The organism is Bradyrhizobium erythrophlei (assembly GCF_900129425.1).
In the GTDB taxonomy this organism is placed as follows: Bacteria; Pseudomonadota; Alphaproteobacteria; order Rhizobiales; family Xanthobacteraceae; genus Bradyrhizobium; species Bradyrhizobium erythrophlei_C.
On record NZ_LT670817.1, the window covers coordinates 3,137,609 to 3,252,951 of the forward strand.

Sequence of the window (115,343 nt, forward strand, 5' to 3'; positions counted from 1 at the left end):
TCTTCGACCCTGGCTTTGGCTTTCTCGATCTTGTCGAGCGTGTCGCTCGCGGCCTCTCCAAGGGTAAAAATTCCGGGAAGTGGAAGCTGCGGCACAAAGTTGCGGGTCACGAAGTCGCTGTTGTAGACGCAACAGGCCAGCGTCCGACCCTTCTCCCACGTCAAGGCGCAGGAAGCATAGGAGCTAGGATTATAAATGACGCGCGAGATCGTTGTCTTGCCGGTTCCGTTCGTGCCGAAGATGAAATTGATCGCCTTCAGCGACGAGAGCTTCTCGCCTTCACTCGAATAGCTTGCGTTACCCGCAATCTTAATTTCCTGAAGCACTTAACGCCCCCAGACTCTGTCAAATGATCACGCCTAATTTTTGAAGACACATGCTATCGCCCGTTCCGCGAAATAGCGAGCCAAATCTACCGGAGGGTGCAACTGACTTCGCAAGGCAGTTTCCTTCGGACGTTGTGACGACTGCAAGCCGCGTTGCCGCTCTGAAGCACTCAAACCACCCACCTGACAGGCTCGGTCTCGGCCACCTGCATCGGCGACCTTGGCGAGATGTCTATTCAGTTTTGCGAGCTTCGGCGCCTAACGATGTTAAGGACCCGGGGCTGCAGGCGATCTCGACCCGTCAAGCCGCCGAGCTGACTCTTTGCTCAGACGCTGCGGACGCGCTCGAAGTGGGCTTATAGGGGCCGAGAAGACGTCCCGCGTCACCTGATTGTCGACATCCAGCAGGCTCTTGCCGATCACCGGCAGCTAGGTCGAGCAATCCAGGTTATCCTCTGTCATGCGTGTACCTGCGGTTGCGAATCGCAGGCGCCATGCTGGCGATCGCAGGTTGTAAAAACAAGGGAATCCCGGGGCGGGGGGACATTTATCCCCGAAAAAAGATCATTGCTTTCAACCTCTGGATCAGCGCGCCCGCACCTGCTATCGCTCAACCTGACGGCGAGGTGAGCGGAAAGCCGCGGCCGGCAGCTGGGGGCGTGAATGACCGAATTGAATTTCAAAGGCAAAGAATTTGTTTACAACCATCACTTAGCGGTACCGTTTCGTCCCCTCGTACCACATTCTAAAAAAGGCATCGGTCCGGTCGCGTTTGATGGCAATCTGATCATTCACGGCGACAACCTACACGCGTTGAAGGCGCTGCTGCCGCTCTACGCCGGCAAGGTGGACTGCGTCTACATCGATCCCCCCTACAATACGGGCAACAAAGAATGGAGCTATAGCGACAACGTCAACGCGCCGATGATCCGCGAGTGGCTCACCGCCAATCCAATTTCGCTAGATGATGGTCTACGCCACGATAAATGGTGCGCCATGATGTGGCCTCGCCTTCGGATGCTGGGTGAATTGCTCTCGCCTGAGGGAGCAGCGTTCATTTCCATAAATTCGATCGAGTACGCTCGTTTAAAATCTATGTGCGACGAAATATTCGGAGAAGATCAGTACATTGGTGAGTTTGTTTGGAAATCCCGAAACAACAAGGACAACAGAAACGAGAATGGCCTATCGAATGATCACGAATTTGTTCTGATATATGGCGGAGGACTAGACGGAGAACTCCGATCAGCCGCGGACTATTCCAATCCAGATGGCGACAATCGTGGGCCGTGGGCCAGCGCCAATATGGTTGGCTTGGCCTCTAAAGATAAGAGGCCAAACCTCCATTTTGATCTCATCAATCCTGCGACAAAGATTAACTATGGCTGCCCTAAGCGCGGATGGCGATTTGAGCCAGCCACGATGAAACGGCTGATTGCCGAGCGACGCATTTTATGGCCCGAAAAAAAAGATGGTCGTCCGCGCCGCAAATCTTTCCTTTCAGAACTCGACGCACGAACCAACGTATCGTCGGTCACTAACGGTGTATTCTACACGAACAATGGCTCAAAAGAATTTGGCCAGATTTTGCCTGAAGCAGAGTTTCCATTTCCTAAGCCTATCGAGCTAATTCAGTTCATACTGTCACTGTTCGAAAGACAGGACCTTTTGGTTTTGGATTCTTTTGCTGGCTCTGGTTCTACCGCCCATGGCGTACTACAAGCCAACAAGCTCGATGGGGGTAGTCGCCGCTTTATCCTTGTAGAAATGGAAGATTATGCAGACAAACTTACGGCGGAGCGTGTTCGGCGAGTCATAAAGGGCTACAAATTCGAGGGAACTCAAAAGACCGAACTGCTGCGTGAATATTTAAACTGGCGGGCGATTGAGCGTGCCGAGGATCTTGTTCAAAGGGTAAAGGGCATCGAGAACCTGGAAGGCCCAGACTTCGACCGTGTGACCAAGCAAGTGAAGGGCGGAGAACTGATCGTCACGGGCGAAAAGGCGGTCACCAAGCGCGCGGAAGGCCTTGGCGGCGCATTCACCTATTGCACGCTGGATGACCCCGTCGAACTGGACAAGGTGCTTAGTGGCGAGTCGCTACCGTCCTATGCCGCCATCGGGACCGCGCTGTTCCACATGGCGACCAATCAAGCGCTCGATCCGAAGGCGATCCGTCAAAAGGATTTCTATCTCGGCGAGACCGAAAGCCAGCATGTCTGGCTGATCTACAAACCCGACCTCAATTGGCTGAAAACGCCCACGGCGGCCCTCACCCTCGATCAAGCCAAGATTTTTGCCGGGACTGATCCCGAAAAGCGCCATCTGGTCTTTGCTCCGGCCCGGTTTGTCAGCCAGAAAATGCTGGGCGAGCAGAACTTGCCCGTTGAATTTGTGCCATTGCCGTTTGCTCTGTACCGCATCGACCGGGGCTAAAGATCCATGTTCCGCCAACTTGATTATCAGGACCGGGTGCTAACGGCGCTCGACACTTACCTCCATGGGCTAAAGGAGGAGAAAGCCAGCGCGGACAAGGTTGCCCTTGTAGCTGCGAACAACCCCGGCGTTGACATTGTCATTCCTGACTTTGTGAAGGACACGTGGGAAGCTCTGAAGATCCATGGAAAGCTTCCCGGCTCTCGGGCAGAAATCCCATTCTCTCCCCGCGCCGACGGTTGTGGCAGGCCTGCGCCGAACATCGTGCTGAAGGTCCCAACAGGCGGCGGCAAGACATGGCTTGCGGTCTCCGCCGTCTCGAGGATCATGGGCAACTATTTGAATCGGAATACGGGTTTTGTCCTCTGGGTCGTCCCCAACGAAGCGATCTACACGCAAACTCTCAAGCATCTGAAGGATCGCCAGCATCCTTACCGGCAGGCCCTTGATCGCGCAGCCGCCGGGCGGGTCCGGATCATGGAAAAAACGGATCGCCTGGACGCGCGAGACGTGGTAACCAACCTTTGCGTCATGCTGCTGATGCTACAATCAGCCAACCGCGAGACTCAGGACTCCCTGAAGATGTTTCAGGATCGTGGGGACGTGCATGGCTTCTTCCCGCCGGAGGGCGAGCAGCAAGCCCACCGAGCGGCTTTTGACCTCACGCCCAACCTATCTGGATACGAAAGTATGTTTCCGATGGTGAAGGACTCGCTGGGCAATGCTCTGCGAGTGATCCGCCCCGTCGTGGTGCTTGATGAAGGTCATCGGGCCGTTTCCGACCTCGCGTTCCGCACGCTGTATGGCTTCAATCCATGTTTTGTTTTGGAATTGACGGCAACGCCGCAGGATGTGCAGCCGCGGGGAGGAAACAATCCTCGCGAGGCGAGATACGCCAACTTGTTGGTCGAGATCGCCGGGCGAGAGCTTGACCACGAGGGCATGATCAAAATGCCTCTTAATCTCGACCCTCGGCAGGGTACCGACTGGAGGGCGACCCTCAACGCGGCTGTCGACAAACTAAAGAGCCTGCATAGGGCCGCCCGAAAGCTTCGATCTAATACCGGTCGATACATCCGACCGATCATGCTGATCCAAGTCGAGCGTACAGGCTCGGAGCAGCGCTCGAAAAACTATATCCACGCCTACGACGTAAGAGACTGGCTTTTGACTGCGGGCTTTGATGAAGCCGAGATTGCGATCAAAACTGCCGAGCAGAACGACTTAAATCAGCCGGAAAATCAGGACTTGCTCTCGCCGACTAATCGGGTTCGCGCGATCATCACAAAGCAAGCACTCCAGGAGGGCTGGGACTGTCCATTCGCTTATGTACTTTGTGCTCTGGCCGCCAGCTCAAATCTGAGAGCAATGACACAGCTGATCGGTCGAATCCTTCGCCAGCCCCATGCACAGAAAACTGAGGTAGCAGCCCTGGATGAATGCCATGTTATCACTCATCACGCAGATACAGCGGACGTCGTGGCAGCGATCAAGGATGGACTAGAACAGGACGGGCTCGGCGATCTCGTCCGGCAAGTCGTCCAAGTCGACGGGACTAGCAAAGGGCAGAGCGCGAGAAAAACAAAGCGGCGACCCGCTTTCGCTTCGACAGAAATCTACTTGCCTAAGGTTATGTTTGCGGATGGAGATCAGGTTCGTGATCTCGATTATGAGACCGATGTACTCTCGGCCATAGACTGGCTGGGTTTCGACCCACGCCGAATTGCGGAAAGCATTCCCGAGAACGTTCAAGCCGCAGAAGGGCAGCTTCAGCGCCTTAGGCTCGCCGATGACGGAAAGGAGTTGCTTGTCGGAGAAGTCGTTGCGCCGAATCCGGAAATCTTGAGGTTCGATCCTGTCCACGCCGTGAGGATGATTTCCGACATCGTCCTGAATCCGTTTGTCGGCCGTGAGGTTGTTGAAAGGTTTCTTGAGAAGCTTCGGGTACGGGGTTTCGATGATGATAAACTGGGAAGACATGCCAGCTTTATTGTTGAGGAGTTACGCCGAGGCCTTGAGATCGCCCGGGATGACCGTGCCGAAGCCCTCTTCAAAGCCACCGTGGCGGCCGGGCGCATCCAGTTCCGGCTACGCCTCGACGGTCGCAACTGGCGGATGCCCTTCGGCGTCGAGACGACGGAGCCGGAAAACGCGCCCCAGATTTTCAGCAAAACTGGCGGACCGCTGGAGAAAAGCCTGTTCGCGCCCGTCTATGCGAATGAACTCAACAACGACGAGCGGGAGGTCGCCGTTTACCTCGATGGCGAAAAGGCGCTTACCTGGTGGCACCGGAATGTCGCTCGCTCTCAATATTCTCTGCAGGGCTGGAGGAAAGCGAAAATCTATCCCGATTTCGTGTTTGCTGTTCATCACGACGGAAAGCCGAAGCGCATCACTGTACTCGAAACCAAAGGAGACCAGCTCGATAACTTGGACACCGAATACAAACGGAACGTGCTTGCTATTCTCTCCCACCATTTCAAGTGGGACGACACGAAAGCGGTAGGAGAGCTTGAGTTGCTAAAAAATGGCGGAGAGATCGTCCAAGGGACGCTGGTGCTCATGAGCGAATGGAAGACAAAGCTTCCCACGTACTTGGAGTGACGCGAAATGCGGCGTTGGCAAAATGGAACTTGGCAACCTTAATCCCCGAACTTTTCACGTTCGGCCGGAGTCGTCGGAGGGTAGTGGGTCACGGTCATCTTCTCAGTTCACTGCGGTAAGAATGATCCAGACGATGAACGCGGCAGTCATGGCGAGGACAACGTATCCCGCTGCCTGTACGAGCCAAAATTGCCAGTGTCTCGTCATCCCGTAAATATGCGCCGCCGCCCGTCCGCTTTCCAGCCCGCAAGTCTGCCACCCGTCGGAGACACCTCGCGCGCGAGCGAACGCTTGCAAAATTTCTTGCAAACGTCTCGGGAGTGCCCGGAAATAGCCGGATCAAAAATGGGGGTGTTTGCGAGAAGGGTTGAATGATTTCAATGGGATAGCCCAAAATCTGATAGGCTACCGTTACACCATTCCCCACCTAAGTGCTTGACTTATAAGCACTTTTTTCGGAAGTTTAGCAATGCCATTATACGGACTCTTGCAAACGCTCCGGGCGGTCATATAGCCGTGTCGAAGTTGTGGGTCCAGTCCTACCGCAGGCTCTCATCTAATTGTTTCCGAACCATTTCGGCCCCAGATCGGGACCTCAGTCACCGCAAATCCTCTGGTTGTAGCCGGACTGGCCTGCTACGCTTCTTTCGGGGACGGGCAGGAATGGACGTACGATACGATCGACTAATTCTCTCCATGGATGACACGGAACTTGAGCAGTTCTGCCGCGCATGGGTTGAGAAAAAATCGGGGTATTTCGAGGTTAAGCGGCACGCTGGAACCGGCGACCTCGGGCGTGACGTAGTCGGCTTTCTGACCGATCAGCGCCACGACGGTGAGTGGGATAACTACCAGTGTAAGCAATATCGGAGTGGAGTTGCGCAGACCCAAGGCCTCCTTGCCATTGGGAAAGTTCTCTACTGGGCGTGGAAAGGCGAGTTCACCGCACCACGAAAATTCTTCTTCGTCGCGCCGAAGGGCCTCGCTCGAAAGCTGGACGGCCTTCTCGACAGGCCGAGCGAATTGAAGAAGATGCTGCTCGATAATTGGGATACTACCTGCGCCAAGAATATCACGAACAAGGAAACAATTGCGCTCTGCACCTCTCTCCGCGCCTTTATCGAAGCCTACGATTTCAAGAACGTCCACTCGATAAACATCGATCAATTGATGGCCGATTCTGCGGTGAAGCCGCTCCTTATCGAAAAGTTTGGCGCAGACCCCGGCACGTACCCGCCTGCAGTCGTACCCATTGATGTCGAGAGCGCCGAAATGCGCTACATTCAGGAACTGGTTGACGCCTATGGCGAGCGCGCAAAAGCCGTTTTTGCGAGCCATCAGGATGTCCTCGACGACAAGGAGCACGGCCCCGACTTGCGCCGTCAGCGCGACCGCTTTTTTGAGGCCGACGCTTTCCAAAAGTTCTACAGAGACAACACCTCGGCGCTGGTGATCACTGGCTTCCGCAAGGACGTTCATTTCGGCGTCGTGGACACCTGGAACGCGACGACACCCGACACCTTGGCTCGCGTCGAGACCGTGATGAAGCAGGCGGGAACGATCACTCCCGCTGGCCCCTTGGCCAAGTATGCGCACGTACCTGTCAAACAGGGGATGTGTCATCACTTCGTGAACGACGGCGAGATGTCATGGAAGGGGAAGGCATGACTGAGGCCGTGCAACCGGACCTTTTCAACGGCGCGCTCGAGACTGGAGTCCGGAGTGTTGTCATTCTCGAAACCGCCCACCCTCGCAGCTTCGACCTCACTCAACTTACTTGGCTGGATCATCTCGTCGTTCACACAGCCGATTTGGATGGGCCGGAGAGCCTGCATCCCAATGTGCCGCAGCGAAATGGCGAACTTCTCGTTCGGCGCTCCCTCGTAGAGCAAGGGCTAGCGCTGATGCAGCGGCTTCACCTGATCGAGGTCAAGTTTACCTCGGAAGGCATCGTTTACGTCGCATGCGAGCAAGCCGCCCCGTTCGTTCGGCTTATTCGTAGCGAATACGGGCGCACGCTCAAGCAGCGGGCGAAATGGCTACTTGAGTACTTTGCAGATCGAGGTTCCGACCATCTTCATGAGGTTATCACCCAGAAGATTGGACGTTGGGCAATCGAGTTCCAATCCGATACAAAGCCGGCGAGCGGCGCATGACATACGCCGGTTGGCACATCGACCTTCTCTCCATCGAGGGCAAGGACGGCAAAAAGGCTCAGCTGGCTTTCGCGCCGGCACTGAGTCTTATCTACGGTGCTTCCAACACAGGTAAATCTTTCGCGGTAAAGGCCCTGGATTTTATGCTTGGCGGGAGCCAAGAACTTCCAAATATCAAAGAGCGCCAGCCGTACGATCGCCTCTCCATGGGGATGACGCTCACGAACAGCCGGAAGGTGCGGTTGGAGCGCGCCCTTGCAGGCGGTTCCTTCACGCTGCGCGAGGATGGCCGAGAAGCAGCGACGCTTGCCCCTCGACACGATGCGGACAGCGTCAACAATCTTTCAAATTTTCTCCTGCGGGAGATGGGCTCAGTTGGGAAGAAAATAGCTCTCGATGCAGCCGGGACTCATGGAAACCTCTCGTTCCGCGATATCGCAAGGGTCGTGCTCACGGACGAACTGTCGATCCAGTCTGAGACCTCACCGATCGAGTCTGGGGATCGTGGTGCGGCGACACGCGAGCGAAGCGTGCTGAAATTTCTTCTCACGGGAGACGACGACTCCGCCATTGTGCCGCTGGTCAAGCCGAAGGACTTCCGGACAGGTCGGATAGCCCAGACGAAAATTCTCGAAGAGATGATCGAACAGATCAATGGGGAGCTCGCCTCCAACTATCCCGACCATGATGGGCTGGAGAAGCAAAGCGAGGACTTAGACGCGCTTCTTCAACGCATCGAGAATGAAATGGCAGACGCTCGTTCGTCCGTACGATCGCTTCTCGATGACAAGCGACGGTTGACTTCCGAGATCGCAGCAGCAGAACGTCGCACTGTCGATATCGGGCTAAGCTTGAATAGCTTCGAGCAGCTGCAAGAAGTCTATGACAGCGATGTAGCGCGGCTAGAATCGATTGAGGAAGCCGGGTTCTTGCTCGGTCTCGGTGGCAAGAAGACGTGTCCAGTATGCGGTGCGCCCCCTGAATCTCAAGAGCACACACATGGGCTTGTCGAGATCGAATCTTTGCGGGTGGCTGCGGAAGTGGAGATCCAGAAGATCCGACAGCAACGCAAGGAGCTCGTCAAAACGGTGAATGACACGGAAGGCGAAGCGATCCGGCTCGCCGAATCTATCAAGGGGATGCGCACCGTACTGAAGACGGTTGAGGTCAAACTGGAGGAGGCAACGCCTGACTTCGATGCACAGCAGCGCAAGCTTGCCGAGGTGATCCCGATACGTGACCGCGTCCGTCACGGGTTGGACCTACTCGAACGTCGCGGCGACCTTGAGAAACAGAAAATGCGCATTGCGGCATCGAAGCCACCTAAGCGGGAGAAGGCCATGCAAAGCGGCTTGACGACGCAAACCGCCAAAGAGTTCGCTGATGTCGTCTCTGACGTGCTATTTAATTGGGGGTTCCCTGGACAAAACCACGTCGTATTCGATTTGGCGACGTATGATCTCATCATCGATGGTAAAGAGCGTCGCCACAATGGCAAGGGCGTCCGTGCGATTACCCATGCGGCCTTCAAGATAGCGCTGCTGCTCTACTGTCGCGAACGGAAGCTTCCCCATCCGGGCTTCCTTGTCTTAGACACGCCGCTCCTAACTTACCGCGACCCATTTAAAAAGCCGGGGGACAAGCTGACGGCGGACGAGCAGGAACTCCGCAACACGGACTTGAAGGAGCGCTTCTTCGAGCACCTCGGCCATATCGGCACCGATGCGCAGTTCATGATTTTCGAGAACGTCGACCCTCCCTCAAAGGTCAACGAGTATGCGACGGTCGAGACCTTCAGCAACGATCCAAATATCGGACGGCAAGGGCTGCTCTAGAGTCGCCGCATTAGTTGGCACTTGCACCCGCGATTTCCGATCTTCTCCAATATACGCGCGGCTTGAGACCACCAAACAGCGCTGAGAAGTTTAGCAAACGCCTCAGAACTCTTCAGTTTTGGCCGGATCAAAAAGGAGCGGGATTGCTAAACTGGTTGAGGAAAATCAACGACTTAGCCCATAAATCGCTAGGCTACCGTTACACCATTCCAAAATATATCAGTAATATCAGCTACTTATGAAAGACTCTTCGTGTTCTTGCAACGCATCAGGCAAATCGCTCCGAAACGTGGGCCGTTCTACCCGCTACCTGCCGGCCTTGGCAAGCGCGCGGCGATGTTGTTCCTGAGAGAGCGCGATGAAATCGCGACCATCCGGCGGCGGGTTCGGCGCCGGCAGTGAGGGCGAGGTCGGCGATGAGCGTGAATTTCGAGGAGCTGGATTTCCGTCCCACGCCGATGGGCGTGCTCAGCCTGCGGCGGCGCAGGTCGCTCACATCAGGGGGCGACATCTACGAGATCAAGCTCGGCGACGAATTCCTGATGTCGAGCGCCTTCACCACAGCCGAGATCGAACTGGGGCGGCTCGGGCTGGCGGCGTGCGGGCGAACGGATCTCGACGTGGTCGTCGGCGGGCTCGGGCTCGGCTACACCGCGCAAGCCGTGCTCGAAAATCCGGGTGTGCGTTCGCTGGTCGTGGTCGATGCGCTGGCCGAGGTGATCGAATGGCATGCGCAGGGCCTGCTGCCGCTCGGCAAGCAGCTCACCGGCGATCCGCGCTGCCGCCTGGTCAACGGCGACTTCTTTGCGATGTCGGATTCCACCGAGGGCTTCGATCCGGACGCGCCGCGCCGCCGCTTCGATGCGGTGCTGGTCGATATCGATCACTCGCCGCGAAACCTGCTGCATCCGCGCCATGCCGCGCTGTACGCGCCGGAGGGGCTCGGAAGGCTCGCCTCGCATTTAATTCCCGGCGGCGTCTTTGCACTTTGGTCGAACGACCCGCCGGATGAGGGATTTCAATCCGCGTTGGCCGGCGCCTTCGCGGCGTCGGATAGCCATGTCGTGACCTTCGACAACTCGTTTGGGGATCACACTGCGAGCAACACGATCTACATCGGGGTCAAGGCTGATGTGCCCATCCGGAAGGCAACGGCCGAGGCGGCGCCTTCAACCAATTGACGTCTTGCGACGCGCACGCGCGGCGAGGCCGCAACTTGCCCCTGCCAATCCGGCGTGCCATGCTGACACGCCAAAAATAAGGGAAAGCGGGGCCACGCCTCGCGCAACCCTGGCCGTCAGAAGCATGGCATCGGGTGGCACCTCTCGGAGACCTTTCACATGAGATTTATGCATATCATCGGGCTGCTTTGCGCCGCCTCGATTTCCGTTTTGCTGGCGGGCAGTGCCTCGGCGCAGGACAAAACCGTCAAGATCGGCGCGGTGTTTCCGTTGAGCGGCAACGCCGCCAGCGCCGGCGTCCATGCCAAGGCCGCGATCGAGACCGCAATGGATATCATCAACAACGCCCATCCCGAACTCGGCAATTTCCCGCTGGCGAAGAACGCGGGCCTCGCAGGCCTCGGCGGCGCCAAGGTCGAGGTGGTGTTCGCCGACAACCAGGGCAGCCCGGCGACCGGCCAGAACCAGACGCTGCGGCTGATCACCGAAGAGAAGGTCGTGGCGCTGACCGGCGCCTATCAGTCCGGGATCACGCTGACGGCGAGCGCGATTGCCGAAAAATACGGAATTCCCTTCGTCAACGGCGAGTCGGTGGCGGCGAACCTGACTGAGCGCGGTTTCAAATGGTTCTTCCGCGTCACCCCGGTCGCCTCCGACTTCGCCAAGATCTATTACGAATTCCTAAAGGACATGAAAGCTAGCGGCGCCAAAACCGACAACGTCGCGCTGGTTCACGACAATACCGAATACGGCACCTCGGTCTCGAGCGTGATCACCAGCGTGTTCAAGGAGCAGGGCCAGAACATCGCGCTCGATATCGCCTACGCCGTCAACGCCACCGACGTGCAGAGCCAGGTGCTGCAGCTCAAGGAGAAGAAACCCGACGTCGTGATCATGATCGCCTACGCCTCGGACGCGATCCTGTATGCGAAAACCATGCAGGCGCTTGATTACAAGCCGCCGATGATCATCGCCGACGACTCCGGCTACTCCGATCCATCCTTCATCAAGTCGGTCGGCAAGATATCGCAAGGCGTCTTCAACCGTTCGTCGTGGAACGTCGGCGCTCCGGGCTCGCCGACGGCGCTGATCGCCGAGATGTACAAGAAAAAGAGCGGCGACGAGATGGACGATACCGCCGCGCGCCAGATGCAGGGTTTCTTCGTGCTGTGCGAGGCTATCGACCGCGCCGGCTCGACCGATCCCGCCAAGATCCAGGCGGCGCTGAAGGCGACCGACCTCAAGCCCGACCAGCTGATGATGGGCTACAAGGGCGTCAAGTTCGACGACAAGGGCCAGAACATACTGGCTTCCGGCCTCATCATTCAGCTGCAGGACGGCGAAAACTATGTCGCGGTCTGGCCCAAGGCCAACGCCGAGAAAGCGCCGATCCTGAACTACAAAGGCTGGTGACTTCCAGCGGGGCGGGGCACGGTCCCGCCCTGATATTGTCGCGAGATCGCTGAGACTTAACCGCAAGATTTAAACCGCCGGCATGTCCACAATTCTCGTTCAGGTGATTGTCGGCGGCCTTCTGCTGGGCGCGGTCTATGCGCTGTTTTCCTCGGGCCTCACGCTGGTCTGGGGCATGATGAACATCGTCAACTTCGCGCATGGCGACTTCGTCATGCTCGGCATGTATGTCGCGTTCGTAGTCTACACGCTGTTCGGCGCCGGTCCCTTGCTGGGCGCGCCCATCGCCGCGCTGGTGCTGGCGACGCTCGGGGTCGTCGTCTATTTCGGACTGATCCGCGACATCATGAAAGGGCCGATGCTGGCCCAGATTCTCGGTACCTTCGGGCTTGCGCTGCTGCTGCGCTATTCGGTGTTCTGGTGGTTCGGCGCCAATTTCCTGTCGCTGCCGGAAAACATCGTCGGCGGCACCTTTGACATCGCGGGCTTGCGAATCCAGGCGTCGCGGCTGCTGGCCGGCGGTGTCGCGCTGCTGGTGACGCTCGGGCTGCATCTGCTGCTGACGCGCACTTCATTGGGCTCGAAAATGCTGGCGGTCGCCGAGGATTCCACCGCGGCGCAGCTGATGGGGATCCGGCCCGACACCATGCAGGCGATCGCCTGGGCGATCGCCGCCGGCGCGACCGGGCTTGCCGGCGCGCTGATCGCGACGTTTTTCTACATCGTGCCGACCGTCGGCGAGACCCTGGCGATCGTGGCCTTCGTCACGGTGTCGCTCGGCGGCTTCGGCAGCGTGCCGGGCGCGCTGGTGGCGGGACTACTGATCGGGGTGATCGAATCCCTGTCGGCGTACTGGATCGGCGCTGTCTACAAGGACATGGTGGTGTATTCGCTGTTCCTCGGCTTCCTCTGGTTCCGGCCGCAAGGCTTAATGGGCAAGTCCTGATGGGCAAGACGTGATGCGGCGCTGGCTGTGGCCCTCGGTAGTGCTGGCGCTGGTCGTCGGCTATCCCTTGCTGTTCTCGACGCCATTTCAGCAGCGGCTCGGCGCGCTGGTGCTGCTCTATGCGATCGCGGCGTCGGCCTGGAACATCGTCGGCGGCTATGCCGGCCAGGTATCGGTCGGACACGTGGTGTTCTTCGGCTGCGGCGCCTACGCCGCGATGGGCGCGTTCGCGCATTTCGCGCTGTCGCCGCTCGTTGGAATTCCGATAGGCATCATCGCCAGCGTGGCCATTGCCGCCGTGATCGGCGTGCCGACGCTGCGGCTGTCGGGCCACTATTTCAGCATGGCCACGATCGCGGTCGCCGAACTCGTGCGGCTGATCGTCAGCAACACCGACTATCTCGGCGCCGGGGTCGGACTGAGCGGCCCGACCGTGCCGCGAAATGTGTTCGATCTCTCCTTCATCTCGGCGCTGCCGTACTATTATCTCTTCCTGACGGTTCTTGTGATCACGCTCGGCATCACCTGGTGGATGGCCAACAGCCGGATGGGATTTTACCTCCGCGCCATCAGGGATTCCGAGCGCGCGGCGCGCTCGCTCGGCGCGCCCGCCAGCCGCACCAAACTCTACGCCTTCATGCTGAGCGCGGGCCTGACCAGTGTCGCCGGCGCGCTCTATGCGACGATGTTCGGCTTCGTCGATCCGGAATCCGGGCTCGGCATCCTGATCTCGGTGAAGATGCTGATCATGGCGGCGCTGGGCGGCGCCGGGCTGCTGTTCGGACCGCTGGTCGGCGCGGCGATCCTGGTGCCGCTGGAGGAAATCTCCAACAACCTGCTCGGCGGCAAAGGCGCCGGCCTGACTTTTGTCCTGTACGGCGCCATCATCGTGCTGATCGCGCGCTTTCAGCCGGGCGGCATTTTAACCCTCATCAACCGACTGTGGGCCACGCGCAACAGCAAGATGCCGGACGTCGATGCTGCGAAAGGAGCCACCCATGCTCCTTGAAGCCCGCGACGTGACAAAAGCTTTTGGCAGCTTCAAGGCGGTCGACGCCGCCTCCGTGACCCTGGAGCAGGGCGACATTCTCGGCCTGATCGGCCCGAACGGCGCCGGTAAATCCACCTTCTTCAATTGCCTGACTGGCGATCTCATGTCGACCTCCGGCAAGGTCCTGTTCGAAGGCCACGACATCACCAGCCTCGCGCCGGAGATGCGCGCACAACTCGGTCTCGCCCGCACCTTCCAGGTGCCGCAGACGTTCGAGGGCATGTCGGTGCTGGAGAATGTGATGATCGGCGCGTTTCTGCGCACCTCGCATCGCGCTGAGGCCGAGACCAGGGCGCGCGCGATCCTGGAACGCGTCGGCATGAGCAGACTGGCGGACGCGCCGGCGCGCTCGCTCGGGACGCCCGGCCGCAAGCGGCTCGAAATCGCTCGCGCGCTTGCCACCGAGCCCAAGGTTCTCTTGCTCGACGAAGCGATGGCGGGCCTCACCCAGCGCGAGGTGCAACTGGCCATCGATCTGGTGCGCGACATCCATCGTTGCGGCATTACCCTTGTGATTGTCGAGCACATCATGGAAGTCATCATGTCGCTGGCGACCCGCGTGGTGGTGTTTCACCAGGGCCGGGAGATTGCGCGCGGCAGCCCGCGCGAGGTCACCGGCAACCCGGCCGTGATCGAAGCCTATCTCGGCAAGCGCGCGGCCAAGGCCGCCGCCGGTCACACGCCGATCGAATTGATGGGCCCGACATGAGCGCGCCTCTGCTCAAGATCGATCATCTCGAAGTTCGCTACGGCGACCTGATCGGGGTATCCGACGTTTCGCTTGAAGTGCCCGAAGGCAGCGTCGTGGCGCTGCTCGGCTCCAACGGCGGCGGCAAGACCACCGTTCTCAATGCCATCGCCGGTCTCATTCCCGTGCATGCGGGATCGATCGAATTTCGCGGCCAGGAGATCGGCGGCGGAAGCGCGTTTTCGATCGTGCGCAAGGGCCTCGCTTTGTCGCCGGAAGGCTGGCGGCTGTTCGTGCAGCAAAGCGTCGAGAACAATCTCAGACTGGGCGCGACGCCGTTACGCGACAGAGCGCGGGTCGCGGCATTGCTCGAACGGGTCTACGAAATCTTTCCGAAACTGGCGGAACGCCGCGGCCAGCGCGCCGGCACCATGTCCGGCGGCGAGCGACAGATGCTGGCGGTCGGCCGCGCCTTGATGAGCGATCCCAAATTGCTGATGCTGGACGAGCCATCGCTGGGCCTGGCGCCGGCGGTGGTCGAGTCGATGTACGAGACTTTTGGGCGGCTGCACAAGGAAGGACTGACGATCCTGCTGGCGGAGCAATCCATCGAACTCGCGCTCGAGGTCTCGGACTTTGCCACGGTGCTGCAGGTCGGCAAGAGCGTTTTGTCCGGTACCGCGGCGGCGCTGGCCAACGATCCGCAGGTGCAACGCGCTTACCTCGGCGCCGGCTGACGCCTGAGGCCCGCTTATTTCTTGCGGCTGCCTGACTTGCGAACCGAAGCCGCGGAGGAAGTTGCCTTCATTTCGGCTTCGAGCAACTGCAACAGGCAGCCGCTCAATCGCACCTCCATCTCGTCGTCATGGATAGACAGCGGTCCGGGATCGTTGAGGACGGCGTTGACCAGCGTTCCCAAGACCACCTGAAAGCTGAAGGCGATGCCGCGGGTCTTGGCGGCCGCGCGGCCCCGGCCCATGACGTGGAGCAGGGGAGGCGTGGCACGAGCCGTGGCCGCCCGCGCGAGGCCCTTGAATATGCTCCACCGGTCCGGCCGCGTGTCGTCGTGCTGGAGCGCGGCGCGCAGGACGCCTTCATGGTTCCGGATCCAGTCGATGATCCCATGCACGAGGAGGCGGCAGCGTTCGGCGAGACCCGTGTCTCTCAACTGCGCGCTCCCGGTCATCCCTGACAGTCTGCGTTCGCCGTCACGCGCCGCGAGTTCGATCAGCGCGTTGAAGTAGGCCTCCTTGCTTTCGAACCGGCTGTAGAAGGCGCCGACGGTTGCGCCGACATTGGTGCACAGCGCTTCGATCGACAGTTCGGCAAGGCTGCGCGTTCGCAGCATGTCGGCGCCGGCCTGCAGCAGGGCGGCCGTCATTTCGCGACTTCGCTTCTGCCGGGAGGGCGTGACCCCGGGAAACTCAAAACCCTCCGATCGCGGCTGCATCTGGTGTTGCACTCCCAGGCAAAGTAATCATAATCATAATTCGGATTATGGTTTCAGGCAATGCACGTCCGGGAATATCGGCGGCCGCGGCCGCACTGAAGCCAAACGGGCGGATCAACCGCCGTCGCGATGACATGGGAGCACATGCATGAGCGCAGGCAGCGATACGCCATTTGGCGGCACCATCGGCAAGACCGTCGCCGGCTCCAGGCCGTGGTGGCCGCCGGCGCTCAAGCCGCCCGCCGGCGCGCCCAATATCCTCGTCGTGTTGTTCGACGACGTCGGCTTTTCCGATTTCGGCTGCTACGGATCTCCGATCAGGACGCCGGTGATCGACCGGCTCGCGGCCGAAGGCCTGCGCTACAGCGGTTTCCACACCACCGCGATGTGCTCGACCACGCGTGCGGCGCTGTTGACCGGACGCAACCACCATTCCGTCGGCGTCGGCTGCCTCGCCAATTTCGACAGCGGTTATCCCGGTTATCGCGGCAAGATCGCGCGCGAGGCCGGCACGCTGGCGGAAATGCTCAGGGCCCACGCCTATCGCAATTACATGGTCGGCAAATGGCACGTCACGCCGCTGACCGAAAGCGGCGCGACCGGGCCGTTCGATGGCTGGCCGCTGGGCCGCGGCTTCGACCGCTTCTATGGCTTCCTGGATGCCGAGACCGATCAGTACGCGCCAGAGCTGGTGTCCGATAACACCCACATCGATCCGCCAGGGACCTATGCCAGCGGCTATCATCTGACCTCGGATCTGGTCGATCAGTCGATCCGCTTCATCGGCGATCACGTCGCCGACCGGCCTGATTTGCCCTGGCTGACCTGGCTCGCCTTTGGCGCCTGCCACGCGCCGCATCAGGCGCCGGCCGATATCATCAAGGGCTATGACGAGATTTTCGCGCACGGCTGGGATGTCGAGCGCGAGCAGCGCCTGGCACGCCAGAAGGCGCTGGGGATCGTGCCGCCGGAAACAAAAATGCCCGCGCGCAATGACGGCGTGAAAGCCTGGGACGAGCACAGCGCCGATGAGAAACGCGTCTTCACGCGCCTGCAGTCGGCGTTCGCCGGCATGCTCGATCACGCCGACCGGCACCTGGCGCGGCTGATCGGGTTTCTGGAAACGGCAGGCGTTCGCGACAACACCCTGATCCTGGTGCTGTCGGATAACGGCGCCAGCCAGGAGGGCGGGCCGCTGGGTTTCGTCAACGCGATGGGACCGTATAATTTCAGGCCCGAGCCCATTGCGGAAAAGCTGCGGCGGATCGAGGACATCGGCGGCCCGGACTCCCACACCAATTTTCCGCACGGCTGGGCCATGGCTTCGAATACGCCGCTGCGCCGCTACAAGCAGAACACCCATGGCGGAGGCATCCGCGATCCCTTCGTCATTTCATGGCCGAAGCGGGTGGTCGCGAAGGGCGAACTGCGCCATCAGTTCGTTCACGCCAGCGACCTCGTCCCGACGCTGCTCGAACTGGTCGGCGTTGCCGCACCCGCGGCGATCGCAGGCTGCGCCCAGATGCCGATCGAGGGCGAAAGTTTTGCGCGCTCCATCGCGGACGCATCGGCGCCGTCGAAATGTCAGCCACAATATTTCGAGATGTTCGGTCACCGCGGCCTTTGGCACCAGGGCTGGAAGGCGGTGGCCTATCATCCGCCGGGGACGCCGTTCGAGAACGACAAATGGGAGCTGTTTCATCTCGACCGCGATTTTTCCGAGGTCGACGATCTCGCCGGGCAGGAACCGGCGCGTCTGGCGGAGCTGATAAAACTGTGGTGGAGCGAGGCGGAGAAGCACAACGTATTGCCGCTCGATGACCGGTTCGGCCAGCGCTTTGCCGAGAACGCCGCGCGTTTCCAGGGCGCGCGAAGCCACTTCGTGTTCCACGCCGGCATGGGGCACGTACCGACCGACGTCGCCCCCGACGTTCGCAGCCGCAGCTATACCATCGAAGCGCATGTCGAGATCGGCGAAGCCGGCGCCGAGGGTGTGCTGCTGGCGCACGGCGACGCCACGTCAGGCTACAGCCTCTACATCAAGGACGGTCTGCTGGTTCACGATCTCAATATCGGCGGCGGTCATGACATCGTGACCTCCGACCGTAAGGTCTCCCCTGGCGCGCACCGGCTCGGCGTGCACGTCAAACGCCTGGTGCGCGAAGCGGCGCCGGCGAAGGGCGCGCGCACGGGGGTCAGCTCCTATACGCTGCTGATCGATGGTGAGCCCGCCGGCTCGCTGCAGACCCAACTCGGATTTCACACGCTGATCTCGTGGTCCGGCCTCGACATCGGACGCGACCGCGGCAGCCCGGTGTCGCATTATAATGCTCCGTTCGAATTCACCGGACGATTGCTGCGGGTGACGGTCGCCATGCATAACGACCAGCAACTCGATGGTGACGGCGTCGGCAACGCCGAAATGGCACGGCAGTGAGACCTCACTCTTAGGCCGACGTTTCCTTGTCCTGAGGAGCGGCGTATTCGCCGCGTCTCGAAGGATGGCGGCATGCGCGTTACTCATGGTTCGAGACGGCGCAAGCGCGCGCCTCCTCACCATGAGGAGTGAATTCCGATTATTTTATCTTGTCGTAAGCGGCGGCAAAATCGGCCAGCGGCATGGGAATGGTGATGGTTTCCTTGGCCATGTTCTGGAACGACACTTTCAGCTGCTTTCCCGATTTCAACTCGGCCAACAGTTCGGGCGCGATCGGCGTGCTGGCGTAGCAGCCTCGTGCCTCGCAGGTCTGAATCGGCAGATCGATGGCCTTGCCGTCGTCGACCTCGAGTTTGGCGCCGACCGGCAGATTTAGCCCGAGCGGCAACTGCACGAGGATCATCGGAGTGTGGGTATCGCTGGGCACGCGAATGTTCACGAGGACAATGAGTTGTCCGGTTTTGCTCAGCAGCGCTGTTTGTTCAATCGCGCATTCGAGCGGGGCATCGCGGCTGGCGCTGGTGCAGCGGGCGGACCAGCCGGGCTGGTGCGGGGTGTTTGCCGGCGCGGGCCCGGGCGCGGCCTCGGGTTGAGGCGCTGCCGGTGTCGCCGCGGTTTGCGCCGCGTGCGGCGCCGTTTTGGACCTGGGCGCTTGCTGGGCGTTGCTGAACGCGGGCGACGCGAAAGCCGCGGCGGCCACGAGGATGGCAAACTTTACGGAAATCTTCACTGATCCGGCTCCGGGGCACATGCCTCCCCGGATCGGCCGATGCACGGCGAAAGTCAAGTCATTCGGCGGCTTGCTTGATGGCGCCGTGCTCGCTCGCCGCCAGTTCGTGATCGTCATCGCCGGATCGCCCCCAGCCCGAAAACGCATTCGAGAGCCGGTCGAGATAGAGGTATACCACCGGCGTCGTGAACAGCGTCAGCGCCTGGCTGACGATCAGGCCGCCGACCATCGCGTAACCGAGCGGCTGGCGGATTTCCGATCCGGTGCCCGTACCCAGCATCAGCGGCACGCCGCCGAGCATCGCCGCCATCGTCGTCATCATGATCGGGCGAAACCGCAGCAGTGCGGCCTTTCGGATCGATCCCTCCGGCGACAGATGTTCGTCACGCTCGGCCGAGATCGCGAAATCGACCATCATGATTCCGTTCTTCTTGACGATGCCGATCAGCAGGATGATGCCGATCAGGGCGATCAGGCTGAAGTCGTACCCAAACGCCATCAGGATCGCGAGCGCGCCGACGCCGGCGGAGGGCAGCGTGGACAGAATCGTGAGCGGGTGGATGTAGCTCTCGTAGAGAATGCCGAGGATCAGGTACACGACCACCAGCGCCGCCATGATCAGCAGCGGCACGGTGCCGAGCGATTGCTGGAACGCCTGCGCCGTGCCCTGGAAGCTCGAGTTGAGCGTGGCAGGTGCGCCGAGATCGGCCATCGCTTTCGAAACGGACTCGGTCGCCTGGCCGAGCGCCACGCCCTGCGCGAGGTTGAAGCTGATCGTAATCGCCGGAAACTGGCCCTGGTGGCTGATCGAGAGCGAACGGACCGGCACGCTGGTCCAGGTCGCGAACGTCGACAACGGCACCTCATCGCCGGTCAGCGGCGATTTGATATAGAGCTTGTTGAGCGTGTCGAGGTTGCCCTGCAGCTCGGGCAGGATTTCCAGGATCACGTGATAGCTGTTGAGCTGGGTGAAATACTGGGTGACCTGGCGCTGGCCGAACGCGTCGTACAGCGTGTCGTCGATCAGCTGCGGCTGGATGCCGTAGCGCGACGCGGTGTCGCGATTGATGTTCAGCTGCAGCGTCGTGCCCTGGCTCTGCTGGTCGGTCGCGACGTCGCGCAGCTCGGGCAGGGTCTGCATCCTGGCCAGGATCTTCGGCGCCCATTCGTTCAGCTCGCCGAGATCGGCGTCCTGCAGCGTGAACTCGAACTGCGTCCGGGTCGGCCGGCCGCCGAGCCGGACGTCCTGCGCGGCCTGCATGAACAACCGGGCGCCCTCGACCTTGTCGAGTTTGGGACGCAGGCGGGTGATGATCTGCTGGGCGCTTGCGTTGCGCTCACTGCGCGGTTTCAGCGTGATGAACAGGTTGCCGTTATTGCCGGCCCTGCCGCTGCCGCCGATCGCCATTGCCACGCTGGCGACATCAGGGTCGGCCCGCACGATATCGCCGAGGGCCTCCTGCCGCTGCTTCATCGCGGCGAAGGAAATGTCCTGTCCGGCTTCGGAGGTGGCGGTGATCAGGCCGACGTCCTGTTGGGGAAAAAAGCCCTTGGGAATGATGACGAACAGATAGACCGACAATCCTAGGGTTCCAAAGAAAATCATCAGCGTCGTCAAGCGCCAGCGCATCGCAACGTCGAGGCCGCGCTCATAGGCATGCAGCATCGCGTCGAACGCGCGCTCGCTCAATTGATAAAACCGGCCGTGCTTGGTTTCGCCGTGCGCGCGCAGGAAGCGGGATGCCATCATAGGCGTCAGCGTCAGCGACACCACCATCGACACGAAGATCGTCATCGCCAGCGTCACCGCGAATTCGCGGAACAGCCGGCCGATGATGCCGCCCATCAGGAGCAGCGGAATCAGCACTGCAACCAGCGAAATGCTGATCGACACGATCGTGAAGCCGATTTCCTGGGCGCCCTTGAACGCGGCGGCAAGCGGCTTCTCGCCTTCCTCGATATAGCGCGTGATGTTTTCCAGCATCACGATGGCGTCGTCGACGACGAAGCCGACGGCGATCGTCAGCGCCATCAGTGACAGGTTATCCAGGGTATAGCCGAACACCCACATCAGCGCGCAGGCGCCGAGCAACGCAAGCGGCACGGTCACGGTCGGAATGACCGTCGCCCAGAAACTGCGCAGGAAGATGAAAATGACCATGACGACCAACGCAATGGTCAGCAGCAGGGTAGACTGAACGTCCGCGACGGCGGCGCGAATGGTCTGGGTGCGGTCGCTGATGACGTCGATCTTGATGGCCGGTGGAATCGCGGCCACCAGCCGCGGCAGCATCGCCTTGATCTTGTCCACGGTGTCGATGACGTTGGCGCCGGGCTGCTTGTAGACCACCAGGAACACGCCGCGCTTGCCGTTGGCCCAGGCCGCCTGCTTGGCGTCTTCCGGTCCGGTGACGGCCTTGCCGATGTCGCGAATCCGCAACGGCCCGCCATTGCGGTAGGCGACGATGACGTCGTTCCAGTCCTTCGAGTCGAGCATCTGATCGTTGGCGTAGATCGTGTAGGCACGGGTGTCGCCGTCGATGTTGCCCTTCGGACTGTCGACCGTCGTGATCGTAATTACGTTGCGGACGTCCTCCAGCGACAGGCCTTTGGCGACCAGTTTCGCCGGATCGACCTGGACCCGGATCGACGGCTTTTGCTGGCCGCCGATCGTCACCTGAGCCACGCCGGAAATCTGGCTGATCTGCTGGGCGAGCTGGGCGTCGACCGCATCGCTTACGGTGGTCAGGGGCAAGGTGTCCGAGGTCGCCGACAACAGCAGGATCGGCGAATCCGCCGGGTTGACCTTGCGGTAGGTTGGCGGGGAGGGAAGGTTTTTCGGCAACTGGCCGCTGGCGGCGTTGATGGCGCCCTGCACGTCGTTGGCGGCGCCGTCGATGCTGCGATTGAGGTCGAACTGGATCGTGACCGCCGCCGTTCCCAGGTAGCTCGTCGAGGTCATCTGGGCGATGCCGGGAATCTGCGCGAACTGGCGCTCGAGCGGCTGCGCCACGGAAGAGGCCATGGTTTCAGGACTGCCGCCCGGCAGCGTTGCGGTGATCTGGATGGTCGGGAAGTCCACCTGCGGCAGCGGTGCGACCGGCAGCAGCGGATAGGCAACGAGGCCGACGAACAGAATGCCGGCCATCATCAGCGAGGTGCCGATGGGGTAGCGAATGAAAGGTGCGGAAATGCCCTCGCTCATTCCTGCTTGACCTTGGGTTGCTGCGCCGGATCCGAACTCGCCACCGCTGTGCTGACCACAGTGCCCGGCTGGACCTTGTACTGGCCTGCCGTGATCACCTGTTCTCCCGGCGACAGGCCGGTATCGACCACCGAACGTCCGTCGATCGACTGGCTGACCTTGACCTTGCGCAGCTCAGCCTTGTTGTCCTGACTGACGGCATAGGCATAGAGGCCGTCGGTGCCGTGCTGGATCGCATCGTCAGGAACCACCGTGGCATCTTTCAGGGTTTTCACCAGGAGCCGCGTCGAAACCGACTGGCCCGGCCATAAAGCATGGTTCTTGTTGGCGAACACCGCCTTGAGCCGGATGGTGCCGCTGGTGGTGTCGACCTGATTGTTGATAACCGACAGCGTTCCTTCCGCCAGCGGCTTCTTGCCGTCGGTCGTAATCGCGATGACCTTGAGCGGCTGGGACGCTTGTGCCTCGTTTATATAAGGCAATTGCTCTTCCGGCGCGGTGAAAATCACGGCGATCGGTTCGATCTGGGCAATCGTCACGATCCCGGTCTGGGTAGAGGCATTGACGATGTTGCCGATGTCGACCTGGCGCAGGCCGGCGACCCCGGGGATCGGCGACTTCACGGCGGTGTAGTCAAGCTGGGTCTGGGCGTTGAAGATGGCGGCATCGTCGGCCGCGATCTGCGCGGTCAACTGCGCGACGGTGGAGCGCTGGGTGTCGGTCTGCTGCCTGGTTGCGAATTCGCCGAGTTTGGTGAAGCGCTGCAGATCCAGATTGGCGTTGGCCAGATTGGCCTCATCCTGGGCCTTCTTGGCCTTGGCCTGATCCACGGTCGCCTGGTAGGGCCGCGGATCGATTTCGACCAGCAGGTCGCCCTGGTTGACCAGCTGACCCTCCTTGAAGGCGATCTTGTCGATCTGGCCGTCGACGCGGGTCCGCACCAGTACGGTGTTGAAGCCCTGGACCGTTCCGAGGCCCGTCAGATAGACCGGGAAGTCGGATTTTTGAACCGGGGCGATGGTGACGCGAACGGCGTTGCGCGCCGCCTTTTGCGCATTATTTGCTGCAGTGGACTGATCTGCGCCATGGAATCGCTGCCAGCCGAAATAGCCCGCCGCACCGACGGCTGCGATCAGTACAATCGAGCTGATTATCCGAGGTTTTTTCATCTGGGCTCATTGGCTCAAGACTAATTACGGTAGGTTTAAAACAGTTCCAAGGGCTTGAATATATAGTACGCGTGCACTTAATGTGTAAACACACCATAACTTGAGCTTTCCTAAACTTTCGGAAAGCTTTGGGACCGCCGCGGCTAATGTCTCTCGATCTGAAACGCCAGCTGGTTGCGCAACTCGTGGAAAGCTCGCGCTTGCTGCGCAACTATATCGACCACCGCGCCAAGGACCGCGGCACCACGCGCGCGCAGTGGATCGTACTGTTCCGGTTGCGGGAGCAGGAGGGATTGTCGCAGGTCGATCTGGCCGAGGTGCTTGAACTACAACCGATCTCGCTGGTCCGCCTGCTCGATCGCCTGGTCGAGCACGGTCTTCTCGAGCGGCGGCACGATCCCAGGGATCGACGGACCAACCGGCTGTTTCTCACGGCGGCTGGCCGCCAGCTTGTCGATGATCTCGACAGTCTGCGCGACTCCATTGCGAGCGACGTGTTGCAGGATTTCCCCGCTGAAGAGATCGAAACCAGTCTCAAGACGCTCCGGGACATCAAGGACCGCATCAAGGGCCTTGCCGAGCCCCCTGGCCACGTCGCCGCCAAGTAAACACGTTCAACCATCTCCTTGCTCGACGTCCGCAAACGCGCAACGCGCTTTCGCGAAGACGTCTGCGCGTATCATCGCCGCACCGATCGCGTACGGCAGACCGCGCAGCAAACCGGCAAGCTGTTTTCGTTTTCGTTATCGAAACTATGCAGCGTCGGTCGATCGGTGTTCCTGCGGCAAGCGCGGAAAGGCCCGATTTATCGGCGTTTCTCCGCTTCAGTTTAGAACGCTTCAAATCTCATCTTAGAACGATTTCAAACTCGCGATTTAGAATCATTTTGATCTGGACCTATTCAAATATCCCGGTGCCGTAATCGCATTGACCCGAATTTTTCCGCTCGATACCAACGCCCCATTGCTCATGTGCAGATCAACCGCATCGGCGATTTGAAGGGGCGTGTTGGATGGGGCGGGCGCAAGCGCCGGGATCGTTGCGAACAATCCGGCGCATCTCGAAGGCTGCTCTGTTTTCGGTGCGCGTCGCCGCGCTCGGTGGACTGGCCTGCACGACGGCGGCCGATGCGCAAACGGTCGGAGCGGCGCCGTCGTCTCCAGCGGGATCACAACTTCCGCCAATCGAGATCACTTCGCCTGAGGTCAAGCGCCGCGCCAATAGCGTGCCGGCGCAGCGCGCCGACCGCGGTGCCCAGAAGCGCCGGACGCAGGCCGCGCGCCGGCCCGAGCCGCAAGCCGCGCCGAAGGCGGCATTCGGGGTATCGCAGGATGCCCGCACCGGTACGGTCGGCGTTTATGCCAACAGCACGTCGGTCGCCACCAAGACCAACACGCCGCTGGTCGATATTCCGCAGTCGCTGAGCGTGCTGACAAAGGACTTCATCAGGGACCAGGGCTTTCAGGGCCTCACCGACGTCACCCGCTATGTGCCCGGCGTCGCGGTCCACCAGGGTGAGGGCAACCGCGACGAACTGGTGATCCGCGGCGTGGATTCCAGCGCGAACTTCTTCGTCAACGGCTTTCGCGACGACGTGCAGTATTTCCGTGATCTCTACAACGCTCAGAGCGTCGAGGTCCTCAAGGGGCCGTCCGCGCTGACCTTCGGCCGTGGCGCGGGCGGCGGCCTTCTCAATCGCACGCTGAAGGACGCCGACGGCACCAAAGTTTATAACGCATTGATGCAGACGGGCTCCTGGAACGATCGTCGTTTCGCGCTCGATGCCGGGCAGGCCGTCAACGATAACGTCGCCGTGCGCTTCAACGCCTTCTACGAAGGCACCGATACGTTCCGTGACTTCGGCCGGATCGAGCGCTTCGGCATCAATCCGACCGTCACCGTGAAACCCGACGACAACACCAAGGTCAAGCTCAGCTACGAATATTTTCACGACGAGCGCACCTCCGATCGCGGCAATCCTTCGCAGGCGCTCGCGGGCGGGGCGACCCGTTTCAATCCCACGACGCCGTTTGCGCCGAATGGAGATCTGTCGGCATTCTTCGGCAGCCCGACCTACAATGTCGCGCGCGCCGATGTGCAGACCGCGATCGCCGTCGTCGAGCACGATTTCGAAAACGGATTGACGGTCAGGAACGGGACCATCTTTGCCGATTACAAGAAGTTCTACCAGAATGTCTATCCCGCCAACGGGCCGCTGTCGGGCGCGGTCGATCCGACCGACAGCACCTTCAATCTCGGGGCTTACCAGCATTGGACCAACCGCGATAACGCCTTCAACCAGACCGATTTCGTCTACAAGACCAACACCGGCCCGGCGCTTCATACGGTTGGCTTCGGCACCGAATTCGGCCGGGAGGCCGGCGTCGATATCCGCAACACCGGATTCTTTCCGACCTCGGGCGGTGGCCTGTCCAATACGATAATCGCCAACCCGTTTGCGCCGACCTACTTCGGACCCGTGGTCTTCATCCATCAGTTTCCGGGCGCGTTTTCGCCCGGCATTACCGGCGCCGACTCCAACAGCAACTATCGTCTCTTCGTCGAATCCGCCTACGTTCGCGATACCGTCGAAATCACGCGCTGGATCCAGTTGATCGGCGGCGCCCGCTTCGATCGCTTCGACATGTCGGCACTGGACATGAACACGAACATCCATCGCGGCAGGGTTGACGACGAGATTTCGCCGCAAGCCGCCGTGATCGTCAAGCCGGCCGCCAATCTGTCGATCTATAGCGCCTACAGCGTTTCCTATCTGCCGGCGTCCGGCGATCAGTTCAGTGCGCTGACCGACGGCACTTTGATTCTCCAACCGCAGAAATTCGAGAACTCGGAAGTGGGCGTGAAGTGGAATGTCAATCCAAAGCTGCTGTTTTCGAGCGCGATCTATCAGTTGAACCGTACCAACCAGCCGATCCCGGTCCCGAACGCGCCGACCGGCTCGGGTCTCGCCATTCCAAACGGCGCGACCACGGCGCGTGGCTTTGAGGCGAGCCTTACCGGCTACGTCTCGGACGCCTGGCAGTCGTCGCTCGCATATGCCTACACCGACGCGCGAATTGCCAACGATCTGACGGCATCGGGGGTCACCCCGCCGATCGTTGCCGGCAATCGTGTCCAACTCGTGCCGTACAACCAGTTCGCGTGGTGGAACAAATACCAGATCAACCCGAGGTGGGGCGCGGCCCTCGGCATAATCTATTTCGGCGACTCCTTTGCCACGTCGGACGACACCGTCAGATTGCCGGGTTTCGTTCGCTTCGACGCCGCGCTCTATTTGAAGATCGACGAGACCTGGCGGGCGCAGTTCAACGTCGAGAACATCTTCAACAAGGGATACTGGGCGTCGGCGGACGGCGACAACAACATCTCGCCGGGCCAGGCGCGAACCTTCCGCATCAGCGCGATCGCCAGGTTCTAATGCGTGCAACGGGCAACTCGCCGGGGACGCATGATGGATGAGCTGAACGGACGCATGATCGCCTGTCAGATCCTGATCACCGGTCTGATCGCGCGCGTCGCCAACGATTCGCCGGATCCGTTGCGATTTCTCACCGACTTCCGTGATGAAATCAAAGCGGTGGTGAAAGGCGTCAACATCGCCGGCATGGACAATACCGATCGCGTGCGGCTGGTCGCGCAGCAAACCGTCGACGAACTGTTTTCGCTGATGAAGCCGCCGAGCGTCGATTGATCGGCGCGCGCCTCAAGCGAGAGAAATGCCCGATCTATCGGCACTTCCCGGCTTCCATTTAGAATGGTTCAAATAACATTTTGAAACGATTGCAAACCCCGGATTTAGAATCGATTTGATCTGGACCTATTCAACCATTCCAGCGCTGCAATCGCATTGACCCGAATTTTTTCGCTCGATACCAACGCGCCATCGCTGATGCGCGAATGAACCGCATCGGCGATTTGAAATTCGGTTGGGGCGCGTGGAATGAATAAGGCAAAGACACCGAGGTCGCTGCGTTCAAGCGCGGCGATGAACTCGGTCAGCGAAAAGTTCGACAACTGTTCCGGTCGAAAGGTCTCGGCGGTCGCCGGTCTGATGGCGGTCGCCTCGTTTTCCGGCGCCGAAGCGCAGCAATCGAACCTGCCGCCGGTGACGGTCGATGCTCCGGTGGCGCGCCCGCGCCCGGCCGCGACGGCACCCACGCCGGACCAGGTCCGGGCGCGCAATGCGCTTCGGCGCGCAGCCCGACGCACCCAACCGGCGCGGACCGCGGCGGTGCCGTTTCCCAACGTCGGCAGCCTGAGCGCCGACCGCGATCCCTACGCGGATGCGGCTGCGCCCTACAAGGTCGATCATCTGCAGGCATCGGGCAAATTCCCCGAGCCGCTGTTGAATACGCCGAAGACCGTGACCGTGCTCAGCAAGGAAGTGCTGGCGGACGAGAACGCCACCTCGTTGAAGCAGGCGGTGCTGAACACCGCCGGCGTGACGCTGGGGACGGGGGAGGGCGGCAACGCCTTCGGCGACCGCTTCTTCGTCCGCGGCTTCGACACCCGCAATGACGTGTTCATCGACGGCGTCCGCGATTCCGGCGTCAGCGTCCGCGAGAACTTCTTCACCGAGCAGATCGAGATCCTGCGCGGGCCCGGCTCGTCGTTTGCCGGCCGCGGCACGACGGGAGGTGCGATCAATATCGTCACCAAGCAGGCGACCACCGAAAAATCATTCTACAACATGGACACGACGTACGCGAGCGACAACACCAAGCGCGTCACGCTCGACGTCAACCAGGTGATCAGCCCGACGTTGGCCGTTCGCGCCGGCGGCCTGTTCCAGGATGCGGGCGTTGAAGGCCGAAGCTTTATCACTGACGATCGCGGTGGCGGCTTTGTGGCTTTGACCTGGAAGCCGGTCGATGCGGTGAAGGTGACCGCGGACTACGTTCACACCGATATCCACGGATTGCCGGACTTTGGCGTGCCGTACCTCCGGACGGGACCCACCAACGCCGCCGGTCAATATACGACCACCGCCGGCGGCCCGGCCCCGGATTTTGGCGTCAATCGCGACAATTTCTACGGCTTCGTCAACCGCGATTTCTTCGAGGTCCATCAGGATATCGCCACGGTCAACACCGAAGTAAAGATCACTCCCGATTTGACCTTTAGCGACAAGGTTCGAGGCTCGGAGTCGTTGCTGAATTACATCGGCACGATTCCGGAGTCAGCCAACCCTGTGGCGAACACGCTGACCGCCAACACGCTGAGCCGCTATCAGCCGACGGACGTCGTCGCCAACCAGAGCGAGTTCACGTACAAGTTCGATACCGGTAACTGGCACCACACCGCGGTCGCCGGCGTCGAGGTCTCGCGCGAAACTTCCAGCATCGATACATATAGCGGGCTAAGCTCAGAGGCAATTGGTGCCGCGTTCAACAGCAGCGGGGCGCCAACCAACGTCAGCATCACCAATCCGCAATACACATTCGCGCCGTTCTCGACGACGCCCACGCTCACGGGGAGGCCGACGCAAATCGCGATCGATACGACGAGCGGCTATCTGCTCGATTCCGCCAATTACCGCGATTTGGTGATCCTCAATGGCGGCATCCGCTTGGACGACTACGGCATCAAAGCCAGCGGTTACGGCACATCGAATGGGATCGCGAACACCTTCGGCTCGCAGGCCGCGCAGTTTGATATGCCGAACTTCAATCTGGGCCTCACGCTGAAGCCGCTGCCGATGACCAGCGTCTATGTTGCCTACGCCACGTCGTCTGATCCGGTGGGCTCCGAATTCGACGGCACCAGCGCAGCCTATGGCGGACTCGCGCCGGTCATCAACGGCAACTCGAACCAGATATTTGGGCCGATGAAGAACACCGCGATCGAGGTTGGCAACAAATGGGAGTTGCTTGACCGCCATTTGCTCCTGACCGGCGCGCTGTTCCAGACCAATGTCACCAATGCGCGTGAGTCGGTGAACGTAACCTCAACAGCAAACCAGACGGCAGCTTGCCCCTATAATACGTCGATAGGGGGTACGCAGCCTTGCATCAGCGCCGGCGCAGCCTATCAGATCCGCGGCATCGATCTCGAAGTTACCGGCAAGATCACGGACAAATGGAGCGTGTTCGGCGGCCTCGTGCTGATGAAGTCGGAGGTGACGAAGTCGCTGGTCCCCCCGGCCGACCCCGCCTTTTACACGACAAACGTCGGCCTGCCGCTGGCCAACATCGCTAATCAGTCGTTCAGCCTGCTCAGCAAATATCAGATCGACGACCGGTGGGAGGTTGGCGGACAGGCCGTCTATCGTTCCGCGATGTACGGCGGCACCTTGCTTGCCGCAAACCAGGGCACGTCGCTGCCGAGCTTCTGGCGCTTCGATACCTTCGCGGAGGCGAAGATCGACAAGAACTGGACCGCGAAGCTGTTCGTCAACAACATCTTCAACAAGCTCTATTACACCGCGATGTATCAAAGTTCGGCGCCGTTCACTCTGGAAGCGCCTGGCCGCACCGTGGCGGTGGTGATTTCAGCGAGGTACTGATTGTCGATGCGATGCTGATCTGCGTCCCCGATGTGCTGAGCAAAACCGATGTGGCGGATTTCCGCCGCATCATGGACGGCTGCGCCTGGGAAGACGGCCGCTCGACCGCGGGTGCGCAATCGGCGCTGGTGAAAAGCAACGAGCAATTGCCGCCGGACAGCGAAATCGCGCGCAAGCTCGGCAACCGCGTCGTTTCGGCGCTGACGGCCAATCCGAGGTTCATCGCGGCGGCGGTGCCGCTGCATATCTTTCCTCCGCTGTTCAACCGCTACGCCGCCGACGACGGCCATCATTTCGGCATCCACGTCGACAACGCGGTGCGCGGCGATCGTCTGACGGGATTGCGCATCCGGACCGATCTGTCGGTCACGCTGTTTCTGTCCGAACCGGACGAATATGACGGTGGCGAGTTGGTGATCGAAGACAACTACGGTTCCCACGACGTCAAGCTTGGGGCCGGGGACCTCGTGCTTTATCCGGCGTCCAGTCTGCACATGGTCACGCCGGTCACGCGCGGCATGCGGGTTGCGTCTTTTTTCTGGCTGCAAAGCATGATCCGGGACGCTCATGCGCGCAGCCTGATTTTTGATCTCGACACCGCTATCCAGGCGTTGGTGGAACGGCTCGGGCGCGACGACCCTGAAACGGTCAAATTGACCGGTATTTATCACAACCTGATCCGCTGCTGGGCCGAAGTATGAATGCGCCGGGGGCTGCAATGGACGGGGTGGCCGATCACTTTGTTCCATTGGATCGACGTTCTCGATGAATATCGTTGACCCCTCGGCGCTCCCCATGTTGTTATACTGTAACACCGCGAGTGGTCAGGCAGAGTTCCGGACACTGTGGCCGAGGCGTTTGCTGCCATGAAATGGTTCCGATCAAACATCAGGCCGATGGCACGGCTAGCGGTGGTCGCGCTGGCGATGCAATTTCTGCTGTCGTTCGGACATTTCCACGGCGACAGCGCACAGGCTGCCTCCGCGCTGGCGGATGCGAAGCGATTGGGGCTTCACAACGTCACCCGGTTGGCGATGCATTCAAACGCACCGCATAAAACCTCGTCACCGTTCAACCATCGGCCCGATGGTCAGCCGGCCGACGATTGCGCGATCTGCGCCGTGATGGCGCTGGCTGGCGCCGTGGTGGTGGCGACACCGCCCGATCTGTCGGCACCACAGGCGACCGCATTCACCTATCTGACTGCCGCTGCCGATTTCGCCGATTTCAATTCGGTTCGCGTCGCCTTTCAGCCGCGTGGTCCGCCGCTCGCCTGACCCCGATCATTGGACGAATTCCAAGGTACGTCCCAGGGAAACCCGAGGGAAATCCAGAGGGATCGTCGTATGATCGGCGCCCACGGCATGGCCCCAATTCGGCCCGCCTCGTGGTTCTATCTCGCCATCTCGCGAAGGCTGCAGCCGACCGGATGCCTGCATAACAATCCAACCCGCTACCAGGCCGAAATATGAATCTGTCACCTTTCCGAGCGACCTATATTGTGATGGCCGCGCTGTCGATGCTGTCGCTGGTCTCGCCTTCATTCGCGCAACAGAACGCGGCCCCCGCGCCACCGCCGGCTGCCGCATTGTCGCAAGCGCCGGCGAGCCCGGCTCAGGCAGTGTTGCCGGCTCCGGCTACCGCGCCGCCGGCTGTCGCTCCATCCGCTCCGCCGCCCGACGCAACCGCGACTCCTGTCGATGCCAACAGCCGGTCGCTGAAGTCGGCGACATCCGGGCTGCGCGAGCTGTCGCCCTGGTCGATGTTCCTGTCGGCCGATATCCTGGTCAAGGCGGTCATGATCGGACTGGCCTTCGCTTCGCTGGTAACGTGGACGATCTTCATCGCCAAGATGATCGAGCTGTCGGTGGTCCAGCGCAAACTCCGCACAGCCCTCCGCAAGATCAGCGACTCAAGATCGCTGGCCGAGGCGCAGTTCGCGCTGGGCGCGAAGGAAAGCGTGTTGTCGGCGCTATTGGCCGCGGCGATGCGCGAGGCGCGGCTGTCGGCCGGAATTTCCAGCGACAGCGGCATCAAGGAACGGGCGGGGTCGAGCTTTGCCGAGATCGTGCGCGCCGAAGCCCGCCGGATCAGGCTCGGCATGGGACTGCTCGCGACCATCGGCGCGACGTCGCCGTTCGTCGGGCTGTTCGGTACGGTGTGGGGCATCATGAACAGTTTTATCGGGATCTCGAAATCGCAGACCACCAATCTTGCCGTGGTCGCGCCGGGTATCGCCGAGGCGCTGCTCGCCACTGCCTTCGGCCTGGTCGCGGCGATCCCTGCCGTGATCATCTACAATCATTTCTCGCGGGTGACCAAAGGCTACCTCGAACTGGTCGGCCGGTCGTCGGGCGCGGCGGGGCGGTTGCTGTCGCGCGATCTCGATCGCACCCATGGCGGCGCACATTCGCGCGCGGCGGAGTAGACCATGGGCGCCTCGATCGCGGATACCGACCTCGATGACGACAACGATTTCGGCGAAGCGCACGAGATCAACGTCACGCCGTTCATCGACGTTATCCTCGTTCTCCTGATCATTTTCATGGTCGCGGCGCCGCTGTCGACCGTCGATCTTCCGATCGATCTGCCGTCATCGACCGCGACCCCGCAGAAGAAGCCGGACAAGCCGACCTATGTCAGCATCAAGCCCGATCTCGCGGTGGCGATCGGAGAAAACCCGGTCAAGCGGGTCGATCTGGTTCGCTCGCTCGACGCGATGGCCGATGCCAGCAAGGATCGCTTCATCTTCCTGCGCGCCGACCGCGCCGTGCCGTATGGCGAACTGATGGCCGTGCTGGAAATCTTGCGTGCGGGGGGCTACACGAAAATCAAGCTGGTGGCACTGGAAGGTGTGCCGGATAGCGCGTTGCCGCCTTCGACGACCGAAAATCCAAAACCGTGAGCCGCGGCGTGATGGAGATGTCCGACCTCGACCTCGAACGAAAGCCCTCCCGGCGGCTGTGGATTCTCGCGGGGCTGGCCGCGCTTGCGCTTCATCTTGGCGGCGGCGCCCTGGCGGTGGCGCACCTGCAGGCCGACGATCCCGATGATCCCTTGGGTGCGCCGGCGATCGAGATCGGGATGGAAATGATGTCACCGCATCTCGAGGCGACCGATCTGCCGCCGGGGCCGGACACCGATGCTTCCATTGCGTCGCCCGCGATCGCCGAGCAGAAGGCCGAGCTCAAGCAGACCGAACTGCCGAAGGACGTGCCGGCCGAGACCGAGGATCCGGATCGGGTGGTAACGCCGAACGATTCCGACAAGCCCAAGGAAGACGATACCAAAATCGCCACCGTGCAAACCTCGGCCTCGACGGAATCGGTCGCGGCCGAGGCGACCGCGACGCCGAGCACCGAGGCCATTCAGGAAGGGCCGCGCTCGGTCGCTCCCGCCCAGGGCACCGGCGAAAGCGCGCAACGCGTGCGGGCGACCTGGCAGAAGGAACTGATCGCACACCTCGACAAGCACAAGCGCTATCCGGCGGAGCGCTCGCAAAAGAACGCACAGATTCTGGTCAGCTTCGCGCTGGATCGGATGGGCCATGTTCTCTCGGCCAGCATCGTCAAGGGATCGGGCGACCCGGCCTTCGATCAGGCCGCGCTGGCGATGGTGCGGCGCTCCGATCCGGTGCCCCAGCCGCCGCCGCTGGTCGCCGACGAAGGATTGAATTTTACGCTTCCGGTGATCTTCCGGGTCAAGAACCACGGCTGATTGTGCGGCAGCGATGCCGGAAATAGCCGCAACCGGCGTTCGCCTCACTGCAGGAAATACCGGATCCCGACATAGACGACGACGAGGCAGGCGAAAATCAGCGCCACCGGAAGCCGTGGTTTTGTTTCCGAACCACCGGTGGTTTTGGGCCGCGGCGCGGGCGGGCGTTTGAAGGCCGTGACGTTATCGCTCACGGGATCGCGCGAACGGGGAATGACATCGGGCGGCAAGCCGGCCCCGCCCATCTCCCCGTAATAGGCCTTGTAAATGAGATGGATGGTGGCCTCGGTCGCCTCGGCCTCCGGCATTTCCTTGAGCAGCGCCCGATAGCTGGCAAGGAAGTCCTGGGCCTCGGCGGGGAGAGAGGACGTGCCATTCAGTTTGGCCATCATCTTCCAGGTGGCAAAATCCGCGCGGGCCCTGGTGTCGGCGCGTCGCGCGATCAGCATGTCCGCAGCTTTGATCAAGATGGCCTCGGGCCTTTTCGGCGTCTTTTGGGTTGGACTACATGTTGCCGGTTACCACAAGAAGCAACCGGAGCACATAGCCGGTCAATGTTCGCAGTATCACCGAAATAACATCAAGATTTAGACCGAGTTGAGAACCGGCCAGCGGAAGCAGGATCAGGATGCCGATCAGGATCAGCATTCCGTACGGCTCCAGCCGGGCCAGCGGGATAGCGAGCACGTTGGGCAGCAGGCCGACGGCGACCCGGCCGCCGTCCAGCGGCGGGATCGGCAGCATATTGAAGATCGCCAGCACGACATTGATGACAAGGGCGTTTTTCAGGTTGTCGGCAATCCATTGCGCAGCACCGGCTGGGACGTAGGGCAGCGCGTGAAATGCCGTCGCCGCGACCAAAGCCAGGATGATATTGGTGGCAGGTCCGGCCAGCGCCACCCAGACCATGTCGATGCGGGGACTGCGAAGGGCGCGAAAGTTCACCGGCACCGGCTTGGCGTAGCCGAACAGGAATGGTGAGTGGGCGAAGAGCAGCAACGCCGGCAACAGCAGGGTCCCGAACGGATCGATATGCTTGAGCGGGTTGAAGGTGACGCGGCCCCGTTCCCAGGCGGTGTTGTCGCCGAAATGGTGCGCCACAAAGCCGTGGGCGGCCTCGTGGAAGGTGATGGCGATGACGAGCGGCAATACCCAAACCGACAGGTCGTAGAGGGTGATATTCACTGGGGATCCTGACCGGTTCGACGGATGGGGTTCACGCCACCATGTATTCATGAACGATCGGCGTGAACAGGCCTCCGCATCAAGGGGGCACCGTCCCCGGATATTGCACCAAGCCGTCCTCGAGCTTCACCCAGGCCATCTTTTCCGCGACCCAGATGTGCTCGGTGGGTGCGAAGGCGTTGCGGTCGTCGAAGACGGCAAGGGCAACGCCCGCTACCGTGCCGTTGGTTCGCCAGGAAAACAGCCGTGTGCCGCAGGTTGTGCAGAAAACCCGGTCGATGGCCTCCGACGAGGCATAGCGGGACGTGTTGCCTGCAACCGTCAGTGCGTTCTGGTTGAACAGCGCGCGGGCAAAGAACGGCGATCCCATCGCCTTCTGGCAGTTGCGGCAATGGCAGATGCGGACATTGATCGGTTCGCCCTCCGCCTTGAACCGCACCGCGCCGCACAGGCATCCGCCTTCCCGGGTCATGGCTGTCTCCAATGTCAGCTCTCGATTGAAATGAACTATGGTCTCAGTCCTCATCCTGAGGAGCGGCGTCTTCGCCGCGTCTCGAAGGATGAGGTCCACCGTGGTCTCATGGTTCGAGACGGCGCACCGGACAGCGCGAACGCGCTGCCGGGAGTGCGCCTCCTCACCATGAGGAGAATCCGAAAAGACCTTAATACGTCGCGCGGCCGCCGGAAATATCGAACACGGCGCCAGTGGAGAACGCGCAATCTTCCGACGCCAGCCACGCCACCATCGCCGCCAGTTCTTCGACCAGGACAAAACGTCCTTTCGGAATCTTCGACAGCATGAAGTCGATATGCTGCTGCGTCATCTGGTCGAAGATCGCGGTCCTGGCCGCGGCCGGCGTTACCGCGTTGACGGCGATTTCGTAACCGGCGAGCTCCTTGCCGAGCGATTTCGTCAATGCGATCAGGCCGGCCTTCGAGGCGGAGTAATGCGCGGCATTGGGGTTGCCCTCCTTGCCGGCGATCGAGGCGATGTTGACGATGCGGCCGTAATTCTGTTTGACCATCGACGGCACGATCGCCTTGCAGCAGATGAAGGGCCCGTCGAGGTTGATGCGCAGCACCTTGCGCCATTCCTCGAGGTCGGTCTCCCAGACCGTCTTGTTGATCCCGGCGATGCCGGCGTTGTTGACGAGAATGTCGATCTTTCCGAATGCGGCAAGCGTCGCATCTCGGGTCTTTTCGACCGCGGCAAGATCTGACACATCGACCTTGAACGCGGTGACGCCGTTGCCGATTTCCTTTGCGGTCTTCTCGGCGAATGGCTGGTCATGATCCCAGATCGCGACGCGCGCACCGGAACTGACAAAACGTTCTGTAATAGCGCGTCCAAAACCCTGCGCGCCGCCGGTGACAACCGCGCAGCGGCCGTTTAGATCGATCTTGTTCATGGGTACACCCTCTTCTGGATCCGTTCGAACGAGCTAGTCCACCGTCATTCCGGGATGGTCCGAAGGACCAGACCCGGAATCTCGAGATTCCGGGTTCGCGTCTTCGACGCGCCCCGGAATGACCATGAATTATTGATGACGCGGAGGCCAAAGAGAGAATGCCTACAGCGTCCAGCCGCCGTCGATGATATGCGCAACGCCGGTGGTGAATGCGCTTTCGTCGCTGGCGAGATAGACCGCGAGCGACGCGATTTCCTCGGCGGTGCCGAGCCTCCCCATGGGCTGCCGGCTCACGAACATCTCTCGCCCCCCGGGTCCAACCGCGGTGGCGCGGTTGAGCATCGACGGCGTCTCGATGGTGCCGGGACAAATGCAGTTGCAGCGGATGCCCCTGGTGATGAAATCGGCGGCCACCGCGCGCGTCAGCGCCGCCACCGCGGCCTTGGTCGCGCCGTAGACGTAGCGGTTGGGCGCAGCCTTGAACACGCCGGCGGCAGACGAAATGTTCACGATCGAGCCATGGCCGGATTCCAGCATGCCCGGCAGGAAAGCCCGCAGCGTGCGGTGCATCGACTTGACGTTGATGTCGAACGAGAAATCCCAGTCGTCGTCGGAACAGTCGAGCACCGTGCCGTGATGCACGAAGCCCGCCGCGTTGAGCAGGATGTCGACCTTGCCGACGCGCTTGGCCATCGCGGCGACAGCGGCGGTATCGCGCACGTCGAGCTTTGCGACCTCCGACACACCCTCTTTGGCGAGCACCGCGAGGCCCTTTTCGTCGATGTCGGTTGCAAACACCGTGGCGCCCTCGCGCGCAAAGGCGATTGCCGAGGCCCGGCCGATTCCCGCCGCGCCGGCGGTCACGAATGCGCGTTTGCCCTTCAGGCGGTCTGACATGGCGTTCTCTCCCAAATTATCGATAGTTATTTCCGGTCATACGCGGGCTCGACCCGCGTATCCATCTTCTTTGAAGAAGGATGGATTGCCGGGTCAAGCCCGGCAACGACAGCTCAGATTCTCGCTAATGATTATCCCTGGCCACGCCGACCGTGCCGGCGATGTCGTGATAGCGGGTGGCGAACTCCATGCAGGCGCCGGTGGCCTGCTGGCCGACGGTGGAGCGGTAGAGTTCCTGCCACGGCGTCTGGTTGGCCGGATAGGGGAAGCCGCCCTTGGCTTTCAGTTCGGCGCGCCGCCGCTTCAGCTCCTCATCGGAAATCAGGATGTTGGCGCTGCCTTTATTCAGATCGATGCGAACCTTGTCGCCGGTCTTGAGGATGGCGAGCCCGCCGTCGGCCGCGGCTTCCGGCGTGGCGTTGAGGATCGACGGCGAGCCTGAGGTGCCGGACTGCCGGCCGTCGCCGATGCAAGGCAGGGACAGGATGCCGCGTTTGATCAGCGCCGCCGGCGGCTGCATGTTCACGACCTCGGCGCCGCCCGGATAGCCGATCGGTCCGGTGCCGCGCACGAACAGGATGCAGTGCTCGTCGATATCGAGCGAGGCATCGTCGATCCGCTTGTGATAATCCTCCGGGCCCTCGAACACGATGGCGCGGCCCTCGAACGCGTTCGGATCGCCGGGAGTGATCAGATAGCGATCGCGGAACTCCCGGGAGATCACGCTGGTCTTCATGATCGCGGAATCGAACAGGTTGCCGCGCAAGACAAGGAAACCGGCGTCTTTCACCAGTGGCTTGTCGTAACTCCGGATCACGTCGCCGTCGGGTTTCGGCGCATCGCGGCAGTTCTCGCCCATGGTGTGACCGTTGACGGTCATGGCGTCTTCGTGGATACGCTGGTGCGCCATCAATTCGCGCACCACGGACGGCACGCCGCCGGCGCGGTGATATTCCTCACCGAGATAAAAGCCGGCCGGCTGCATGTTCACCAGCAGCGGAATCTCGTGGCCGTATTTCTGCCAGTCGTCGATATCGAGTTCGACGCCGATATGGCGGGCCAGCGCGTTGATGTGGATCGGCGCGTTGGTCGAGCCGCCGATCGCCGAATTGACGACGATGCAGTTTTCGAACGCCTTTCGCGTCAGGATGTCGGACGGTTTCAGATCTTCCCAGACCATCCCGACGATGCGAGTGCCGGTCTCGTAGGCGATCTGGCCGCGCTCGCGGTAGGGCGCGGGGATCGCGGCGCAACCCGGCAGTGACATGCCCAAGGCCTCGGCCAGCGAATTCATTGTGGAGGCGGTGCCCATGGTGTTGCAGTGGCCGACCGACGGCGCCGACGAGGCCACGATGTTCATGAACTCCTCGTAGTCGATCTCGCCGGCGGCCAGCCGCTCGCGCGCTTTCCAGACCACGGTGCCGGAGCCGGAGCGCTCGCCATTGTGCCATCCGTTCAACATCGGCCCGCCGGACAATACGATCGCCGGGAGATTGACTGTTGCCGCCGCCATCAGGCAGGCGGGCGTAGTCTTGTCGCAGCCGGTGGTCAGCACCACGCCGTCCAGGGGATAGCCGAACAGTATTTCGACCAGGCCGAGATAGGCGAGATTGCGATCGAGCGCGGCGGTCGGGCGTTTGCCGGTCTCCTGGATCGGATGCATCGGAAATTCCATCGCGATGCCGCCGGCGGCACGGATGCCTTCCCGGACCCGATGCGCCAGTTCGAGGTGATGGCGGTTGCACGGCGAAAGGTCGTTGCCGGTCTGCGCGATGCCGATGATCGGCTTGCCGGCCTGCAGTTCGTGCCGGGTCAGGCCGTAGTTGAGGTAGCGCTCGAGATAAAGCGCGGTCATCCCGGGGTTGTGAGGGTTGTTGAACCACTCGCTGGAACGGAGTTTGCGCCTGGTGACGCCGGTAAGCGGCTTGTTCATTGTTTCTCCCGCACCGCACACGCCTTATTATTGTGCGTAATGTTCGTATTGGGGCTGGATGTTTGCATGTCAACGCCCCCTTCGCAACGTTCGCGGGAGCGGTAACAGCCTACGACTTTGATCCAACGACATCTCCGAAAAAGTCTGGTATGACCCCGGTCAAATAAAGGGACGACCGCCGCGTTCAACGCGGGGATCGCGTGAATTGGGAGGAAATGTATGTCGTCGGTGCAGATTCGCGACGTGCGAAAATCGTTTGGCGGCTTTGAAGTGCTGCACGGCGTATCGATCCCGATCGAGGACGGCGCCTTCGTCGTCCTGGTCGGCCCCTCCGGCTGCGGCAAATCGACCTTGCTGCGGATGCTGGCCGGGCTCGAAAACATCACTTCCGGGACGATTTCGATCGGCGACCGCGTCGTCAACAACGTCCAGCCCAAAGAACGCGACATCGCGATGGTGTTCCAGAATTATGCGCTCTATCCGCATATGACGGTCGCCGACAATATGGGATTTTCGCTGAAGCTGCGCGGCGCCAGCGCGGGCGAAATCAGCAAGGGGGTCGCGCGAGCGGCGGAAATCCTCGATTTGACGCCGCTGCTCGATCGTTATCCCCGGCAATTGTCCGGCGGACAGCGCCAGCGTGTGGCGATGGGTCGCGCCATCGTGCGCGATCCGCAGGTGTTCCTGTTCGACGAGCCGCTGTCGAACCTCGACGCCAAGCTGCGCGTGGCGATGCGCACCGAAATCAAGGAACTGCACCAGCGGCTGAAGACCACCACGGTCTACGTCACCCACGACCAGATCGAGGCCATGACCATGGCCGACAAGATCGTGGTGATGCATGACGGCGTCGTGGAGCAGATCGGCACGCCGCTGGAACTGTATGACCGGCCGGACAACCAGTTCGTCGCCGGCTTCATCGGCTCGCCCGCGATGAATTTCCTCAAAGGCAAGGTCAAGCTGAACGGCAGCGCAGGCTTCGAGGGCCCCAACGGCGTCAAGCTGCCGCTGGCTTCGGCGCCCGCCAATTCCGACGGCCGGCCCGCGGTGTACGGCGTCCGCCCCGAGCACTTCACCATCGCCGATGACGGCGCCGAAGCCGAGATCGTGGTGGTGGAACCGACGGGATCGGAAACCCAGGTCTTTGCGAAACTCGGCGGCGAGCAGGTCGTCGCCGTGTTCCGCGAACGCCATCAATTCAATCCAGGCGACAAGGTCCGGCTCAAGCCGGATCCCGCGCTGGTGCATCTGTTCGACGGAACGACGGGCAAGCGACTATAGGTTATCGAAGCAATTGGTCGATGAACGAGCCAATAAAACAGGGAGAATACGGAAGATGACTGATTTTATACCGGACCGGCGGTCTTTGCTCAAAGGCGGCGCCACCATGCTGGCTGCTGCGGCAACCATGTCGAGCGAACAACTGCTGGGCTACGCGAAGGCGTGGGCGCAGACCGCGCAGTGGAAGCCGGAAGCGGGAGCCAAGATCAACCTTTTGCGCTGGAAGCGCTTCGTGGAAGCCGAAGACGTCGCCTTCATGAAGATCGTCGATGCCTTCCAGAAGGCAACCGGCGTGACCATCAACGTGTCAAACGAATCCTATGACGATATCCAGCCCAAGGCGTCGGTCGCTGCCAACACCGGGCAGGGCCTCGACATGGTCTGGGGTCTTTATTCCCTGCCGTTCCTGTTCCCCAGCAAATGCACCGACATGACCGACGTCGCCGAATACCTCGGCAAGAAAGACGGCGGCTGGGCGCCCTCGGGCGAAGCCTACGGCAAGCTGGACGGCAAATGGATCGGCGTTCCCGTCGCGGCCACCGGCGGCCTCGTGAACTACCGCGTCGCGGCGGCCGAAAAGGCCGGCCACAAGGAATTCCCGAAAGACCTCGCCGGCTTTGCCGATCTGGTCAAGGGCATGAACAAGAACGGCACGCCCGCCGGCATGGCACTCGGCCACGCCTCGGGCGACGCCAATGGCTGGCTACACTGGGCGCTGTGGGCGCATGGCGGCAACTTGATCGACAAGGACAACAAGGTCATCGTCAACTCGCCGGAGACCGCGAAGGCGCTGGAGTACGTCAAGGGCCTCTACGACAACTTCGTGCCGGGCACCGCGTCCTGGAACGACAGCTCCAACAACAAGGCGTTCCTGGCGGGCCAGCTTCATCTGACGGTCAACGGCATTTCGATCTATGTCACGGCAAAGACAGAAAATCCGCAGATCGCCGCGGATATGAATCACGCCCATCTGCCGGCCGGCGTGGACGGCAAGACCCGCGAACTGCATCTCGGCTTCCCGATCCTGGTCTTCAACTTCACGAAATATCCGCAGGCCTGCAAAGCCTTCACCGCGTTCATGATGGAGCCCGAGCAGTTCAATCCCTGGGTCGAAGCCGCCCAAGGTTACCTTTCTCCGTTCCAGATCGGCTTCAACAAGAACCCGATCTGGACCGCGGATCCCAAGAACACGCCCTACCGCAACGTGGCCGAGACCGCGCAGACACCGGCGGGCATCGGCAAGATGGGTGAGAACGCCGCTGCCGCGATCGCCGACTTCGTCGTTGTCGACATGTTCGCCAACTACTGTACCGGACGCGAGGACGTGAAGACGGCGATGGCGTCGGCAGAACGTTCCGCCAAGCGCATCTTCCGATAGGAGAGAAGGCCGGCGCAGCCTGCTGCGCCGGCTTGTTTTATTTGGAAATCGGGACGACGCTCGGCGGCGACAGTCGAACCGCCGGGCGTCGTCCCGGGAATCTGGAGTGAGGAGCGGAATGACTACCGTCCAGACATTGATGCCTGTACCGGCAGCGGGCGTTGATACGCCGTCGCTTTGGATACGGCTGCGAACCAACCGCAACTGGATAGCGCTGTGGTTCATGCTGCCCGCGGCGGCGTTCCTGATCCTGTTCCTGGCCTATCCCTTGTTCCTTGGCGTCTGGATGAGCTTCACCGATGAACGTATCGGCCGTACCGGCGTTTTCATCGGCCTCGAGAATTACCAATGGCTGTGGGATGATTCCATCTTCTGGCTCTCGGTGTTCAATACGCTGCTCTATACGATCGTCGCGAGCGCCATCAAATTCGCGGTCGGCCTCTATCTCGCATTGCTGTTGAACCGGCACATGCCGTTCAAGGCGCTGATCCGCTCCGTCGTCCTGATCCCGTTCATCGTGCCGACCGTGCTCTCGGCGATCGCGTTCTGGTGGATCTACGACTCCCAGTTTTCAATTATTTCCTGGTCGCTGATCAGGCTCGGCCTGATCGACCACAACATCGATTTCCTCGGCGATGGCAATTTGGCGCGGGGCAGCGTGATCTTCGCCAATATCTGGCGCGGCGTTCCCTTTGTCGCGATCACGCTATTGGCCGGCCTGCAGACCGTGTCGCCCTCGCTGTACGAGGCGGCGACGCTGGATGGCGCCACCAACTGGCAACGCTTCCGCTTCATCACCTATCCGCTGCTGACGCCGATCATCGCGGTTGTCATGACCTTCTCGGTGCTGTTCACCTTCACGGACTTCCAGCTGGTCTGGGCCCTGACGCGCGGCGGACCGGTGAATGCCACGCATTTGATGGCCACCTTGAGTTATCAGCGCGGCATCATCAGCGGCCGGCTGGGCGAGGGGGCCGCGATTGCGACCGCCATGATCCCATTCCTGGCGGCCGCTATCGCGATTTCCTGGTTCGGCATGCAGCGCCGGAAATGGCAGCAAGGATCGAACAATGACTGATTCCGCCCTGCCATCGAAAGCGCCCCTATCCGCGCAAACCGACGACAGCGAAGGCATGAGCTTCCTGGAGTCGTTGCCGCGCCGCGTGGTGACGCTTTACCTGCCGCTGTTCGTGATCCTGGTCGTGCTGTTGTTTCCGTTCTACTGGATGGCGCTGACGTCGATCAAACCGGACGAACAACTGATCGACATGGACAAGTTCAACCCGTTCTGGGTGATCCATCCGACCTTCAAGCATATCAGCAAGCTGTTGTTCGAGACCCAGTATCCGAGATGGCTCTGGAACACGATGTATGTGGCGGTGGGAGCGACCACGCTCTCGATCATCGCCAGCGTGCTGGCGGCCTATGCCATCGTACGCCTGCGATTCAAGGGCGCGGAAGCGGTCGGCGTGCTGATCTTCTTTGCCTATCTGGTGCCGCCGTCGATCCTGTTCATTCCGCTCGCGTCCGTCATTCAGGCCTATGGCCTGTTCGATTCGCCGCTGTCGCTGATCCTGGTCTACCCGACGCTGCTGATTCCGTTCTCGACCTGGCTGCTGATGGGATATTTCAAGACCATTCCTTATGAGCTGGAGGAATGCGCATTGATCGACGGCGCATCGCGCTGGCAGATCCTCACGCGGATCGTGGTACCGCTGGCGATTCCGGGCCTGATCTCGGCCTTCATCTTCTCCTTCACGCTGTGCTGGAACGAGTTCATCTACGCGCTCACCTTCCTGCAATCGACGCCGAACAAAACGGTTCCGGTGGCGATCGTGAATGAATTCGTGGACGGCGATATCTACAAGTGGGGATCGCTGATGGCCGGCGCGCTGGTCGGCTCGCTGCCGCTGGTCATCCTTTACGCGTTCTTTGTCGAGCATTACGTATCGGCGATGACCGGTGCCGTGAAGGAGTAGGCGCGGACCTTGTGCACCGCTCTTCGACGAGTTATCGGTTCGAGAATCCACACACTCGGACCCTCATCCTGAGGAGCGCGCACTTGGCGCGCGTCTCGAAGGATGGCAGCTTGCACAGTCCGTGGCATCCTTCGAGACGCATCGCTTCGCGATGCTCCTCAGGATGAGGCAGCAACCAAGAACAAAAAGGAGTTGGGTCTTGCATATTCTGGTTCTCGGCGCCGCCGGCATGGTCGGGCGCAAATTGACCGATCGGCTGCTGCGCGACGGGCGTCTCGGCAAGACCGACATCAACCGCATGACGCTGCAGGACGTGGTTGCTCCGGCGGAGCGTCCGAATCCCGGATTTCCGGTCGAGGTCGTGACCTGCGATTTTGCGGTGCCGGGCGCCGCCGAAAAGCTGGTCGCGGACCGCCCTGACGTGATCTTCCATCTGGCGGCGATCGTCTCCGGCGAGGCCGAACTCGATTTCGACAAGGGCTATCGCATCAATCTCGACGGCACCCGGATGCTGCTCGATGCGATCCGCCTCATCGGCGGCGGCTACAAGCCGCGCGTGGTGTTCACCTCATCGATCGCGGTGTTCGGCGCGCCGTTTCCGGACGCGATCGGCGACGAGTTCTTCCACACTCCGCTCTTGAGTTACGGCACCCAGAAGGCGATCGACGAACTGCTGCTGGCGGATTATTCGCGCCGCGGCTTCATGGACGGCGTCGGCATCCGCCTGCCGACCATCTGCATCCGTCCCGGCCTGCCCAACAAGGCGGCATCGGGCTTCTTCTCCAACATCCTGCGCGAACCGCTGGCCGGCAAGGAAGTGGTGCTGCCGGTATCCGAGGATGTCCGGCACTGGCACGCCACCCCGCGTTCGGCGGTCGGTTTCCTCTTGCACGCCGCAACCATCGATAGCGCGGTCGTCGGCCCGCGCCGCAACCTCACCATGCCCGGGCTTTCGGCGACCGTCGGCGAACAGATCGCCGCGCTGAAGCGGGTAGCCGGTGACAAGGTGGCGGCGCGGATCAAGCGCGAGCCTGATCCGTTCATCATGGGCATTGTCAGCGGCTGGCCGCGCAATTTCGCACCGAAGCGGGCGCTGGAACTCGGCTTCACGACCGCCGAAAAGACCTTCGACGACATCATCCGGATTCACATCGAGGACGAATTGGGTGGTAAGTTCGCCGCCTGATTTGTTGCCAGTGGGGAGCTTCCATGAAACCAATCGGTTCGGGAATTCACACTCAGCGGCCTCACACCCACCGGCCTCATCCTGAGGAGCGCGCACTTCGCGCGCGTCTCGAAGGATGGCAGCTTGCACAAATGTCATCTGTGGCCATCCTTCGAGACGCATCGCTTTCGCGACGCTCCTCCAGCGATAACGGCGAAGCCGTTACGCGGGGATGAGGGGGTAACGGCGATTTTGATACCATTCGAACTCAGGAAACGCAGTACGAGACCCATAGGAGACCAGCCATGACAGCCAGCATCGTCGGATGGGCGCATACGCCGTTCGGCAAGTTCGATAACGAAACCGTCGAAAGCCTCGTGGTCAAGGTCGCGACCGACGCGCTCGCCGACGCCGGCATTTCCGCTGCTGACGTCGACGAAATCGTGCTCGGGCATTTCAACGCCGGCTTCTCGCCGCAGGATTTTACCGCGTCGCTGGTGCTGCAGGCCGATCCGCAATTGCGCTTCAAGCCGGCGACCCGGGTCGAGAATGCCTGCGCCACCGGATCGGCGGCGGTGCACCAGGGCATCCGCGCGATTGCGTCGGGTGCTGCGAAGATTGTGCTCGTGGTCGGCGTCGAGCAGATGACGCGCACGCCCGCGGCCGAGATCGGCAGGAACCTGCTGAAGGCGTCGTATCTGCCTGAGGACGGCGACACCCCCGGCGGTTTCGCCGGCGTGTTCGGCAAGATCGCGCAAGACTATTTCCAGAAATACGGCGACCAGTCCGATGCGCTGGCGATGATCGCCGCCAAGAACCACAAGAACGGCGTCGCCAATCCCTATGCGCAGATGCGCAAGGATTTCGGTTACGAGTTCTGCCGTTCCGAGAGCGAGAAGAATCCGTTCGTGGCGGGGCCGCTGAAGCGCACCGATTGCTCGCTGGTATCGGACGGCGCCGCAGCACTTGTGCTGATGGATGCCGAAGCCGCCAAGTCGATGGGCAAGGCGGTCAACATCCGGGCCACCGCGCATGCCCAGGATTTCCTGCCGATGTCGAAGCGCGACATTTTGCAGTTCGAAGGCTGCACCGTGGCATGGCAGCGCGCGCTCCAGTCGGCCGGCGTGCAGCTTTCCGATCTCTCGTTTGTGGAGACCCACGACTGCTTCACCGTCGCCGAACTGATCGAATACGAGGCGATGGGGCTGACGCCCCGAGGGCAGGGCGCCCGCGCGATCAAAGAAGGCTGGACCCAGAAGGACGGCAAGCTGCCGATCAATCCGTCCGGCGGATTGAAGTCCAAAGGGCACCCGATCGGCGCCACCGGCGTCTCCATGCATGTGATGACGGCGATGCAGCTGGTGGGTCAGGCGCCCGAGGGCATGCAGATCAAGAATGCAAAACTCGCGGGCATCTTCAACATGGGCGGTGCGGCGGTCGCGAATTACGTCTCGGTGCTGGAGCCCGCGAAGTAGGAAACTCACCACCTCGTCCCCTGCGAAAGTTTCGCAGGGACGACACCGCTTTACGATGAAGCAGCACTCAATTCGATAGGCAGCGCCTGCGCGCGTATCAACTGATTTGCCCGACGGGCGCGCGGCTGAATTTCCTGTCCAGCCCCTTTTGAAAAAATATTCTGGTTTTCCGAAGTGGCAAATCATTGTATATCTCTCGCCGTCCTGTCCCACTCAGAGGGGCGGCTCGCGACGTCACGGACGCGGGGCGGGATGCGGTGGACGCGGCGGCGCGCTTGACGGGCGTTGCTTGCAGCGGACGGCGAAGACGTGTGGTCCTGACACCCCGACGCTGGTGTCAAGTTGGCGGGTAACCGCTGACGACGGTGGCAAGAAAGCCGATCACCGGGGAGAGCACGGTATAAGCCGTAAACCATTGCGTGCGGGAATGTCGGGTGATTTCCGATGGCTCGCTGTGAATACTCGTGTGCATACTACTACCAATATGCGCACACGAGGCTGCGGGTGCATCGGGCGCCCGGCATTCCCCACGCCCTCTAGGTTCAAAGGGCGAAAAATTCAGGCATCACCCGGGCGCATCGCGCCGCGGGATCGCGAAGGTGTGTCTGGAATTGAAGATAGATGGATTGGGGCTCGATGTCCCGGCAACGGCGGTGCGCTCCCTCGCCCCGTTCTTCACGGGGAGAGGGTGGGGTGAGGGGCTCTCTCGACGAGTTTGACTTGCGGATGGTCCCCCTCACCCGGATCGCATCTGCGATGCGATCCGACCTCTCCCCGCAAGCGGGGCGAGGTGAACCGCGGCGCATACCCCCATACGCCGGCCAACCCTTGATCTTGCCTGCCCGCTGCCGTTACTAGGCTGAGGAAATAAAGGCGATGCGCCGCACGCACATCTCGGGAGAAAAAAATCCATGGGACCGCTGGAGGGCGTCAAGGTCATCGACATGACGACCGTGCTGATGGGGCCCTATGCCACCCAGATGTTCGGCGACTACGGCGCCGACGTCATCAAGGTCGAAACGCTTGACGGCGACGTGACGCGGCTGATCGGGCCGACCCGTCATCCCGGCATGGGTCCCGTGTTCCTCAACACCAACCGCAGCAAGCGCTCGATCTGCCTCGATCTGAAAAACCCTGCCGGGCGCGACGTGGTGCTGCGGCTGATCGCATCGGCCGATGTGCTGGTCTACAACGTGCGGCCGCAGGCGATGGCGCGGCTGCAACTCGGCTACGACGTGGTCTCGAAAATCAATCCGCGTTTGATCTATGCCGGGGTATTTGGTTTTGGTCAGGACGGACCTTACGCGACAAAACCCGCCTATGACGACCTGATCCAGGGCGCGACCGCGCTTCCGGCGCTGATGGCGCAGACCGGCGACGGCGTGCCGCGCTATGTGCCGAATGCGCTGGTCGACCGCATCGTCGGGCTGACGGCGGTGGGCGCGATCTGCGCCAGCCTGGTGCATCGCGACCGCACGGGGCGCGGCCAGCGGGTGGATATCCCGATGTTCGAGACCATGGCGAGTTTTGTCATGGGGGACCATCTGGGTGGTCTGACCTACGAGCCGCCGCTCGACAAGGGCGGCTATGCGCGCCATCTGTCGCGCGACCGCCGGCCATACAAAACCTCTGACGGCTATATCTGCGTGATCGTCTACAACGACAAGCAGTGGGAGAACTTCTTCAAAGCCACCGGCCGCGACGATCTGCGCAACGATCCGAAATTCGCAACGTTTGCCGGGCGCGCGGTGAATATTGATACCGTCTATGCCGAACTGGCCCGCATCTTCGAGACCCGCACCACCGCGGAATGGACCGAACTGCTCAACAAGGCCGACGTGCCGGTCATGCCGATGCATGATCTCGAGAGCATGTTGCAGGACCCGCATTTGATCGCGACCGATTTCTTTCCGGTCGTGAATCATCCGACCGAAGGTCCGATCCGCAACATGAAGGTGGCGGCCACCTGGTCGGAGACACCGGTGGAGCCGGAGCGCCTGGCGCCGCGCCTCGGCGAGAACGGCGTGGAAATTTTGCAGCAAGCCGGCTTCTCCGCCGACGAAATTGCCGCATTGGTGCGCGATGGCGTCACCAGAGCCGCCGACACGCCACGGGATTGAGACGCATGGATTTTGCGCTGACCGCCAACCAGGAATCGATCCGCGACGCCGTTGCAAAAATCTGCGCGCGGTTCGACGATGCCTATTGGCTGAAGAAGGACAAGGAGGGTGGTTTCCCGGCCGATTTCCACAAGGCGCTGGCCGATGCCGGCTGGCTCGGCATCTGCATTCCCGAGGCCTATGGCGGCTCGGGCCTCGGCATATCAGATGCCGCCATCATGATGCGCACGATAGCGGAATCCGGCGCCGGCATGTCCGGCGCCTCCGCCGTCCACATGAATGTGTTCGGACTCAATCCCGTCGTGGTGTTCGGCAACGAAGAACAATGCAAGCGGATGTTGCCGCCGATCGTCGATGGCACGCGGAGGGCCTGCTTTGCGGTGACCGAGCCCAATACCGGCCTCAACACCACGCAACTGAAAACACGCGCGGTACGCAGCGGCGACAAATACATCGTCAATGGCCAGAAGGTCTGGATCTCCACCGCGCAGGTCGCCGAGAAGATTCTGCTGCTGGCACGCACCACGCCGCTGGAAGATGTGAAGAAACCGACCCACGGCTTGAGCCTGTTTTATACCGATTTCGACCGTAGCCGTATCGCCGTGCACGAGATCGAGAAGATGGGCCGCAAGGCCGTCGACTCCAACGAACTGTTCATCGAAAATTTTGAAATTCCGCTCGAAGACCGCCTCGGCGAGGAAGGCCGAGGTTTCGAATACATCCTGCATGGTATGAATCCGGAGCGGATCCTGATTGCCGCCGAAGCGGTCGGGCTCGGCAAGCTGGCGCTGTCTCGCGCCGCCGCCTACGCCAAAGAGCGCAACGTGTTCAACCGTCCGATCGGCAAGAACCAGGCGATCCAGCATCCGCTGGCGAAGAACTGGATGGAGCTCGAAGCCGCCTGGCTGATGACGCTGTCGGCCGGCTGGCAATACGATCAGGGCCAGCCGTGCGGCCCGGCGGCGAATGCCGCGAAATATCTCGCCGGCGAGGCGGGGTATCAGGCCTGTGAGCAGGCCGTCATGACGCACGGCGGCTTCGGCTACGCCAAGGAGTATCATGTCGAGCGATACCTGCGGGAATCCCTGATTCCGCGCATCGCCCCGATCAGCCCGCAGCTCATTCTCAGTTTTATCGCCGAGAAGGTGCTGGGCCTGCCGAAGTCGTATTGAAATGGCGGAAATTTCTCAGCCGTCATTCCGGGATGCGCCGCAAGGCGCAGACCCGGAATCTCGAGATTCCCCGATGTGCAATGCACATCTGAGGTTCGCATCTTCGATGCACCCCGGAATGACGTGGATGGAGTTCGAGATGGTGCGTCCATGAGCTTCATCACCGGCGTCGGTCTCACCGCATACGGCAAACACCAAGGCGCTTCCTCGCTCGACCTCATGAGCAAGGCGGCGGAACTTGCGATATCGGATGCCGGGCTGAAACGCGCCGAGATCGACGGCGTCCTCTGCGGCTACTCGACCGTCGCGCCGCACATCATGCTGGCGACCGTGTTCGCCGAGCATTTCGGCATTCGCCCGGCTTACGCGCACGCGGTGCAGGTCGGCGGCGCCACCGGTCTGGCGATGACCATGCTGGCGCATCACCTGGTCGAAGCCAAAGTGGTAAAACACATGCTGGTCGTGGCAGGCGAAAACCGGCTCACCGGGCAGAGCCGCGACGCCTCGATCCTGGCGCTGGCGCAGGTCGGACATCCCGATTACGAGGTGCCGTTGGGGCCGACCATTCCGGCCTATTATGGCCTTGTCGCCTCGCGCTACATGCACGAATACGGCGTGACGCAGGAAGACCTCGCTGAGTTCGCGGTGCTGATGCGCACCCACGCGCTGAGCCATCCCGGAGCGCAGTTTCACGAGGCCATCACGGTGGCCGATGTGATGGCCTCGAAGCCGGTGGCGCTGCCCCTGAAACTGCTGGATTGCTGTCCAGTGTCGGACGGCGGCGCGGCGTTTGTCGTCAGCCGCGAACGCACCGGCGAGACCGGCGTGCGCGTCGCCGGCTGCGCGCAGGCGCATACCCATCAGCATGTCACGGCGGCGCCTGCCTTGAGCGAACTCGGCGCCGAGATCGCGGTCGCGCGGGCGAAGGCCGCATCCGGCATCGATGTCTCTGACGTGCGCTACGCCGCGGTCTATGACAGTTTTACCATCACGCTGGCGATGCTGCTGGAGGACCTTGGACTTGCCGGGCGCGGCGAGGCGGCGGCGCGGGTGCGATCGGGGCATTTCAACCGCGATGGCGCGATGCCGCTCAACACCCATGGCGGTCTTCTGAGTTACGGCCATTGCGGCGTCGGCGGCGCGATGGCGCATCTGGTCGAAACCTATCTGCAGATGACGGGGCGCGCGGGAAAGCGCCAGGTGCGCGATGCCTCGATCGCGCTGCTGCATGGCGACGCCGGCGTGCTGTCGTCGCATGTCAGCATGTTCCTGGAGCGGGTGCGATGAGCGGCGGCAAAATCGCGGACTGGACCTCCGGCGAAGAGGCGATCGTCTACCAATCCTGCACGGCCTGCGGCAGCTTGCAATATTTCCGACGCAGCTTCTGTGCTATCTGCGGCGCGCCCGACCCGGTGGAAAAGCGCGCCAGCGGCGAGGGCACGGTCTACGCCACCTCGCTGGTGTGCCGCGCCGCCACGCCGGAAACCCGCGCGCACGTTCCCTACAACATCGTTCTCGTCGACACGTCAGAGGGCTTTCGCATGATGGCCCACGGCGACAACGATCTTTCCATCGGCGACAAGGTCACCGCGCGATTTGCACGGTTCGCCGGCCGCCTCGTTCCCCATTTCGCAAGGACCAAACCATGAGCCGCCTCAAGGCCGCCCTCGATCCGCGTTCGATCGCCATCATCGGCGCGTCGGAAAATCCCAACAAGGTCGGCGGCCGGCCGGTGCATTACCTCGACAAGTTCGGCTTCAAGGGCAAAATCTTCCCGATCAATCCGTCGCGCGCGGAGGTGCAGGGTTACACTTGCTACAGGAGCCTCGCGGATTTGCCGGAGGCCCCGGAAATGGTGATCGTCGCGGTCGCCGGCGACAACGCCATCGGCGCGGTGGAGGATTGCGCCGCGCATGGCGTCAAGGTGGCGGTGGTGATGGCGTCCGGCTTCGGCGAGGTCGATGCGGTCGCCGGCAAGGCCAAGGAGCGGCGGATGGTCGAGGCCGCGCACAGGGCCGGCATGCGCATCGTCGGGCCGAATTCGCAAGGCCTCGCCAATTTCGGCACCGGCGCGATTGCGAGTTTTTCGACCATGTTCATGGACATGGACCGCGCCGAGGGCCATGTCGCCATGCTCAGCCAGAGCGGTGCATTGTCGACGGTGCCGGTCGGCTTCCTCCGCCAGCGCGGCATCGGCGTCCGCCATACCCATGCCACCGGCAACGATGCCGACATTTCCGTCGGCGAACTCGCGGTGGCCGTCGCCGAGGATCCCGAAGTAAAACTGCTGCTGCTTTATCTCGAGAGCATCCCCGAGAAAAAATATCTGGAAGAACTCGCGGCCGTAGCACTCGATCGCGACCTGCCGGTGATCGCGCTGAAGTCGGGCCGGTCCGAAGCCGGGCGCCAGGCCGCGCAATCGCATACCGGCGCGCTCGCCAACGAGGACCGGGTGGTCGATGCATTTTTCGAACATCACGGCATCTGGCGCGCGCCGGACATGCGCGGACTGGTGGAGGCGACGGAGCTTTATCTGAAGGGCTGGAAGCCCAAGGGAAGACGGCTGGTGGCGATCAGCAATTCCGGCGCGGTGTGTGTCTTGACCGCCGACGCCGCAACCGCGGTCGGCATGCCCATGGCAAAGCTTTCACCGGAAACCGACAAGAAACTAAAGGGCATCCTGCCGAGCTTTGCCACCACCACCAACCCGATCGATCTCACCGCGGCGCTGTTATCCAACGGTCGGCTGTTCGGCGACATCCTGCCGGTCATTGCGGAAGACCCGACGGCCGACGCGTTCCTGATCGGCGTTCCCGTCGCCGGTCCCGGCTATGACGTCGAAGCGTTCGCGCGCGACTCTGCCGCCTTCGGCAGGCAGACCGGAAAGCCGCTGGTGATCGCGGCAACGCAACGCAGCGTCGCCGATCAATTTTCGTCCGAAGGCCTGTCGGTATTTCCGACCGAGACCGAGGCGGTGTCGGCGCTGCATCAGTATCTCGCCCATCGTGAATTGATGGCGCGCACGCTCGCGCGCAAGGCAACGCGCGCCAGGCTTGCTCCGCCGTCGATTTCATCTGATGCGATGACGATGCTCAACGAGGCCGACAGCCTCGCCTTGCTGGCCGCGCGCGGCATTCCCGTGGTGCCGCACCGGTTGTGCCGGTCGCGTGCCGAGGCGATCGCGGCATTCGAGGCGATCGGCGGGCCCGTCGTGGTCAAGGGATGCTCGGCCGATATCGCGCACAAGTCCGAGCTTGGGCTGGTGAAGCTCGGCGTCAGGACCCGCGAGGAGGCCGGCGAAGTCTGGGCGCAGATGGAAGGCATCATCCGCAAGCACGGCGCCCGCTTCGACGGCGTTATAACAGCCGCGATGGCCACCGGGCGCCGCGAAATCATGATCGGCGCGCATCGCGATCCCGTGTTCGGTCCGGTGGTCGCGGTCGGCGACGGCGGCAAATATGTCGAGGTCTTTCGCGATACTGCGCTGCTGTTGCCGCCGTTCTCGAAAGACGATGTGAGGGAGGCACTTGGAAAGCTGCGGATCGCGGCATTATTCGCAGGCGTGCGCGGCGAGCCGCCGATGGATATCGATGCGCTCTGCGACGCCGTCGTTGGGATCGGCGAACTGATGCTGGATCCCGCGGCCAAGGCGATGAGCCTGGATCTCAATCCGGTACTGCTCGACAGCGCCGGCAAGGGCTGCGTGGTGGTGGATGCGGTGGTGTTCCAGGGATGACTCCGCCGTCATTGCGAGCTCAGCGAAGCTATCCAAGCCGTCATTCCGGGGCGGTGCGAAGCATCGAACCCGGAATCTCGAGATTCCGGGTCTGGTGCTAGCGCACCATCCACGATGTGCATTGAACATCTGAGGTCTGGTGCTAACGCTGACACTGTCACCGCGAGTAAAAAATAAAGCTGGCGATGACGAGCATTGCCGCCACCGCCAGCATTTGCGCGAGCATTTCCGAGGCCGCCCTTTTGGTGGCTTCCTTCATGCCGTTCTCCCTAGACTTGGGCGCGAGTCATCGTTGCCCGCGAAGGCAAGATGGCTCGACTATTTTTTACTCGGAACACCCCACGACGAGTATTCGCTTGATTTGATAATTTGAGTCCCCACTCAGCGAATATCGACTATGCGAAGGTCGAACAGTATTGCGGCGGCAATTTGACTCGCGCGTGACGAGATTTGTGAGCGGCAGCTCCGACGAATTCCAGCCGAACCTGTTGGCGTTCGGCGGCGCGGTTGATTTTTGCGAGGCGGCGCAAGCTGTTGATCCCGCGACATCCGCCCGATACTGTTTCGAACGGAACCCGCCATTCGATAAAAAACAGCTCGCGACTGGCATCGCAGAATCCAAGGTGAAGCATGGCCCGCATCGACTATTGCGATACTTCGAAATCGAGCGAACGCACCCGTGAAATCCTGGGCAAGAACCGCAACGCAAATATTTTCCGGATGATGGCGCACTCGCCGAGCTATTTTGAGCAATATTGCCGGCTCGGCGGCGCGATCCGCCACAAGGGCGAACTGGATCCGGTGGTGCGCGAACTTGCGATCACGCGCACCGGAATTCTCTGTGAGGCGCCTTACGAGGTGGTGGCGCACAAGCGCATCGGCAAGAATGTGGGCGTCACCGACGAACAAAACGCCGCACTGGAGGACTGGAAATCCGCCACCTGCTTCGACGACGTGCAGCGCGCGGCGCTCGCCTTCACCGATGAAATCGTCGCGCTCCGCCGTCCGACCGATGCGACGTTCAACGCCATTGCGGCCAAACTGACGCCGGCGGCGTTGATCGAATTGCAGCTCTCGGTCGGATTCTACATCATGACGTCGAAGTTTCTGGAAACGTTTGGCATCGACATGCAGCCGGTAAGTGAAGTGGTTTGAACCGCCGATCGCGATTCCAGTCTAGTTCTCGGTCAGCAAATTCACCTTGGTGTTGGCGACGATCAGGCGGTCGGCGAGCAGCTGGGCGAGATTGCGCATGATCCGCTCTCCGGTGCGCGGATGCGCTTCGCGAAAGCGCTCGAAGTCGCGCAGCGGCACTTCGAGGGCGGTGGCGGGACCGTCGGCAAACACATCGGCGGAGCGGTGGGTTTCCAGCAGCGCCATTTCACCGAACGCCATGCCGGCGGTGAGCGTCGCGAGCCGCATGCCGCCATGCAGCCTGACGTGCACGACCCCGCTTCTGAGAAAGAACAGCGAGACAGCAGGCTGCGCGGCAGCGATGATCTGCTGTCCCGGCTGGTAGGTCCTGATCGCGCCGAGTGAGGCGAGCCGCGCAAGCTCCTCGGCCGTCAGTCCTGCCAGCAGCGCCTGCTCGGACAGCTCGGTCACCTCAACGGAGTCGATGGCGCCGCCATGGCGATAGACGATCTGGTCCTCGGCCCATTCGATGGCGTCGTCGAGCAGATGGTAGTTGCGCAAGTTCGAGGTGCCCTTGACCCACTCGCCCAGAGGCTCCCATTGCGGAGAGGAATGCTTGATGCCTGACAGGATCACGGTGACATTGAACGCTGCCAGTTCGTGGAAGCCCTCGGCGAGCAGGCGGGCGCCAGCGCGCGTCATCGCCGCGACCCGGCGCAGGTCGAATATGATGAAATGCGGGCGCGGCCCGGCTGCAAGCCGGCGCGAGATGTAATCGACATTGGAAAATGTCAGCGTGCCCACCAGTTCGATGATGCGGACGTCCTGATGATGGGCGGCGAGAATCTTCTGCTCATGCGGCCGCCGGCTGCGCCGCGACGCGCTTTTGCCGATGTTGTAGTCGGCGATGATGCTGTTGCGCGCGTCGTCGCTGCGGTTGAGCATGTGCAGGTCGTAATGCAGCGACAGCGCCTCGCAGACCTTGATGCCGCGCACGCTGTTGCCGTGGCTGTCGAGCCGGGGCGAATAGCTGCCGAGCCCGAGCCGCGCCGGCAATGCCGCCAGGATGCCGCCGCCGACACCGCTTTTGGCGGGAATGCCGACGCGATAAATCCATTCGCCGGCGTAGTCGTACATGCCGGAACTGGTCATGACCGACAGCGCCCGCGAGATCGCGTAGGGGGTCATGACCTGCTCGCCGCTCACCGGATTGATGCCGCGATTGGCCAGCGTCGCCGCCATCACGGCGATATCGCGCGCCGTGACCAGGATGGAGCATTGCCGGAAATAGACGTCGATCACCGCGCCGACGTCACCCTTGATGACGGTGTTGTTGCGCAGGAGATAGCCGATGGCGCGGTTGCGGTCGCCGGTCGTGCTTTCGGACGCATACACGGCTTCGTCGACATCGAGCTCGCGCCCGGCAAACCGGCCGAGCGCCTGCCGGATATATTCGAACGCGCCGTCGCCCTTGGCCTGATGGATCAGTCCGGAGCAGGCGATCGCGCCGGCATTGACCATCGGATTGAACGGATGGTTGTCGGCATTGAGCCGGATCGAATTGAAGGGATCGCCCGACGGCTCGACGCCGATTTCGCTCTCCACCCGCGCCGCACCGAGCGTATCCAGCGCCAGCGCGAACACGAATGGCTTCGACACCGACTGGATCGTGAAGGGAATCCTGGAGTCGCCGACCTCGTAGACGTGGCCGTCGAGGGTGACGAGGCTGATGCCGAAATGATCGGGGTCGGCCTTGCCGAGTTCGGGGATGTAGTCGGCGACATTGCCGCCGTTCTCGGTGGAAAAATCCGCGTGGCATGCGGTGAGGAACCGCAGCAAAGGCGGCTTCGATGCCGCCCAGCTTGCTGCATTCTGAAGCGGGGCCGAGCGCGAGCTGTTCATGTGTTGTCCTGCCGTGCGATGCGGTTCGCGCCAATCGATTTTACGCCGCAACGGCACGCGCCGAAACCTGCCCGATGGTGTTTTATGCGGCAGGCCGTGCCCAGCAATAACGCTTCAGGTTTCGAGAATGGCGAGGATCTGTCCCTCCGCGACCACGTCGTCGAGGCTGACCAGGATCGATTTGAGCATGCCCGCGGCGGGCGAAGCCACCGGGATTTCCATCTTCATGGCTTCGACGAATGCAATGTCGTCGCCATCGCCGACGCTTGCCCCGACCTCGATGGGAAGCGCGCAGACGCGTCCGGCCACCTCGGTCACGATCTTGATGTCTGGCATTTCCGTTCTCCCGGCACCGTTTGACGGACGATTGCCCTCGCGAACGGCTTTTTGTTGTGGCGGGAGATTGCCTGAGGTAGCCTCTTCCGCAAGTGGAATTTTATTCCGTAGCACGGAATGAATGGACAAAACCCATGGGAAGACGCTCGGAGCGGCTCAGCAAAGAGGGAATGCTCGCCAGCGATCGGGCAGGTGAGGGTGACGTTATTCAGGTTGTGTCGCGCGCGTTCGACGTCTTGCGCTGCTTCGAAGGCCATGAGGCGCGGCTGGGCAATCTGGAAATTGCCAATCGCTGCGGTCTGCCACGATCCACGGTATCGCGCCTGACCCATACGCTGACCCGGATGGGGCAACTGGTCTATCTGCCGCGCGACCAGAAATACCGCATCGGCCCGAGCGCGGTGGCGATGAGCACCTCGATGATGCGGGGCTTGCAATTGCGCAACCTGATTCGGCTGCGGCTGCAGGATGTCGCCGAACAGTTGCCGGGAACCGTCGGCTTCGTCATTCCCGATCGTTTTCACCTCGTCTATCTCGAGTTTGCGCGCGCCGCCAATGCGCTCGGTCTGCACGAGAGCACCGGCAGCCGCATCGCCATGGCGAGCACGGCGGCCGGCCACGCCTATACCGCCGCGCTCGATGCCGATGTCGGGGACGCCTTGCTCGGGGAAATGGAACGCGAGATTCCCGAAGGCGCCAAACTGCTGCGACCCCGGATCGAGAACAACCGCCGCTTTTTGCGCGAACACGGCTATGTCGTCGCCTGCGGCCTGTGGAGCCCGCATATCAACGGCCTCGCGGTGCCGCTGTGGTCGCCGCAATATCAAACCTTCGTGGTGGTCACGATCGGTCTACTGTCCGCGATGTATGACGAGAAGCGGCTGCACAATGAGGTCGCGCCGCGGTTGCTGGAATTGGGCGCCGCGGTCGGCAGCATGCTTGAAGGCGTCGACGGAGATCTGTTTAGGGATCGCATACCCGGCAAGCCGCTTCCGGCACCACCCACGAACAATAATAAAATCATCAGGACGGAGGATACGAATGAACTGGAAGCCGGAACTCGACGACCTCGCCCGGCGCGAAGCGTTCGCGCGCGAGATGGGAGGCGTTGACAAGGTCAAGCGGCAGCGTGACCAGGGCCGGCTCACCGTCCGCGAGCGTATCGACGGGCTGGTCGACCAAAAGAGCTTTCATGAGATCGGCGCGATTTCCGGCATCGCCGATTATGACGAGAACGGCGAACTCACCAATCTGACGCCGGCGAACTGCGTGTTCGGCCGCGGCAAGATCGACGGCCGCCCGGTGGTCGTGGTCGGCGACGATTTCACCGTGCGCGGCGGCTCCGCCGATGCCTCGATCTCCGCCAAGCCGCTGATGGCCGAGGAGATGGCGCATGATTTTCGCCTGCCCATCATCCGGCTGATCGAAGGCTCCGGCGGCGGCGGCTCGGTGAAGACCATTGAAACCAAGGGCGCGGCCAATCTGCCCGGCGGCATCGGCGGCACCCGCTGGTATTGGTACACGACGGCCAATATGGCGCGCGTGCCTGTGGTGGGCCTGGGTCTCGGCTCGGTCGCTGGCCTCGGCGCGGCGCGGCTTGCGGCAAGCCACTATTCAGTGATGACAAAAAACTCGGCGATGTTCGTCGCCGGTCCGCCCGTGGTGAAACGCCTGGGCCAGGATCTCACCAAGCAGGAACTCGGCGGCGCCGACATCCAGACCCGTGCTGGCGGGGTTGATCATGCCGTCGAAACTGAGGAGGAGGCGTTTGCCTGCGCCAGGCGGTTCCTGTCGTATCTGCCGTCGTCGGTCTATGAACTGCCCCAAACCGTTCCCTGCGACGACGATCCGGAACGCGCAGAGGAATCCCTGATGAAGGCGGTGCCGCGCAACCGCCGCCAGGTCTACAAGATGCGCCCGATCATCGAGGCCGTCGTCGACAAGGGCTCGTTCTTCGAGATGGCCGCAAATTTCGGCCGCTCGATTATTGCCGGGCTCGCCCGGCTGGAAGGCCGTGCGGTGTTGTTGCTCGCCAGCGATCCCTATCACTATGGCGGGTCGTGGACAGCCGAAGCGTGCCAGAAGGTGGTGCGGTTCGCGGATTTCGCCGAAACCTTCCATCTGCCGGTGGTCTATCTGATGGATTGTCCGGGCTTCATGATCGGGCTCGAAGCCGAGAAGGCCGCCACCATCCGCCACGGCGTGCGCGCCATGGCCGCCGTCAACCAAACCACGGTGCCCTGGTGCACCATCATCGTGCGCAATTCCTTCGGCGTCGCGGGCGTCGTCCATCAGCCGGCGGACCGGTTCTCGCTGCGCTACGCCTGGCCATCGGCCTATTGGGGCTCGCTGCCGCTGGAAGGCGGCATCGAGGCGGCCTATCGCGCCGACATCGACGCCGCGGACGATCCCAAAGCCAAACTAAGGGAGATCGAGGACCGTCTCAACAAGCTGCGCTCGCCGTTTCGTTCTGCCGAGCGGTTCTGGGTCGAAGAGATTATCGATCCGCGCAAGACCCGGTCGCTGCTGTGCGAATTCGCGCGGCTGGCTGAGCCGATCCGCACCCCGGGGCCTGCGACCAACATGACGATCAGGCCGTAGCAAGAAGCGAGTGGCGAATAGCGAATGGCGAGTGGAGTTTTCCCCATTCGCTATTCGCTACTCACCATTCGCCACCTTCACGCCATCACCGGCTTCGGAGCCCGCGAAATCGCCAGTGTGATCACCGCAGCGACGATGCACAACGCGCCGGCCACAAAGAATGCCGGCAGATAGCTCGCAAGCATCGTCCGGGACAGGCCGGCGCCAAAGGCCGCCATGCCGGCGCCCAGTTGGTGGCCCGCGAAAATCCATCCGAACACCAGATTGGCGCGCTCCGGCCCGAAGCGCTGCGCGGTGAGCCGCACCGTCGGCGGCACGGTGGCGATCCAGTCGAGGCCGTAGAACATCGCAAACAGCGACAGGCCGTAAAACGAGAAATTGGTGAACGGCAGAAACAGCAGCGACAGCCCGCGCAGGCCGTAATACCAGAACAGCAGATAGCGGTTGTCGTAGCGGTCCGACAGCCAGCCCGACAGGATGGTGCCGAAGAAATCGAACACGCCCATGGCGGCGAGCAGGCTGGCGGCCTGCACCTGCGGAATGCCGAAGTCGAGGCACATCGGAATCAGATGCACCTGGACCAGGCCGTTGGTCGAGGCGCCGCAGATGAAGAACGTCGCGAACAGGATCCAGAACGCCCGCGTCTTCGACGCATCCCGCAGCGTGCCCAGCGCTGCCGCCATGATCGGGGCGGTGTTCGGAGGCGGCAGAGGCAGCGGCTGCGTGCCCTTATCGCCGAACGGCCGCAAGCCGACATCGCTGGGCCGGTCGCGCATCACCATCAGCACCGCGAGAGCGGCGACGCCGAGCGTCGCGCACATCAGGGCCAGTGCTATCCGCCAGCCCATCCGCTCGGTCAGGGTGGCGAGCAGCGGCAGGAACACCAATTGTCCGGTGGCAGCACTGGCGGTGAGAATTCCGACCACCAGCCCGCGCCGTGCCGCAAACCAGCGCGCCGCGACGGTGGCGCCCAGCACCAGCGCCGTCATGCCGGTGCCGATGCCGACCACGACGCCCCACAGCAGCATCAGTTGCCAGACTTTGGTCATCAGCAGCGAGGCTGCCAGCGCCGAGCCCGCGGTCAGCAGGGCTGACAGCGTGACATTGCGCAGGCCGTATCGATTGAGCAGTGCCGCGGCGAACGGCGCCATCAGCCCGAACAAAATGAAGCGGATCGAGAGCGCGGAGGAAATTTCCGCGGTGGTCCAGCCGAACTCCTTTTGCAGCGGCACGATGAACACGCCGGGCGCGCCGACTGCGCCGGCGCTGATCAGCGCGGTGAGAAAGGTCACGCCAACCATCACCCAGCCGTAATGGATATTGCGGCGGGCAAGCGCGGCCGACAGCCAATTGGAGATCATGAGATTCCTGTCCGGAATTCCGGATAACGAAGGGGGTGACGAGTTAAGCGTTGGTCTTTCAAGTTTGCTCGGTTGGCGATCTTGCATGATCGCACTCTGTCTGAAAGGCCATATTTCCCTCAATTTAGGACATAGAAGATCTTCCTATCTGCAATTCTTCTGGCCGCCGCAATCACAGGGTTGACCCATTGCCTCCGGTCTTTAGTGCAGGATGCGCTCGACGGCGATGGCAGTAGCTTCGCCGCCGCCGATGCACAGCGCGGCGACGCCACGCTTCAGATTATGTGCTTCCAGCGCATGCAACAGGGTCACGATCAGGCGAGCGCCGGTCGCGCCGATGGGATGGCCGAGCGCGCAGGCGCCGCCATTGATGTTGAGCTTCTCACGCGGGATTCCGAGATCGCGCTGCGCCGCCATCGCCACCACCGCAAAGGCTTCGTTGATCTCGAACAGGTCGACATCGCCGACGCTCCAGCCGACCTTGTCGAGCAATTTTCGAATGGCCGGGATCGGCGCGGTCGTGAACCATTGCGGCTCCTGGCTGTGGGTGGCGTGGCCCTTGATCTCGGCCAGCACAGGCAGGCCGTCGCGGTCGGCGAGCGATCGCTTGGCGAGAATCAGAGCCGCGGCGCCGTCGGCATTCGCCGACGAGGCCGCCGGCGTAATGGTGCCGCCAGCGCGGAAGGCCGGCTTCAGTCCAGGAATTTTGGCAGGATCGACCTTTAGCGGAATCTCGTCATTGCCGATGGTGCGTGGACCGGCCTTTTCGGTCACGGTGATCGGCATGATCTCCGCCTTGAACGCGCCGCCTTCCACCGCCTTGCGGGCGCGGGTCAGCGTCTCCATGGCGTAGGCGTCCTGGTCGGCGCGGGTGAACTGATATGCCTCCGCGGTGGCTTCGCCGAAATCACCCATCGAGCGGCCCGCTTCATAGGCGTCCTCGAGCCCGTCCATCAGCATGTGGTCGACAATCCGGTCATGCCCGGCGCGATAACCGCCGCGCGCCTTGGGCAGCAAATAGGGCGCGTTGGTCATGCTCTCCATGCCCCCGGACAGCACGATCTCGGCGGACCCGGCATTGATAATGTCATGCGCCAGCATGGTGGCCTTCATGCCGGAGCCGCAGACCTTGTTGATCGTCGTCGCCCCCGTCGCGTCGGGTAGGCCGGCGCCACGCGCAGCTTGCCGCGCCGGCGCCTGGCCCTGTCCGGCCGGCAACACGCAGCCCATGAAGACTTCGTTGATCCGTTCCGGCGACAGTTTGGCCCGTTCCACGGCGGCGCCGATCACATGGGAACCGAGCTTATGGGCGCTGAACGGCGAAAGATCGCCCATGAACCGGCCTAACGGCGTGCGGGCGGCGGAGACGATGACGACCGGATCGGAAGCTGTGGCCATGGCGGTGCTCCTCAATGCGCTGGGGTGAGCGGTATCATTTACATGACAGACATCATATGATGCGCTGCGGAATTTGCAACGGTCGCGGCGGATAAATTGTCGTGAGGGGGAGCGGTGTTATCGTTGCAGGAGGCTGCGCCTATTCCAGGCCTTCAAGTGCGATTCTGACGGCCTTCTTGAAGGCCGTGACGTCGCCAAGTTCATGGCTGAGCACCAGGGCGAGCCGGGTCAGAAACAGAGCTTCACGCTGCACTCCGGCCGAATCGATTGCCGTCGCGAGCGCTTCGTAGGCGGCTTCCAGGTCTTCGAACGACATCGTGGTCATGGCATTCGTCTCCCCAGGCAAATGCTGGCTGTTCGCAGGATTTCGCCGGGAACGATGGCCTTCCAGCGTCCGGCGATATGCAGGTCCGGACGCAGGAGATAGAGCGCACCCGGCGCGGCATCGAACAGGCGGGCAATTGCGCCATCGCCATCGGATATCGCTCCTGGCTCGGACGAAAAGCCCTGGCACTGAATCAACAGCGAAACGAAGCGCTTGTCGAGCTTGCGCAGTTGCTCGAGAAGCGCCGTCTGCTCGACGTCTGGCGAACCATCGCAAAACAGAATCACCGTCATGCCATTCCCGGCGCGATCGAGCAGATGGCTGCCGTCGGCAAGTTTGGCGTTCGGTGCGGCGCTGCCGCTGATCGGCCCGGAAGCGAAGTCGGCGTCGCGGCTGGCATAGGGTGTCAGCGGGCTTTCGGAATAGGTGTATGGCTGCATCTGGCGCGGATTGGCCAGGCCACGCGGAAAGTCGTGCTTCAAACTAAGCGAGAGCGCGGCCTCGCGTGCAAGCCGCCAGCCGTGTGTGGGCGGGGTCATGAATCGGGTACTTTTCGTGGCATTGGCGAAGACGTCCAGCGTCGCGCCGCGCCGTTCCGGGGAATAGCTGTCGAGCAGTCGATCGCCGGCCTCGCCACTGAGGACGAGACCGAGCTTCCAGCCGAGGTTATCCGCGTCCGCGAGGCCATTATTGAGCCCGCGCACGCCGAAGATCGGCACGATGTGCGCGGCGTCGCCCACGAAGAACACGCGGCCGTGTCGATAGTCGTCGAGACACAGGGTGTTGGCGGAATAGATGCTCCACCATTCCAGTTCCCACGGTTTCGCATGGCCGATGTCGGTGAGGATCGCGCCAACGCGCGCGCGGATATTTTCCTCGCGCAGGGCCTCTTGCTCGCTCTCGCCTTCCCGGAGCTGGTAGTCCACGCGCCAGATATCATCCGGCTGCTTGTGGATCAGCACGGTGCCGCCCGGATTGCCGCTCGGTTCGAAAAAGGCGCGACGCTCGGTCGGAAAATCGTGATCCATGCGGATATCCGCAATCACGTATTTGCCTTCGTAGTTTTCGCCTTTGAGCCGCAGACCCAGCATCGAGCGGATCGGCGAGCGTGCGCCATCGGCGGCAAGCACATAGTCGGCGTCGAGGCGATAGTCACCGACTGGCGACGAAACGCCGAGCGAAACCCCGTCCGCGCCGCACTCGATGGCGGAAAGTTCGGTCTGCCAGCGCATATCGATCAGATCGCAGGCACTGACGGCGTCATGGAGAAACTGTTCGATATATTGCTGCTGAAGATTGTACATCGGCAGGTATTTTTCGCCCGATGGATGCGGCATCTCGAGCCGGAAGATCTGCTCGCCGCGGTAATAGCTGCGGCCGAAACGCCAGCCCAGCGCCTTCTCGACGAAGGGCGCGACCGCTCCGATCCGTTCCAGAATATGCATGCTCGGCCGCGCGATGCAGATGGCCCGGCTGCCATCGTTAAACGTGTCCTTGCGCTCGATGAGCACGGACCGGATTCCGTACCGCGCGAGAGCCAAAGCGGCGGTCATGCCGATCGGTCCGGCGCCGACAATCACGACGGGGTGCCGAGCCGCAACACCTTCAAGTTCGGGGGTCAGTCCGGCCGGGAAGGTCGGGTAGTTGAAATAAAGTGACTCGAGTGGCCCTTTGCCGGCAGGTCTCATGCGTTTTCCGTTTCGTCTTGGCCCGAGCCCCTTTGCCGGAGGCGCGTTCCCGTTTTGCTTACGCCAGGCATAAGGTCGGCTGCAGCGCGCTTATCTTTTCCGGTCGATAAAGCCCTGCATCAGCCGCTGCGGCTCGCCGGTGAGGTAGGATTGGCCGAACACGCCGATGCTGAGATTGACGGATTCCGTCAGCGGCAGCTCTTCCCATTGCCGGAGCAGGGCTTTCTGCGCGCGCAGCGCTTCCGGCGCGCATTCCATCAGCGCCGCCAAGGTGTGCTCGACCGCGGCGTCGAGGCCGCCTTGCGGCGCGACCGTGTCGACCAGCCCCCAGGCCAGGGCAGTTGACGCGTCGATAGTCTCGGCGGTCATCAGCAGCCAGCGGGTGCGGCCCCAGCCGATCAGCCGCGGCAGCAGCGCCGCGTGGATGACGCTGGGAATCCCGACCCTGACCTCGGGCATGCCGAATTTGGCGTCGTGGGCGGCAATCCGGAAGTCGCAGCATGCGGCGACTTCGAGGCCGCCGCCGAGGCACCAGCCGGGCATCCGCGCGATCACGGGCGCGGGAAACGCGCGCACCGCCTCGCAGAGATCGCGCAAGCCGGTGATGAATTTCTCGGCAGAGGCCTGGTCGAGCCCGGCCATTTCCCTGATGTCGGCGCCGCCGATCATGCTTTTTTCGCTCTGGCCGGCGACCACAAGCGCGCGAGTCTGCCGCTCTGTCGCAAGCACCTCCAGGCCTTCGCGGACACCGTTGATGACGGCCGATCCCAGGATGTTGAGCGAGCCGGCGTTGCAGATCGTCAGGCGGACGACGCCGCGCGGGTCGCGATCGACGCCGCAATGGGGATTGAGCAGGTGCATGGAGGGTCTCGCTATCGGTAAGCTGCGCAGGCCACTTCCCGGGCAACGCGCGGTCTTGTCAAGGGCGCTGGAGGTTGGCCGGCGGCAGGATTTGATGCAGCTGCGAAGCAACCGGCGGGACCCCGCGAAATGAAATAAAAGGGAGCTTTTTGCCGCGGCGAATGTTATTATATGACTCTAAACATCCTATGGGACCGCCGATGCGCTATTCGAAGGAACATAAGCTCGAAACCCACGCCCGGATCGTGAAGAAAGCCTCGGTGCGGCTTCGCGAGAAGGGCGCGCACGGCATCGGTGTCGCCGACCTGATGAAGGAGGCCGGCCTGACCCATGGCGGGTTCTACGCCCATTTCGATTCGCGGGAAGCGCTGGTCATCGAGGCCTTTGCCTATGCGATGGATCGGGGAACGGAGCGCTGGCGCAAGCTTGCCGAACAGACACCGCCGGACCAGCGGCTGGCGACCATCGTGGATTCCTATCTGACGCCCCTTCATCGCGACGATCCCGGCCGCGGCTGCGCGATCCCGACGCTAGGAGCTGAAATCGCCCGCGAGAGCCCGAAAACCCGCAAGGCGTTCGCGGCCAAGCTGGAGCAGATGATCGACATGCTCGCCGCGCAAATACCGGATGTTCCGCGCAAGGCCGCGCGCAAACAGGCGACGGCGGCGATCGCGACCATGATGGGAACGCTGGTGATGGCCCGCGTTGCAGGCAGCGGCGATTTTTCCGACGAGATTCTCGGCGCCGGGCGTGACGCTGTGCTGGACCGTGCGACGCCGCCGAAACCCGCGGCGAAGAAATCCGCCCCCAGGAAAGCCGCTACGCTAGCGCGGCACTGACGGGGTCTCGCGGCGATTGCATTCGACATTGGTCGTAGGTAGCTGAAAGCGCTGCCAAGCCGGCATTTTCGCAAATGCGCTGCGCGTGGAAACCCTTTCCAAACGCCGCAAAGACTGCAAGATGCCGCAAAACCGGCCCCGGCCGTAAGCTGTTGGAGGAACCCATGCGCACAATCGGACATTTTATTGGCGGCCGCGAGGTCAAGGGCACCTCGGGACGGTTCGCGGACGTATTCGAGCCGATGACCGGCGATGTTCAGGCCCAGGTGGCGCTGGCCTCCAAGGCGGAACTGCGCGCTGCGGTCGAAAATGCCAGGGCCGCCCAGCCGGAGTGGGGCGCGACCAATCCGCAGCGCCGCGCCCGCGTGATGATGAAGTTCCTCGAACTGGCGCAGCGCGATTACGACAAGCTCGCCGATCTCTTGGCGCGCGAGCACGGCAAGACCGTTCCCGACGCCAAGGGCGACATTCAGCGCGGCCTCGAAGTGGTGGAATTCGCCTGCGGCATTCCGCATCTGATGAAGGGTGAATACACCGAAGGCGCTGGGCCCGGCATCGACATCTATTCGCTGCGCCAGCCGCTCGGCGTCGTTGCCGGCATCACGCCGTTCAATTTCCCGGCGATGATCCCGATGTGGAAATTCGCGCCCGCGATCGCCTGCGGCAATGCCTTCATCCTGAAACCGTCGGAGCGCGATCCCGGCGTGCCGATGGCGCTGGCGGCGCTGATGATCGAAGCGGGGCTGCCGCCGGGCATTCTCAATGTCGTCAACGGCGACAAGGAAGCGGTCGATGCGATCCTCGACGATCCCGATATCCGTGCCGTCGGTTTCGTCGGCTCCTCGCCGATCGCGCAATATATCTACGAGCGCGCCGCCGCCACCGGCAAGCGCGCGCAATGTTTCGGCGGCGCCAAGAATCACGCCATCGTCATGCCCGACGCCGACATGGACCAGACCGTCGATGCCCTGATCGGCGCCGGCTATGGCTCGGCCGGCGAACGCTGCATGGCGATTTCCGTCGCGGTGCCCGTCGGCAAGACCACCGCGGACCGCCTGATGGAGAAGCTGATTCCGCGCGTGGAGTCCTTAAAGATCGGCACCTCGATCGATCCGTCAGCGGATTACGGCCCGCTGGTGACCAGGGCCGCGCTCGACCGCGTCCGGAATTATGTCGAGATCGGCATCCAGGAAGGTGCCAAACTCGCGGTCGACGGCCGCGGCTTCAAGATGCAAGGCTATGAGAACGGCTTCTATATGGGCGGGTGCCTGTTCGATGATGTGACAAAAGACATGCGGATCTACAAGGAAGAGATCTTCGGCCCGGTGCTGTCGGTGGTGCGCGCGCACGACTACAACGAGGCGCTGGCGCTGCCGTCCGATCACGATTACGGCAACGGCGTTGCGATCTTTACCCGCGACGGCGACGCCGCGCGCGATTTCGCCGCCAAGGTCAATGTCGGCATGGTCGGCATCAATGTGCCGATCCCGGTGCCGATTGCCTACTATACTTTCGGCGGCTGGAAAAAGTCCGGCTTCGGCGATCTCAACCAGCACGGCCCGGATTCGATCCGCTTCTACACCAAGACCAAGACCGTGACGGCGCGCTGGCCCTCCGGCGTCAAGGAAGGCGCGGAGTTCTCGATTCCAACGATGAATTGAATCGGCGGCGCGCACCATCAGGCTAGAGCCGTCATTGCGAGCGCAGCGAAGCAATCCAACCTTACTTGTTGCCCGATGGATTGCTTCGTCGCTTCGCTCCTCGCAATGACAGCAGATGGGTCAATTGGCGATTTTTTGAGCAGATCAAGGAAAAGCGCGGACCGCAAATGCAATTCGCTCTCAACGAGGACCAGATTGCGGTTCGCGACATGGCGCGGGACTTTGCCGCGGAGAAAATCGCGCCGCATGCGATCCGCTGGGACGAGGAGAAGCATTTTCCGGTCGACGTGATGCGCGAGGCGGCCAAGCTCGGCATCGGCGGGGTGTATATCCGCGACGATGTCGGCGGTTCGGCGCTGACCCGGTTCGACGCGGCGCTGATCTTCGAGGCCCTGGCGCAGGGCTGTCCGACGGTGTCGGCGTTCATCTCGATCCACAACATGGCCTCCTGGATGATCGATGCCTATGGCAACGACACCCAGCGCAAAAAGTGGCTGCCGAAACTCTGCACCATGGAATTGCTGGCGAGCTATTGCCTGACCGAGCCGGGCTCGGGATCGGATGCCGCGGCGCTGCGCACCCGCGCGGTGCGCGACGGCGACCATTATGTGCTCAACGGCCAGAAACAATTCATTTCCGGCGCCGGCAAGGGCGACATTTACGTGGTGATGGTGCGGACCGGCGGCGACGGCCCCAATGGCATCTCGACGCTGGTGGTCGAGGGCGACACGCCCGGAATCTCGCTCGGCGCCAATGAGCGCAAAATGGGCTGGAACGCGCAGCCGACCCGCGCGGTGATTTTCGAGAATGCGCGCGTGCCCGTCGCCAACCGGCTCGGCGATGAGGGCATCGGCTTCAAGATCGCGATGGCCGGGCTCGACGGCGGCCGCATCAATATCGCGGCCTGTTCGCTCGGCGGCGCGCAATCCGCGCTCGACAAGTCGCTGGCCTACATGAAGGACCGCAAGGCCTTCGGAAAGCGCCTCGACGAATTCCAGGCGCTGCAGTTTCGTCTGGCCGACATGGCGACCGAACTGGAGGCGGCGCGGACCTTTGTCTGGCGCGCGGCGGCCGCACTTGATCGCAGGGACGCGGACGCAACCATGCTGTGCGCGATGGCAAAACGCTTCGGCACCGATGTCGGCTTCGAGGTCGCCAACCAGGCGCTGCAACTCCACGGCGGCTACGGCTATCTCAGCGAATACGGCATTGAGAAAATCGTGCGCGATCTGCGCGTGCACCAGATTCTTGAAGGCACCAACGAAATCATGCGGCTGATCGTGGCGCGCAAGCTGATCGAGGGCGCGCGATGAACGCGCCGGTGAGCGAGCCCGACCTGATCGCGCGGCGCGAGGGCGCTGTGGGGGTCATCAGGCTCAACCGGCCCAAAGCGATCAATGCGGTGACGCTCGAGATGTTTCGCGACATCGACAAGGCGCTCGACGAATTTGAGTCTGACCCAGCGGTCGGCCTGATCCTGCTGGAAGGCGCCGGCGAGCGCGGCCTCTGCGCCGGCGGCGATATCCGCGCGCTCTATGAAAACTCGAAAATCAAAGGCGATCTCGGCAAGATCCTCTGGCGCGAGGAATACATCCTCAACGCGCGGATCGCGAAATTTCCAAAACCCTATGTCGCCTTCATGGACGGCATCGTGATGGGCGGCGGCGTCGGTCTGTCCGCGCACAGCCGCCATCGCGTGGTGACCGAGCGGACGAAACTGGCGATGCCCGAGGTCGGTCTCGGATTCTTCCCCGATGTCGGCGGTACCTGGCTGCTCTCGCGCTCGCCGGGCGAGATCGGCACCTATTTCGGATTGACCGGGCAGACCATGAACGGCCCCGATGCTGTCTATGCACGTTTTGCGGACGCGGTGGTACCCTCCCATAAACTCGGCTCCCTGCGCGAGACGCTCGTCAATCTTCGCGCCGGCGTGAGTTCTGCCGACGTGAAGACCACGATCGATCAGTTCGCGACCGGCGAGACATCGGGTCCCGTCGCCGCGATCCAGTCGCAGATCGATAGCTGGTTTGCCCATGATCGCATGGAGGACATCGTCGCGGCCCTGCAAGGCGATGGTTCGGAACTGGCGCAATCGACCCTGAAGACATTGAACGAGAAGTCGCCGCGCGGCATGGTTGTCACCTTAAAGCTGCTGCGGCTGGCGCGGGCCTCGGCGTCGCTGGAGCAATGTCTGGTGCGGGAATATCGGGCCGCGCTGGAAGTGTTCAACAGCGACGATTTTCGCGAAGGCGTGCGCGCCGCCGTGATCGACAAGGACCGCAATCCCCATTGGTCGCCGGCGCGAATCGCGGATGTTACGCCTGAGATAATTGCGCCATACTTCGCCGAAATCGGCGCCGGCGAACTGGTGTTCGATACAACAAAATAGAAGCGGTTGAGCGGAGGGAACTGGAGATGGCAAACATCGCATTCATCGGCCTTGGCAACATGGGCGGGCCGATGGCGGCCAACCTGGTCAAGGCCGGCCACACGGTGGTCGCGTTCGATCTGGTCGGAGCCGCACGCACGCAGGCTAAAGCCGACGGTGCCGGGATCGCCGACAGCGCGGTTGCCGCCGTGAAGGGCGCCGAGGTCGTCATCACGATGCTGCCGGCCGGAAAACATGTTGTTTCGGTCTGGACCGAGGTCTTGCCCTCGATGGCAAAGGGGTCCCTCATCATCGATTGCTCGACCATCGACGTCGAAAGCGCGGTGCAGGCCCATGCGCTGGCCACGAAACACGGCATCGGCTCGGTCGACGCGCCGGTATCCGGCGGTACCGGCGGCGCCAAGGGCGCGACCCTGACGTTCATGGCCGGCGGCGAGCAGAAGGCGTTCGCCGCGGCTAGGCCGGTGCTGGAAAACATGGGCAAGAAGATCGTGCATTGCGGCGGCGCCGGCGCCGGGCAGGCGGCCAAAATCTGCAACAACATGATTTTGGGGATTTCCATGATCGCGGTCAGCGAAGCCTTTGCGCTGGCCGAAAAGCTCGGGCTGTCGCATCAGGCGCTGTTCGACGTCGCCTCGACCTCGTCGGGACAGTGCTGGTCGCTGACGTCGTATTGTCCGGTGCCGGGCCCGGTGCCGGCCTCGCCTGCGAACAATGAATACAAGCCGGGTTTCGCCTCGGCCCTGATGGTCAAGGATCTCACGCTGGCGCAGGATGCGGCCAAGGCGACGGGTGCGGCGACGCCGCTCGGCAAGCACGCGCAGGAGATCTACAAGGCGTTCGACGCGGCGGGGAATGGCGGGGTGGATTTCTCGGGAATCATCCGCCACGTGCGCGGCCTCGCCGGAAAATGATTCACTCCGTCATTGCGAGGAGTGAAGCGACGAAGCAATCCATTCTACTGGTCGCCCGGAGAGATGGATTGCTTCGCGGAGCCTGTCATCGGGCGGCGCGTTGCGCCGACCCGGTGGCTCGCAATGACGGCAACGTAACTGCCTTTTCCTACAGGCGATCGACATGACCACGTTCCAGGATGCGCGCGCCTTTCTGCTGAGGTATCGGACCGATTACGATAAGGCGGTCGCGGATTTCCGCTGGCCGGATCCGGTGCCGTTCAACTGGGCGCTCGACTGGTTCGACGCGGAATTGGCGCGCGATCCCGAGAGCAAGGATCGGTCGGCGCTGTGGATTGTCGATGCCGGCAGCAACCACGAGACCAAACTGTCCTTCGAGGCACTGTCGCGCCGGTCGAATCAGGTGGCAAACTTCCTGCGCGCGCAGGGGCTGAAGCGCGGCGATCATCTTTTGCTGCTGCTCGGCAATGTGGTTCCGCTGTGGGAGACCATGCTGGCGGCGATAAAGCTCGGCATGGTGGTGATCCCCGCGACCACGCTGCTTACGCCGGACGAATTGCGCGACCGGCTCGATCGCGGCCGCGCCAGGGTCGTGGTGGCAACCCAGGACCAGGTCGCGAAATTCGCCGGCCTCGGCGGCGACAATCTCATCCGCATCGTCGTCGGCGCATCGTCAAAGCACGAGGGCTGGCTGGCTTACGAGCAGGCGGCGGATTTTCCGGAAACGTTCGCGCCGGACGGCCTGACAAAGGCCGATGATCCGATGCTGCTGTATTTCACCTCGGGCACGACTGCAAAACCGAAACTGGTGCGGCACAGCCAGCGCAGTTATCCCGTCGGCGGATTGTCGACGATGTATTGGCTCGGGTTGCAGCCGGGCGATATCCATCTCAACATCTCCTCGCCGGGCTGGGCCAAGCACGCCTGGAGCTGCTTCTTCGCGCCCTGGAATGCGGGCGCCACCGTGTTCGTGGTTAATCAGCCGCGCTTCGACGCCAAGGGATTGCTCGCCACCATCGGCCGCTGCGGCGTCACAACCTTGTGCGCGCCACCGACGGTGTGGCGGCTGTTCATTCAGGAAAAGCTTGCGACCTTCAAGGTGTCGCTGCGCGAGGTCTGCGGCGCCGGCGAGCCGCTCAATCCCGAAGTGATCGACCAGGTGCGCGCGGCATGGGGACTGACGATCCGCGACGGCTACGGCCAGACCGAAACCACCGCATTGGCGGGGAATTCGCCGGGCCAGAAACTGAAGGTCGGATCGATGGGCCGTCCGCTGCCGGGCTACCGCGTGCAGATCACCGACAGCGACGGACAGATCACGCGCGAGGGCGAGGTCAGCCTGTTGCTCGGCGACGACAGGCCCGCGGGCCTGATGCAGGGGTACCAGGGCGACGACGGCCAACTGAGCGGCGCCGACGGCGATCTCTATCGCAGCGGCGACGTGGTGTTTGCCGACGACGAGGGCTATCTCACTTTCGTCGGCCGCTCCGACGACGTCTTCAAGTCATCCGACTACCGGATCAGCCCGTTCGAACTTGAGAGCATCCTGCTGGAGCATGAATCGGTCGCCGAGGCCGCCGTCGTCCCCAGCCCCGATCCGATACGTCTGGCCGTCCCCAAGGCCTATGTGCTGCTGGTGTCGGGCGCGGAGCGCTCGCCGCAAACCGCGCTTTCGATCTTCCGTCATCTGCATACGCGGCTGGCGCCGTTCAAGCGCATTCGGCGGATCGAACTGGTGACCGAGTTGCCGAAAACGATTTCCGGAAAAATCCGCCGCGTGCAGCTGCGCCGGCTGGAGCACGACAATGATCGCGACGATTCGCTGCGCGGCCAGGAGTTTCGCGAAGAGGATTTTCCGGAGCTGCAGAAGCTGCGGCCGGCCGGATCATCGGAGAATGGATGAATGAACGAAGTCTGGAAGAAGCCGCCGGTTTCGCTGTCGGCCTATCAAAACATGGTCGGCCATGAAGTCGGGGTGTCGTCATGGCATCTGGTCGATCAAAAACGAATCGATGTCTATGCCGACGTAATCGAAGATCATCAATTCATCCACATCGACCCCGAGCGGGCCAAACGCGAAACGTCGTTCGGCACCACGGTGGCGCATGGCTTCCTGACGATGTCGCTGCTGAGCATCATGTCCTATGAGGTGATGCCGGTCATCGAAGGCACGACGATGGGCGTGAACTACGGCTTTGACAAGCTGCGCTTCGTTTCGCCGGTGCGATCAGGCTCACGGGTTCGCGGCCGGTTTACGCTTGTCGAAGCGAAGCTGCGCAAGCCGACCGAACTGCAGTCGCGCACCAACGTCACCGTCGAGATCGAGGGCGAGGAAAAGCCCGCGCTGGTGGCCGACTGGATCGGTTTGATTTATTTCGCTTGAGAGAGTGCGCGTCACGGCCGGGCTTGTCCCGGCCATCCACGGCTTGTTAAGCCGATATCCGGAAAGACGTGGATGCCCGGCACAAGGCCGGGCATGACGGGAGAAGAAAGTCTAGGAACTGAATCATGACAATCAGGTTTGACGGACGCGTCGCCATCGTCACCGGCGCGGGCAATCGTCTTGGACGCGCGCATGCATTGGGCCTGGCCGGTCGCGGCGCCAAGGTCGTGGTCAATGATTTCGGCGGCGCCCGCGACGGCACCGGCGGGTCGCTGACCCCAGCGGAAACCGTGGTCGAGGAAATCCGCAAAGCCGGCGGGGTGGCGATGGCCGACGGCGCCGACGTCTCGAACTATGAGCAGGTCAAGGCGATGGTCGATCGCGCCACCAGGGAGTGGGGCAGCGTCGACCTGCTCTGCGCCAATGCCGGCATTTTGCGCGATAAATCTTTCGCCAAAATGGAGGTGGCCGATTTCGCCAAGGTATTGGATGTCCATCTCAACGGCACGTTCTATTGCTGCAAGGCGGTGTGGGACGGCATGCGCGAGCGCAATTACGGCCGCATCGTCGTCACCACGTCATCCTCAGGCCTGTTCGGCAATTTCGGCCAGGCCAATTACGGCGCGGCAAAAACCGGCATGGTCGGGCTGATGAACGTGCTGGCCGAGGAAGGCCGCAAGAACAATATCCGCGTCAACACGATCTCGCCGACGGCGGCGACGCGGATGACGGAGGAATTGCTGCCGCCGCAGGCGCTGGCACTGATGAAGCCGGAAGCGATCACGCCGGCGGTGCTTTATCTGCTGGGCGAGGACGCGCCGACCCGCACCATCATGGGCGCGGGCGCAGGTTCCTTCGCCGTGATCAAGATCATGGAAACCGAAGGCATCAACTTGGCCCAATCCGACTGGACGCCGGACGCGGTCGCCGCGCATTTCGCCGAGATCAGCGACATGTCGAAGGCCAGGGCGCTGGAAGGCGCGTTCCAGCAGACCCAGAAATATGTCGGGCAGGCCGCGGCGCGCGCGGGCGTGAAGCTGTAAGAGAGCCGTCATTCCGGGGCGCGCGAAGCGCGAGCCCGGAATCTCGAGATTCCGGGTCTGGTGCTCGCGCACCATCCCGGAATGACGAAGCATTCAGCGTCATGGCCGGGCTTGTCCCGGCCACCCACGCCTTTGGCGCTGCTCCACGTTTAGTCGTGGATGCCCGGGACAAGCCCGGGCATGACGTTTGTTTTGTGGCCAGCTGATAAGTCCTACACTCACCCAATGTCTTCAATTCCCAAAACCCACATCGCCGTCATCGGCGCCGGTCCCGCCGGCTTGATGGCGGCTGAAGTGCTGGCGCAAGGCGGCACCGGCGTCACGGTCTATGACGCGATGCCGTCTGCCGGCCGCAAGTTCCTGATGGCGGGGCGCGGCGGGCTCAATCTGACCCACAGCGAAGCGTTGCCATCGTTTCTCGCGCGCTACGGCGAAGCGATGCCGCAGCTTGCCCCCGCGATAACGGCATTTCCGCCTGATACGTTGCGGGCATGGAGCGAGGCGTTGGGGCAGCCGACCTTCGTCGGCTCCAGCGGCCGGGTTTTTCCTGATGCGTTCAAGGCCTCGCCGCTGCTGCGCGCCTGGCTGCGGCGGCTCGATTCCCTGGGCGTGCAATTCAAGCTGCGCCATAGATGGAACGGCTGGGAGGAAGACGGACAGCTTTCGTTCCAAACCTCTGAGGGAAAGCGCGTTGTCGATGCAGATGCCACCGTGCTGGCGCTCGGCGGCGCGAGCTGGCCGAGGCTCGGCTCCGACGGCACATGGGTAGAAACGCTCGCCGCAAAGGGTGTGGCCATCGCGCCGCTCCAGCCCGCCAATTCCGGCTTCACCGTCGCCTGGTCCGACATCTTTCGCGACCGCTTCGAAGGTCAGCCGCTAAAGGGCGTCGCGCTGTCGTTCGGCGCGCGCACCGTGCGCGGCGAGGCCATGATTACACGCCAGGGGATCGAGGGCGGCGCGATCTACGCGCTGTCGGCGGAGCTGCGCGAAGCCGTTGCCGGTTCAGGAGAGGCAGCATTACGCATCGCATTGCGGCCCGATCTCGAAATGAGCGATCTGATCGCGCGGCTATCCGAACCCCGGGGCAAACAATCGTTCTCCAATTTTTTGCGCAAGGCCGTCCATCTGTCGCCGGTTGGCATCGGCCTGTTGCAGGAGGCGGCGATGAGGTCCGGCGTGGCGCTGTCGTCGCTGTCGCCAGAAAACCTTGCCGGACTGATCAACGCCGTGCCGGTTGTTCTCAACGGCCTGGCGCCGATCGCGCGCGCGATCTCGACCGCGGGCGGGATTTCGTTCGACGAACTCGACGCCGACTTCATGATCCGCCGCTTGCCCGGCGTCTTCGCCGCCGGCGAAATGCTCGACTGGGAAGCGCCGACCGGCGGCTATCTGCTGCAGGCCTCGTTCGCGACGGGAGCGGCGGCGGGGAAGGGCGTGCTGAAATATCTCGCCGTCATTGCGAGCGAAGCGAAGCAATCCATATAGCCGAGCGCAGTCTGGATTGCTTCGTCGCTGCGCTCCTCGCAATGACGTCGAAAGGCCGCTCTAGCGCAACTTCCCCCGCGCCGCGACCGGCAAAGTGCCGATGATCTCGTCGCCGCGCACCATCACCACCTCGTCCATCATGTTGACGACCACGCAAACATGGTTCGGCACGATCCGCACGACGTCGCCGACATTGGGCCGGGTATTGCTGCGCGCCAGATCAAGGAAGCCATGCTCTTCGGCAAACCGCGCGATCTTCGCCTCGGGATGTTCGAGGATCAGCCCGTGACCGTCGAGCCCGCCGCCGGTATCCGAGGTCAGGGTTTTCGAGCCGGCGTCGAGGATGCCGCGCTCCGCGCCGGCGCGGCTGACGACGGTCGAATAGATCGTGAGCGCGCAATCGTCCCAGCTCGCGACGCCGGCGGCGACCTGCATCCGGTCGTTGTAGATGTAGGTGCCGGGCCGATGCTCGGTGGCGCCCTTGAGTTTGCCGACATTTTTCAGGTTCGGCGTGCCGCCGGTCGAGACCATCGCCGCGTCGAGCCCGTGCGCGCGCACGCCGGCCAAGGCCTCATCGAAAAACTTTTGCGCTTCAGTCCAGCCGGTTTCGGTCGGATACAGCATGAAGCCGCCGAAGAGCAGGCCTTTCGAGGCACCGATCTCGCGCGCGAGCGCGATCGCTTCCGCCGGCGTTTCCACGCCGGCGCGTTTGCGCCCCGTGTCGCACTCGACCACCACCGAGAGCGGGCGGCCCGAGGCTGCCGCCGCCTGCGGCAGGCCCGCCACCACTACTGAATTGTCGGCGGCCACGGTCATGTTGGCCTTGGCCTGCAGCGCGCCGAGCCTTGCCATTTTTACCTCGCCGATCAGATTGTAGCTGATCAGGATGTCGTCGACGCCGGCGTCGGCCATGACCTCGGCTTCGCCGAGTTTCTGGCAGGTGATGCCCCGGGCGCCGGCGGCGATCTGAAGTTTTGCCAGCAGCGGGCTCTTGTGGGTCTTGATATGCGGGCGGTTGGCGACGCCGGCCGCGTCGCAGGCGGCCTGAATCCGCGCGATGTTGCGCTCGACCCGGTCCATGTCGATGACCGCGGCAGGCGTGCCGTAGTCGCGGGCAATCTTGGCGGCGAGGGGCGTGGTCATGGGTTAGGCTCCAGTTGTTCCTCCTCGTCATTGCGAGCCACCGGGTCGGCGCAAAGCGCCGCCCGATGACAGGCTCCTCGAAGCAATCCATCTATCCGGGTGCAAAATGGATTGCTTCGTCGCTGCGCTCCCCGCAATGACAGCAGAAATTGTTCGATGGGTCAGGCCTGTTCGATCTCTTCGCGCAGTACTTCAAGTTCCAGCCACTTGTCCTCGGCCTCCTGCAGCTCCTTTTGCGCCTTGGTGAGTGCATCGGAGGCAGTATCAAATTTCTTGCGATTCTTCTGGTAGAGGTTGGGATCGTCAAGATGGCGCTGCTGTTTGGCGATTTCGGCCTGTAGCTTGGCGATGGTCTTCGGCAGCGTTTCCAGCGCGTGCTTTTCGTTGAAATTGAGCCGCCGCTTCGACGTGGCCGAAGCCGCGCCGGTTTTCGTTCCCTTGTCATTCTCGACCGCGGCAGCCTTCACGGCCTCGCGCTTCAGATCGGCGCCCCGCTGCGTCAGCATGTCGGTATAGCCGCCGGCATATTCGGTCCAGCGGCCGTCGCCTTCCGGCGCGATCACCGAGGTCACAACCCGATCCAGAAAGTCGCGGTCATGGCTGATCAGGATCACGGTGCCGTCGTAGTCGCCGAGCATTTCCTCCAGCACGTCGAGGGTTTCCAGATCGAGATCGTTTGTCGGCTCGTCCAGTACCAAGAGGTTGGAGGGTTTTGCCAGCGCGCGCGCCAGCATCAGCCGGCCGCGCTCGCCGCCCGAGAGCACTTCGAGAGGCGTGCGCATCTGCTCCTGGGCGAACAAAAAGTCCTTCATATAGCTGACGACGTGCTTCGGCTTGCCGCCGACCATCACGTTGTCGCTGCCGCCACCGGTCAGCGCGTCGGCCAGCGTCGATTTCGGGTCGAGGCTTTCGCGATGCTGGTCCAGCGTCGCCATCTCGATGTTGGCGCCGAAGCGGATGGTGCCGGTATCCGGCGGATTGGCGCCGGTCAGCATGTCGATCAATGTGGTCTTGCCGGCGCCGTTCGGCCCGACGATGCCGATGCGGTCGCCGCGCTGCACCCGGATCGAGAAGCCGTCGACGATCTTGCGATCGCCGTAGGTCCTGCCGATGTTCTTGGCCTCGATCACCAGCTTGCCGGATTTATCCGCTTCCGCGGCGGCGAGATTGGCGTTGCCCGCGGCGCCGCGATAGTCGCGCCGCTGCTCGCGCAACGCGTAGAGATTGCCGAGCCGCTTGACGTTGCGCTTGCGGCGGCCGGAAACGCCGTAACGCAGCCAGTGCTCCTCGTTGACGATTTTGCGATCGAGCTTGTGCTGGTCGCGCTCTTCCTCCGCCAGCACCTCGTCGCGCCAGGCCTCGAACGCGCTGAAGCCGCGGTCGATCTGCCGGATCTGGCCGCGATCGAGCCAGGCGGTCGAGCGCGACAGGTTCGACAGGAAACGGCGGTCGTGGCTGATGATAACAAGCGCGCTGCGGCGGCTGCCGAGTTCGCTTTCCAGCCATTCGATGGTGGTGAGATCGAGATGGTTGGTGGGCTCGTCGAGCAGCAGGATATCGGGCGACGGCGCCAGCACGCGCGCCAGCGCGGTACGGCGGGCTTCGCCGCCGGACAGATGCGCGGGGTCCTCGTCGCCATGAAGCCCGAGCTGCTCCAGGATGTAGCGGGCCTGATAATGGTCGTCGCCGGGGCCGAGGCCTGCTTCGACATAGGCCAGCGTGGTTGCGAAGCCCGAGAAATCCGGCTCCTGCTGCAGATAGCGTATGGTCGCACCCGGCTGCACGAAGCGGCTGCCGCTGTCGGGTTCGACCAGCCCTGCCGCGATCTTCAGCAGCGTCGACTTGCCGGAGCCGTTGCGGCCGATCAGGCAGACACGCTCGGCCGACGATACTGACAATTCGACGCCCGACAACAGCGGCGTGCCGCCGAAGGTCAGCTTGATGTCTTTCAACTGGATTAGCGGAGGCGCCATGGTTTTTGGTTCAATTCTGGTTTTGCGCGGATTGCTCGGCGCGCTGGCGCTGGATGCGGCGGATGGTCTGGTCGAGCGCGGACAGGAACGCGGAGCGGTCGCGCGGCGCGAACGATTTGGGACCGCCGGTCACTTCGCCCGACGAGCGTAGATCGGTCATCAGGTTGCGAACCGCAAGGGTCATGCCGATCGATTGTTCGGTAAACGGCTTGCCGTTCGGCCCGATCACCTCGGCGCCGGCCTTGACGCAGCGGCTTGCCAGCGGGATGTCGGAGGTGACGACGATATCGCCTTTTCCCGCGCGTTCCGCGATCCAGTCGTCGGCGGCGTCCATCCCGGAACCGGCGGCGACGCGCTCGATCGAGGGATCCTGCGGCACCCGAATGAAATTGCCCGCGACCACGCTGACCGGCAGCCCATGGCGGGCGGCGACGCGGTAGATCTCGTCCTTGACCGGGCAGGCGTCGGCGTCGACATAGATGCGGGTGGAATTCAAGATGGGCGTCATCGGTTGGGATTTAGTGAGGGAACGCAAGCCGTGCGCTCTCGAAGGCGCGTGGTAGCCCATCGGGCTGGGAATTGCGAGGAAAACACGGATCGGAACACGCTTGCCACGGCGTTTTCCGGGCGTACGATTGCGGGCAGAAAACATTACCGAAGTCAGGGAAGACGGGCATGAACATCGAGCCATACCGGGTCTCGGCCTACAACACCGCGAAACAATCCGAAAACAAGATGCATGACGACACCGTGGCGCGCCGGTTCGGTTTCAGCGGCGGGCTGGTCCCCGGCGTCGACGTGATGGCCTATATGATCCACCAACCGGTCGCGAGATGGGGCCGCGCGTTTCTCGAGCGCGGCTCGATCGAGGCCCGCTTCGTCAAGCCGGTCTATGACGGCGAGATCGCCGACGTCATAGGCGCAGAGCTCGATGGTCTGTTGGCGATTGAAGTCGAAAGCCGCGGCGAGGTCTGTGCCAGCGGGATGGCGTTGCTGCCCGATTCCGCGCCGCCGTTTTCGCTTGCGGATTTCCGCGAAACCGCTGTCGTGAGCGAGCGCGGACCGGTGAATGCGGCGTCCTATGAACTCGGCAAGTGGCTCGGCACCGTGCCGCGCACATGGGCTGGCGATGCGGCACGCGAGTATCTGGCCGATATACGCGAGACCGATACGATCTATGCGAACGAAGGGCTCGGCCATCCCGGCCTGCTGCAGCGGGTCATGAACAAGGTGCTGGTCGACAACGCCATTCTCGGTCCGTGGATTCATGTCGGCAGCCGGATGCAGCTTTTATCCGCCGCGGCAAGCGGCGATGAACTGACAGCGCGCGCGAGAGTGACCGGAAATTACGAAAAGAAGGGCCACCGCTTCGTCGAGCTCGACGCGCTGGTCGTCGCCAACGGCCGCACGCCACTGGCACATTGCCAGCACATCGCGATTTACCAACCGCGCGAGCAGGCGGCGGCGTAGCGTTCTGAGCAACCAAAGAGACATAGGTTCTTAACCTCGCCCCGCTTGCGGGGAGAGGTCGAAGCCCGGAGCGAAGCGAGGGCTTCGGGTGAGGGGGACTCTCCGCGGATTAGGTCGTGAGTTCTCGCACGCCGAGACTCCCCCTCACCCGGCGCTGCGCGCCGACCTCTCCCCGCAAGCGGGGCGAGGTTAAGGACGGATGACCGGCTGCCCGACACCGAGCCTTCGCAGTGCAATAGCGGTTTTCCAGCGAAGACGAAGACGTCTGATCTTGGCTTGAAAGATCCCTAAAATGCCTGATTTTGCGCAATTTTCGCGGCTTCCCTGAGATAACGCACCGATGTTCAGAGGACACCGCCTCGCCTGATTAGGCATGGTCCCCTGTGAACGGCTGTTGCGCCGCGCTTGCGCGCTGCTAAAGTTTCCGTGAACGGAAATTCCTCGTCGGCCTCGTCGGCCGCGGAAAGACATTGCGGGATGAACGATGACACGCGGCTTCGCGAGGGCCCCGGGCCGCGCGGAGACGACGGCCAGGGGCCGCATAGCGGCGGCGCGCCCGGAGCGGTCCATTCACCGGCCGTGGCCACCGGCGTCTACGCGGCGCTGGACCTTGGGACCAACAATTGCCGGCTGCTGATCGCCTGTCCGTCCGCCGACGGGTTCCGCGTGGTCGATTCGTTTTCGCGGATCATCCGGCTGGGGGAAGGAATCTCGGCGACCGGCTGCATCAGCGATGCCGCGATCGAACGCGCCGTCGCCGCATTGAGCATTTGCCGCGACAAAATCCACTCGAAGAAGGCCAAGCGGTTGCGGCTGATCGCGACCGAAGCCTGCCGTGCGGCCTCGAATGCCGACGGCTTCCGCGAACGGATCGCCGCCGAGACCGGCATCCGGCTCGAGGTGATCGACCGCGAGACCGAAGCGACGCTCGCCGTGATCGGCTGCTCGCCGCTGCTCGACCAAAAAGGGCGGGGCGCCATTTTGTTCGACATCGGCGGCGGGTCGACCGAACTGGTTCGGATCGAGCGCGATCCGGACCAGCCAGACGCGGTGCCGCGCATCAAGGCCTGGATGTCGATCCCGCTCGGCGTGGTCACGCTGGCTGAGCATTTCGGCGGCCGCGACGTCACGGCGCAATCCTATGCGCGGATGGTGCAGGAGGTCGCTCAGCACGTCACCCCGTTCGCGGCCGAACACGGTGGCGACCTCGCGGATATGCACCTGCTCGGGACCTCCGGCACGGTGACGACGCTGGCCGGGGTGCATCTCAACCTGACGCGCTACGATCGCCGCCGCATCGACGGCGTCTGGATGAGCGATGCCGATATCACCGCCACCATCGCGCGTCTGCTCGGCATGAGCTATCAGGAACGCGCCGACAACAATTGCATCAGCGTCGAGCGCGCCGATCTGGTGCTGGCGGGCTGCGCCATCCTCGATGCGATCCGCCATGCGTTTCCGCTGCCGCGGCTGCGGGTCGCCGATCGCGGCCTGCGCGAGGGAATGCTGGTCGAGATGATGCGCGAGGACGGCGTTCTAAGCGGATGCCGATAGGCGCAGCGGTCCGCGATGTGCTAGAGCCTGCACCATGGCGAAAGATACCACCGGGCGGCTGCGGGTCACCGTCAAGAGCGGCGGCCGGCTCAAGCTGTCCTCAAAACTCTGGCTGGAACGGCAGCTCAACGATCCCTATGTGGCACAGGCCAAGCGGGATGGGTTGCGCTCGCGCGCGGCCTATAAGCTGATCGAAATCGATGACAAATATCATTTTCTCAAATCCGGCATCACCGTGGTCGATCTCGGTGCCGCGCCCGGCGGCTGGAGCCAGATCGCGGCCAAACGTGTCGGCGCCGCCGATGGCAGGGGCAAGGTGGTCGCGATCGATCTTCTGGAGATGCCGGAGATCGCGGGCGTGGCCTTTGCGCAGCTCGATTTTCTCTCCGACGGCGCGCCGGAAAAACTACTGGCCATGATGGACGGCCGTGCCGATGTGGTGCTGTCCGACATGGCCGCCAACACCACCGGCCATCGCAAGACCGATCAGCTCAGGATCCTGGGCCTCGTGGAAGGCGCTGCCGCGTTCGCCGCCGACGTGCTCAAGCCGGGCGGAACATTCGTCGCCAAGGTGTTCCAGAGCGGCGCCGACGCCACGCTGATGACGCAGCTCAAGCACGACTTCGCCACCGTCAAGCACGTCAAGCCGGCATCGAGCCGGAAGGATTCTTCGGAGCGCTACGTGCTGGCGATGGGATTTCGGGGCGTTCCGAACAACCGACCCGACGCGTAGCGCCGCTCTCAGATCGTCATGTCTCACCTCGTCATGGCCGGGCTCGTCCCGGCCATCCACGTTTTTTGGCGCACCAGCAAGAAAGACGTGGATGCCCGGCACAAGGCCGGGCATGACGAAGTTGTGGTGATCGCGGCGGTTAGCCCAGCCGCTGATCCCTCGCGTTGGCGGTCTCGGTGGCGGCGGTCTCCTCAGGCTCGGCGTCGCGCTCGGGACTGGACACGGTGATAACGCCGCGTCCCGATACCTGATGGCCGGCGTCGGCGGGCATCTCGTAGAAGAAGTATGTCGAGATGGTCGAGATGATCGACACGACGATGAAGGCAGGCGCGAAATCGGCCGCGGTCAGTTCGCTGACATGATGCACCCACATGGTCGATTCCACCGAGAACGCGCCGACGGCGACGCCGGCGGAAACCGCCAGTTGCTGGTTGACGCTGACCAGCGTGGTGGCGCGGCTCATCCGGTCCGGCTCGACTTCCGCATAGGCCAGCGTGTTGATGGCGGTGAACTGCAGCGAACGGAAGAAGCCGCCGACCACGAGCAGGATCATGATCAGAAGCAGGGGCGTCGAGATCGTGAACAGCGCGCAGGCCGCGAGGAAGATCGAACTCACCACCGCGTTGATGGTCATGATGTTGCGGAAGCCGAAGGTGCGGATGATCCGCGCCGCCAGCGTCTTCATGCCCATGGCGCCGACCGCCGATGCAAATGTCACCAGCCCCGAGCGCAGCGGCGACAGGCCGAATCCGACCTGCATCAGCAGCGGCAGCAGAAACGGCAACGAGCCGATGCCGAGGCGAAACAGGAAGCCGCCGATAATGCTGGCGCGCATCGTCGGCAACTTCAGCAGCGAGAAATCCAGCACCGGCGAAGCGGTTTTCGTGGCGTGGATCACATAGAGCGTCATCGAGATGGTGCCGACCGCGACCAGTGCGATGACAGCGGTCCACGGCAACAGATTGAGGCCCGCGATCGAAAGGCCGAACGCGATGCCGCCAAGCCCGATTCCTGCCAGCACCAGGCCGTACAGATCGAAACGCTCGGGATCCTCGCTGCGGATCGGATCGATGTAGCGCAGCGCCATGAAGATACCGAGCAGTCCGATCGGAATGTTGATCAGGAAGATCCAGTGCCAGGTCAGGTAGGTCGTGATGAATCCGCCGAGCGGCGGTCCGATCACCGGGCCGACCAGCGCCGGCACCGTGACCCAGGCCATCGCATTGACCAGTGCGCTTTTGTCGATCGAGCGCAGCAGCACCAGGCGTCCGACCGGCGTCATCATCGCACCGCCGGCGCCCTGCAGAATGCGCGCGATCACAAAATCGGTAACGGAGGAGGACAGCGCGCAGCCGATCGAACCCACCATGAAGACGGCCACCGCGATCGAGAACACCGCGCGCGCGCCAAACCGGTCGGCGGTCCAGCCGCTTGCCGGAATGAACACCGCGAGCGACAGCAGGTAGGAGGTGATGGCGAGCTTCAGCGTCAGCGGGCTGGTGCCGATATCCACCGCGATCGCCGGAAGCGAGGTCGCGATCACGGTCGAATCCATGTTCTCCATGAACAGGGCGGTGGCCACGATGAGTGGGATCAGGCGTTCTTTGTTCATCGATTCCGGGGGGAGGGAACGGGGTGGAGCCGGGGCTGTATCATCCCCTTGCCGCACACGCTATTGCAGAACCGGGGAAACCACTTAAAAAACACTAATCTAGCAATATCAATGGTTTCCCGGACCCGTTTCCCAAATTCGTTGCAGTGTTCACCGGCGTTCAACCGATTTGGCAGAGTTCCGGACTGGAAAAGGAGTGAGCCGGAGGGCATAAGGGCCGGATGCGAATGAGACCCGCCATCCTGCTATCCGCTGCCCTTCTGGCGGCTGCAATTTTATTGACGTTCCGGGACGAGCTTCACGCGCGGGACCCGCACCGCCTGAACCGAGTGGCCGAGCCAGCGACGGAATGTGGCTTTTGGGGCTCCATGGAAGAGGGGATGTCTTGCCGATGACGGACAAATTTCCCAAACGTCCAAGGCACGCAACCGTCTGAACAACGCCGCCGAGCCGTTATTTTCATGGGCGGCGTCGTGCTGATGGGACGGAACGGTCGGCGGTTCGATCTCGTCATCGCGATATCGTCATCGATTGTGGCAGGATCGCTGGCTTGAACCGTGCCGCCATAGGCGCATATTTGCTGGATGTCCGAGCAGCGACCAACTTTCGGTGCGCGAAAAAATCCCGGATCTGGCTGGGGGGTAGATATTCTGTGGCCCGATGGCGAAACGGAAGTGATCAAGGGTTTTATGACGGAACAGGACGCGGTTAAGTGGATTTCAGAGCACTCCAAGGCGTGGCAGGGAAATACGAATAACAACCCACCCCAAACGCCCTCGGGACCCCAATCAGTTCGGCGGGTCTAGCCCCGCGCGTGGCGAACTACTTGAGCCGCCCGCCTTCGGTGCCTCGGACGTATGCATCCCTCAAATCCGGACCATCAGGTCTCAGGGACGATCCCAAAGGTTCAGGAAAACCTTGCGGACCGCGACTGCTCCTCCTCCGGATACACCCAACCGTAAGGCGTGATCTCCCGCTCCTGCGTCAGATCATATGGACGGGCAGGGCATAGCGGGCCTTCCTGCATGACCGGAATTTCAGTGCGGGAATGTGAACCTGCTCACATCTGTTCGCCGCGACTTAAGCTAATTGTCCGAGAAGGTGGGTATGCACTGATCAAACAACGGAGTTCGATCATGTGGACACGTGATGAATACGTCTACTACGGTTTCCTTCTCGCAGTCACCGTTGCCGGCCTTGGGATGCTCACACTCACTTTCGGCTAACGCGCGCCACAACTGGTCGCGTTCCGTTCCTCGTCAGGGTGCACCCACGGATAAAGTGTGATCTGCTGCGTCTCGGTTAGCTTGGCCATGTGCACGGGCGGCGCGCGTGGCGCGGGCCCGCCATAGCCTTCCATCTGGACAGACCTGCTTCGGCCTCGGCGCGGTCGGCCTCACGTATGGCCTTCCGCGCGGCTTCCCGCGCGCCTTGGGCGGGTATGCTGGCCCCGGTGATCCGGCCGCCGTGGATGGTTTCGCGAGATTTCGTGCTGTTCATGGCCCAAGATTACGGCGCGTTCCTCGGGGCCTTGCAAATACTATCAGAATTTGAGGGTGCCCATTTCGTGTCGGCCCCAATGAGTGCCGCCGATCCCGCCATTAGGGATAAACCGCCAAAAACTATTTTGCCGTTCAGTCACTTTAGGTAGAACGGGGCGTTGCCTTGGGGGATTGCAGAAAAATGAAATTAGCTAAATGGGCAATCGCTCTTTGCTTGTTGCCCACCGCCGCGATTGCTGCCTTGTCCAGCGTCGAACGGAAATCGCAATTTGAAAAGGCCATGGCGTCGATCATTGCAGCGTCCACGCCGACAGTGCTTGGCTGGGTTCGAGAAACGCTGATCAAGGATTACATAGCCTGCAATCCCAACAAGGGACAGGCGGTGGAGCTTCTAGGCGCGTCTTATTTTCGCTCCTGCGGTCATGAAGACGCTTCGTTTACGGGCGACCGCACCTTGGAAGCGTGTCAGCTACGGTATGGCAAGCCCTGCGCTCTGCTGGCGGTGAATGAAGAGATCGTTGCCGAGGGCGAACTGATGTCGAAAGACATGGCGCGACTACATTACTCAGGCAAATACGACGTTTCGCAAATTCCAATCATCAGGCAGATAACAAGGCAGCGGCCCGACGTGCAGAATTATCAAAAGGCCATGGAACCGAAGGCAATGGCCATACATCCATGGGGCAAGCTTTTCATTTCAGCCGGTGACCCGACTCCAAATGATGCGCAAGCATCCGCACTGGGGAAATGCAACAGCGATCCAGACCGAAAAGGAAAGGATGGGGGCTGCTTCTTGTACGCAATCAACAACGACGTTGTGATTTCCGAACGCAGAGTGTCAGCGAGATGACCTCGTTGGTTTTCCGAAGGCCATCCCGGTAATTTTAACCACCGACGGGGAGCGCGACCTCTGGAGGCACCCCCCATGGGATGAGGCGGGGTTTTTTTTAAATATCCGATACGCTTGCCGATCCTACCTCCGACATGCTCGCCGGAATGAACGCCCTGAGCGACAGCAGGCAGGAGGTGATGGCAAGCTTCAGCGTCAGCGGGCTGGTGCCGATATCCACCGCGATCGCCGGAAGCGAGGGCGCGATCACGGTCGACCCCATGTTCTCCATGAACAGCGGTGGCCACGATGAGCGGGATCACGCGTTCTTTCGATTCCGGAAAGAAAGAACGGGGCGGGAGCCCGGGCTGCATGATCCCTTTGCCGCCCAAGCTATTGCAGAACCGGGGAAACCACCTAAATCCTGCATGACAACAATCCGGTGTGAGATACCGACGCCAGCATAGGCGTCCGCCGGGTTATCCGCGCTGAAGTTGGATTTGCGGCGCTGGCCCCTTTGAATCGTCTTGGGGCCATGCTATCGACCACCGCCAACCCTACCCGATGGGCTTCGATTCGACGGTGACGCCATCTGTGTCGCCGCAGGATCTGTTCATCCCGAGGTCGTATCGCGGCGAACGAGCCGCCGAATGGAGTTGGTAATGGCACTGGTGCAGGGACTTCAGGGGATCCGCGAAGCCTATACGTTCGACGACGTGCTTCTGAAACCCGGCCTGTCGGATATCCTGCCCTCGGAGGCCGATATCCGCTCCCACGTCACCCGCGCCATTCCGCTCAATATCCCGATCATCGCCTCTGCGATGGACACCGTCACCGAAGCGCGCATGGCGATCGCGATGGCGCAGGCCGGCGGCGTCGGCGTCATCCACCGCAATTTTGACGTCGACGGCCAGGCTGCCCAGGTGCGGCAGGTCAAGAAGTTCGAATCCGGCATGGTGGTCAATCCGCTGACCATCGGTCCCGATGCGATGCTGTCGGATGCTTTGGCACTGATGAACGATCATGGTTTCTCCGGCATTCCGGTGGTCACGGGTGCCACCAAGGGTGTGCCGGGCAGGCTGGTCGGCATTCTCACCAACCGCGATGTGCGTTTTGCCACCGATCCGCGGCAGAAGATCTCCGAGCTGATGACGCACGAAAACCTTGTCACGGTGCGCGAAGGCGTCAGCCAGGACGAGGCGAAGCGGATGCTGCACCAGCACCGCATCGAGAAATTGCTTGTGGTCGATGACCAATACCGCTGCGTCGGATTGATCACGGTCAAGGACATGGAAAAAGCGGTCGCCCATCCCCTGGCGTGCAAGGACGCGCAAGGCCGCTTGCGCGTCGCAGCCGCGACCACCGTCGGCGAGGGCGGTTACGAGCGCACCGAGCGGCTGATCGATTCCGGCGTCGACCTCATCGTGGTGGACACCGCGCACGGCCATTCCTCTCGGGTGCTGGAAGCGGTCAACCGCATCAAGCGGCTCTCCAATGCCGTGCAGGTCATCGCCGGCAATATCGCGACGCAGGAAGGTGCGCAGGCGCTGATCGATGCCGGCGCCGATGCGATCAAGGTCGGGATCGGTCCCGGCTCGATCTGCACCACCCGGATCGTCGCCGGAGTCGGCGTGCCGCAGCTGACCGCGATCATGGACGCGGTCGAGGCTGCGAAGAAAGCCAACATCCCCGTGATTGCCGATGGCGGTATCAAATATTCCGGCGATCTTGCCAAGGCGCTGGCCGCCGGCGCCGACATCGCCATGGTCGGCTCCTTGCTGGCCGGCACTGACGAAACTCCCGGCGAAGTGTTCCTGTGGCAGGGCCGCTCCTACAAGGCCTATCGCGGCATGGGCTCGGTAGGGGCAATGGCGCGCGGTTCCGCCGACCGCTACTTCCAGCAGGACATCAAGGACACGCTGAAGCTGGTGCCGGAGGGGATCGAGGGTCAGGTTCCCTACAAGGGCCCGGTCGGCAACGTCATGCATCAGCTCGCGGGCGGCTTGCGCGCGGCGATGGGATATGTCGGTGCACGAAACCTCGCCGAGTTCCACGAGAAGGCGCAATTCGTGCGCATTACTGGCGCGGGCCTGCGCGAAAGCCATGTCCACGACGTGACCATCACGCGCGAGAGCCCGAACTACCCCGGCGGGGTCTAGTCTAGTTCCCCAGGGCCCATCCCCAGGTCCAAATTGACCGCCACAAGGCCGCCGAAACGCGGTATTATCGCCTCAGGGATTGCCGCACCGCACCTGAATGCGCGTTTGCGATTGTGCCGCGGCTCCAAGCGTTTCATTTCAACACAGTTCAGAAAAGAAGTTGGTCATCATGGTTGATTGGTCGGACGACAGGATTGCCGCGCTCTCGGATCAGGATCTGAAGAATCTGCTTGTCAATGCGGAGCGGAAATCCGTCGCCGACGTCATCGCGCAATGCAAGGCCGAGATGGAAAAGCGCGATGCCGCGAAGCCCCGCAAGGCGTCCAAACCGCGCACCGAGCTGAAGGAATTCGAGCACGAAGTGTCAGGGCAGCTCGCCGCGGTCGGCAAGGAGATGGCCGAGAAATACGATCTGTCCGAGGAGACCGCGAAGGCAAACTCGGCCGGCGTGAAGGGATTTCGATCGCACAGGCTTCTGGATGCCAAGGGTTACGCCAAGCTCGGCGGACACCAGCGCGACGGCACGGTGGCGGTCGACCGCTATATCTCCTACCGGCGCGGCAACGGCATCGTGACCCTGGGGGTCTGGTTGTTGAAGGACGCGCCGATCGAGGACCATGAATTTCATGTCAGCGCGCCCGCCGAGATGATCGAGGGCGGCAAGTCGTTTTCCGAAGTCCGGCCGGGCGTCTCGGAAAAGGATGCGCAGGAGACGCGGCAGATGCGCGCCTTCAAGGATCTGCCGAGCGCCGCCGCCGCCTTCGACGCGGCACTGGCGAAGATTACGGCTTAATCTAAAAACCGTCATTGCGACCCGTTGGCTCCTCGCAATGACGAAAAGCAAAAAAATCGGAGGAAAAACAACCATGTCGCAATCTGCAAAGCGCGTCGTTCTGGTCTCCCGCCCGGTAGGCGAGCCCAAGGCATCGGATTTTCGCCTTGAGGATCACCCGATACCGGTGCCGGGCGAGGGTCAGGTCCTGCTGCGCACCATCTGGCTGTCGCTCGATCCCTATATGCGCGGACGCATGAGCGACGGCCCGTCCTATGCGACGCCGGTGCCGATCGGCGGCGTCATGGAGGGCGGCACCGTGAGCGAGGTGATCGCGTCGCACAATCCTTCTTTTGCCAAAGGCGACATCGTGCTGTCGCGCGCCGGCTGGCAGACCCATGCGCTGTCGGATGGCAAGGGACTGGCCAGGATCGATCCGAAGCTCGGGCCGGTCTCGACGGCAGTGGGCGTGCTCGGCATGCCCGGCATGACGGCGTACACCGGGCTGCTCGATATCGGGAAGCCGCAGCCGGGTGAGACCGTGGTGGTTGCGGCGGCATCCGGCGCGGTCGGCTCGGCGGTCGGACAGATCGCGAAAATCAAGGGCGCGCGCGCCGTCGGCATCGCCGGCGGAAAAGACAAATGCGACTACGTGAAAAAAGAACTCGGTTTCGACGACTGCCTCGACCACCGCGATCCCGATCTGGCGGCCAAACTGAAGGCGGCCTGCCCGAAAGGCATCGACGTCTATTTCGAGAATGTCGGCGGCGCGGTATTCGAGGCGGTATTCCCGCAGCTCAACGCGTTCGCGCGCGTGCCGGTCTGCGGCCTTATCGCGCAATACAACGACACCGAAGCATCGGTGCCGAAATGGGCCTCCTCGATGATGCGCGCGGTATTGACCAAACGCCTGACCATCCGCGGCTTCATCGTCAGCGATTTCGCCGCGCGTCATGCCGACTTCCTGCGCGACATGTCGCAATGGGTGCGCGAGGGCAAGGTCAAGCATCGCGAATTCGTCACCGAGGGACTGGACAGCGCGCCCGGCGCCTTCATGGGATTGTTGAAGGGCGCCAATTTCGGCAAGCAGCTGGTGCGGGTCGGGCCGGACAAGGCCTGAACCGCCGCGGTCCTCGAAGACCGGTTCACGTACTCACCGGACTTGCGATCGCAACCGCAGTTCACAGCTCACGCTTCCTTGAACGGGAATCGGGAACGTCCTTTTGCGGGTGTCGTTGGCTTCCATATTCAGATGGAGAACGCCGATGACCAAATCGAAGATCGTATGCGCCGGACTGATCGCCGCGGCGATGCTGGCCGGCCCGGCGATGGCTCAGGAAGCCACTCAGGAACCAGCCGCGATGGGCCAGCAATATCCGAATTCCAACTACCTGACCGGCGGCTACGGCGTCAGGGCCACGCCCCGGCCGGGCTACTATTTCCGTCGTGATTACTACGGGCCCGGGCCGGCCGGCCTCGCGCCGGTGATCGTCGGCAGGCCCATCGGGCCGGCCGCGGTCGTAGTGGTGCCTGTGGATGCCTATGCTTATTATGGCGGCCCGGCCTATTACCCCGACTATTGATTGGACGGCACTTTATTCTGCGAAAGCACAATAGCGGGCGTTCAGCCGCCTCAGAGTCACGCTCTCGCCGGACCGCCGGCGCGAGCTTCCGGGTGGAGCGATCGGGGTTTCATGGCTAAGCCCATACAACCTGCCTGCCGGCGTTAATCTGTCATCAACGTCAAACCGCGGCAGCCGCATCGTCGCGCGATGCGGTAACAGCCTCTTAAGCAAACCTGCCTAGGTTGCTTTCGACGCACGCTCGACCCTCCGTGGAATTCCGGTCACGAGCAATTCGTGGGCTTCACGATGGGCTGATGCGGGAGCGCGCCACACGAAACGCTCCCGGCACGGTCCAAGATGAATTCCGCTCACAATCCCAATCGCAGCCTCGTTCGCATCTTCTGCATATCGCTGAGCGGCCTGCTGCTGGTCTATGCGGCGATCGGGGTTTACGGCCTGTTCCAGCCCGAAAGCACCACGACGCCGGAACCGGCGATCGGCCTACTGCGGATCGTGCTGGGGCTGGTCGCGGTGGGCGTCCTGTTCCGCTGGGGCTGGTTCGACGAGCCGCTGGAAAGCCAGGTCCGGCTGATGGGCGCCAGCTTCGAAGCCGATTATGCGACGTTGAGCACCACGACGAAGATCCGAATGATCGTGCTGGTGACGATGCTCAGCCTGCTGCTGGAACTGGTGCTGATCCGCTGGCTCGCTTCGGTATTTCCGGTCTATTCCTTCTACAAGAATTTCACCATGCTGGCCTGCTTCCTCGGCCTCGGCGCGGGTTACGCCGTCTCCGAGCGGCAGCCCTGTGCGCCGGCGCTGGTGTTGCCGATGCTGGCGCTGTTCGTGGGCGTCATCACGCTGTTGCGCTACGATACCGGCTCGGCCTATCTGATCTTCTCGATCGGCTGGCTGAGCACGTTCGACGTGCCGGTCTACTTCCTGCTCGGGGCGAGCTTCATCATCTGCGCATGCATTTGCTATCCGGTCGGGCAGTTGTGCGGCAAGTTGCTGCACAGCTCGAATTCGCTCAACGCCTACAGCCTCAATCTGGGCGGCAGCATTCTCGGGGTCATCGCGTTGTTCGTGATGAGCCTGTACTGGACGCCGCCGGTGATCTGGTTCGCGGTGATGGGCGGCATCATGCTGCTGTTCGTGCTCTCGCGCGACGAATTCCTTTCGGTGGGGATCGGCAGCTTTTGCGTGCTGCTGGCCATCCTGGCCTGGCCCGTGCAACCCGAGACGCAGCGGATCTATTCGCCGTACCAGTTGCTGGAACGAACCGCCAAGGCCGACGGGCTGATGCAGATCCTGTCGGGCGGCAGCTACTATCAGAAGGTCTATAATTTCGCGGACAACAAGCGCGCGCAGGAGTCCGATGCCGACCGCTATGTTCGCGCCTATTACGAGTTTCCCTATAACTTCAAGAAGGCGCCGGAGCGCGTAGCCATCGTCGGCTCCGGCAGCGGCAATGATGTGGCGACCGCTTTGCGGATGGGCGCGGCCCATGTCGACGCCATTGAAATCGATCCGGCGATCGCGTTTCTCGGCGAAAAGTATCATCCCGAGCATCCCTACGACGACCCTCGCGTCAACCTGTCGATCAACGATGCGCGGAACTTCTTCCGCACGGCGAACCAGCAATATGACCTGATCGTCTATGGCGTGCTGGATTCGCACACCGCGTTGAGCCATGCATCCAACCTGCGCGTGGATTCCTATGTCTATACGCGCGAAGGAATCGCCGAAGCCTTCAAGCTGCTCAAGCCGAACGGTGTGCTCTCGATCTCGTTCACGCTGGTCAACGAAGCGCTGGGGTTCAAGCTGTCGAAGATCCTGAGCGAATTGCCTGGCGCCGGCAAGCCGCTCGCCGTGCGGGTAGGTTATGATTACGTGAAGACCACCGCCTTCGTGGTCCGAAAGGGCGCCCCCGTCACCATGCCGGACGCGACCACCTTCGCCTCGTTCGGCTTCACCGATGTCTCGAACTATTTCTCGCAGCCCTATCCGGAATCGTCGGTTCCGACCGACGACTGGCCGTTCTTCTACATGGTCGAGCGCAGCTTTCCCGTTACCTATATGATCGCGCTCGGAATGGTGCTGCTGCTCAGCTATTACTTCGTGCGCAAGACCATCGGCTTTTCCGATCCGATCGACCGCAGCTACGTGCCCTTCTTCTTTCTCGGCTCGGGCTTCATGCTGGTGGAGACCAAGGCCATCACCGAACTCGGGTTGCATCTTGGAGGAACCTGGTTCGTCATCGCGGCCGCCATCATGCTGGTGCTGGTGATGGCGTTCCTGGCCAACCTGATCGTGACGCGGACCACGCGCCGGCTGGCGGGGCCGGCCTATCTGGGATTGTTCGTCAGCCTGCTGGTCGGATACGGGCTGGCGACCAGTCACGGCCAATGGATGGCCGGGCCACCGCTGGTGCAACTGGCGGTGAGCTGCTTCGTGCTGACCATTCCGCTGTTCTTTGCCGGGATCATCTTCTCCAGCCTGATCGGCGAGGCCAGGATCAACATCTCCACGGCGTTCGCCTACAATCTGATGGGCGCCCTGTTCGGCGGCGTGATGGAATACAATTCGATGTATTTCGGATTTGCCTTCCTCTATCTGCTGGCCCTCGGATTTTATGGCCTCGCCTGGGCGTTCTCGTGGAAATCCACGTCGCTGCAGTCGCTGCGGGCGATGACCACCGCCGACTCCGCGGCCGGGCCCTAGTCCTTCGAGGCCGTGCCGAACAGCGAATCCAGATCGACATCGATCTGGCCCGGCGCCCGGACGTGACGAACCTCGAAGCTGTCGGGCTGGAAGCGGTATTCCACCAGTCCGGCTTCCTTGATGCCGATCACTTCCTGCTTCGCATCGGAAATGACGAAGCCGGCGGACGGCGCCCAGATGTGCCTGAGGCGGCCATAAGTAAAATCCCGGCGCTGGTGGACGTGGCCGCTGGCGACCAGCCGCAGATCGACCGCGCCCAGCATTTCTATCAGGCGGCTCCGCGCCGGCATCGGAACGTAGCGGATCGCGGAAGCCGCCAGTTCCGGATCGTCGGGGCAATTCAGATAGAGCGGCTTGTGCAGGAACAGCGCGACCGGCTTGCCATTGACGTTGCCGAGTTGCGACGCCAGCCAGTCGAATTGCTCGGCTTCGCTCGCAAGCCCGGTGTTCATGACCAGCGAATTCAGGCCGATGAAACACCAACCGGCGGCGTCAAAACGCCAGCGGTCCGGCCCGAAGATCGCGCGGTACGCCTGCTGGCTCGGTTCCGTCACCGGTTGAGGCGGCGGCGGACCGACCTGGGTCGGGTTGTCGCCGATGTCATGATTGCCGGGCAGAAAACGGCAGGCCACGGGAAGCGCGTCGTGCAGGGTTTTGGCATAGTCGAGATCGTCGCGATTGGTCGGGCCGTCGAAGGCGAGGTCGCCGCTGTTGACGACGAGATCGGGCCGCGTGGCGTCGATATGGTCGCGCACCCGATCGAAGTTGTGCGTCAGCTTCGACAGACGGCGGGCAAGATGGGTGTCGGAAATCTGGCTCAGGCGAAATTCGGGCATGCGACGGTCCTCCCGGCCCGATCATATATTCGGCCGGCATCAGAATGGTGACGATCGCAAAACGTCAGCAGGCACAACTGTCATCGCCCGCGAAAGCGGGCGATCCAGTGTCCCAGAGCCGTTGCGATTGATCGATAGGGCGCGGCGTACTGGATACCCCGCTGGAGCCTGTCATCGGGCTCGCCAAGGGCGAGACCCGGTGGCGGGGTATGACCGCACCTGTTTGTTGCCGGCTCAGAGCACGCGATAGCGGATCGCGAAGGCGTCATGGGGCCCGGTGCGGATCGCTTCGCCTGTTTTCGGCGAGGAGATCCGATCGGCCAGATGCCACGGTCCGAACTGATCGGAGCGACTTGGGTCTGCCGCCAGCCGCAGCTTGAACTCGATCTGGGCCTGACCCGGCAGATCCAAGATCATGACGCGGTCGCGGGTGCGGAAATCGAGTGGCACCGAACCCCTGAGCACGCTGAGGCCGTCGTCGGCCGACGGTAGCGCGCCTTGCACCTGGGCGAGCGTCTGGTTCTGGTCGGTATGCAGTTCGACCTGGCTGTCGGCCATGGCGGACGCCGCGGTTTTCGGCAGGCGGATTTCGAACTCGACCGCGGGTTTTGAGGGATTCATGCCGAGATAGGCCAGCGTGGCATGCCGCATGTCGTAGGCCACGAAGGCGAGCAGCCCGAACACTGCGGCGGCGGCAAGGCCGTGCCTGACGATATCCCGGACGCTCCGGTACCCGCTCCGGAAATAGACAGTCAGCGAAATTGCGACGGCGAGGGCGGCGGCGAGGCCGGCGACGGCTGATGTCAGCAGGCCGAGCCAGCCGTCCGGGCTGTCGTCGGCGAACAGGCCGGTGCTGTCGGCGACCGTTTTGAGCAATGAGGCCACGGAATCGCCGGGAAGTGCTGCGGCATGGGCCACACCCATCAGCATCGGGGACATCAGGTTCATGGCAGCATCTCGCGGAGCGCTAAAACGGGTTTGAGACGGAAATCGCTGGAACTACTGCAAGGTAGTCACTGGAGTCCGGATTGTGGTTCAACGCCGCCGGCCGGGATTCATTGTCAGGCCGAACCGTGCTCGCTATAGCGGGGGGCTCACACTCAGGCCCGGGGGAAATACCAATGTCAGTTCAAATGGTTTTGCTGCCTGTCTTCGTGCTGATCGGTCTCACCTTCGGGCTGCTGTTGTGGATGGCCGGCGCGCGCCGGGGGGCACTGGTCGGCGGCGAGACCAAGATCAGGGATATCGCGCTGGGACAGCCGAACTGGCCGGTCCGCGCCACCCAGATCGGCAATTGCTTCAAAAACCAGTTCGAACTGCCGCTGCTGTTTTACATCCTGATCGCGCTGGCGCTTCCGCTGCGCCATGCCGATCTGTTCATCGTGCTGATGTCGTGGGTGTTCGTGGTCACGCGATTCGTGCATGCCGGGATTTTTGTCACCTCCAACGATCTCGGACGACGCTCGCTGGCATGGTTCGCCGGCGTGCTGGTGCTGCTTGCGATGTGGCTCTACTTCGCGCTCAAGATCCTGCTGCTGATCTGAGCGCGCCATCCGTTCTCGAACTGAAAGTTTTGAATGACTCCCGCAGCCCGGCTGTCCGCGGCCATCGAACTGATCGAAACCATCGACGCGCAACGCATCCCGGCAGCGAAGGCGCTGAAGGAGTGGGGCACCGCGCACCGCTATGCCGGTTCGGGCGACCGCGCCGCGATCTCCGGCCTGATCTGGGACGTGCTGCGCCGCCGCGCCTCGAGCGCCTGGATCATGGACGCCGACACGCCGCGGGTGCGGGCGCTGGGCATGCTGAAGCTCGAGCGGGGGATGGATGTCGACGCCATCGCCGCGCTGTGTGACGGCGGCCGCTTTGCGCCGGAGCCGCTGACGGACGGCGAGCGCGCCGCGCTAACGTCGCGATCCCTGAAGGATGCGCCCGCGCATGTCGCCGGCGATTACCCGGAATGGCTCGACGGCTACCTTGCGCAGGTGTTCGGCGACGACCGCGTCGCGGAAGCCACCGCGATGGCGAGCCGGGCGCCGCTCGACCTGCGCGTCAACACGCTGAAAGCCAAACGCGAGAAGGTTTTGGGATCGACCGCGCATCTTGGGACGACGCCGACGCCGTGGGCGCCGGTCGGCCTGCGCATCGAACTCGGCGCCGACGCCCGCAGTCCCGGCATTCTTGCCGAGGAGGATTTCATCAAGGGCGCCATTGAAGTGCAGGATGAAGGTTCGCAGCTGGCGGCCTTGTTATCGGCGGCAAAACCCGGCGAGCAGGTGATCGATCTCTGCGCCGGCGCCGGCGGCAAGACCCTCGCGCTCGCCGCCATGATGGCCGGCAAGGGCCGGCTGATCGCGACCGACCACGACAAGCGGCAGCTGGCGCCGATCTATGAGCGGCTGTCGCGAGCCGGCGTCCACAATTGCGACGTGCGCACGCCGAAGGGCCCGAACGATACCTTAAGCGACATCCACGCCTCCGCCGACCTCGTCCTGATCGATGCGCCCTGCACGGGAACCGGCACCTGGCGGCGTAATCCCGATGCCAAGTGGCGGATGCGCCCGGGCGCGCTCGAGGTGCGGCTGAAGGACCAGGTCACGGTGCTGGACCGCGCCGCCGCCCTGACAAAGCCGGGCGGGCGGATCGCCTATATCACCTGCTCGGTGCTGCCGCCGGAAAACGGCGAGCAGATCCGCAGCTTCGTCGCCCGCCATCCGGAATTTTCAGTGGTGCCGCCGTCGCAGACCGTGACGGTGCTGTGGGACAAGGCGGAAGATTTCGCCGCCGCCACGCTGCAATCCCCGGAAGGGCTGTTGATGACCCCGCGCCGCACCGGGACGGACGGGTTTTTTGTGTCGGTGCTGCGTCGGACGGGCTGAAGCCCCAAACTCGTCATGCCCGGGCGCCTGTCCTCGACTTGATCGGGATGTCCCGGCCATCCACGTCTTGCTTTCGTCGCCCATTTTAAGACGTGGATGGCCGGGACAGGCCCGGCCATGACGGCTCTGGAAGGGTTTCGACCCCATCCCCGGCAGCGAAAGTCGTCTTTGCGAGGAGCGTTTGCGACGAAGCAATCCATTTCTCGGCGCAAAAAAAGCGTGGATTGCTTCGCTACGCTCGCAATGACGGCTGATGGGCCGGGTTCTTGGGGTTGCGAGGCCGCTGCCCGTCGTTTACTTCCTACCCATGACAGCCCAACAGCCAGCCCGCGAGCCGACGCCCTCCGTGGCCTCGGCGCATGACAAGATTCTGATCGTCGATTTCGGCAGCCAGGTGACGCAACTGATCGCGCGAAGGGTGCGGGAGGAGGGCGTCTATTCCGAAATCGTGCCGTTCCAGAAGGCGGAAGCGGCGTTTCTTCAGATGAAGCCGAAGGCGGTGATCCTCTCCGGCGGCCCGGAATCGGTGCACGAGGAGGGCTCGCCGCGCGCGCCGCAGGCGATCTTCGATTCCGGCGTGCCCGTGCTCGGCATCTGCTACGGCCAGATGACCATGGCGGCGCAACTCGGCGGCGAGGTCGAGGGCGGCCACCACAGGGAATTCGGCCGCGCCGATGTCGAAGTGAAAGCGGCGAGCCATCTGTTCGACGCTACCTGGGGCATGGGCGAGCGCCATCCGGTCTGGATGAGCCACGGCGACCGCATCACCAAAATGCCGCCCGGCTTTGTCGTCGCAGGCGTGTCGCCGAACGCGCCGTTCGCAGTGATCCAGGACGAAACGCGCAAATATTACGGGCTGATGTTCCACCCCGAAGTGGTGCACACGCCCGACGGCGCCAAACTGATCCGCAATTTCGTCCGCAAGGTCGCCGGCCTCACCGGCGACTGGACCATGCGCGCCTTCCGCGAGGAGGCGATCGAGAAAATCCGCGCCCAGGTGGGCAAGGGCAGGGTGATCTGCGGCCTGTCCGGCGGCGTCGATTCCGCCGTCGCCGCGGTGCTGATCCACGAGGCGATCGGCGACCAGCTCACTTGCGTGTTCGTCGATCACGGCATGCTGCGGCTCGACGAGGCCAAGACGGTGGTCGACCTGTTCCGCCACCACTACAACATCCCGCTGGTTCACGTTGATGCGTCAAAACTTTTCCTTGGCGAGCTTGCCGGGGTCACCGACCCCGAACAGAAGCGCAAGACCATCGGCCGCCTGTTCATCGACGTGTTCGATGTAGAAGCGAAGAAGATCGGCGGCGCCGATTTTCTGGCGCAGGGCACGCTCTATCCCGACGTGATCGAAAGCGTGTCGTTCACCGGCGGCCCGTCGGTCACGATCAAGTCGCACCACAATGTCGGCGGCCTGCCGGCGCGCATGAACATGAAGCTGGTCGAACCCTTGCGCGAACTGTTCAAGGACGAGGTCCGCGTGTTGGGGCGCGAACTCGGCCTGCCCGAAATCTTTGTCGGCCGCCATCCGTTCCCCGGCCCGGGCCTCGCGATCCGCTGCCCCGGCGAGATCACGGGCGAAAAACTCGACATCCTGCGCAATGCCGACGCCGTCTATATCGACCAGATCCGGAAAGCCGGCCTGTACGACAAGATCTGGCAGGCCTTTGCGGTGCTGCTCCCGGTCAAAACCGTCGGCGTGATGGGCGACGGACGGACCTACGAATATGTCGTCGGCCTGCGCGCGGTGACCTCGACCGACGGCATGACCGCGGATTTTTATGCCTTCGACATGAAATTCCTGGGCGAGACCGCGACGCGGATCATCAACGAGGTCAAGGGCGTCAACCGGGTGGTGTACGACGTGACGTCAAAACCGCCGGGGACGATCGAGTGGGAGTGAAGGGGAGTACCGTGGAGTAGTATCGGATAGCAGAGGACACTCGAGCGAATCCCAGGCCATCGATAGCAGTCGATAGATTCTAAGCGACCCGCAGAACTGCCGCTCTGTCGGGCGTCTCCCCGCTCTTCGAACGGCGCCCATACGCCGTCAGGCCCACCCCAACCTTCGCGACTTTGTGGCCTTCAAATATTCGGTCGCGCGCTGCTCGAAGAAGTTAGCGCGCTCGACCAGTTCTCGGCGTCGATCACACGATCGTAGATCGATTACTGCTCCTTCTTGAACAAATCCTGGAAGATGAGCTGGCCCCAAGTGCGGCCGCGTGCGTGCACCAGCGCGCCACCCTCGTTGAGTTTTCCCAGCTTGACGGGTGCGAACCCGAGTTGTTTGGCCAAATCCGCCACGGGAGCGGTTGCGTCCTCGTCGTCGCTCGACAGAAAGACGACCCGATGGCCCCCCTCGACGATCGGATCGGCAGCCAGGGTGGCCGCAACCAGGTGATTGAAACCTTTCACGAACTTGGCGCCGGTGAACGCCTTCGCGACGAAGGCGGAGGACGGGAGACCGTCCAGCTCCTCAAGGGGAACCAACGCGTTCATCGCGTCGATGACCGTCTTGCCTTTCCAGCTCGGCAGGGCCTTCGCAACCTCGCGATGTTCCCCGAACGGGACCGCCAAGATGATTGTGTCGGCCTCGAGCGCATCCCGCAGCGACTTGGCGACGACCGTGGGTCCAATCGCCCGAGCCTGCGGCGCCAACGCCTCGGGCGGGCGGCGGCTCGCGACGGCCACCTTGATGTTCTTACGGGCGAAGGCGTGGGCGAGGGCCTGGCCTATCTTACCGAATCCTACAATCGCATAGCTCATAATACTTCTCCGATCCGTGTTGACATTGAGATTCCCCGGCCTTCAACGGCGCTGGGTTATTCGTTTCGCTGCATGGCGACCTTCGCGAGATCTTCGGACCGCCACCCCAAGCGATGCGCGTCATCGGTTCGAATTCCTGAATTGACGCGTAGACGTCCTGCCGTGAACGACTTCCTCGCGGCCGGACGGTCAGCCACTTCCGGCGATCCGGCGCGAATTCAGATGGCCGAGAAGCCGCCGTCGACAGATAACTCCACCCCATTCACGAAGCTCGAATCGTCTGAAGCAAGAAACAGCGCGACCGCCGCAATTTCCTCAGGACGCCCCATCTTTCCCCGCGGGATCAGAGATTCGAACATCCGCTTCGCCTCCTCGGTGAGAACTTGGTCCTGCATCGGTGTGGCGATCGGCCCCGGGCTCAGCACGTTCACCCGGATATTCCTGTCCTTCAGTTCGTTGAGCCAAGTGCGTGCGAATGAGCGCAACGCCGCCTTGCTCGCCGAATACACGCCGTAACCAGGAAAACCTTTCGCCGAAGCAACTGACCCGGTCATGAAGATCGATCCGCCATCGTTGAACAGCGGCAACGCCTTCTGAACCGTAAACAGCGTGCCGCGCGTATTCAGGCCGAAGGTCGCATCGAAATGCTGCTCGGTAATCTCGCCCAGTGGGACGGCTTCGCCCGTGCCGGCGCTCGCGTACAGGACGTCGATCCTACCCTTTACCCGCTTGACCGTATCGAACAGGCGGTCGAGGTCGTCGAGATTGGCCGCGTCGCCGCGCACGCCGGTCACGTTCCGGCCGATCAGCTTGACGGCCTCATCGAGCGCCTCCTGCCTCCGGCCCGTGATGAAAACGTAGGCGCCTTCTTCAACGAACCGCTTGGCGCTCGCCAGCGCCATGCCGCTCGATCCACCCGTGATGACTGCAACCTTACCCTCAAGCTTTCCCATGACTTTTCCTTCAGACTCCGTCTTTGGTCGTTCGGGGAGGCTCCCCGAGAACCTCGACATAGGTCTGCCGGCGTCAGGCGTTGAGTGCAGAAGCGCGCACATCGGTGGTGCGAAATCGATCCGGCTGGACGACTGACGCCAGCCGCGACGATCGGTGTCCGCCGTTCAGAATTGGGCCGTGCTGGTCGGCATAGGCTATGACCACCGCCCGTGCTACCCCACATTCGAGAGGATGTTCGATGGTGTTGGACACGGGCTTTGGAAGGCAAACCCCGCGGTGCGGGATTGCACCATGATCGACTGGGATGACGTTCGCTACTTTCTTGCCGTCGCGCGCGGGGGCTCGGTACGGGCTGCCGCCGAGCGCCTCGGTGTGAACCACTCGACCGTGCTGCGACGCATCGCCCAGCTCGAGGAACGCCTCGGGGTGCACATGTTCGAAAAGCTGCCTTCGGGCTACCGCCTGACGGCTGCGGGCGAGGAGGTCCTCGAGTTCGCGGACCAGATGGAAGCGTCGTCGCACCTGCTGGAGACGCGCGTCTTCGGGCGCGACCAGAGCGTGCGCGGGCTTCTGCGGGTGACGCTGGCACCGCCCCTCGCGACACACCTGCTCATGCCGGACTTCGCCGATTTCGCGCGTCTGCACCCGGACATCGAGATGGAAATCTTGTCGTCCGGCGAGCTGGCAAATCTGACCAACCGAGAGGCCGACGTCGCGATCCGCGTCGTCTACGACCGCAAAACCCTGCCGCTCAATCTTCACGGCCTGAAGGGACCGGAGCTGTTCGGAGGCGTCTACATGTCCCGCGATCGACTAGCCGCGTGGCGTGCGGGCGCGCCTGATCCCATCCGGTGGATCGTCATAAGCATTCATGGAATTCCGGACTGGACCCGCGAGGGTGAGGTTCGCACCACGGGGGTTCCGTTCAGGACCACGGACGCCGAGGCGCAGATCGTTGCAGTACGGCAAGGGCTCGGGATGACGACACTGCCGTGCTTCGTCGGAGATGCCGACCCCCTACTGGTGAGGGTGCCGGGCACCGACCTGCACATGTACGGTACGCTCTGGCTTCTCACACAGGGGGAGACACGCAAGACGAAGCGCGTGCGGCTCTTCACTGAGTTCGTATCCCGCAGGCTCGCCGCGTACGCTCCGCTTCTCGCGGGGCTGTCCATATCGCGCGACTGACGCGCGGCAGGTCGCCGGCGACGCTTGCCATAATCCGGTTGGAAGCCGAGCTGCGATTGCTCCAAGCGACATCGCGGTCAATCCCTCGCGCTGCTGACGGTAGTCTTCGGCTATGTCGGCGGTGCGGCGTCGCCAGTGGATTCGGGAAAAGTGGACCGATCGATATTGATAGTCGCTGAAAGCGGAGATTTTCTGGAACGATCAAATTCCTCTTTGAATTCAAAAGCCATGCGCATCTGACGGTTCGGGCGACGGGAGTTTTCAAGGCGGAGAAATTTTTTGCAACGACAAATCAACTCATTAGGCACGATGCGAACAATCGAGTGGGAGTGAGCGGCAGCCTTTGTTGAAAGAGATGGGCAGAGCGGCTTGACTCCGGCCATTCGGCCGGCAAAATTACCTTCTCGCGCAAAATTAAGTCCCTCGCATACCCGTCGGGACGAAAGTGATTATCAAAATCCAGCCGATTTAGGAGAGTGTTTTGCATCAATGGCAGCGATTACTGCGCGCGTTGGGCGCGCTTGGATTTCTTTGCACTTTCTGCGGCCTCGCGGGCCAGCCGGCTTACGCAGATGGCTCAGTATCATCCCTGGGCATGGGCTACGGCGCACGCGACCAAGCCGCGTTTGGAAGATTCCTGAACGTGATCCAGCAGTATAACGCATCGGGCGAGCGCTTTCGCATCGACAGTCACTGTCAATCCGCCTGCACGATGTTCCTTTCGATACGCAATGTCTGCGTCACGCCAGGCGCGACGCTGTTGTTTCACGCGGGCGGCTCCATGCAAAAGGGCATTATCAACCCCTCCACCACGCAGCAAATGCTCAGCACCTATAACGCGGCCTTGCAACAGTATGTCACCGACAAGCATTTCATGGATACGTTCGCCTTTCATCCAATTTCAGGCAGCGAAATCATCAAGCGCTTCGGCTACCCGGCCTGCCGGTAGCGGGCAGGGCGGGTTGTAGGCGAAGCCGTAACCGCCACTTCAAGGCCAGCGAGGGCGGATTACGTCTGCGGCTCCTATCCGCCATGGGCTATCTCACCGCAACTATCCATCTCAGGGCGCCGTTCATGTCTTGAAGCAGTTCTCGCGATGCCACCGCAAGAAATGAGGGTGGGGCTGATCGACGGCGCGGGCAGGAGGCAGAATGTGTCCGGTCTTGTTGATCATGGCGCGCACGCCGGCGGTATCGTTCACATGTCGTGAGAGCAGGATCTCGCGATCGTCCGCAATGCTGATCAAGCCGCGGTCAAACATCCAATGCGCCGTCCCGGATAGGGCGATTCCGTTGCTGACGATATCAGGCCCATTAGCTTCCACCGGTCTGATATGCGCGGCTTCGACCTCCGCGCGCCCGCCGCCATTGATCAACTTAAGGGATGTAATCGCACAGCGGGAGTCGTAAGCCTGCAGAACGTTCCGGCGGAACACGCGATCTCGGATTATGCGGGAAGTCAAATAAGCGACGCGGTTCCGTTCCTGCTCGTGTTGGAAGACGGACTGGCTCTCCTGCATACCAGGGAAAGCTGAAGATGCATCGACACGCGGCAGCGTGGCAATGTCGTCGGGAAATCCTTGTTTGGTGATACGGTTGAAGTCCGCCAGAGAAATTGGCCGAACCGCGGATTGGGCGCGTCCGGAAATTTTCCCTTCTTCGTTCAGTAGGCCCCGCTCGATAAGTCCGCCATCGTCCCGGAATGGGACTGGATTGACGAAATCCAGATAGCTCCCTGGTTCGATGACGGCAAGATACATACTTGGGGCACTTGGGTCGCGGATGACTTGCTGGATTTTTGCGAGGGCAAAGTAGCCACGCGATTCAAGCGCTTTTCGTGGCTCGTAATAGATGATCCAGTCGCCGACGCATGCCTCGACGCGAGCGAGATATTGGCTGGGAAACTGGTAGCGTTCGGCAGGGCTGTCTTCGTAGATAGAGTCGGAGCGGTGAATGAAAACGCCGAACGCCACGATAGAATCTCCCCCTGGCAACTTCGCGATATTAGCTCGTGAAACTGACTTCCGCCAAGTGCGCCTAGAGCGGGTTGTAGGCAAAGCCGTAACCCGCCTCTTCGACGTCAGCGATGGCGGATTACGCCTACGGGTCCAATCCGCCCCGTACCCTTCTGAGCGTTCGGCGCCGGTCTAACGGTGTAGACCGGTCGTACGGGCCGATCTTCCGGGAGCAGCCCTACGGGCTAAAACACAGGAGCGAAACGATGACGACATCTCATATCCAGACGCTTCGAACCATGCTTCGCGACGAGAAAGGAATTATTTTGCCCGGCGCGCCGAATGCGCTCGCTGCCCGGATCATTGCTGACCTCGGCTTTAGGGCAGTGTATCTGACTGGCGCTGGGCTCACTAATATGCACCTCGGCTTGCCGGACCTCGGGTTCATGGATCTGAGCCAGGTGGCCGATCATGTGATGGCGATCCGGTGTGTGATCGATCTGCCGCTGATCGTCGACATCGATACCGGTTTCGGCAACGCCATCAACGTCACTCATACGGTTCGGATCCTGGAGCAAGCCGGAGCGAGCGCCATTCAAATCGAGGACCAGCGTGCGCCTAAACGGTGCGGTCATTTCGACGGGAAGGATTTGATCTCCCTGGAGGAGATGGCGGGCAAGGTGCGGGCAGCGGTCGACACGCGACGGCAAGATTTGGTTGTCATTGCACGTACCGATGCATGTGCCGTCGAAGGCTTTGAGGCGGCCATTGAGAGGGCCGGTCGTTACATCGAAGCGGGCGCGGACGTCACATTCGTCGAGGCTCCAGAAAGCCTCGAAGACCTCAAAGCTGTCCCCCGTCGCCTGAAGGCGCCTCAGCTCGTCAACATGGTGCTCGGAGGCAAGACACCGATTGTCGACGAGAAAGCGGCGGCCGAAATGGGGTTCAGCCTGGTGCTTTACGCCAACGCCGCCTTGCAAGGAGCCGTGCATGGCATGCAGTCGACGCTGTCGGCGCTAAAGGAAAAGGGCGTCCTCGATGAGCGCGCCGTTACGTCATTCGCGGAGCGCCAGAGGCTGGTGGACAAGCAGGCCTTCGACCTTATGGAGAGCCGCTACGCGGCGCGTGCGACGGGCGAGAATGGATAATGGCGGACGTAAAGTAGACATTCGAATTTATGTATATCCACGGGTCGGGCGATCGAGCAAAGCGCATGGTGGCTGAGGAGCAGAATATGGCCCGCTATATTGGGCTTGACGGATTCCGGGGAGGGTGGGTCGCGGCCTGGATCGATGACCGGGGCGACCACGGCTTCGACTATTCGTGCGCACTGAGCCGGCTGCTCTCGATGCCGCACCGGCGCGCGATGATCGACATGCCGATCGGCCTGAAAATGTCCGGTCACCGCAGCTGAGACATCAGTGCCCGCGAACTGGTTGGCGCCGCAGTCTTCATGGGCGCGCGCCGAAACCTCTGGAATTTCCGGATCAGGCTTCCGCCAACCAATATTACTGGCAGCATGAAGGCCCGCGAATGGGCGTCTCCGCTCAGCTCTGGAACATCAGAGACAAGATCAGGGAAGTCGACGATTTCATCACGGCCGGGCGTCAGGCCACCATCGGCGAGGCGCATCCGGAGTTGATCTTCTTCAAGCTCAACAATCATCTTCGCCTGCAACGAAAGACGTCGGAGGCCGGCCGTGGGCAACGCATCAAGATTCTGGCCGATCGAGGTTTCGTCAAGATTTCGAAATGGCTGACGCAACGCTACGGAACGGGAATCGGCCGCGACGATCTGATCGACGCCTGTGCGTGCGCGATCGCCGCGCGCGACAGCACTGCGCGTTTCGGCGGCGATGAAATTGACAGCCGCGGACTGCGGATGGAGATCAATTATTAGGGCGTGAGATGATATTTCATTGAACCGGGACGAACCGAAGCGAACCGCGACTTTACCTCTCCCTTGGGAGAGGTCGGCGCGTAGCGCCGGGTGAGGGGTTACGGTCTTTAATAGCAAGGCACCCCTCACCCGATTTGCTGCGCAAATCGACCTCTCCCCGCTGGGGAGAGGTAAAGGGCACCTGATCGATTCATCCAGAAACCGACTTGCTCCAGGAATGCGTGAGCTCTGCCAACAGCCCGACAGGCAAATCAAAAGCGCGCCGCCCGAACGCTTTGTCTAGCCCTCTTGCAAAAAATATTCTGATTTTCAGAATAGGCAAATCGGCTGTATATCTCTCGCCGTCTCGTTCCGATGAGAGGGGCGCTCGCGATCGTCACGAACGCGGGGCGGGATGCGGTGGACGCTGGCGGTGCGACTGACGAGCGCATTGAGTTGAGCTGGCGGATGGCGAAGACGTGTGGTCCTGACACCCCGACGCTGGTGTCAAGTTTGCGGAGTGATCCGCATAACGACGGTGGCAAGAAAGCCGATCACCGGGGAGAGCACGGTATAAGCCGTAAACCATCGCGTGCGGGAATGCCGGGTGACTCCGGTGGCTCGCTGTGAATACTCGTGTGCATACTTACTACCAATAGCGCACACGAGGCTGCGGGTGCATCGGGCATCCGGCATTCCCCACGCCCTCTGTTCTAAAGGGCGGATGTTTTTGGCAAACCTCGGACGCATCGCGCCGCGAGAATGCGGAGGTGTGGCTGCATTCGCCGTCATTGCGAGCGAAGCGAAGCAATCCACTCTTTCTGTGCGGCTATGGATTGCTTCGCGGAGCTTCCGCGCTACCCAGCTCAGCGCCTTTTCACGCTGCGAGTACGCCCGTCAGCAATGTGAATCGGGGTCTTGTTGGTAGCACCGGAGCGGCTCTTCACGTGATCGATGAAGGCTCGCAGCTTCGGCATTACTTGCCGGTGGCCGGGATAATAGAGAAACACGCCCGGCGCCATTGGCGCGAACGGCTCCAGTACGTGCACGAGTTTTCCCGCTTTCACCAGGCTGGCGGCGATCGGCTCGGGCACTTGCGCGAGCCCCATATCTTCCACCGCCGCGCCAAGCATCGTGGGCATGTCGTTGGCGATAAAAGGTCCTGAAACGATGACTTCGACTGCCTCGTTGCCGTTGACAAAGGACCAGGGCGCGATCGACCCGTTCGAGCGGCGCATGCGCAGGCAGGCGTGCCGGCGCAGATCGTCGATGAGTTCCGGCCGCTGCCGCCGACGCAGATAGGCGGGGCTGCCGACCACAGTCAGCGGGTGCGACGGCGTCAGACGCACCGCGATCATATCGGCCTCGATGAACTGGCCGAGCCGGATGCCGGCGTCAAATCCTTCGGCGGCGATATCGACCAGATCCGCGCTGGCGTCGATCTCCACCTCGACATCGGGATAGGCTTGGCAGAACGATGCGATCAGCGGCTCCAGCAGGATCGGCACCACCGCCCGCGGCGCCGTGAGGCGCAGCAGTCCGGCAGGCCGCTGCCCAAGGTCACGCGCGACCTCGCTTGCGGCGACAAGCTCCTCGAAAGCGGGCTTTGCGCGCGCGTGAAATCGTTCGCCGGCTTCGCTCAGGCCGACACTGCGCGTTGTACGTATGAAGAGCGCGGCGCCGACGCGCGCCTCGAGGGTGCGGACCGCCTGGCTGATCGCCGATGGCGTGACTCCCAGTTCAGCCGCTGCTCCGCGAAAGCTGCGGTGCTGCGCAACGCTCAGGAACGCCTCCACGCCGTCGAGCGCGCCCTGCCTGACTGTGAAGTTCTGCTTCATAGCCCATCGACATTATCACCAATAGTCGCGGGCCGGAAGCGGTCGTACATCTCACCTGCAAATCAGGAGTCACGGTGATGTCGAGGCCCGAGATGCGCGACAATCAAGCGAGCGGCGCTCGGGCGCGACCTGCCTCGCACGTTCCGTTCCCAGTTCTACGCGCTCTCGGGCGCTAAGAGGAGCCTTGCAATGACCGATGTTCTTGATGACGTGCGCGACCACTATCGCACGACCGGCCTGACCGAACGGCTGAAGACGGCGCTGATGGCCCTCGGGCCGGAGGATCAGCAGTTCACGCCCCAGCAACTGGGCGCGCTCGACCAGTTTCACACCCGCGGTCTCGCCGCGACCGCCGAGCTCGCCAAATTGGCTGGGATCGCCGCCGACGCGGCGGTTCTGGATGTCGGCTCCGGCGTCGGCGGGCCGGCGCGTTTTCTGGCTGCGACCTATGGCTGCCGGGTGACCGGCGTCGACCTCAGCGAGCCGTTCGTGGACGCCGCGCGCTATCTGACCGAGCGCACCCGACAGAGCGGGCAGGTGTCGTTCCAGACCGCCAGCGCGCTGGAGCTTCCATTTGACGACGGCCGCTTTGACGCAGTGTTGCTACAGCATGTGGCGATGAACGTCTCCGACCGGGCGCGGCTCTACCGCGAGATCCGTCGCGTGCTGAAGACCGGTGGCAGGTTCGCGACTTTCGACGTCGTATCGAACGGCGGTGAGCCGCATTATCCCGTGCCGTGGGCGCGGACGCCGGCAACGAGCTTCCTCCTGACAGTCGACGCGACGCGCGAGGCGATCGAACCCGCCGGCTTCCGCATGCTGGCATGGAGAGACGACACCGAGGTCGCCAAGGCCTGGTTCGCGCAGCTGCGCTTGTCGGGGCCGCCGCCTTCGCCAAATCTCGGCGTGGTGATGGGACCGGACTTCGCGCAGCTTTCCGCCAACCTGGGACGGAATCTCACGGAAGGCCGGATCGGCATCCTGAGCGCGGTGTTCGAGGCCGCGTCAACCAACATCTGATAGGAGGCCAAAATGCCCACGGAAATCCTGTTCCGAACCCATCTTATTCTAGGCTATGTCGCCTGGCTGCTTTGCTTCGGCGCATACGGTCTGCCGTGGCTCAGGTCAATGGACCGGGTCGCAGTGCAACGCGCTATCGCTACTCTGCATAGCTTCCGCTTCTTCGGGCTCGTCTTCATCCTCCCCGGTGTCGTCAGCCCCAATCTGCCCGCCGACTTCGCCGTGTTCGCCGCCTACGGCGACTTCGCAACCGGGGTGCTGGCCATGCTGGCGCTTCTCGCGGTGAGGATACGCCCGCTCTTCTGGCTGTTCGTCGTCGCCTTCAATCTGGTAGGGACGGTCGACCTCATCGTCGACTATTACGACGCCATCCAGGTCGGCCTTCCTGCTCACGCGGAGTGGCTGGGCGCCACCTATGCGATCCCGATCATCTACGTACCGCTGCTGATGATCACGCACATCGCCGCATTCTATTTTCTGGTACGTCCTCAGTCCGAGGCGACTCGGGCCCTCGTCGGCGAAGCTGCCGTATCTTAGATTGCTCCGCCATCGCAGACGTCCATCGTCACCGCGATGGCACGTGGCCGAAGCGACATCAATCGCAATAGCGTGGTGACGGTCTTTTTGCGCACTGCTGCAGATCGCCGATCTTCGCTGCCTCGACATAGGCGCCGAAGGGGGTGGGCGGCGGGGCGAGCGCGATGTCGAGTTCGCGCAGCCGCTGCTCCGCGCTGGCTTGCGCGCTCATCCGGGTCACCATCTTCCCAGATGTGCGCCGCCATCGACGTGCAGCACTTCCCCGGTTATACGCGGCGCCTCTGTCAAGAACAGACTCTTGGTTGGCGGCCAGCCTAATCGACTTTGCAACGCCAATCCACATATGGAACGGCTCGAAGCGCGTTCCGATCGGTCGCCATCATTTGACAGGACGCGATAGCCACCGGGCCGCGTGAATGCGTGCCCGATGACAGGCTCCGCCTATTGCGCCTTGCTGCAAACATTGCTGGACTGGGTTCGCGGATCCACTGTGCAGGCTCCGCGTTCAAAGAGAATCTTCCATGCGCATGTCGGTTCTGCCCCATCCCATTCGTCTTCCACCCGGAGATTGCTGTATGGGAGATCAGAAATGACCAATTCTGCCTATCGCTGGGTGATCGTCGCGGCCGGAGGCGTTCTGGGCTGTGTTGCCATCGGCGGCATGTTTTCGCTGCCGGTTTTCCTGCAACCCATTGCGCGCGATACCGGCTGGTCGGTGACCGGTGTGTCCAGCGCCATGACGATCGGCTTCCTTGCGATGGCCTGCACCAGCATGATCTGGGGCACCTTGTCCGACCGGCTCGGGCCGCTGCCGGTGGTGCTGACCGGGTCGATCGTGCTGCCGGCAAGCCTCGCGCTGGCCAGCCGGGCGCCATCGCTGCTCTCATTTCAGATCATGTTCGGCCTGATGGTCGGCGGCTCGATTTCCGCGATCTTTGCGCCGATGATGGCGTGCGTCACCGGCTGGTTCGACACCCATCGCAGCCTTGCGGTCTCGCTGGTTTCGGCCGGCATGGGAATGGCGCCGCTGATCATGTCGCCGCTCTCCGCCTGGCTGGTCTCGCACCATGACTGGCGAACCTCGATGCTGGTCGTGGCCGCCGTTGTCGCCGCCATCATGATCCCGGTCTCGCTGCTGGTGCGCCGCCCGCCGGCGCTCGCGAGCGGCAACGCCGCCCCGGTTGGTGACGGCGCACCGCCGCCGGAGATGTCGCTCGCGCAAGCGTTGCGCTCGCCGCAATTCATCATCCTGCTCGCGACGAATTTCTTGTGTTGCGCCACGCATTCGGGCCCGATCATTCACACCGTGAGCTATGCGGTCACCTGCGGGATCCCGATGATGGCAGCCGTTACGATCTACAGCGTCGAGGGGCTGGCAGGGATGGGCGGCCGTATCGCCTTCGGCCTGCTCGGCGACCGCTTCGGAGCCAAACGCGTGCTGGTCTCGGGGTTGCTCGCTCAGGCGTTCGGCGCGCTCGGCTACGTCTTCGTGCGCGAGTTGGCCGCGTTCTACGCCGTGGCGGCGCTGTTCGGCTTCATCTATGCCGGCACCATGCCGCTCTATTCGGTGCTGGCGCGCGAGAATTTTCCGCTGCGGATGATGGGCACCGTGATCGGCGGAACCGCCATGGCCGGCAGCCTTGGGATGGCGACCGGGCCGGTCGCCGGAGGTTTGATCTACGACACGTTCGCCAGTTACGCATGGCTGTATATCGGTTCATGGGCGGTCGGACTTGGCGCGTTCCTGATCGCATTGACGTTCAGGCCGTTTTCCAGGGGTGAGACGCAGCCTGCGCCGGTGCCAGCCTGAAGCCAAACGAACTCCGCGAAAGTCTCCCCGGGGCGAGGTTGATTGACTCTTTTTCCCCGCCTCAATCGTTCTAGCTACATCTCAACAATGGAGCAGAATCCGATGAGCCTCAAAGACAAGAATGTCGTCGTCACCGGCGGAAGCCGTGGTCTTGGCCTCGGACTGGTCGAGGCCCTGGTGGCGCACGGCGCCAGGGTGACGGTCGTGGCCCGCGACACCGATGCACTCGACTCCGTTCGCAACCGGCTGGGGGTCGCCACGATCTCCGCCGATGTAACGGACGAGACCGCCGCGCATCGCGTTCTCGGCGAGGTCCGGCCGGACATCCTGGCGCTGAACGCCGGCACGAAGCCGCCGATGGGGCGATTGGATCAGATGACCTGGGCAGATTTCACCGCCCCCTGGGAACACGATGTCAAAGCGGGGCTGCATTGGCTGCAGGCCGCGCTGAATCTGCCGCTCAAGCCCGGGAGTCGCGTGCTGGTAGTATCGAGCGGTGCGGCCGTGGATGGATCACCAATGTCGGGCGGCTATGGCGGCGCCAAGCGCATGCTCTGGTTCATGGCCCGGTACGCCAATCGCGTTTCACAGCAAAGGGAGCTCGGTATCGTCTTCCAGACCATCCTCCCGCGGCAGATGGTTCTGGGCACCGGGATCGGCGACACGGCTGCGGGCGCCTACGCGCGGGCTATGGGCATCAAGCCCGAGGCGTTCGTGGCCCGCTTCGGGACGCCGATGCCGCCGAGGATGTTCGGTGAGAATGTGGTGGCGGTGCTGGACGACCCGATTCATGCCGAAGGCTTTGCCTTTGGGCTGACCGGCGCCGCCGGCGTCACGATGATCGAGGGGTTTGCCGATTGAGTGCAGGGTCGCAGCCGCTGGAGCGCGACCGCCGGGCGCAGCTCCTCGCTTTGGCCGAGGAGCTGCGGCCCGAACTACATCGCTATTGCGCGCGTCTGATGGGATCGGTGATCGACGGCGAGGACGTTGTGCAGGACACTTTGGTCCGGGCTTTCGCAGCGTTGCAAGACCTTAAGTCGGAAGACTTCGACGAGACGCCGCCGCTTCGACCCTGGCTGTTTCGGATAGCCCATAACCGCGCGCTCGACCTGCTGCGCGGCGGGGCGGTGCGCGCGGCCGAACCGATCGACGCCGCCAGTGACGTTGCCGACCCGTCCAGCCCCGACCCCGTGGAGATGCTGATGCGCCAGGAAGCGGTCAAAACCGCGGTGTCGCGCTTTGTCGAGCTGCCGACCCTGCAGCGCAGCGTCGTCATCCTCAAGGACGTGCTCGACGAGTCGCTGATCGACATCGCGGCTCTGCTTGACCTCACGGTAGACGCGGTGAAGGGCCATCTGGCGCGGGGCCGCTCGCGTCTTCGGGAAATCAATGCGCAAGCCCGGCCGCCTGCGGCGACGCGCCCGGCGTCCGCCGCCGCGGCCCGCTATGCGGCCCTCTTCAACCGGCGCGACTGGGACGCCCTGCGGGCACTGTTGGCCGACGACGTGAAGCTCAAGCAGTCCGCGCACCCGCTTCGCGTCGGACGTGCGGATGTCGGCATGTTTTTCACCATCTATGCCAGGAGCAATGTTTGGCTTGTGCCTGCATGGCTCGAGGGGAGGGAAGTGATCGCGGTGTTCGAGGAACGCGCCGATCCGAAACCCAGTTACATGATGTGGCTTGGGTGGTGCGACGGCCGGATCAGCTTCATCCGCGATTACCGCCATGTCCGCTATGTCGCCGCTGACGCGGAACTGGCACTTGCGCCGAACGTCGATCCCGCAGGCCGTGCCGACGCGCATTGAGGCGCCAGCGAGAGGCCGCGATATCGGCAATTGATCGAACAGCATACATGTCGCATTTTGCAACGCGAAGATATTCTGCTGATTGGCAAGGGGTTCGGCGTTCTCCGGAATCGGGAAATGCTCCGTGCGTCCGGATTCGCATTTCCCTTCGAGTGCCGATTCGACTACTTGCTCGTGGAGTCAACAGGCATCGCCGAGCCGCTGCCCGCCTTCGAGACTCGCCTGGGCCGGCGGACCGCGCGCACCTTGCCGCTGTTGCCGCCGCCGCAGAAGAACCGGTCGCCGCCGTCGGACTCCAGTCCCGACACGGCGACGCCGGGCGGCATATCGAGCCTTTCCAGGACCTCTCCGGTTCGAGGATCGACCCGCCTCACATCGCTCTCGTCACCTTCCCAGGTGCCGTGCCAGAGTTCGTCGTCGACCCAGGTGACCCCGGTGACGAAGCGGCTGCACTCGATGGTGCGAAGGATGGCGCCCGTCTGCGGATCGACCTGATGAATCCTGCGCTCCCGATATTGCCCCACCCAGAGCGTCCCTTCGGCCCAGGCGAGCCCGGAATCACCGCCGCCGCCGGGCGCCGGAATCGTCGCGAGCACATGGCCGGTGTTGGGATCGATCTTCTGGATGCGATCCTCGGCGATCTGGAACAGGTGCTGGCCATCGAAGGCCGTTCCTGCATGCGCGGCGACATCGATCGAGCGCAGCGTGTTCCCGCTCGCGGGATCGAAGGCGTTCAGTCTGTCGCCGGCGGCGATCCAGACGGACTGACCATCATATGTGACCCCACCGACGCGGTCGACGCCCGGAAAGGGTCCATATTCACGGATGACTTCGGCTGCGGATCTCTTCATGTTTCCATCTCACAAAATAATTCCCGAAACCGGATTCCCGTTTTCGGAAGGATCACGTTCACTCCAAAAAACCTAGTCGCCCGGCAGTGGACCCGGGAGTAACAAGATTGTCGGGAATCCCGGCACCGGCGGCGTCATCCAGCGACGCGCGCGGCCGCGACCGAACGGCGCCACCTTGCCTGCCGCCGCAAGCGCGTCGAGCGCGCGCTGCACGGTGCGCGGGCTGGCGCCGAGTGCGATCGCCAGCGCCGAACTCGACCAGGATTCGCCGTCGGCGAGGAAGGCGAGCACCGCCGCATGCGGTTCGTCGACCGGCGGCGCCAGCACCACGACCTCGGCGGCGCGTCGCGGCGCCAGCGCAAAGCCTCGCTTGGTCGCGCTCACGTCGGCCAGCGTCCGCAACTCGGCGCGAAGCCGGCCGATTTCGACCCGCAACCGGGCGCGATGCGATTCATCGGCGTGCTTTCCCCGGAACGCGCGCGCCACCAGCGTGCTCCTCGGCACGTCTCCGGGCCAGGCTTCAGCCAGAGCGCGCGCCAGCGCGAACAGGACCGGGCGCGTCGCGAGCGAGACCACCGTGCGCGCGTCACGCACGGCATAACGGCACGCGTCGACGACGAGCGCCTTCGACGCCAGCAGCGCCTCGACATCCCCGAGCAGGAGCGGTCGCTCCCCGCCACCCGAAATCAGGCGCGCCGCCGGCGTGTCGAGGACGAGGGATGCGCTTTCGACCTCCGCGGTCAGCGCGGGTATCCCGGCGTCGCGCGCGGCATGCCCGGCCCGGGCGAGTGCCGCGCGTGCCGTCCTTGTTTGAAGGCGCCGCATCGCGATCCCCGCAACGACCAGCTCATGGGCCGCCTTCAGCGCGGGCGGGAAGGGCGCGGGATCGAGCCCGGCGAGCGCATGCTCGGCCTCATCGAGGCGTCCGATCAGGAGCAGGCGCCGTACCCAGAGATTCCGCGCATGCGCGGCATTGACGCGGTCGCCATGGGCTTCGAGGGTCGCCCTCGCTGTGTCGAGCGCTTTTGCGGGCCAGCCGAGGTCGCGCGAGACCAGTGCGATCTCGGCCTC

95 protein-coding genes and 4 pseudogenes (2 of these 99 running past the window's edge) are annotated in these 115,343 nt (G+C 62.5%); 65 read left to right on the top strand and 34 right to left on the bottom strand.

All coding sequences use genetic code 11. The features are described from left to right. Window positions 1-326, bottom strand: the start of a protein-coding gene (locus tag B5527_RS14855) for an AAA family ATPase (RefSeq protein WP_079602069.1). It extends 1,927 nt beyond the left edge of the window; 326 of the gene's 2,253 nt are visible here — the first part of the coding sequence; the start codon lies at window positions 324-326; its stop codon lies off the left edge, out of view. A gap of 663 nt (window positions 327-989) precedes the next feature. On the opposite strand from B5527_RS14855, the gene B5527_RS14860 reads away from it, so the two are divergent. The 11 genes from B5527_RS14860 (at window position 990) to B5527_RS14915 (ending at window position 15,373) form a co-directional block, all read left to right on the top strand. Next, a complete protein-coding gene (locus B5527_RS14860; RefSeq protein WP_079602071.1) occupies window positions 990-2,762 on the top strand; it encodes a site-specific DNA-methyltransferase in 1,773 nt (590 codons plus the stop codon). A gap of 6 nt (window positions 2,763-2,768) precedes the next feature. After that, a complete protein-coding gene (locus tag B5527_RS14865) occupies window positions 2,769-5,366 on the top strand; it encodes a DEAD/DEAH box helicase (RefSeq protein ID WP_079602072.1) in 2,598 nt (865 codons plus the stop codon). A gap of 696 nt (window positions 5,367-6,062) precedes the next feature. Continuing rightward, entirely contained in the window at window positions 6,063-7,034 is a 972-nt protein-coding gene (locus tag B5527_RS14875; protein ID WP_079602076.1) for an ABC-three component system protein, read from the top strand. Next, window positions 7,031-7,522, top strand: a complete 492-nt coding sequence (locus tag B5527_RS14880) for an ABC-three component system middle component 2 (RefSeq protein ID WP_079607280.1) — start codon at window positions 7,031-7,033, stop codon at window positions 7,520-7,522. The genes B5527_RS14875 and B5527_RS14880 overlap by 4 nt, the downstream gene beginning before the upstream one ends. After that, complete coding sequence (locus B5527_RS14885; RefSeq protein WP_079602077.1) at window positions 7,519-9,357, top strand: hypothetical protein; 1,839 nt, start codon at window positions 7,519-7,521, stop codon at window positions 9,355-9,357. The genes B5527_RS14880 and B5527_RS14885 overlap by 4 nt, the downstream gene beginning before the upstream one ends. Before the next feature lie 416 nt (window positions 9,358-9,773). Next, entirely contained in the window at window positions 9,774-10,538 is a 765-nt protein-coding gene (locus tag B5527_RS14890; RefSeq protein WP_079602079.1) for a hypothetical protein, read from the top strand. A gap of 159 nt (window positions 10,539-10,697) precedes the next feature. After that, the gene (locus tag B5527_RS14895; protein ID WP_079602080.1) at window positions 10,698-11,951 is read left to right on the top strand and encodes an ABC transporter substrate-binding protein; all 1,254 of its coding nucleotides are present in this window, start codon (window positions 10,698-10,700) and stop codon (window positions 11,949-11,951) included. An 82-nt stretch (window positions 11,952-12,033) separates the two neighbouring features. Continuing rightward, complete coding sequence (locus B5527_RS14900) at window positions 12,034-12,897, top strand: branched-chain amino acid ABC transporter permease (RefSeq protein WP_079602082.1); 864 nt, start codon at window positions 12,034-12,036, stop codon at window positions 12,895-12,897. 13 nt (window positions 12,898-12,910) lie between these two features. Continuing rightward, window positions 12,911-13,906, top strand: a complete 996-nt coding sequence (locus B5527_RS14905) for a branched-chain amino acid ABC transporter permease (protein WP_079602083.1) — start codon at window positions 12,911-12,913, stop codon at window positions 13,904-13,906. Then, complete coding sequence (locus tag B5527_RS14910) at window positions 13,896-14,657, top strand: ABC transporter ATP-binding protein (RefSeq protein WP_079602085.1); 762 nt, start codon at window positions 13,896-13,898, stop codon at window positions 14,655-14,657. Before B5527_RS14905 ends, B5527_RS14910 begins: the two co-directional genes overlap by 11 nt. Continuing rightward, window positions 14,654-15,373 (top strand): ABC transporter ATP-binding protein, encoded by a 720-nt coding sequence (locus tag B5527_RS14915; RefSeq protein ID WP_079602087.1) that lies wholly within the window; start codon window positions 14,654-14,656, stop codon window positions 15,371-15,373. The genes B5527_RS14910 and B5527_RS14915 overlap by 4 nt, the downstream gene beginning before the upstream one ends. Before the next feature lie 14 nt (window positions 15,374-15,387). Here the strand turns inward: B5527_RS14915 and B5527_RS14920 are convergent, their stop codons facing one another. Further along, window positions 15,388-16,086: a TetR/AcrR family transcriptional regulator gene (locus tag B5527_RS14920; protein WP_079602088.1), complete on the bottom strand. Its 699-nt coding sequence runs from the start codon at window positions 16,084-16,086 to the stop codon at window positions 15,388-15,390. Window positions 16,087-16,234: 148 nt separating this feature from the next. On the opposite strand from B5527_RS14920, the gene B5527_RS14925 reads away from it, so the two are divergent. After that, complete coding sequence (locus tag B5527_RS14925; protein WP_079602090.1) at window positions 16,235-18,523, top strand: arylsulfatase; 2,289 nt, start codon at window positions 16,235-16,237, stop codon at window positions 18,521-18,523. A gap of 139 nt (window positions 18,524-18,662) precedes the next feature. Here the strand turns inward: B5527_RS14925 and B5527_RS14930 are convergent, their stop codons facing one another. From B5527_RS14930 to B5527_RS14940, 3 genes are read right to left on the bottom strand one after another with little or no spacing between them, the layout of a single operon-like run. After that, window positions 18,663-19,253, bottom strand: coding sequence for an invasion associated locus B family protein (locus B5527_RS14930; RefSeq protein WP_425305072.1), 591 nt, complete (start codon window positions 19,251-19,253; stop codon window positions 18,663-18,665). A gap of 58 nt (window positions 19,254-19,311) precedes the next feature. Next, window positions 19,312-22,458: a multidrug efflux RND transporter permease subunit gene (locus tag B5527_RS14935; protein WP_079602091.1), complete on the bottom strand. Its 3,147-nt coding sequence runs from the start codon at window positions 22,456-22,458 to the stop codon at window positions 19,312-19,314. Next, window positions 22,455-23,627, bottom strand: coding sequence for an efflux RND transporter periplasmic adaptor subunit (locus B5527_RS14940; RefSeq protein ID WP_079602093.1), 1,173 nt, complete (start codon window positions 23,625-23,627; stop codon window positions 22,455-22,457). The genes B5527_RS14935 and B5527_RS14940 overlap by 4 nt, the downstream gene beginning before the upstream one ends. 146 nt (window positions 23,628-23,773) lie before the next feature. Here B5527_RS14940 and B5527_RS14945 point away from each other — a divergent pair, with 146 nt between their 5' ends. The 9 genes from B5527_RS14945 (at window position 23,774) to B5527_RS14990 (ending at window position 33,870) form a co-directional block, all read left to right on the top strand. Further along, window positions 23,774-24,235, top strand: a complete 462-nt coding sequence (locus B5527_RS14945; protein ID WP_079602094.1) for a MarR family winged helix-turn-helix transcriptional regulator — start codon at window positions 23,774-23,776, stop codon at window positions 24,233-24,235. Between the two features lie 404 nt (window positions 24,236-24,639). Continuing rightward, complete coding sequence (locus tag B5527_RS14955; protein WP_079602097.1) at window positions 24,640-27,066, top strand: TonB-dependent receptor; 2,427 nt, start codon at window positions 24,640-24,642, stop codon at window positions 27,064-27,066. Window positions 27,067-27,099: 33 nt separating this feature from the next. Next, complete coding sequence (locus B5527_RS14960) at window positions 27,100-27,339, top strand: hypothetical protein (RefSeq protein WP_079607282.1); 240 nt, start codon at window positions 27,100-27,102, stop codon at window positions 27,337-27,339. A 249-nt stretch (window positions 27,340-27,588) separates the two neighbouring features. After that, window positions 27,589-30,153 carry a TonB-dependent receptor gene (locus B5527_RS14965; RefSeq protein ID WP_079602099.1) on the top strand — a complete coding sequence of 855 codons (2,565 nt, stop codon included), beginning with the start codon at window positions 27,589-27,591 and terminating at the stop codon, window positions 30,151-30,153. 11 nt (window positions 30,154-30,164) lie between these two features. Continuing rightward, a complete protein-coding gene (locus B5527_RS14970; protein WP_079602100.1) occupies window positions 30,165-30,854 on the top strand; it encodes a Fe2+-dependent dioxygenase in 690 nt (229 codons plus the stop codon). 165 nt (window positions 30,855-31,019) lie between these two features. Further along, a complete protein-coding gene (locus tag B5527_RS14975) occupies window positions 31,020-31,430 on the top strand; it encodes a hypothetical protein (protein WP_079602102.1) in 411 nt (136 codons plus the stop codon). Window positions 31,431-31,621: 191 nt separating this feature from the next. Continuing rightward, window positions 31,622-32,581, top strand: a complete 960-nt coding sequence (gene exbB, locus B5527_RS14980; protein WP_079602103.1) for a tonB-system energizer ExbB — start codon at window positions 31,622-31,624, stop codon at window positions 32,579-32,581. 3 nt (window positions 32,582-32,584) lie between these two features. Further along, entirely contained in the window at window positions 32,585-33,058 is a 474-nt protein-coding gene (gene exbD / locus B5527_RS14985) for a TonB system transport protein ExbD (protein WP_079602105.1), read from the top strand. 17 nt (window positions 33,059-33,075) lie between these two features. Then, the gene (locus B5527_RS14990) at window positions 33,076-33,870 is read left to right on the top strand and encodes a cell envelope integrity protein TolA (protein ID WP_079607283.1); all 795 of its coding nucleotides are present in this window, start codon (window positions 33,076-33,078) and stop codon (window positions 33,868-33,870) included. Window positions 33,871-33,914: 44 nt separating this feature from the next. On the opposite strand, the gene B5527_RS14995 is transcribed toward B5527_RS14990, so the two are convergent. From B5527_RS14995 to B5527_RS15020, 6 genes are all read right to left on the bottom strand, one after another. Next, window positions 33,915-34,319 carry a hypothetical protein gene (locus tag B5527_RS14995; RefSeq protein ID WP_172842835.1) on the bottom strand — a complete coding sequence of 135 codons (405 nt, stop codon included), beginning with the start codon at window positions 34,317-34,319 and terminating at the stop codon, window positions 33,915-33,917. 55 nt (window positions 34,320-34,374) lie between these two features. Beyond that, window positions 34,375-35,055 carry a site-2 protease family protein gene (locus B5527_RS15000; RefSeq protein ID WP_079602109.1) on the bottom strand — a complete coding sequence of 227 codons (681 nt, stop codon included), beginning with the start codon at window positions 35,053-35,055 and terminating at the stop codon, window positions 34,375-34,377. Between the two features lie 79 nt (window positions 35,056-35,134). Beyond that, window positions 35,135-35,527, bottom strand: coding sequence for a GFA family protein (locus B5527_RS15005; protein ID WP_079602110.1), 393 nt, complete (start codon window positions 35,525-35,527; stop codon window positions 35,135-35,137). A gap of 190 nt (window positions 35,528-35,717) precedes the next feature. After that, entirely contained in the window at window positions 35,718-36,464 is a 747-nt protein-coding gene (locus B5527_RS15010) for an SDR family NAD(P)-dependent oxidoreductase (RefSeq protein ID WP_079602112.1), read from the bottom strand. A gap of 162 nt (window positions 36,465-36,626) precedes the next feature. Beyond that, a complete protein-coding gene (locus B5527_RS15015; protein ID WP_079602113.1) occupies window positions 36,627-37,361 on the bottom strand; it encodes an SDR family oxidoreductase in 735 nt (244 codons plus the stop codon). A gap of 124 nt (window positions 37,362-37,485) precedes the next feature. Beyond that, entirely contained in the window at window positions 37,486-39,294 is a 1,809-nt protein-coding gene (locus tag B5527_RS15020) for an IlvD/Edd family dehydratase (protein WP_079602115.1), read from the bottom strand. 219 nt (window positions 39,295-39,513) lie between these two features. Here B5527_RS15020 and B5527_RS15025 point away from each other — a divergent pair, with 219 nt between their 5' ends. From B5527_RS15025 to B5527_RS15085, 12 genes are all read left to right on the top strand, one after another. Next, window positions 39,514-40,575, top strand: coding sequence for an ABC transporter ATP-binding protein (locus B5527_RS15025; protein ID WP_079602117.1), 1,062 nt, complete (start codon window positions 39,514-39,516; stop codon window positions 40,573-40,575). Between the two features lie 55 nt (window positions 40,576-40,630). Next, window positions 40,631-41,953 (top strand): ABC transporter substrate-binding protein, encoded by a 1,323-nt coding sequence (locus B5527_RS15030; RefSeq protein WP_079602118.1) that lies wholly within the window; start codon window positions 40,631-40,633, stop codon window positions 41,951-41,953. A gap of 118 nt (window positions 41,954-42,071) precedes the next feature. After that, window positions 42,072-43,031: a carbohydrate ABC transporter permease gene (locus tag B5527_RS15035; RefSeq protein ID WP_079602120.1), complete on the top strand. Its 960-nt coding sequence runs from the start codon at window positions 42,072-42,074 to the stop codon at window positions 43,029-43,031. Further along, on the top strand, window positions 43,024-43,932 hold the full coding sequence (locus B5527_RS15040) for a carbohydrate ABC transporter permease (RefSeq protein WP_079602121.1): 909 nt from the start codon (window positions 43,024-43,026) through the stop codon (window positions 43,930-43,932). The genes B5527_RS15035 and B5527_RS15040 overlap by 8 nt, the downstream gene beginning before the upstream one ends. Window positions 43,933-44,131: 199 nt before the next feature. Further along, entirely contained in the window at window positions 44,132-45,118 is a 987-nt protein-coding gene (gene denD, locus B5527_RS15045) for a D-erythronate dehydrogenase (RefSeq protein ID WP_079602123.1), read from the top strand. A 284-nt stretch (window positions 45,119-45,402) separates the two neighbouring features. After that, complete coding sequence (locus tag B5527_RS15050; protein ID WP_079602125.1) at window positions 45,403-46,572, top strand: acetyl-CoA acetyltransferase; 1,170 nt, start codon at window positions 45,403-45,405, stop codon at window positions 46,570-46,572. Window positions 46,573-47,483: 911 nt separating this feature from the next. After that, the gene (locus B5527_RS15055; protein WP_079602126.1) at window positions 47,484-48,692 is read left to right on the top strand and encodes a CaiB/BaiF CoA transferase family protein; all 1,209 of its coding nucleotides are present in this window, start codon (window positions 47,484-47,486) and stop codon (window positions 48,690-48,692) included. Window positions 48,693-48,697: 5 nt separating this feature from the next. Continuing rightward, a complete protein-coding gene (locus B5527_RS15060; protein ID WP_079602128.1) occupies window positions 48,698-49,864 on the top strand; it encodes an acyl-CoA dehydrogenase family protein in 1,167 nt (388 codons plus the stop codon). 150 nt (window positions 49,865-50,014) lie between these two features. After that, window positions 50,015-51,151: a thiolase family protein gene (locus B5527_RS15065; RefSeq protein WP_079602129.1), complete on the top strand. Its 1,137-nt coding sequence runs from the start codon at window positions 50,015-50,017 to the stop codon at window positions 51,149-51,151. After that, complete coding sequence (locus tag B5527_RS15070) at window positions 51,148-51,513, top strand: Zn-ribbon domain-containing OB-fold protein (RefSeq protein ID WP_079602131.1); 366 nt, start codon at window positions 51,148-51,150, stop codon at window positions 51,511-51,513. The genes B5527_RS15065 and B5527_RS15070 overlap by 4 nt, the downstream gene beginning before the upstream one ends. Next, entirely contained in the window at window positions 51,510-53,600 is a 2,091-nt protein-coding gene (locus tag B5527_RS15075; protein ID WP_079602132.1) for an acetate--CoA ligase family protein, read from the top strand. The genes B5527_RS15070 and B5527_RS15075 overlap by 4 nt, the downstream gene beginning before the upstream one ends. 630 nt (window positions 53,601-54,230) lie before the next feature. After that, the gene (locus B5527_RS15085; protein ID WP_079602135.1) at window positions 54,231-54,755 is read left to right on the top strand and encodes a carboxymuconolactone decarboxylase family protein; all 525 of its coding nucleotides are present in this window, start codon (window positions 54,231-54,233) and stop codon (window positions 54,753-54,755) included. A gap of 21 nt (window positions 54,756-54,776) precedes the next feature. On the opposite strand, the gene glsA is transcribed toward B5527_RS15085, so the two are convergent. Together glsA and B5527_RS15095 are read right to left on the bottom strand one after the other, a co-directional pair. Next, entirely contained in the window at window positions 54,777-56,636 is a 1,860-nt protein-coding gene (gene glsA, locus B5527_RS15090; RefSeq protein ID WP_079602137.1) for a glutaminase A, read from the bottom strand. Between the two features lie 114 nt (window positions 56,637-56,750). Next, window positions 56,751-56,972, bottom strand: coding sequence for an acetyl-CoA carboxylase biotin carboxyl carrier protein subunit (locus tag B5527_RS15095; protein WP_079602139.1), 222 nt, complete (start codon window positions 56,970-56,972; stop codon window positions 56,751-56,753). A 134-nt stretch (window positions 56,973-57,106) separates the two neighbouring features. Here B5527_RS15095 and B5527_RS15100 point away from each other — a divergent pair, with 134 nt between their 5' ends. Further along, entirely contained in the window at window positions 57,107-58,084 is a 978-nt protein-coding gene (locus B5527_RS15100; RefSeq protein ID WP_079602140.1) for an IclR family transcriptional regulator, read from the top strand. Then, entirely contained in the window at window positions 58,014-59,573 is a 1,560-nt protein-coding gene (locus B5527_RS15105; protein WP_079602142.1) for an acyl-CoA carboxylase subunit beta, read from the top strand. Before B5527_RS15100 ends, B5527_RS15105 begins: the two co-directional genes overlap by 71 nt. Before the next feature lie 77 nt (window positions 59,574-59,650). On the opposite strand, the gene B5527_RS15110 is transcribed toward B5527_RS15105, so the two are convergent. The 5 genes from B5527_RS15110 to B5527_RS15130 all read right to left on the bottom strand — a co-directional run bounded on the left by B5527_RS15110 (window position 59,651) and on the right by B5527_RS15130 (window position 65,206). Next, window positions 59,651-60,934, bottom strand: coding sequence for an MFS transporter (locus B5527_RS15110; RefSeq protein WP_079602144.1), 1,284 nt, complete (start codon window positions 60,932-60,934; stop codon window positions 59,651-59,653). Between the two features lie 201 nt (window positions 60,935-61,135). After that, the gene (locus B5527_RS15115; RefSeq protein ID WP_079602145.1) at window positions 61,136-62,332 is read right to left on the bottom strand and encodes an acetyl-CoA C-acyltransferase; all 1,197 of its coding nucleotides are present in this window, start codon (window positions 62,330-62,332) and stop codon (window positions 61,136-61,138) included. Between the two features lie 139 nt (window positions 62,333-62,471). Further along, entirely contained in the window at window positions 62,472-62,657 is a 186-nt protein-coding gene (locus B5527_RS15120; RefSeq protein WP_079602147.1) for a hypothetical protein, read from the bottom strand. Next, window positions 62,654-64,345 carry an FAD-dependent monooxygenase gene (locus tag B5527_RS15125; RefSeq protein WP_079602149.1) on the bottom strand — a complete coding sequence of 564 codons (1,692 nt, stop codon included), beginning with the start codon at window positions 64,343-64,345 and terminating at the stop codon, window positions 62,654-62,656. The genes B5527_RS15120 and B5527_RS15125 overlap by 4 nt, the downstream gene beginning before the upstream one ends. A gap of 90 nt (window positions 64,346-64,435) precedes the next feature. After that, window positions 64,436-65,206: an enoyl-CoA hydratase gene (locus B5527_RS15130; protein WP_079602151.1), complete on the bottom strand. Its 771-nt coding sequence runs from the start codon at window positions 65,204-65,206 to the stop codon at window positions 64,436-64,438. A gap of 200 nt (window positions 65,207-65,406) precedes the next feature. Between B5527_RS15130 and B5527_RS15135 the strand changes: the two genes are divergently transcribed. The 9 genes from B5527_RS15135 to B5527_RS15175 all read left to right on the top strand — a co-directional run bounded on the left by B5527_RS15135 (window position 65,407) and on the right by B5527_RS15175 (window position 75,920). Beyond that, the gene (locus tag B5527_RS15135) at window positions 65,407-66,045 is read left to right on the top strand and encodes a TetR/AcrR family transcriptional regulator (RefSeq protein ID WP_079607284.1); all 639 of its coding nucleotides are present in this window, start codon (window positions 65,407-65,409) and stop codon (window positions 66,043-66,045) included. A gap of 164 nt (window positions 66,046-66,209) precedes the next feature. After that, window positions 66,210-67,706 (top strand): CoA-acylating methylmalonate-semialdehyde dehydrogenase, encoded by a 1,497-nt coding sequence (locus B5527_RS15140; RefSeq protein ID WP_079607285.1) that lies wholly within the window; start codon window positions 66,210-66,212, stop codon window positions 67,704-67,706. Between the two features lie 167 nt (window positions 67,707-67,873). Continuing rightward, on the top strand, window positions 67,874-69,019 hold the full coding sequence (locus tag B5527_RS15145) for an isobutyryl-CoA dehydrogenase (RefSeq protein WP_079607286.1): 1,146 nt from the start codon (window positions 67,874-67,876) through the stop codon (window positions 69,017-69,019). Then, window positions 69,016-70,095: an enoyl-CoA hydratase/isomerase family protein gene (locus B5527_RS15150; RefSeq protein WP_079602153.1), complete on the top strand. Its 1,080-nt coding sequence runs from the start codon at window positions 69,016-69,018 to the stop codon at window positions 70,093-70,095. The genes B5527_RS15145 and B5527_RS15150 overlap by 4 nt, the downstream gene beginning before the upstream one ends. Window positions 70,096-70,121: 26 nt before the next feature. Further along, a complete protein-coding gene (mmsB, locus tag B5527_RS15155; protein ID WP_079602155.1) occupies window positions 70,122-71,009 on the top strand; it encodes a 3-hydroxyisobutyrate dehydrogenase in 888 nt (295 codons plus the stop codon). A 163-nt stretch (window positions 71,010-71,172) separates the two neighbouring features. Beyond that, window positions 71,173-72,912 carry an AMP-binding protein gene (locus tag B5527_RS15160; RefSeq protein ID WP_079602157.1) on the top strand — a complete coding sequence of 580 codons (1,740 nt, stop codon included), beginning with the start codon at window positions 71,173-71,175 and terminating at the stop codon, window positions 72,910-72,912. Continuing rightward, complete coding sequence (locus B5527_RS15165) at window positions 72,913-73,392, top strand: MaoC family dehydratase (protein ID WP_079602158.1); 480 nt, start codon at window positions 72,913-72,915, stop codon at window positions 73,390-73,392. 125 nt (window positions 73,393-73,517) lie between these two features. Beyond that, window positions 73,518-74,435: an SDR family NAD(P)-dependent oxidoreductase gene (locus B5527_RS15170; RefSeq protein ID WP_079602160.1), complete on the top strand. Its 918-nt coding sequence runs from the start codon at window positions 73,518-73,520 to the stop codon at window positions 74,433-74,435. Between the two features lie 225 nt (window positions 74,436-74,660). After that, entirely contained in the window at window positions 74,661-75,920 is a 1,260-nt protein-coding gene (locus B5527_RS15175) for an NAD(P)/FAD-dependent oxidoreductase (protein WP_079602163.1), read from the top strand. A gap of 60 nt (window positions 75,921-75,980) precedes the next feature. Here the strand turns inward: B5527_RS15175 and B5527_RS15180 are convergent, their stop codons facing one another. The 3 genes from B5527_RS15180 to B5527_RS15190 all read right to left on the bottom strand — a co-directional run bounded on the left by B5527_RS15180 (window position 75,981) and on the right by B5527_RS15190 (window position 79,544). Further along, a complete protein-coding gene (locus tag B5527_RS15180) occupies window positions 75,981-77,063 on the bottom strand; it encodes a D-TA family PLP-dependent enzyme (RefSeq protein ID WP_079602164.1) in 1,083 nt (360 codons plus the stop codon). Between the two features lie 161 nt (window positions 77,064-77,224). Next, on the bottom strand, window positions 77,225-79,036 hold the full coding sequence (locus B5527_RS15185) for an ABC-F family ATP-binding cassette domain-containing protein (RefSeq protein ID WP_079602166.1): 1,812 nt from the start codon (window positions 79,034-79,036) through the stop codon (window positions 77,225-77,227). Between the two features lie 10 nt (window positions 79,037-79,046). Continuing rightward, window positions 79,047-79,544 (bottom strand): YaiI/YqxD family protein, encoded by a 498-nt coding sequence (locus tag B5527_RS15190; RefSeq protein WP_079602168.1) that lies wholly within the window; start codon window positions 79,542-79,544, stop codon window positions 79,047-79,049. A gap of 167 nt (window positions 79,545-79,711) precedes the next feature. On the opposite strand from B5527_RS15190, the gene B5527_RS15195 reads away from it, so the two are divergent. From B5527_RS15195 to B5527_RS15205, 3 genes are all read left to right on the top strand, one after another. After that, window positions 79,712-80,506 (top strand): hypothetical protein, encoded by a 795-nt coding sequence (locus B5527_RS15195; RefSeq protein ID WP_079602169.1) that lies wholly within the window; start codon window positions 79,712-79,714, stop codon window positions 80,504-80,506. A gap of 477 nt (window positions 80,507-80,983) precedes the next feature. After that, a complete protein-coding gene (locus B5527_RS15200) occupies window positions 80,984-82,060 on the top strand; it encodes a Ppx/GppA phosphatase family protein (RefSeq protein WP_079602171.1) in 1,077 nt (358 codons plus the stop codon). Window positions 82,061-82,094: 34 nt separating this feature from the next. Then, a complete protein-coding gene (locus B5527_RS15205; RefSeq protein WP_079602172.1) occupies window positions 82,095-82,793 on the top strand; it encodes an RlmE family RNA methyltransferase in 699 nt (232 codons plus the stop codon). 139 nt (window positions 82,794-82,932) lie between these two features. Here B5527_RS15205 and B5527_RS15210 read toward each other — a convergent pair whose 3' ends face one another. Then, window positions 82,933-84,405, bottom strand: coding sequence for a DHA2 family efflux MFS transporter permease subunit (locus B5527_RS15210; RefSeq protein WP_079602174.1), 1,473 nt, complete (start codon window positions 84,403-84,405; stop codon window positions 82,933-82,935). Window positions 84,406-86,088: 1,683 nt separating this feature from the next. Here B5527_RS15210 and B5527_RS15220 point away from each other — a divergent pair. Then, complete coding sequence (locus B5527_RS15220; protein WP_079602175.1) at window positions 86,089-86,757, top strand: hypothetical protein; 669 nt, start codon at window positions 86,089-86,091, stop codon at window positions 86,755-86,757. Between the two features lie 136 nt (window positions 86,758-86,893). On the opposite strand, the pseudogene B5527_RS15225 reads toward B5527_RS15220, so the two are convergent. Further along, window positions 86,894-87,110, bottom strand: a pseudogene (locus tag B5527_RS15225) (MFS transporter); the annotation flags it as partial. 288 nt (window positions 87,111-87,398) lie between these two features. On the opposite strand from B5527_RS15225, the gene guaB reads away from it, so the two are divergent. The 5 genes from guaB (at window position 87,399) to B5527_RS15250 (ending at window position 93,956) form a co-directional block, all read left to right on the top strand. Further along, a complete protein-coding gene (guaB, locus tag B5527_RS15230) occupies window positions 87,399-88,895 on the top strand; it encodes an IMP dehydrogenase (protein ID WP_079602177.1) in 1,497 nt (498 codons plus the stop codon). A gap of 169 nt (window positions 88,896-89,064) precedes the next feature. Further along, window positions 89,065-89,688: a hypothetical protein gene (locus B5527_RS15235; protein WP_079607287.1), complete on the top strand. Its 624-nt coding sequence runs from the start codon at window positions 89,065-89,067 to the stop codon at window positions 89,686-89,688. A gap of 73 nt (window positions 89,689-89,761) precedes the next feature. Continuing rightward, a complete protein-coding gene (locus tag B5527_RS15240; protein ID WP_079607288.1) occupies window positions 89,762-90,787 on the top strand; it encodes an NADP-dependent oxidoreductase in 1,026 nt (341 codons plus the stop codon). Window positions 90,788-90,932: 145 nt separating this feature from the next. Further along, on the top strand, window positions 90,933-91,250 hold the full coding sequence (locus tag B5527_RS15245; RefSeq protein WP_079602178.1) for a hypothetical protein: 318 nt from the start codon (window positions 90,933-90,935) through the stop codon (window positions 91,248-91,250). Window positions 91,251-91,589: 339 nt separating this feature from the next. Next, on the top strand, window positions 91,590-93,956 hold the full coding sequence (locus B5527_RS15250; protein WP_079602180.1) for a hypothetical protein: 2,367 nt from the start codon (window positions 91,590-91,592) through the stop codon (window positions 93,954-93,956). Here the strand turns inward: B5527_RS15250 and B5527_RS15255 are convergent. Further along, window positions 93,953-94,792: a metallophosphoesterase family protein gene (locus B5527_RS15255; RefSeq protein ID WP_079602182.1), complete on the bottom strand. Its 840-nt coding sequence runs from the start codon at window positions 94,790-94,792 to the stop codon at window positions 93,953-93,955. The genes B5527_RS15250 and B5527_RS15255 overlap by 4 nt on opposite strands. Window positions 94,793-95,026: 234 nt before the next feature. Further along, window positions 95,027-95,740, bottom strand: coding sequence for an acriflavin resistance protein (locus B5527_RS15260; RefSeq protein ID WP_245332610.1), 714 nt, complete (start codon window positions 95,738-95,740; stop codon window positions 95,027-95,029). 173 nt (window positions 95,741-95,913) lie between these two features. Between B5527_RS15260 and B5527_RS15265 the strand changes: the two genes are divergently transcribed. From B5527_RS15265 to guaA, 3 genes are all read left to right on the top strand, one after another. After that, window positions 95,914-96,336: an MAPEG family protein gene (locus tag B5527_RS15265; protein ID WP_079602184.1), complete on the top strand. Its 423-nt coding sequence runs from the start codon at window positions 95,914-95,916 to the stop codon at window positions 96,334-96,336. Window positions 96,337-96,369: 33 nt separating this feature from the next. Continuing rightward, window positions 96,370-97,671 (top strand): RsmB/NOP family class I SAM-dependent RNA methyltransferase, encoded by a 1,302-nt coding sequence (locus B5527_RS15270; protein WP_079602186.1) that lies wholly within the window; start codon window positions 96,370-96,372, stop codon window positions 97,669-97,671. A 307-nt stretch (window positions 97,672-97,978) separates the two neighbouring features. Continuing rightward, complete coding sequence (gene guaA, locus B5527_RS15275) at window positions 97,979-99,574, top strand: glutamine-hydrolyzing GMP synthase (RefSeq protein WP_079607290.1); 1,596 nt, start codon at window positions 97,979-97,981, stop codon at window positions 99,572-99,574. 263 nt (window positions 99,575-99,837) lie between these two features. Here the strand turns inward: guaA and B5527_RS15280 are convergent, their stop codons facing one another. Next, the gene (locus tag B5527_RS15280) at window positions 99,838-100,437 is read right to left on the bottom strand and encodes an NADPH-dependent F420 reductase (protein WP_079602188.1); all 600 of its coding nucleotides are present in this window, start codon (window positions 100,435-100,437) and stop codon (window positions 99,838-99,840) included. 218 nt (window positions 100,438-100,655) lie between these two features. Beyond that, on the bottom strand, window positions 100,656-101,390 hold the full coding sequence (locus tag B5527_RS15285) for an SDR family NAD(P)-dependent oxidoreductase (protein ID WP_079602189.1): 735 nt from the start codon (window positions 101,388-101,390) through the stop codon (window positions 100,656-100,658). A gap of 292 nt (window positions 101,391-101,682) precedes the next feature. Here B5527_RS15285 and B5527_RS15290 point away from each other — a divergent pair, with 292 nt between their 5' ends. Next, window positions 101,683-102,579, top strand: coding sequence for a LysR family transcriptional regulator (locus B5527_RS15290; RefSeq protein ID WP_079602191.1), 897 nt, complete (start codon window positions 101,683-101,685; stop codon window positions 102,577-102,579). 110 nt (window positions 102,580-102,689) lie between these two features. Here the strand turns inward: B5527_RS15290 and B5527_RS45910 are convergent, their stop codons facing one another. Continuing rightward, window positions 102,690-102,962: a hypothetical protein gene (locus tag B5527_RS45910; protein WP_210199314.1), complete on the bottom strand. Its 273-nt coding sequence runs from the start codon at window positions 102,960-102,962 to the stop codon at window positions 102,690-102,692. A gap of 98 nt (window positions 102,963-103,060) precedes the next feature. Between B5527_RS45910 and B5527_RS15295 the strand changes: the two genes are divergently transcribed. Beyond that, window positions 103,061-103,528 carry a hypothetical protein gene (locus tag B5527_RS15295; protein WP_154072260.1) on the top strand — a complete coding sequence of 156 codons (468 nt, stop codon included), beginning with the start codon at window positions 103,061-103,063 and terminating at the stop codon, window positions 103,526-103,528. Window positions 103,529-103,651: 123 nt separating this feature from the next. On the opposite strand, the gene B5527_RS15300 is transcribed toward B5527_RS15295, so the two are convergent. Next, window positions 103,652-104,551, bottom strand: a complete 900-nt coding sequence (locus B5527_RS15300) for an HNH endonuclease (RefSeq protein WP_079602196.1) — start codon at window positions 104,549-104,551, stop codon at window positions 103,652-103,654. Window positions 104,552-104,832: 281 nt separating this feature from the next. On the opposite strand from B5527_RS15300, the gene B5527_RS15305 reads away from it, so the two are divergent. Continuing rightward, window positions 104,833-105,681 carry an isocitrate lyase/PEP mutase family protein gene (locus B5527_RS15305; RefSeq protein ID WP_154072261.1) on the top strand — a complete coding sequence of 283 codons (849 nt, stop codon included), beginning with the start codon at window positions 104,833-104,835 and terminating at the stop codon, window positions 105,679-105,681. Window positions 105,682-105,767: 86 nt separating this feature from the next. Then, window positions 105,768-106,432, top strand: a pseudogene (locus B5527_RS15310) (DUF429 domain-containing protein). Between the two features lie 845 nt (window positions 106,433-107,277). Here the strand turns inward: B5527_RS15310 and B5527_RS15320 are convergent. Beyond that, window positions 107,278-108,249: a LysR family transcriptional regulator gene (locus B5527_RS15320; RefSeq protein WP_079602200.1), complete on the bottom strand. Its 972-nt coding sequence runs from the start codon at window positions 108,247-108,249 to the stop codon at window positions 107,278-107,280. 189 nt (window positions 108,250-108,438) lie between these two features. Between B5527_RS15320 and B5527_RS15325 the strand changes: the two genes are divergently transcribed. Together B5527_RS15325 and B5527_RS15330 are read left to right on the top strand one after the other, a co-directional pair. Continuing rightward, window positions 108,439-109,269 (top strand): class I SAM-dependent methyltransferase, encoded by an 831-nt coding sequence (locus tag B5527_RS15325; RefSeq protein WP_079602202.1) that lies wholly within the window; start codon window positions 108,439-108,441, stop codon window positions 109,267-109,269. 12 nt (window positions 109,270-109,281) lie between these two features. Continuing rightward, window positions 109,282-109,806, top strand: coding sequence for a hypothetical protein (locus tag B5527_RS15330; RefSeq protein WP_079602203.1), 525 nt, complete (start codon window positions 109,282-109,284; stop codon window positions 109,804-109,806). 100 nt (window positions 109,807-109,906) lie between these two features. Here the strand turns inward: B5527_RS15330 and B5527_RS43925 are convergent. Continuing rightward, window positions 109,907-110,029, bottom strand: a pseudogene (locus tag B5527_RS43925) (RidA family protein); the annotation flags it as partial. Then, a pseudogene (locus B5527_RS43930) lies at window positions 110,023-110,100 on the bottom strand (3-oxoacyl-ACP reductase); the annotation flags it as partial. The pseudogenes B5527_RS43925 and B5527_RS43930, both read right to left, overlap by 7 nt. A 295-nt stretch (window positions 110,101-110,395) precedes the next feature. Here B5527_RS43930 and B5527_RS15335 point away from each other — a divergent pair. From B5527_RS15335 to B5527_RS15345, 3 genes are all read left to right on the top strand, one after another. Further along, entirely contained in the window at window positions 110,396-111,616 is a 1,221-nt protein-coding gene (locus B5527_RS15335) for an MFS transporter (protein ID WP_079602205.1), read from the top strand. A gap of 102 nt (window positions 111,617-111,718) precedes the next feature. Next, complete coding sequence (locus tag B5527_RS15340; protein ID WP_079607292.1) at window positions 111,719-112,477, top strand: SDR family oxidoreductase; 759 nt, start codon at window positions 111,719-111,721, stop codon at window positions 112,475-112,477. After that, entirely contained in the window at window positions 112,474-113,421 is a 948-nt protein-coding gene (locus B5527_RS15345) for a sigma-70 family RNA polymerase sigma factor (protein WP_079602207.1), read from the top strand. The genes B5527_RS15340 and B5527_RS15345 overlap by 4 nt, the downstream gene beginning before the upstream one ends. 164 nt (window positions 113,422-113,585) lie before the next feature. Here the strand turns inward: B5527_RS15345 and B5527_RS15350 are convergent, their stop codons facing one another. Together B5527_RS15350 and B5527_RS15355 are read right to left on the bottom strand one after the other, a co-directional pair. Further along, window positions 113,586-114,272, bottom strand: a complete 687-nt coding sequence (locus tag B5527_RS15350) for a PQQ-binding-like beta-propeller repeat protein (protein WP_079602208.1) — start codon at window positions 114,270-114,272, stop codon at window positions 113,586-113,588. A 72-nt stretch (window positions 114,273-114,344) separates the two neighbouring features. Continuing rightward, window positions 114,345-115,343, bottom strand: the 3' portion of a protein-coding gene (locus B5527_RS15355; protein ID WP_079602210.1) for a helix-turn-helix domain-containing protein. 222 nt of this gene lie beyond the right edge of the window; only the last 999 of its 1,221 coding nucleotides appear in the window; its start codon lies beyond the right edge, outside the window; it ends in the stop codon at window positions 114,345-114,347.

Coding starts and splice junctions, on each gene's coding strand:
- B5527_RS45910 (WP_210199314.1), bottom strand. CDS start 102,962: ATGGCCGGAGTCAAGCCGCTCTGCCCATCTCTTTCAACAAAGGCTGCC.
- guaA (WP_079607290.1), top strand. CDS start 97,979: ATGACAGCCCAACAGCCAGCCCGCGAGCCGACGCCCTCCGTGGCCTCG.
- exbB (WP_079602103.1), top strand. CDS start 31,622: ATGAATCTGTCACCTTTCCGAGCGACCTATATTGTGATGGCCGCGCTG.
- B5527_RS15115 (WP_079602145.1), bottom strand. CDS start 62,332: ATGGCCACAGCTTCCGATCCGGTCGTCATCGTCTCCGCCGCCCGCACG.
- B5527_RS15125 (WP_079602149.1), bottom strand. CDS start 64,345: ATGAGACCTGCCGGCAAAGGGCCACTCGAGTCACTTTATTTCAACTAC.
- B5527_RS14915 (WP_079602087.1), top strand. CDS start 14,654: ATGAGCGCGCCTCTGCTCAAGATCGATCATCTCGAAGTTCGCTACGGC.
- B5527_RS15340 (WP_079607292.1), top strand. CDS start 111,719: ATGAGCCTCAAAGACAAGAATGTCGTCGTCACCGGCGGAAGCCGTGGT.
- B5527_RS14970 (WP_079602100.1), top strand. CDS start 30,165: ATGCTGATCTGCGTCCCCGATGTGCTGAGCAAAACCGATGTGGCGGAT.
- B5527_RS15005 (WP_079602110.1), bottom strand. CDS start 35,527: ATGACCCGGGAAGGCGGATGCCTGTGCGGCGCGGTGCGGTTCAAGGCG.
- B5527_RS14900 (WP_079602082.1), top strand. CDS start 12,034: ATGTCCACAATTCTCGTTCAGGTGATTGTCGGCGGCCTTCTGCTGGGC.
- B5527_RS15070 (WP_079602131.1), top strand. CDS start 51,148: ATGAGCGGCGGCAAAATCGCGGACTGGACCTCCGGCGAAGAGGCGATC.
- B5527_RS15205 (WP_079602172.1), top strand. CDS start 82,095: ATGGCGAAAGATACCACCGGGCGGCTGCGGGTCACCGTCAAGAGCGGC.
- B5527_RS15085 (WP_079602135.1), top strand. CDS start 54,231: ATGGCCCGCATCGACTATTGCGATACTTCGAAATCGAGCGAACGCACC.
- B5527_RS15235 (WP_079607287.1), top strand. CDS start 89,065: ATGGTTGATTGGTCGGACGACAGGATTGCCGCGCTCTCGGATCAGGAT.
- B5527_RS15305 (WP_154072261.1), top strand. CDS start 104,833: ATGCTTCGCGACGAGAAAGGAATTATTTTGCCCGGCGCGCCGAATGCG.
- B5527_RS15120 (WP_079602147.1), bottom strand. CDS start 62,657: ATGACCACGATGTCGTTCGAAGACCTGGAAGCCGCCTACGAAGCGCTC.
- B5527_RS15025 (WP_079602117.1), top strand. CDS start 39,514: ATGTCGTCGGTGCAGATTCGCGACGTGCGAAAATCGTTTGGCGGCTTT.
- B5527_RS14860 (WP_079602071.1), top strand. CDS start 990: ATGACCGAATTGAATTTCAAAGGCAAAGAATTTGTTTACAACCATCAC.
- B5527_RS15140 (WP_079607285.1), top strand. CDS start 66,210: ATGCGCACAATCGGACATTTTATTGGCGGCCGCGAGGTCAAGGGCACC.
- B5527_RS15290 (WP_079602191.1), top strand. CDS start 101,683: ATGATCGACTGGGATGACGTTCGCTACTTTCTTGCCGTCGCGCGCGGG.
- B5527_RS15210 (WP_079602174.1), bottom strand. CDS start 84,405: ATGAACAAAGAACGCCTGATCCCACTCATCGTGGCCACCGCCCTGTTC.
- B5527_RS15130 (WP_079602151.1), bottom strand. CDS start 65,206: ATGCACCTGCTCAATCCCCATTGCGGCGTCGATCGCGACCCGCGCGGC.
- B5527_RS15010 (WP_079602112.1), bottom strand. CDS start 36,464: ATGAACAAGATCGATCTAAACGGCCGCTGCGCGGTTGTCACCGGCGGC.
- B5527_RS14990 (WP_079607283.1), top strand. CDS start 33,076: ATGTCCGACCTCGACCTCGAACGAAAGCCCTCCCGGCGGCTGTGGATT.
- B5527_RS15285 (WP_079602189.1), bottom strand. CDS start 101,390: ATGGGAAAGCTTGAGGGTAAGGTTGCAGTCATCACGGGTGGATCGAGC.
- B5527_RS15050 (WP_079602125.1), top strand. CDS start 45,403: ATGACAGCCAGCATCGTCGGATGGGCGCATACGCCGTTCGGCAAGTTC.
- B5527_RS15105 (WP_079602142.1), top strand. CDS start 58,014: ATGAACTGGAAGCCGGAACTCGACGACCTCGCCCGGCGCGAAGCGTTC.
- B5527_RS14895 (WP_079602080.1), top strand. CDS start 10,698: ATGAGATTTATGCATATCATCGGGCTGCTTTGCGCCGCCTCGATTTCC.
- B5527_RS15185 (WP_079602166.1), bottom strand. CDS start 79,036: ATGGCGCCTCCGCTAATCCAGTTGAAAGACATCAAGCTGACCTTCGGC.
- B5527_RS15075 (WP_079602132.1), top strand. CDS start 51,510: ATGAGCCGCCTCAAGGCCGCCCTCGATCCGCGTTCGATCGCCATCATC.
- B5527_RS15040 (WP_079602121.1), top strand. CDS start 43,024: ATGACTGATTCCGCCCTGCCATCGAAAGCGCCCCTATCCGCGCAAACC.
- B5527_RS15100 (WP_079602140.1), top strand. CDS start 57,107: ATGGGAAGACGCTCGGAGCGGCTCAGCAAAGAGGGAATGCTCGCCAGC.
- exbD (WP_079602105.1), top strand. CDS start 32,585: ATGGGCGCCTCGATCGCGGATACCGACCTCGATGACGACAACGATTTC.
- B5527_RS14890 (WP_079602079.1), top strand. CDS start 9,774: ATGAGCGTGAATTTCGAGGAGCTGGATTTCCGTCCCACGCCGATGGGC.
- B5527_RS15175 (WP_079602163.1), top strand. CDS start 74,661: ATGTCTTCAATTCCCAAAACCCACATCGCCGTCATCGGCGCCGGTCCC.
- glsA (WP_079602137.1), bottom strand. CDS start 56,636: ATGAACAGCTCGCGCTCGGCCCCGCTTCAGAATGCAGCAAGCTGGGCG.
- B5527_RS15220 (WP_079602175.1), top strand. CDS start 86,089: ATGAAATTAGCTAAATGGGCAATCGCTCTTTGCTTGTTGCCCACCGCC.
- B5527_RS14960 (WP_079607282.1), top strand. CDS start 27,100: ATGGATGAGCTGAACGGACGCATGATCGCCTGTCAGATCCTGATCACC.
- B5527_RS15015 (WP_079602113.1), bottom strand. CDS start 37,361: ATGTCAGACCGCCTGAAGGGCAAACGCGCATTCGTGACCGCCGGCGCG.
- B5527_RS15330 (WP_079602203.1), top strand. CDS start 109,282: ATGCCCACGGAAATCCTGTTCCGAACCCATCTTATTCTAGGCTATGTC.
- B5527_RS15190 (WP_079602168.1), bottom strand. CDS start 79,544: ATGACGCCCATCTTGAATTCCACCCGCATCTATGTCGACGCCGACGCC.
- B5527_RS15280 (WP_079602188.1), bottom strand. CDS start 100,437: ATGAGCTATGCGATTGTAGGATTCGGTAAGATAGGCCAGGCCCTCGCC.
- B5527_RS15150 (WP_079602153.1), top strand. CDS start 69,016: ATGAACGCGCCGGTGAGCGAGCCCGACCTGATCGCGCGGCGCGAGGGC.
- B5527_RS14875 (WP_079602076.1), top strand. CDS start 6,063: ATGGATGACACGGAACTTGAGCAGTTCTGCCGCGCATGGGTTGAGAAA.
- B5527_RS14955 (WP_079602097.1), top strand. CDS start 24,640: ATGGGGCGGGCGCAAGCGCCGGGATCGTTGCGAACAATCCGGCGCATC.
- B5527_RS15350 (WP_079602208.1), bottom strand. CDS start 114,272: ATGAAGAGATCCGCAGCCGAAGTCATCCGTGAATATGGACCCTTTCCG.
- B5527_RS15320 (WP_079602200.1), bottom strand. CDS start 108,249: ATGAAGCAGAACTTCACAGTCAGGCAGGGCGCGCTCGACGGCGTGGAG.
- B5527_RS15335 (WP_079602205.1), top strand. CDS start 110,396: ATGACCAATTCTGCCTATCGCTGGGTGATCGTCGCGGCCGGAGGCGTT.
- B5527_RS14935 (WP_079602091.1), bottom strand. CDS start 22,458: ATGAGCGAGGGCATTTCCGCACCTTTCATTCGCTACCCCATCGGCACC.
- B5527_RS15325 (WP_079602202.1), top strand. CDS start 108,439: ATGACCGATGTTCTTGATGACGTGCGCGACCACTATCGCACGACCGGC.
- B5527_RS15240 (WP_079607288.1), top strand. CDS start 89,762: ATGTCGCAATCTGCAAAGCGCGTCGTTCTGGTCTCCCGCCCGGTAGGC.
- B5527_RS15250 (WP_079602180.1), top strand. CDS start 91,590: ATGAATTCCGCTCACAATCCCAATCGCAGCCTCGTTCGCATCTTCTGC.
- B5527_RS14880 (WP_079607280.1), top strand. CDS start 7,031: ATGACTGAGGCCGTGCAACCGGACCTTTTCAACGGCGCGCTCGAGACT.
- B5527_RS14945 (WP_079602094.1), top strand. CDS start 23,774: ATGTCTCTCGATCTGAAACGCCAGCTGGTTGCGCAACTCGTGGAAAGC.
- B5527_RS14940 (WP_079602093.1), bottom strand. CDS start 23,627: ATGAAAAAACCTCGGATAATCAGCTCGATTGTACTGATCGCAGCCGTC.
- B5527_RS14925 (WP_079602090.1), top strand. CDS start 16,235: ATGAGCGCAGGCAGCGATACGCCATTTGGCGGCACCATCGGCAAGACC.
- B5527_RS15200 (WP_079602171.1), top strand. CDS start 80,984: ATGAACGATGACACGCGGCTTCGCGAGGGCCCCGGGCCGCGCGGAGAC.
- B5527_RS15270 (WP_079602186.1), top strand. CDS start 96,370: ATGACTCCCGCAGCCCGGCTGTCCGCGGCCATCGAACTGATCGAAACC.
- guaB (WP_079602177.1), top strand. CDS start 87,399: ATGGCACTGGTGCAGGGACTTCAGGGGATCCGCGAAGCCTATACGTTC.
- B5527_RS15170 (WP_079602160.1), top strand. CDS start 73,518: ATGACAATCAGGTTTGACGGACGCGTCGCCATCGTCACCGGCGCGGGC.
- B5527_RS14885 (WP_079602077.1), top strand. CDS start 7,519: ATGACATACGCCGGTTGGCACATCGACCTTCTCTCCATCGAGGGCAAG.
- B5527_RS14965 (WP_079602099.1), top strand. CDS start 27,589: ATGAATAAGGCAAAGACACCGAGGTCGCTGCGTTCAAGCGCGGCGATG.
- B5527_RS15135 (WP_079607284.1), top strand. CDS start 65,407: ATGCGCTATTCGAAGGAACATAAGCTCGAAACCCACGCCCGGATCGTG.
- B5527_RS15180 (WP_079602164.1), bottom strand. CDS start 77,063: ATGACCACGCCCCTCGCCGCCAAGATTGCCCGCGACTACGGCACGCCT.
- B5527_RS15265 (WP_079602184.1), top strand. CDS start 95,914: ATGTCAGTTCAAATGGTTTTGCTGCCTGTCTTCGTGCTGATCGGTCTC.
- B5527_RS15160 (WP_079602157.1), top strand. CDS start 71,173: ATGACCACGTTCCAGGATGCGCGCGCCTTTCTGCTGAGGTATCGGACC.
- B5527_RS15055 (WP_079602126.1), top strand. CDS start 47,484: ATGGGACCGCTGGAGGGCGTCAAGGTCATCGACATGACGACCGTGCTG.
- B5527_RS15095 (WP_079602139.1), bottom strand. CDS start 56,972: ATGCCAGACATCAAGATCGTGACCGAGGTGGCCGGACGCGTCTGCGCG.
- B5527_RS15065 (WP_079602129.1), top strand. CDS start 50,015: ATGAGCTTCATCACCGGCGTCGGTCTCACCGCATACGGCAAACACCAA.
- B5527_RS15035 (WP_079602120.1), top strand. CDS start 42,072: ATGACTACCGTCCAGACATTGATGCCTGTACCGGCAGCGGGCGTTGAT.
- B5527_RS15030 (WP_079602118.1), top strand. CDS start 40,631: ATGACTGATTTTATACCGGACCGGCGGTCTTTGCTCAAAGGCGGCGCC.
- B5527_RS15060 (WP_079602128.1), top strand. CDS start 48,698: ATGGATTTTGCGCTGACCGCCAACCAGGAATCGATCCGCGACGCCGTT.
- B5527_RS14920 (WP_079602088.1), bottom strand. CDS start 16,086: ATGCAGCCGCGATCGGAGGGTTTTGAGTTTCCCGGGGTCACGCCCTCC.
- B5527_RS15110 (WP_079602144.1), bottom strand. CDS start 60,934: ATGATCTCCAATTGGCTGTCGGCCGCGCTTGCCCGCCGCAATATCCAT.
- B5527_RS15165 (WP_079602158.1), top strand. CDS start 72,913: ATGAACGAAGTCTGGAAGAAGCCGCCGGTTTCGCTGTCGGCCTATCAA.
- B5527_RS15145 (WP_079607286.1), top strand. CDS start 67,874: ATGCAATTCGCTCTCAACGAGGACCAGATTGCGGTTCGCGACATGGCG.
- B5527_RS15255 (WP_079602182.1), bottom strand. CDS start 94,792: ATGCCCGAATTTCGCCTGAGCCAGATTTCCGACACCCATCTTGCCCGC.
- B5527_RS15195 (WP_079602169.1), top strand. CDS start 79,712: ATGAACATCGAGCCATACCGGGTCTCGGCCTACAACACCGCGAAACAA.
- B5527_RS14865 (WP_079602072.1), top strand. CDS start 2,769: ATGTTCCGCCAACTTGATTATCAGGACCGGGTGCTAACGGCGCTCGAC.
- B5527_RS15020 (WP_079602115.1), bottom strand. CDS start 39,294: ATGAACAAGCCGCTTACCGGCGTCACCAGGCGCAAACTCCGTTCCAGC.
- mmsB (WP_079602155.1), top strand. CDS start 70,122: ATGGCAAACATCGCATTCATCGGCCTTGGCAACATGGGCGGGCCGATG.
- B5527_RS14905 (WP_079602083.1), top strand. CDS start 12,911: ATGCGGCGCTGGCTGTGGCCCTCGGTAGTGCTGGCGCTGGTCGTCGGC.
- B5527_RS14910 (WP_079602085.1), top strand. CDS start 13,896: ATGCTCCTTGAAGCCCGCGACGTGACAAAAGCTTTTGGCAGCTTCAAG.
- B5527_RS14995 (WP_172842835.1), bottom strand. CDS start 34,319: ATGCTGATCGCGCGACGCGCCGACACCAGGGCCCGCGCGGATTTTGCC.
- B5527_RS15245 (WP_079602178.1), top strand. CDS start 90,933: ATGACCAAATCGAAGATCGTATGCGCCGGACTGATCGCCGCGGCGATG.
- B5527_RS14975 (WP_079602102.1), top strand. CDS start 31,020: ATGAAATGGTTCCGATCAAACATCAGGCCGATGGCACGGCTAGCGGTG.
- B5527_RS15260 (WP_245332610.1), bottom strand. CDS start 95,740: ATGAACCTGATGTCCCCGATGCTGATGGGTGTGGCCCATGCCGCAGCA.